Below are 110,922 nucleotides of genomic sequence, written 5' to 3' on the forward strand. Positions count from 1 at the left end.
GCGCCTGCTGCTCTCCCTTGTAGATGTCGGTTTCGGCGGCCAGTTCCACCCGCTCGGCAGTGTCGCCCATGATCTTGATGACCGACGGATCGGTCATGTTGCCACCTGAGCCGGCAATGGCCGCCTGCTGCTGCGAAAGCAGGTGCTTGCCTTCGCGGTAGCGGGCCATGGCGTCGCGCTGGCTTGCCGCTGCCGCCTCGTCCGCCTGCATCGCGGCGACCTTCTGCTCGTACTGGAAACGGGCCTTCTGCTCGCGGCCCTCTTGCATGGCCCCGGCAACGGACATGATCGTCCCGCCGATGCTCGCTATGGTGCCGATTGCCCCGAGGACAGGCGTTAGGAAACCCATTGCCAGACTACCTTTCCGTCTAAAATCTCGTCTGTAGGCTTGAAACCCAGCTTCAGCATCAGGGCTTCCGCACGCGGGATCGACGTGTCGCAGGTCGCCTTGATCACCCGCGCGCCCCGCTTTTTGACCTCGCCGAGCACCTGCAGGATGTGCCGGAAGATGAGCGGCTTGCGCGCTTCTGCCGGCACTTCAAGGAAAGCCATCCATTCGCCTTCCGCCGTCTCGATGACGCAGCCGAAACCCGCCAGGAGGCGACGACGCCAGAGAGCGCGGCCGATCCATTGGCCTGTCACCTGCACGCCGCCGTAGAAGCGCGCGAAGTCGATGTCGTCGGCCGGCCTGATGTCAGCCATTGGTCTGAACATCCATGACCAGCGAGCCGGCAGTGAACGGGTATGGCGAACGCTGTTCGAGGCATAGCCGGCTGTCGGTGCTCCAGTCGCTGGAAATCGACATCATGTCGGCGTCGAAGCTTGTGAACAGCGTGTTCGCAGCGATCGGCTTATCGTTCTTCGTCGTGGTCAGGCGCCGAAGGCTGACGAAATCCATGCCGACCCGCAGGCCATCCAGCATTGTGTTCACAAGGTACATGCCGAGCTGAGACACGCGCTTCTTTTTGAATAGCGCCGTGCCATTTGCAGCCCCGTAGGCGAGTTTGGTCGACTGCCAGCGTCCGACGTAGGGAAGACCGATCACGACCGCCTTGCCGGCAGGCTGTGGCGGCAGGACGACCTGCCCGGCAGCGACAGTGTAGAGATTGTCCTGATCATGCAGGGCGGCACCATCGAGCCAGACGGTGACGCCCTTGCCGTTGAGATGCGGCACGGCAAATGTCGTCTGGCTGGCGGTGGCGGTGAAGCGCTTAAAGCCGTCGGCCAGGCAATTGGTCTTGCCGCCGCGGCAGTCCTTCAGATCGGCCAGTCGTTCCAGGCGCTGTGTTCCATCCCGGGTAATGGCGAAGTAGACGTTGTCCTGACCCTTGCCCCGGCAGGCGATGACCTGTTTGAACTGGCCGTCGGTGACGACACGCGACCATGCGACCACCTTCTCGGAAGGCCGATAGGTCAGGGCACGGGCTTCGCCGTTTTCGAGGATGAACCACACGACGGTATCGGGCTGGCGCTGGACGGCGACACTGACAATCGGAGATCCGTCGCAGATGTCTTCATGCATCGCCATGAGGTCCATGGCGCTGTAATCCAACGTGCCTTGCTCCGCGATCAACGCGAAGACCCTAAGCCCGGTGCTCTGGACGAAGATGCCATCCTTGTCGCACTTGACTGACCGCAGGTCGTAACTGCCTTGCGTCGATCCATCCACCGGAAACCAGCTCGACGCTGTCAACGGTTCATCGAAGCTCGACGACTTGATCGAAATCTCTGAATTGTCGGTGCCGGCGATGAGGCGCTGAAGGCCGAGCAGCCAGAGAATGCCTCTGTCCGTGCTGGCGCCGATCGACCGGAAGATCGGTGCGCTGTCGCCCTCGACGTTGTCGTCAAAGCTGTGGAAGGCGTCAGGCACCGAACCGTGCACGAAGTCGCCCTTGCCCCAATACAGGCGACCGCCGAACGCTTCGATGCCCCATGGCCAGCCGTCGTAATCCGACCACGTTGAGAAGTCCCATTCGAACGTCGGGTTCAGGGAGTAGAAGCGGCTCAGCACTTCGACACTGGCAACTGTCGCACTGCTGTAGGCGGTCATGCGCGCAATGCCGACCTGACTGCCGCCGGTATAAATGAGCGCCGTGTCGATGGTGCCGCTGGTGTAGGTGACAGCCACGAAGCGGAAGAACTTCACGACGTTGTTGTCAGGGTCTCTATAGGTCGTTGGCCCCGTGTTTGCCGTGTAGGTGCTGTGCGTGCTCCAGGCGCCGGGATTGCCGCTGCCGTCATCGGTTGCGACCTCAAGGCGGACGGAACCTACCCAGGTGCCAGACACCTGATACGAGAAATCCCGCGCGGCATTGACGCCAGAGACGCGGATAGATGCGCCATTGGCCGGGGCCGCTGTGAAGCTCTCTTGCACGGTCTGGCCTGACTGGAACAGCCGGAACAGGCGGTTGACCATGCTGGCCTCGAAGAACGCCCTGCTGGCCGTCAGCGTGCCGTTGCCGGTGTACACCGAAGGCGTCAGCGCCACCGTGCCATCAGACGCCACGAATGGGCCGTCAGCGACCTTATAGCGCTGGATACCCCAGCTTGTGTCGCCACGGCGCTGGATTTCGCGCTGCTGGAACTGGCGAGATGCCAGATAGAGCACGTCGATGTTCTGCTTGTGCCTTGGTGCCGCCAGATCGGCCGTCGCCCATGGCGTTGAAAGGATCAATGTCCCCGCCGTGTCGATCTGGCAGCGAGCTACCAGCGCCTGCCTGGCGTTGTCCGTGTAGAGTTCGAGGTAGACGCTCCCCGTGGTGGGTGTGAAGGCGATTGAATGGTCGCCGTCATCCAGTATCGACAGGGGGAGAACGTCGCTTGCCCCCGCAGAGGTGCCGATATGCACCCAGACCGGGCCGCGAACGACCTCAACGCGAAGGCCATGTTCCTTGCCTTGGTCGCCACCTGCCACTGTGATCGTCTGGCGAGCGGCGGCGCGGCCCTGAGTGGTGCCGGTCAGCACCAGGTTGCCGCCCGATACATTGGCCGAGGCGCCGGCAGCGCTGGCATTCGTCCACCCGGTGAAGGAGTTGAAGTCGCCGTTCGTGATCGAGGTGGCGACGGCCACGCGGGTCACGAAGGCGTTGTCCTTCAGGATGCGCATTTCGTTGTTCGAGAGGATCGGCACCAGCATCGAGGCGTTCGAGCCGGCGAAGGAGTATTCGAGCAGGCGGACATCGCCCAGGTTGACGTCTGCGATGTGCTCCAGGCCGGGCCGCAACGTCATCGAGCCCACGACACGTGGCAGGATGTTCGAGCTAAGCGCCGACGCGAACTGCATGCGCTCCAGATCGAGACGAGAAAGCGCTTCCTCGCCGACTTCGCCGCCGTTCAGGGAATAGACTGGGGCCGAAACGCGAGGCATCAGACGTCACCTTCGCCGAAAGTGATCTGCCCGCCGACCAGCGTGCCGCCATTGTCACGCGAGCCGCCGATACCACCGCCGCCGCGCCGCGCGCGAAGCCAGGTGCCGGGCTCGATGATCTTGTTGTTCTCGTTGCGGGCATCGACGTTCTTTGCCTGCATCAAGGCGCGTTCCATGCGCTTGCTGAGCTTTTCCTCCAGCGTGTCGCCCGATGTGAGCTTGCCGCAGGTGTCGAAGGCCAGTTTCAGCGCGACATAGCGCCAGAACATGGTTGGCCATGTCGCAATCTTGTCGTCTGCCGTGTTCACGTCGCTGATGAAGCGCAGATACAGCGTCGGCGTGTTGGCGTGCAGGTTGCCGCCTTGGTCAACGTAGTCGTGGAAGGTCGTGAAATTCGGATTGTTCGAGACAGTCACCGTGCGCAGCCAGGTCGCCGGATAGTCGAACGCATAAGCCCAGCCCACAGCAGGCGTCAGCGCGCCATTGGCCGACAAAGCTGCCGAAGCCTTGGCGAAGTTCCAGTCACCTGAGTTGAAGGCTTCTTCGATCGCGCCGGCCCAGGCGCTGTCAAAGACGTATCTCGCCTCGACATCGTCGGTCAGGGTGACGATGGTTGCCTTTTCCAGATGAACCAGCGCCTGCTTCCAGATCTGCAGCTTTGTCGCCATGGGGTTACTCGCCCTTCATCAGTTCGATGTACTTCTCGGCTGCCTTCTCGGCAGCTTCCTTGGTGTCGAAACCGGTCTGGATCACGTTGCCGCCATGCAGGAAGCGCCACTTGTGGTGCGGCCCGCCAAAGCTGATCTGCGGCGGGCTGACGTCGCCCGACGCGACCTTCGGAGCGGTTGCTTCGTCAAAAAGCCGGATCACGCGTACCGCAGCCGACGTCTTGGTGACGCTCAAGACGCGAAGCGTGCAGTCCAGCTTGTGATCGTCGGACAGCACATCGATCGTCATGCCAGGGCGAAAGACCGAGACGTGATTGGCGAAGAATTCCGGGTGCGTGACTTCCTCGAGAGTGGTTTCGGAAGGGACAGTCGCCGCGTATCGGCCGATGGCATAGTCGGCCTGCGCGAAGCGATGCCCCGCAAGTTTCGTGACTTGGGTCATTTGGTTCACCGTCATTGAAAGGGAAATGGAAAAGGGAGGCCCGAAAGCCTCCCCCGTTCGCTTAGTCGGTGTCGGTCGCCGTGATGGCGAGGCCGTCGGTCAGGTCGATGCCGAGACCGTTGGTCCCGGTCGCCTCGTCGATCACCCAGCAGTAATGGACCGCCGTCACCGGGCCGGCCAGCGTGGTCGTGCGCGTGCGGACGATGACAATGTCACCCTGGCGGGCACCCTTGGCAAAGCCGTCGCTGACGAAGTTGCTGGTGTTGACCGTGGCAATGGCATCAACGGTATCCAGCAGCCAGGTTTTCATGGTGCTGGCGCCGGAGAGACCATCGGTCAGGAGCTTGAAGCCGTTCGTTTCGTAAGCCATTTCCGCCTCCTTACGAGAATGCAGCGGTGTCGTCGGTGACGACCTTGATCACGCCGGCCTGCTGCAGAATGGTGGCGCCGTCGTAGATCGTGGCACGGTCGTAGGAGTAATCGTCCTCGCCGTTGTAGCCCGCATCGACCTTCACATCGCCGGCGATGGCATGACCCACGGCAGGCTTGGCGAAGATGAAGTTGGACGCAGTCGCCGTGCCCTTGCCGGGCAGGCCGTTGTGCATGATGTGCTTCGCACCGAGCCAGACCTTCGGCCGGTCGAGCGCCAGGCCGACGAGCGGCTTGGCGTCGATGTAGTCGGCCGATTTGAACTCCTGGAAGGTGAGCAGGCGAGCCCATGCCTTCGGGGTCCAAAGGCAGGTGATCTCGTTGCCGACCATGACGTCGAGCTCGAAAAGCTCGGTCAGGGCGTCAACGGTCTTGCCATAGGTCAGGGTCTGGGCAGCGCCACTCGCATACGAGTTGGTGGCGGTCGCCAGCGCGTCGATGATGGTGAAGTCGATTTCACGCGAGGCCGTCAGCGAGCTGGCGTTCTGCATCGCTTCGCGCAGGTTGGCAGGCGCCGTGAACACGTCGAAGTTCGGGCGGGTCTCTTTGGTGTGTTTTTCTTCCAGCGTGATCGTCGGCTGGCTGTCGCCACGGTTACGCGACGGGATGAGCCCGTTCGTGCCGCGCCTGGTCATGCGACCCGCAGCACCCTGGAGCGCGAATGAGGCCGTCAGGCCGCTGATCATGAGTTCCTTGGTGACGCAGTCCTTGAGGTAGGTTTCGCCGCGCTGAAAGGCGACGACCCACTCATCACGGTACTGGGTTTTCGTGATGGCATAGGCCATTGCGATATCCTTCGTTGATGATTTGGAGGGGTTTCTTCCAGCCGTGATCAGGGTGCCGCGCCCGAGCTTTCGCGGGGTGCCGTGCCGAAGCACAGGGCCGCTACTCCCCCAGCGCGGGGCGTCACATCAGCTTGTATTTTGGAGAGGTTTGCGGGGCCGGAAACCGGGATGCCGCGATCAGTATACAGCCGCCCGGATCACTTCCGAGCGGTTATCTTATCGAGCTGGGCATAGATCTTCGTCAGCTTGCCCTGAACATCATCGCTCTTGAACTTTGTCGGGTCCGAGACCCGCAGCGCCAGCAGTTCCTGCTTCTGCGCTTCCAACGTCTTGCCGGTCGCCTCGATGTCGCCGGTGAGGATCGCCGTGCTGCCGTAGTAGTCGGCGCCAATGGTGGCCATCATCTTCACGAACGGTAGGCTGTCCTGCAACCGGGAGCCATCCATGAGGCGCAGGCCCATCATCTGGCCGAAACCTTCCTCGCCCAGATGCGCCTTCATCAGCTCCTGCGCCGCGCCGATCTGGCCGTCATAGTCGCCGCCCCACTCGGCCCGAAGCGCCTTCTGGGTGTCGCCGGCAACCTTCGCAAGCTGTGCGTTCAGCTCTTGCGCCTGTGCCGCAGCGAAGTCCTGATACCAGTCGAGGGCGGCGGCGGCGACCTTCGGCGGGACATTCCGCTCGTGCATCGCTGCCTTGAAGTCCGCCAGGATCGCCTTGTCGGCGTCGGTCACTTCGAAGCCTTCCCGGAAGTCGCCGGGGTACTTCGTTGCGTCGTCGGGGATGCCGTTGGCCTCCCGATACGCCTTCACCTCTTCCGGGGTCGACTTGTCGGTCAGCTCGATCTGCTTGCCGCCGTTCTTGGCGTTCTTGTAGCCTTCGCGGAACGCCTTCGAAATCTCGTCGGCCGACTTGTAGCGCTCAAGCTGCTTCATCATGGCCGCGTCACCGCCAGCCAACTGTTCGCGGAACGACTGAAGTGCCGCGTCAGCGGCAGGATCGGCAGCCGGCGCTGGCGATGCAGGCGCTGTGCCTGGAGCCTGCGTTACTACGGGGTCAGGGTTTGGCGCGGTCTGCGTTACGTTCGTCGGCTGGTTTGCCGGTGCGTCGGTCGTGGGCTGGTCGGTCATTGGTTTCACCTGTCAAAATGGAAAGGGAATGGGTGATCAGCTTCCTGATCTGGAAGCCGACATGCTGCTTTCCGGCTGCGAAAGAGCTGTCTCGCTCGCCGCCGTGCTCTGCGGGCATCCATGCCATTTGGTGCATGCCGCAAATGTGGAGGATCGCCCCGAGGGCGCGCCTCTGTTGGTCCTCGTTCGCAACGCCGGCAGCGAGCGCCTGAAGCGCCACGCAGTCAGTCCTGCGGATTTCCATGTCATTCCGGGGCATCTCATTGTCAGGACGAACCGTGACCGGATGCCAGGGGCGATACAGCTTCTGGCTCATTGGCCGAGCGCCGCCCGGATCGACTGGCCTGCATCACCAACCTGAGCGGCAACCGCAGCGCCGTTGCTGACTTGCTGCATCTCCTGCTGGTCAGCCATGGCCTGTTGCGCTTGCTGGCGGTTTGCAGCAGCCTGTTCAGCATCAATCAGCCAGTCGGCCCGACCGTTCGGCACCGCGGCGAAGGCGTCTCGGAACATGGTCCGCGTGTCGACCTCGCCGGCAAGCGACGGATCGATCTGGACACCAGCCTGCAGAACACCAGCGCTTTCCTGAAATGCGTTCAGGACTTGCCGGTCGCGAGCTTCCTTCAGCGCGTTGTTGAACTCATACTGAATGTGCTGCCCGAGCATGATGTCGGGCATGTCTTCTGGGATGCCACTCCGATCCACCGGGCCATAGCCACCGGCTCGCATGACCTTTTCCGTCGTCAGGTCGAGAACCGCACCTGTCCATTCATGTTCGATCGGGCCGAACAGCGGCATGGCGTTGCGGATCCATTCCTGGACGCGCTGCGCTGCCTCGTAAGCCGTCATCGTCTTGTCGGCCTGGGCGATCGGCTGCAGCTTGCTCAGGAAGAAGGCATCACCGAGCTGGTTGCGCTGGTCGTTGATCAGGTCGATGCCGAGGCCGACATTCTTGCCCAGGTCGAGCACGCGCAGTGCCGCCCCCAGGCGTTCGTCATACTGGCTGTCGATGAAGGTGATGCCGTTGGCGCCGAGATCGACCGGCGACAAAAGCGCATCCTGGGTGGCGACCAGCGGCGGGTCGACCTGCTTTTCGCCGGCCTCGATGATGGTCATCTTCATGCGTTGCAGCATGCGGCTTTCGGTCAGGCCGATCGAGGCCGCCGTCGACACCGCGTAGAACTTGCCCGACAACAGCCACCAGCGCGGCACGACATAATCGAAGGTGAAGGCCGGCAGTTCCTGCAGGATGGTGCCGTCTTCGGTGACATAGACGTCCGCCCACTTCGCACCCTTCGGAAACTTGCGGTGCGGCTCATAGAGGTCTAGCGGAATGAAGATGTGACGGACCTTGAACGTCGTCTTGATGTCGTTGTTCTGCAGGGCGTTCTTCACCGGCTGGGGAAGCTTGGCCTCGCCGAACAGATGGGCCATGGCCGCCGCCGTCATGTCGCACTTGCGGTGGACATGATTGACCTGGCCGTCCGGCCCTTCCTGCCCGGCCATGTGCTTCGGGTGGTGGCACCGGTAGAGCAGATTGTCCCGGTTCTTGTTGTAGCTGACCTGTAGCCAACCCATGCCGAACGTCGCAAAGTCATGCTCGACCTGCTGTGCGGCGCGGCGAAACCCGCTGTCACGTGAATTCAGGATCGCGCTGTTCACGTCGGTCATGAATTCGAGGAAGGACGCAGCACTACGATCCCGGCCGACGCGCTTATTCGAAGCCGCTGCCTTGAACCACTGGCGACCATCAGGACGCACCATTGACCCGATCTGGTCGCCAAGCTCACGCCGCATCAGCACAGGCGTAGCGTCTGTCAGGTGGGCGGCAAACTCCTGCCCGTAGACGATGTCGGTCGTGAAGTCGGCACGCTCAGGAAACAGGAATTCGGCGATTTCCTGATACAGGCTGTCGAGCGCGCCCTTCGCAGAGAAGAGACGACCATCGATCGCCATCAGGTCGCGGCCTGCTTGATCGCTCATCAGCTCGCCCCGAGGGTTCCGCGCGAGAACTCCCGCCCGATGGTGCCAGGCACCTGCGCAAGGCGATCAGTCGCCGCGCTGCTCTTCGCCGCCGGGGCCAGCGAACGCGTCCGACTACGCTGGCGCTTGGCCAACGGGTCTTCCGGGTCCGGCATCGTTGCCGGCGGCTCCGGCTCAGGCATCTGTTGTTTCTTACCGAAAAGTCCGCTCATCAGCGTTTCCCTCGCAGTTTGGCCTTCAAAGCACTGTTGGAAGTCACGGACTGAAGCCGCATCCTTGATTGTTCCCGCCGCTCTTGCGCGGCCTTCGGACGCTTGAGCCCGCCGATGCTCGATGCCGACAGCATGATGGTCGTGTCACCCTTGTCGGGCGAGCGTCCGAGCTTTTCGCGCATCTGCTCTTTCGGAAGGACGATGATCTCTTCACCATCGCCACGGGCCCGGATTTCGTACCGGAAGGCGGCCAGATCGGCTTCAAGCTCTGGATCAGGAGGAAGCGCGATCCGCGAGAGGTAGGCCGGGTCGAGCTGTTCACGGAACTGCCAGACGGCTTGCGCCCTGAGATTGTAGAAGCCGTACATCCCTTCACGGGTTGATGACGCCGAGGGATTGCCGCCCTTGAAGCCGAAGCAGTCGACATCGGCATGGGCAAGCTGGGTGAGCGTGTCGCCGCCATAGCCACCGCCGGCATCGACCACGACGCGGCAGCGGTCCCGCATTTCCTTGATGATCAATCCCGCAGCAGTCGGCCCGTCTGGCGTATCGCTGCCGGGATAGCTGGCAAATGGCGAGTACCACCAATCGCGCCGGCTCTGGATCTGCGTCTTGTCGGGTCCGCCCTGTGCGATGTCAGCGGCTACGGCAGTCATCGGTAGTTCGGGCGGCGTGCTGATCCACCGTGCTTGCGCTTCCCGTATCCACTTGGTCGGGATCACTTGCCAAGGATCGTCCTTGCCATCTGGTTCGAATGAGCCATAGCGGAGGCGTTCTCGGATTTCGTCGGGCAGGCTTTCGAGTTGCGAGGCGTACCCCGTCGCCATCAGGTCGGGATTGTCTTCCAGCATCGAGCGGATGAAGGTCCGAGACCGTGGCCGCTCACCCCTTGGCCCTACATAGTCCGCTTCGACTTCCCGGTCCTCGCCGTCGATCGTCGTGAACCACCGTAGTTCACCAGACGCTGCGGGGTTCGGGTGGCTCTTGTCCAGCCATGGCGACCAGTACCGAACGACCCACATGCCTTCGGCTGATGTCGGCGGGTTGCCAGTGCAGACCACACGGCAGCGGCGTCCCTGCGCATCGCGAAGCCAACCGATGATGTAGCGATACTGGGTTTCCGTGAACTGCGTGATTTCGTCGAACGCTTTCAGGCGGTGCGCGCGGCCCTGATACTTTTCCTTGTCCGCCTCATGGGGAACGCCGCCCAGCTCTATTGTCCCGCCTGTCGGGAGACGCCACACATGCGACTGACTGTTGTAGCCGTCGCGAGTGCCCAGCATCCGGGCTAGCTCGTCCTCAATGCCTTTGAGCTGGGTTGCCTGCCTGCGGAGGATCAGCGCTGGCTGGTACTCTTCCAGCCCGAGGCCGCAAATCAGCGTCGTCTTGCCGCCACCGGCCGCGCCGCCATAGAAGGTTTCGTCCGCTTCCGAGAACCATGCATCCGTTTGCGGGCCGGGGTTCGGGATCATGTAGCGGCCTGCCGAGGCTTCCACCGCCTTGTCGATGACTTCCTGCTTTGCTTCCGGCGGCAGCGCATCGAGAGCGGCCAAGACCTCACTGAGCTGCATTCTTCACGCCCTGTGCCAACAGGAAGGCCACGCGCCGCGCTATGTCATTGCTGGAGAGTTCATCCGTTGGCACGAGAGGCGCGCCACCTTTGCCGGTCACTTCCGCCTTCTCGACAAGCAGGCCGTGCAGCTTGGCCTTGCCCATGATTGCCGAGACAGCAGCCGAGGCGCCTTTCTCGTCGCCCATCGCCTTGATGCGGGCCAGTTCAAGCTCTCCGGTCAGCGTGCCGATGGACACCATTGCGAGGTCGCGGGCTTCCTGCTGGAGTTCCTTGACCCTTGCGGCAACCTTGGGCTTGGCGAGCAACCGGCTTGCCTCGCTCCAGACGGTTTCCGGCTTGGTTTCAGCGCCCACGTCATGCGAACGCCGGTAGGCTTCCGAGCCGTTGCCTGTCTCGACATAGGCGAGGGCGAACGCCTCCTGCTTTGCAGTCAAATCAGACATTCTGGTTAGCATTCCTGTAGCTGCGACGAGCGAGGGGAGGCCGATCAGCAATGAACCGGGCAACCCGCTCGACAGTCGGCAAAAGTGGTGGGAGGATGCGCACCTAGCAAAGGGAGAGCTACATGGATTTTGGGAACAGGCTCAGGGCAAAGCGCGATCAAGCAATCAATGATGCGAAGAAGGCTATGGATGACGCGAAGTCCGCCTCTGCAAAACAGAAAGAGGCTGAATACGAACAGACAATCACTTCAATTCTTGCGCTTCTGTCGGAGAAGAGATTGGAAGAATTGGTGGAGCGCGAAATCGCGGCGCCACATGTGAATGGCATTCCTACCAAATTTGCGTTTGCCATCAGCCCGACTGAGTTGGTTCCTGTAAAAGTTGGCCCAGATGGAAAATTGTCAAATTCCAGTCGCCCTGCCTCTCCCCACGGCCTTCCTTTCCCATCTGTAATGCCAGGAGCTGTGATCCGATCGGAAGAAGTGAAGCAGCGCCAGACGGAACTCCGGGCTGCTGGCGTGAAGGTCGATTTCCAAGCGGGTCGCCCTCAAGGTCCTTTGGTGTTTATCATCGATATCGGCGCATAAGGCCCATGCCTGTTTCCGAACGCGAGCCACATTCGCTCGGACAACCATTGGTGAGATAATTGCTTCGGCTGTTCATGAGAGAGGAACAGCCATGACCTTTGCGGAAGCCGTCTATTATCTCACCGGAGCGGCTCTCAATCTTTATTTGATCGGAAGCGGATTAGCGTTGTGGTGAGGACTCAGGACGCATCGTTCCGGCGGGCGGGGCGGCGATCTGCCCCCGCATTGCTCCGGCGTGTGACTCTCAGGCCCCGCACAGGCGAGCAAATCGCCATTTCGTTTCGGGTCCGAAATTAACCTACCTTGCCCAAGATTTCAAGGGGCGCCCTCGCCTTGACCTGGCGGCCAAACATTTCGAGCATGAAGACCACTTTGGCATCGTCAGAAGCGGCAACATGGCCTTTGATACCCGCAAGGGCGCCGTCCAGCACCTTGACCTCAGAGTTTACCGGCACGCGCCCGTGCACGCGCATCTCATCATAGACGCCTGCATCCTGTGCTTGCCTGATCGCCCGCACTACGTCGTCTCCTATCGAGAAAGGTACGCCCCCGGAATTCCGCAGAACGTGTGACACGCTCTCACAGCCGAGCACCCTGCCCCAATGTTCCGAACCCAATACGAAGATGTATCCACTCAAGAGCGAGAAGTACCGGATCGACCACCCCTTGTTTCGCCTGTGCTGGAACTCTTTGCGGAAACGCGGCACGTACACCGTTTGCCCAAGGCTAATCATTTCCTCTGCGGCTCGTAGCTCATGCGATGGTCGGGCGAGAACAATGTGCCAGGTTGGCAGATCTTGGTTCTGAAGCTGATTGGTCATCCACGCCCCCTTTTCCGATCATAAAGCAATCGCTCGCTGAATTGCCGTTTCTTGTTGTCGATGTGGCCCTGCCGCTGGCCCTCGACCACCGTGGCCGATGGAACGTCACACCGTTCAGCAGTTTCCCGAGCGGCTTCCTCACTTGGGTAGATCCAGTCATCCCAAGGATGATCGCCGGACATGATGATCCAGCCCTTTCTCACGTGTTCGCGATTGAGGGTCATGTGCCCACCCATCTTGGTTCGCTGCGCGTCGCAGCCTTGGTGCGAACTTTGAACTTCAATCGTCGTCCCTCCAATATAGCTTGTAGGGCTTCGGTTTGCGGGAGATTTCACCACCTCGATATTCGTACGTTCCGTACTCTGCCTTGCGGACTAACGCGGTTAGGAGATGAGAACTCAACACGGTGCCTATAGGGCGATATTCCATCACATCGCCCCACCAATGCTTCGACGGAGGTTCAGTGCGGTACCATTCCCCGTTCCACCGAACGAACCGATGCCTTCCGAAGTCGGATAAATCCGCCCGCCGCAGCTCACAGATCATTCCTTCCGGTTCGGACGCCGCAAGCGCTATGGCCCGCCACGGGTTTTTAGCTTCGGCAGCTTCTCGCGCCCTGCGTTCTGCTATGGTCACGGCTTGCTCCCTTCAACTTGGTCTATTGCGGGGCCGGCCGCCGCCCTAATGCGGTCAAACACAACCAACGAAAAGGCCTCCACTTGTTGACGAATCTCTGCCTCATCGAGAATGCCACTCACCTGCATTTGGCCAATCAAGCGGTTCACCGTCGTGCCCCAAAACCGATCAGCCGCAGCACCGTGACGCTTTAGGAGCACCTGCACGATGTCGCGGATAAGCGCCTCCTGTCGACTTGCCGGGAACGGAACGACGGTTCCGGGTTTGTTACAAGTCTGTTCCATCACCTAGCCACTCCCATGCGGTCAGATACTTCCTCTACGTCGTGCGAGAGGTGGTCGTCGTTAGCGCTGATGCTCTTGAGGGAAGCCGACATCGGAGGACGAGCCAACATTTGAGCCGCCGAGCCAAGCGGGGATGAGACAACTGTGTCGCCACTAGAAGTAATAATACCTAGTCGCGACGCAACTGTCGCACGGCGGCGATACCATTGAGCGCGCGAAATCCCCTCTGCATCCCAAGGGCGAGTCTTGGAAAGAGAGTTTTCGCGACTTTGGACCCCTGCCGCACGACGCTTGCCCTCAAGCCGCTTACGATCCCGCTCTCGCTTGTAATTGCGAGCGATCCCCTTCCGAATTTCTGTCGGCACGTCGCATGCGCCGATAGAGCGGAATTCTTGGGCCGTGCGCTCCCAGAGGGTAACATTCAGAATGTGGGCGACCTCATCGGCGGCAAGGTCTAGGCGCCGGCTTCGTAGAGCGTGAAGAATAGGCCGGAGAACGGTTGCCGCCTGGGGCAGCACCCACGGGCACCAACGGCTACACCAGCCACGAAGAGCCACTTCAAAGTCCAAATGCTTCTGCCGGCAATGTGCATTCAGCGCGTACGCTGCCGCCTTGATGAACAAGTCGGCGTCGTCGGTTTCCGGTATGATCTGGCCGTGTCGAGCAACGATCAACTGTTCGATCTCGCGCAGTCGAAGCACATTGACGCTGAAGGGCGACTTGGTTTCGAAATTCGCCCTGGACGACAAGATGCACTTGCCGAGCTTGACCTTGCCGGTGCGATGCTTTTTCAGCCGCGCGGCGGCGGTGGGGCTAATTTTAGCGTCGAGGGGACGGGCCATCAGATCGCCCTCCCCTTGATCAAGGTAGCCTCACGTATCGCCGCGACAGCCTCAAGCAATGTCAGGCCGAACCGCTGCCGGAGATCTGGAACTATCGGGTGCGGGGGCGACTTTTCGGTGGCCAGCCAGTTGGCCGCCACCGCAACGTCACGCGTTAGGTCATGTGACGTCACGTGACGTAACGGGGGGATCGAAGGAGCCGTCATTTAAGCAGCCCCTTCGACTTAGCCGTCATAAGTGCGGTGGTGACGGCAGCGGCATATTCTTCGAGCTTATCGAGTTTGATAGCGAAACCGTCCTTGCCGGGGCGCATCGCCCCATCGGCGGTTTCGAAGAAGACACGCGTGTTGAACACATAGGCGCCAGCAAAGAAGTCCAGAGAGACGCGTATTTCATCGCCTCGCAGGTTCTTCCGCATCGACGCAATCGGCATCGATGTTTTGCTCATGCAGCGGCTTGCCTCGAATCGTCGAGAATGCGCACCGGCGACTTCAAACGGTAAACCGCGTGGGATCCTGGGAATTGTCCTCCATGGGCCTCGTGCTCTGTCTCAATCACCAGTTCATATTCGTGACGTAGCAGATAGACGAAGTGCGCGAGACGCAGGCCCGCCGTGAAGTCGGCCGCGCTGCAGCCCGCTGGACCGGCCTTTACAAGCTCGTTCAGCGCCCAGCCGGCACGGCCAGACACAACGATATGGCGCTCGTGGGCAGTGTCCCCAGGGTGAACCATGACTGTTAGTTGAAACTTGCCCTGCCCAGTTTTTGTTTGTGGGAGGGGCGATTTGCTTGCTATGCATGTCATGCTGATAGCGACTCCATGGATTTCAGAGAGTTTCGTCAGTTTGGGGAGATGAGCGGTTCTGTTTGGCGACTGGCCGCTCATCTCTACGCAGTTTGGGGGATTGCTCATGCGGCCTCCTGATCTCGAACCGCAATCTTATCGGCGATCCAGGCCTCTACCTCCGACAATACGAAGGCTTTGCGGGCACCGTCATCATCGCCACTCAGCCGAAGGGGCTTTGGGAATTTGCCCGCCTTGGACTTGAGAAAAATGGAAGTCCTGCTCAGTGAGGTAAGACGGCAGGCTTCCTTAATGCTGATCAGCCGAAAGTCACGACCGGCTGTGTTCATTCATGACACCCTCAAATCAGTTTCGACATTGCTGATAATACTGTTTCAGGGGGTCGCGACCAAGCCCACGCAACCCGTCCCAACCGGAGACTGCCAGTTATCCACAGGCCTGAATGCCTAAATAGCTGAATTAATTGCGGTTTTTGCATTCCGCGAAACGGCTAAAATAAGGCTTGCCGTTCTTGATCAGTTCCCGTTTTTGACTTTTTATGTTCCGCCTCGGGTAAGCGCTTGTTTTTATTGGATAATACTTGCGAGATGCGCGCCCCACCGGTCTAGCGCTTCCCGCTTCTCGGTGTCGTAGGTCGCCCTATTATAGATGCCAGCCACGCCTGCCTTGAAGCCGCTGATATGGTTTAGAACTGCCTCGACGATGTGGGGCATGATCCCGATGTTTGCCATGCCGGTTGCAACCGTCCGGCGGATGTCGTGCGGTGTCCATCGTTCCTTGCCAACCTGCAGCTTCAGACGCACAGCCTGAGCAATAGCGTTGCTCTCTACCGGCTCACCCGTCCGGGTGAATAGCGGCGCATCGTCTTCATCGTCCGCGGCGTTAACAGCATCGGTGATGATGGCCAGGGCCGCGGATGAAAGCGGCACAACATGGGTCAGTTCATTCTTGGTGCGCCCGCTTGGGATCGTCCAAGAACCTCGCGACAGATCGACTTCAGACTTGCGCATTCCGCAGACTTCCCCGGAACGCTGCCCGGTGAGGAAAAGGAGGCGCAGGATGTTCGCCGTGACCGGACTGACTGAAGCCGATGCAAGGCTGCCCCACGCTAGTTTGACCTCGTCATCTGAAAGCACCCGCTCCCGACGGGTCGGCTTGCTGCGAGCTTTGACGCCGGCAATAGGAGACGTTGGCAGATACCCATCGTCTACAGCCCAATTGAAGAATTTCCGAAGAACCGCATGGATGCTCCGTGCCTGAGCCTTGGCCCCGGCTGCCGACTTGGCGTCAATGATGTCGAGTACGTCACGCCTCGATACGGCAACGCCTTTCATGCGACCTATCGATGGATAGACCTCAGATTTCAGAATGCGCTCGTCTTCTTCCCACGTTCGCTTGTTCGGCTTGGCGTAGATCTTGATGTAAAGCTCGCCGAGGTCTGCGATGGTGGCGGCCGTCCGTCGTGATCGCTTAGCCTGGGCAGGGTCTTCGCCGTCTGCAGCGGCAGACATGGCTTTAAGCGCCTTCTTTCGCGCCACCTCAAGGGAAACGGCCGGATATCGGCCCAGCTTGACACGCTGCCGGGCATTGTCGCTCTCTCTGGTATAGATTAAGTTCCAGGTCTTGGTGCCCGTGGGCGCCACCCGGAGCGATAGCCCTACGAGTTGCGTGTCGAAGTAGTCTGTACGCGCCTCTACCGAGACACTGGCGACGAAGCGATCAGTCAGTTTCAGTTTCGGCAAAACGTCGACCTACTGATTTCTTGGGGCGATTATCCAGTTGGGTACGGCATGGGTACGGAAATGTCAAAACTGCATGACACGTCCTTGAACACTGATGAACAGATTTCCCCAATGATTCTGCCGATTTTCGGCGTGTGATGATGTCTATTCTGTTCAGAGGCGTTCGGCCAGAAACGCGCTTTTAATCAGTAGGTCCAGGGTTCGAATCCCTGCGCGCTCACCACCTTCAACCTTGTACAGCCCGAAGACATAGGTAACAGTTTGTACCTAAGACATGGGTGACAACCTCGTGCCGAACGGGTTGTCGATGGTCTGCAGGGTCCTCTGTTCGAGGTCGATATAGCCAAGATCATAGTGCATGAAGGAGACGAGCCAAATGGCGTCATCGACTTCAGTGATTCCGAGCCTCTGGCCGGCGAGCACGGTCGAGATATTGATCTTCTTGCGGTGCATGCAGATGCGGCCACAGGCGGTGACGAGGATGTCGCGGTCATGGAAGGGGTAATGCAGGTCTGGCAGCCCCTCATAGGCTCTTGAAGAGGGCTTATAGAGTTCGTCCGGCACCTTCATGCCGATCGCTTGGTGCGGTCGTTCGGCATTGAATTCGCTGACGAATGCATCGAACCTGGCCTGCTGCTGTAGAATGTTCATGCCCGGCGGCCGGGTCGTCTCCTGCTTGAGGGTCCGGTGCATACGCTCATGCCTGCCGTTCTGCTGCGGGTTGCCGGGTTTGATGCGCTCGATGTCGATGCCCAGCCGCAGCCAGAAGACCGAGAGCCTGGACAGATTGTAGAGCCCGTTGGGAGAGGCGAAGGGCAGCCCGTTGTCGCTTCTGATCGCCGCCGGCAGGCCGCGCTGCTTGAACAACCTCACGAAGGCTTCGACGACGGGCACCTCCCGCGTTGATTCGAGGGCTTCGCACAGAAGGATCATGCGCGAGGCCTGGTCAGTCACCGTCAAAGGGTAACAGTACTGGCGATTGCCGAGCCTGAACTCGCCCTTGAAATCGACACACCACAGATCGTTGGGGCAGCATGCCGCCGACAGCGGCGTGCCCTCGGCCTTGCAGCGCCGCCTCTGACGGGCGCGCGTGACAAGGCCGTGGCGGTCGAGCACGGCATGGACCGTGCTCGTCGACGGCAGCCGAACGTCGCCGGCCAGCTTGCGCACCAGAAGCTCACGGATCTTCCTGGCGCCCCAGTGCGGCTTGTCCTTCTTGGCCTTCACAATCGCCTGCTCGATCTGACAGGGCAGTTGGTTGGCATAGCGGACCGGCCGCCGTGACCGGTCGGTCAGCGCCTCCAGGCCGTCGTCCTTGTAGCGGTTGAGGATCTTGTAGCCGGTCTTGCGGGAAATCCCGAACTCTCGGCACACATCACTCATGCCCTCGCCATCCAGAAGCCGCGCAACAAAACGAAGACGTTCCTCCATCACCGAACTCTCCTTCCACGGCATCAACACCTCCGGCCAAAAGCCAAAAGTGTTACCCATGTGTCCGGTACGAAACGTCACCTATGGCTCGGGTCGCTCAACCCTTACAGATCAAGGTCTTCAGCGTTGTCGGCTTCCGTGAACGGAAACGGAACGAGGGAGAAAAGGCAGAGGCGTGGAGAAACTTTTCTCGCACGGCGTTTCCGGCTTGTTCATGCGGAAACGGGTTCAGCGAATGTTGAGTGCTTCTTGTTGAGTACGTCCCGGATGCTAGCCTCGTTGAACGAGGCGCCGAGGAAGTCGAACAGACCGCGCAGTGCTGACGCGTTACGGGCGTAGTCATCGTAGTGAACGTGGAAGACGTCAGATGCACCTTCCGACACAAATTCCCGCAACGTGACGTCAGCATCGGTGAACTGTTCGGACGCCATGCCCATGCCAGTGCGGGTAGCGCTGGCTATCGTGTTGTCCAAACTTCTCATGTTCACGATGAACGCCGGATGACGAAAAATCGGCGAGCAAAATCGATCGTTCGCCGGAATGCCTCGTGTTCCATGACTGCGTACCGGATTTCCTTGAAACCGATCACGCTTGCGCCACGACAAGGCATGCCTGCGGCCGCAGGTGGCATTGGCAGTTCGATGCGGAAAATGCTGTGACGCAGAAAGGTGAGCGCCCAGGGATTCGAACCTTGGATCTGCTGATTCCGTCTCGCCGCCCCAGGAACAATTGTCGTCTCCCGCCGTTATGCCCGTGAAGGAACATCCGCTTTACGAGGAAACGATCATGAACAAATTCATCTCAAGCGTCATGGCAACGGCCATCGCGGCTTCATTTGCGGTGCTGCCTGTGGCCGAGGCGATGGCGGCGCCGGCCTTCGTGCCCAAAGCTCCCCAGGCCGACACGGCTATCCAACAGGTCCAGTATGACGGCTACTGGAAAAAGCGCCGTGTGATGCGCAGCGACAGCGCCAGCCATTTCCGCGCACCGCGCAGCGGTTTCTATCGCGAACGTGGCGACGTGGTGTATTTCAATGGTCATCGCGGTTATCGCGACTACCGACCCGGCTATCGTCGCCACAACAATTTCTGGTTCCCGGCAGGCGCCTTCATAGCGGGTGCGATCATCGGCGGCGCCATCGCCAACCAGCCCCAGCCCCGCTACGTCCAGCCGAGCCGCTACAGCAATGCGCATGTCCAATGGTGTTATGACCGCTACCGGTCCTACCGGGCCTATGACAACACCTTCCAGCCCTATAACGGGCCGCGCCAGCAGTGCTATTCGCCTTACTAGGCACGCTGACGCTCAGGCGCGCTCACTCAGGACCCGCGCTCACGGCGCGGGTCTTTTCGTTTCGACGAGTTGCACGTCCGATTCCGCACAGATCTTGCGGATGCTGGGAATGTCGCAATGGTCGGTGATGAAGGTGTCCATTTGCGACAGATGCGCGATGCGCACCGGTGCGGTGCGCTCGAACTTGGTCTGGTCGGAGACAAGGATGACGTGGCGTGCGTTGGCGATGATTGCCTGCGCCACCTTGACTTCGCGGAAGTCGAAGTCGAGCAAAGCGCCATCATGGTCGATCGCCGAGGCGCCGATCACCGCATAATCGACCTTGAACTGGCGGATGAAGTCGACCGCCGCCTCGCCGACGATGCCACCGTCCGAGCCGCGCACCACACCACCGGCGATCACCACCTCCATGTCAGGGTAGACCCGCATCCTGTTGGCGACGTTGATGTTGTTGGTGATGACCATCAGCCCCTTATGGTCGAGCAGCGCCTTGCCGACGGCCTCCGTGGTCGTGCCGATATTGACGAACAAAGAGGCGTTGTCGGGAATGATGCGCGCCGCCGCCTGGCCGATCGCGTCCTTCTCGTCGGCGGCAATCTTGCGCCGCGCCTCATATTCGAGGTTCTCGATGCCAGAGGGGAATAGCGCCCCGCCATGGATGCGGCTCAACAGCCGCTGGTCGCAGAGATCGTTGAGATCCTTGCGGATCGTCTGCGGCGTCACCTGGAAATGGCTCGCCAGGTCGTCGACCAGCACGCGTCCGTTGTCCTTGGCCAGTTGGATGATCTCGGACTGGCGCGGCGACAGATACATGATGAGCGTTCCCTGAATTTCGTTTTGAGCAACGATAGGCCAGAACGAAAGCAGTGAAAAGGCACTTCGAAAGTCACATCGAAGCCGCATTGGTCGAATATCCGGCCTCCGCGGGATGTGGAACAAATGCGGTTTCGGCCTTGAAATCCGCGCAGCGATCGATTACCAACCTGCCACCCAGGCCGGGCCCCTCTGGCAGTCACCATGGCTGCGATGTCGGACTGGAGTTTCCAATCCGGCGGCCTGGCTCAACATGCATTCACCACTCAGCACGTCCTGATTCTTGCTCGACCGGAGCCATCCCGGTGCGGCAGATCATGTCTGCAAGCCACGCCGCCCTTGCTGAAAGCAAAGGGTGCCATATGACAGAATTCTTTACCCCCGAGGCCCTGACCGCCCTCTTCCAGGTCATCATGATCGATCTGGTTCTGGCCGGTGACAATGCCATCGTCATCGGCCTCGCCGCCGCGGGCCTGCCCAAGGACCAGCGCGCCAAGGCGATCTTGGTCGGTATCATCGCCGCAACGGTGCTCCGTATCGGCTTTGCCGCTGCAACGACCCAACTTCTCCAGATCGTCGGCCTGCTGCTCGCCGGTGGCGTGCTGCTTCTGTGGGTGTGCTGGAAGATGTGGCGTGAACTCCGCCACAGCCATGCCGAGGAAACCCAGGCCGTCGAAGCCTTGTCCGACCAGGATATCGACAAGGACGGCAAGGTCGCGGGTACCGCGCCGCGCAAGACCTTTGCCCAGGCCGCCTGGCAGATCCTCATCGCCGACGTCTCTATGTCTCTCGACAATGTGCTGGCGGTTGCAGGCGCCGCGCGCGACCACCCGAATGTCCTGATCTTCGGCCTGGTGCTGTCGATCGCGCTGATGGGCGTTGCCGCGAGCTTCATCGCCAACCTGCTGCAGAAGCACCGCTGGATCGCCTATGTCGGCCTGGTCATCATCCTCTATGTCGCCGGTGAGATGATCTATCGCGGCACGATCGAGGTGCTGCCCTACATCCAGGGCGCCTGACACATCGCCTGAACAATAAAGCCAGCCGGAACGTCCTGTTCCGGCTGGTCTTTGCTACGATTGACGCCTATCCCGCAGCCCGTGCGATCTCGACGATCACCTCGAAAGCCGTGTCGACATCGGCTTCCGTCGCCTCGAACTGCCCGGCCTGGAAGCGGATTACGGCGCGCCCGTCGAGCCGCGTCTGCGTCAGATAAATGCGTCCGTCGCGATTGATCGCCTCGACCAGCACCAGATTGTGGTCGTCGAGATCGTCAACGCCCGGCGGCGTATGGCGGAACGAAAACAGCGACAGCATCGGCTCGCTGGTGATCTCGAAATCGGCTTCACGACCCAGTCGCCGCGCCAGCCCCTCGCTCCATCTGACATGATTGCGGATCATCCCCCGCAAGCCTTCCAGCCCATGCGCGCGCAGCAGAAACCACAATTTCAGCGCCCGGAAGCGTCGGCCGAGCGGCACCGACCATTCCGAATAATTGGTGATCCCGTCGCGGCCATGCGTCTTCAGGAACTCCGGCCGGATCGCCAGCGTGCGTACGAGGCTTTCGGGATCGCGGATGAACTGGATCGAACAGTCGAACTGCGCCCCCAGCCACTTATGCGGATTGAAGACAATGGAATCCACGCCCTCGACACCTGCCCAGAAATGGCGGAACTCCGGGCAGATCATCGCCGAGCCAGCCCAGGCGGCGTCGACATGAACGTAGAGGCCGTGGCGCCTGGCCACCTCCACGACCGCCGCCACGTCGTCAGTGCCGCCCACGCTGGTGCCGCCGACACAGGCAATGATGCCAGCCGGCAGCAGGCCATTGTTGCGGTCCTCGACGATTGCCGCATCCAGTCCCTCGGGCGACAAGGCACGAAAGCGCCCCTCGCTCGGAATGCGCACCAGATTGTCATCGCCAATGCCTGATATCCAGATGGCGCGATCGATCGACGTGTGCACGTGCTCCGAGCAGTAGACGCGGATCCGGGGCGCAGCCGACAGGCCCGACTTGTTGCCCTGCCAGTCGAGTGCGCGTTCGCGCATCGTCAGCACGGCGGCAAGCGTAGCCGACGAGGCCGAATCCTGGATCACACCGGCAAAGCTTTTAGGCAGACCGAGGGCCTGGCGCATCCAGTCGACGACGCGGGTCTCGAGTTCGGTCGCCGCGGGCGAGGTCTGCCACAGCATGCATTGCGCCGCCATTGCGCTCACCAGATACTCCGCCACCACAGACACCGGTGCCGCATTGGCCGGAAAATAGGCGAAAAAGCGCGGATGCTGCCAATGCGTCATGCCCGGCACGATCTTGGCCTCGAAGTCGGCGAAGATCTCGTCCATCGGCTCGGCGGCCTCAGGCGGGCTGGCGGCAATCGTGTTCAGCACCTGGCCCGGCTCGAGGCGCGGTCGCACCGGCAGGTCGCGCAGGCCGTCACGATAGTCGGCGCCCCATTCGGCGGCCTTCTGCGACCAATGGCGAAACGCCTCGCTATGCATGGCAATTCTCCCTCCCCATCAGCCTCAGGACTGGCCAGGCATTCGATTATTCGATGAAATCGGGCAAGCTCTGGAACGCGGCCTTCAAGGCATCCGACCAGCCTTCGGACACACTCCGGTAATAGGGATCGTCGGGGCCGATGCGCCTCTTCAGCCCGATCTTGAAACTGTCCTTCTCGTAGAACGCCAGATCGAGCGGCAGGCCGACCGACAGGTTCGATTTCAGCGTCGAATCGAACGACACCATCAAAAGCTTCACCGTTTCAGCAAAGCTCATTGCGCGGTCATAGGCGCGCACGATGATCGGCTTGCCATATTTGGTCTCGCCGATCTGGAAGAACGGCGTGTCGTCGCTGCATTCGACGAAATTGCCTTCGGGATAGATCATGAACAGTCGGGGTTCGCTGCCTTTGACCTGGCCGCCGAGAATGAAGGAGGCGTTGAAGGCAGCATCCGCTGTCTGGCCGGCCGGGGCCGATTGGGCGATCACTTCCTTGACCGTGTCGCCGACGATGCGTGCGATCTGGAACATCGAAGGCGCTTCGAGCAGCGTCGGGGCACGCTCGGCGGCAGCCTTGGTGCGCTCGTCAAGCAGGCTGACGACGGCCTGCGTGGTGGCCAGATTACCGGCCGACATTAAGACGACCGCGCGCTCGCCCGGTTGCTCCCAGATGCGCATCTTGCGAAAGGTAGAGATATTGTCGACCCCGGCATTGGTCCGCGTGTCCGACATGAACACCAGGCCACGGTCAATTTTCATGCCGACGCAATAGGTCATCGATTCCAGTTCCGGCGAATGTTCTTATGCCGGATTACTGCTCTACCGTGATGTGGACTGCAAGCCGTTCCTGCGCATGCCCGATCAGAATGCCGGCTATCGGCATCGCCTCGCGATAGTCGCGGCCGACAGCCACGCGCACATAGCGTTCGTCGGGCGACATGCCGTTGGCTGCATCGAAGCCGACCCAGCCGAGGTCGCTGACATAGGCCTCCGCCCAGGCGTGCGTGGCAACCTGGTCGACCCGGTCGTTCATCATCAGGTAGCCGCTGACATAGCGCGCGGGAAATCCAAGCAGCCGGGCCGAAGCGGCAAATACATGTGAGTGGTCCTGGCAGACGCCGGTCCCTTTCACCAGTGCTTCCTCGGCGGTCGTGCGCGAGTCCGTCGTGCCGGTAACATAAGCTATCCGCTGCTGGATGAGCGCCATCAACCCGTGCAGCCGCTGCAGATCGCCTCCATCGCCGACGCTTGCCGCCAGATCGCGGATCGCTGTGCCGGGCGCCGTCAGCGGCGTCTGGTGTTCGAACAGCCAGAGCGGCGCAAAACCGCGATGTGGTCCCGAAACACCAGCCGTATCGTTGGTCTCTATCTCGCCTTCAGCCACCACGCTGATCGTATGCGGATCTCCATCGATGGACAGAAGCCGCGTGTCGTTGCCGAACTGATCGAGGAAACGCACCTCCTCCCGCGCGCCTTCGATGTGCAGCGCCCAGGTCAGCATCGTCTGCGCCGGACCGCTCGCGGGCCACAGCCTGAGCCGCTGCAAGCCGTAGCGGATCGGCTCGTCATAGCTGTATTCCGTGCGGTGGCTGACCTTGAGCCGCATCATCCTATCCGATCAATAAAAGCCGAAATCCTGGGCGACCTGATCGCCCAGCCGGTTATTGTCCCTGATGAAGTCGGCCAGGAACTCGTGCAGACCGGTTTCGAAGATATCCTTGATTTCGGTGCCACGCAGACGGGCATAGATCCGCTCGGCGATCTCCTGCGCCGGATGCCGGGCGCCATAGTCCTCGCCGAGGAACTTCAGATGCTCGGCAAGGAAGCGATAGCTGAACGACAGCGAACGCGGCATGCGCGCATTGAGGATCAGATACTCGGCGATGTTGGTCGGCTTGTATTCGGCCTCGTAGACCCAGCGATAGGACCGGTGCGCCGCAACCGACCGCAAGATTGATTCCCACTGGTAGTTGTCGAGCGACGAGCCAACCCAGGAGACCGAGGGCAAAAGCACGTAATATTTGACGTCGAGGATACGCGCGGTGTTGTCGGCGCGTTCCATGTAGGTGCCGAGCTGAGCGAAATCGAAGATCTCGTTGCGTAGCATCGTTCCATAGAACGAACCGCGGATCAGCGCGGTTTCACGCTTGATGGCGTCGAGCACGCCGGGCAATTCGCGCTGATCGATCGGAGACGCCAGCATGCGCTTCAGCGCCATCCACGCTTCGTTGATGCTCTCCCAGGTCTCCCGCGTCAAAGCCGTGCGCACCATGCGCGCATTGTTGCGCGCGGTCTCCATCGCCGCCACGGCACTCGACGGGTTCGACATGTCGCGCAACAGGAAATCGGCAACGTTTTCCGCCGTGTAGTCTGAGTGTTTCCCGGCAAAAGAGCTGGCAGCACCGGCGGAGAGCAGCACCGATTTCCATTCCTCGGAGGCATCCTGGCTGCGGGTCAGCGCGATGCGCAGGCCGGCATCGATCAGCCTCGCCATGTTCTCGGTCCGCTCGATATAGCGGTTCATCCAGTAGAGGCCGTTGGCGGTGCGTCCCAGAAGCATGAAAAATCAACGTCCCCCTAGTCGTCCAGAACCCAGGTATCCTTGGTCCCGCCACCTTGCGATGAATTCACCACCAACGACCCCTCCTTGAGGGCCACACGCGTCAACCCGCCCGGCACAATGCGGATACGGTCGGAGACCAGCACGAACGGCCTGAGGTCGACATGCCTGGGGGCAAGCCCCTTCTCGGTCAGGATCGGGCAGGTCGATAGCGACAGCGTCGGTTGGGCGATGTAGTTCGACGGCCGGGCCGCGAGCTTCTTGGAAAACTCCTCGCGCTCCTTCCTGGTAGCCGCAGGGCCGACCAGCATGCCGTAGCCGCCCGAGCCGTGCACTTCCTTGACCACCAGCTCGGCCAGATGCTCCTGGACATATTTCAGGCTGTCTGCTTCCGAGCAGCGCCACGTCGGGATGTTGCCGAGGATCGGCTTGCGGCCGGTGTAGAACTCGATGATCTCGGGCATGTAGGAATAGATCGCCTTGTCGTCGGCGATACCGGTGCCTGGCGCATTGGCAATCGTGATGTTGCCGGCGCGGTAGACGTCCATGATGCCGGGCACGCCGAGTGCCGAATCCGGCTTGAAGGTCAGCGGGTCGAGATAGGCGTCGTCGACGCGGCGGTAGAGCACGTCGATCTGCTTGTAGCCTTCGGTCGTGCGCATCGCGACATGGCCGTCGACGACGCGCAGATCCTGTCCCTCGACAAGCTGCACGCCCATCTGGTCGGCCAAAAACGCATGCTCGAAATAGGCCGAGTTGAAGCTGCCCGGCGTCAGCACGGCAATAGTCGGCGCACCGTTCACACCGTTCGGCTTCACCGCCGCCAGCGACTGCCTGAGCAGTTGCGGATAGTTCTCGACCGGATGCACCTTGATGCGCTGGAACAGCTCGGGAAAGAGCTGCAGCATCGTCTCGCGGTTCTCCAGCATGTAGGATACGCCCGAGGGCGTGCGCGCATTGTCCTCGAGCACGTAGAACTCGTTTTCGGCGATGCGTACAATGTCGACGCCGATGATGTGGGTGTAGACGCCCGCCGGCGGCCGAACCCCGATCATCTCCGGCAGGAAGGCCTCATTGGTGGCGATCAGCTCGCGTGGCACGCGCCCTGCCCTGAGGATCTCCTGGCGATGATAGATGTCGTCGAGAAAAGCGTTGAGCGCCTGAACGCGCTGCTCGATGCCCTGCGTCAGCCGGCGCCATTCATTGCCTGAAATGATGCGGGGGACGATGTCGAACGGGATCAGCCGTTCCGATGCTTCCTGCTCGCCATAGACGGCAAAGGTGATGCCGGTCTTGCGAAAAACGCGCTCGGCATCGCGCATCTTTTCAGTAAGTCGGGCGGGGTCCTGGTTTTTCAGCCAGCCGTCATAGGCCTCATAGGGTCTTCTCAAACCGGCTTCTGCCGGCAGCATTTCGTCGAACGCAACCAATGGCAAACTCCCCTCTTGGCCAGTGAAATGACCTCGGGAGAGAAAATCAAGCGCAATCGCCGGTTTTGGCGACAGCCGGCTTATTTATCGGAAAATTGCCCGTATTTTCGGCAGTATGCAGGCGATATGAGCAGATCCCTGCCCTTGTCCCGCTCAGAACGCGCGGAACGTCACCGTGGTGAAGGTATCCTTGATGTTGCCGATGGCATGGACTCGTTCGTTGACGAAGTGGCCGATGTCCTCTTCGTCATCGACGTAGAATTTGACCAGCAGGTCGTAGTTGCCGGCAGTCGAATAGATCTCCGAGGCGATTTCGGCGTCCGCCAATGCGCTCGCCACCTCATAGGCCTTGCCGAGCTCACATTTGATCTGCACGAAAAAGGTCTTCATCGCTTCGTCCGTTCCATCGTTGCCCGTCTTGTCGCAGAACGGACCATGCCTTTCAAGCGACAGCTGCGTTGTGACCACGGCAAAGAGACTTGATTACGGATGCGACGACTTTCCCGAACCTGCGAACGGAGCTGCAGCCTGTCCTCCCAACAGCACGGGAATGCCTGATGCGCAACCGGCTGATCTGATAAACTCCTTGCCGATGCAACCATTTTGCGCGGTCGAGCGTGTCTCCTGGCATCGCCCATGGTTGGCGACCGGAGAACCTCATGCGCCGCGCCGCCCTTTTTGCCTGCCTGCTCATGTCCCTCCCGGCCTATGCCGGTGAGGCCGAAATCAAGGCAGCACAAGACAGCATTTCGGGCCAGCTCCATGCCTTCCGCTCGGGCAACGACGCCACTGCCTACAGCTACGCCGCCCCCAATGTGAAGCGCATTTTCCCGACCCTCGACACTTTCATGAACATGGTCACGGGCGCGTACAAGCCAGTGCACAAGCCGCAGAGCTTCTCCTTTGGAAAATTCCAGGAAACGAGCCCGACATCGATCGTCCAGCAGGTGATCATCGTCGGTGCCGACGGAAAGGACTACGAAGCCGTCTACACGCTCGAACTCCAGCCCGACGGCGTCTGGCGCATCACCGGCGTCAGCCTGCGTGCCTCAAACTCGCTCAGCACCTGATCAGAGCCGCGACCGACGATCGCCCGAACGCATCCGGCTCCTGTCAGCCAAGTCGACCCGCCTGGTGATCCCGATCGCCTCGAGGAATGCCTGGTCGTGGCTGACCACCAGCAGCGCCCCGTCATAGCCGCGCAATCCGGCTTCCACGGCCTCGATGGCGTCGATGTCGAGATGATTGGTCGGCTCGTCGAGGATCAGCAACGCTGGCGGCGCCTTGCCGCCGAGCACGCAGGCCAGTCCAGCCCGCAGCAACTGGCCGCCGCTCAGGCTGCTCGCGACCTGCAACGCCGCATCTGCACGGAACATGAAGCGCGCCAGCGCCGCACGGCAGGCATTTTCGTCCGCCTCGGGATTGATGCGGCGGAAGTTGTCGCGGATCGAAGCCTTGGCGTCGAGCAAGCCGACCTGCTGGTCGAGCATGGCATAGGCGGTCAGTATGGAGACACTGCCCGCCCATGGCTCGAGTTCGCCCGAGATCGCCTTGAGCAGCGTTGTCTTGCCGCTGCCGTTGCCGCCCACCAGCGCGACACGCTCCGGCCCGGTCACAGCGAGGGAAAAGTCCGAAATGACCGACCTTCCCGGCTCGTAGCCAGCCGTCAGCCGATCAACGCGCAGCACCGACTTCGTGGGCGGCAGGCCCGTCGACGGCAATTTCAGCAAGATGGGCTGCAGCACCTCGATCCGCTCGCGGGCGGCGGCGGCATCTGCTTCCGCCTGGGCGCGCCGGCGCTCGGCCAGGCGGATGTTTTCGCCTGATGTGTTCTCGGCGCGGTTTTTCAGCCCGTTCATCAGGATGCGTGGCATGTCACCCTTGGCCGCTTTGCGTTTGCCGGCACCGTCCTTGCGTGCCTTGCGCTCGGCCGTCGCCTGGCCTTTCACGGCAACCTCCGACACACGTCGTTCAGCGTCGAGCAGATCGTGCTCGGCCGCGGCCAGTTCGATCGCCTTGCGCTCGCGATAATGGCTCCAGTTGCCGCCATGACGCGTCGCGCCCAGCGACGTCAGCTCGACTATGGCGTCCATGGTGTCGAGCAGCTCGCGGTCGTGGCTGACGACGATAGCCCCGGTGCGCCAGCCGGCCAGCAGGTCGATCACCGCCTTCCGGCCGTCACGATCGAGATTGTTGGTCGGCTCGTCGAGCAGGATGAAGTCGGGCTCGCCAAAGACCAGCGCGGCGAGCCCCGCACGCGTACGCTGGCCGCCCGACAGGGCATCGAGCGCCGTGGCAGGCTCCGCGCTCAACCCGACGCGGGCGAGTGCAGCCTCGATGCGTGCCTCCAGCGTCCAGTCGGCATTGGTCAATTCCTCGACACTGGCAAGTCCGGCCCCAGCACGCCGCAGCAGGTCGAGCCCCTCAGATGCCCCGAACAGGTCGGCCACGGTTTCGCCTGGCGAGATCTGCGCCGCCTGGCGCAGCAGCCCTAGCGTGCCAGCGACGGATACATTGCCGGTCTCCGGTAGCAAGGAGCGCGATATCAGATGCAGAAGCGTCGACTTGCCAACGCCATTGCGTCCGACAAGCCCCGAACGGCCTGCTTCGAAGTTCAGCGATAGATTGGAAAAGAGCGTCCGGCCGTCAGGCGTGGACCAGGCAATATTCGACAGAGAGATTGATGCAGGCATGGAATTCCCCAATGGCAATGCGGTTCGGCGTTGCTGTCGGGCAAAAATCCATTGAGGCACACATCCTGTTGAAATTACTGATGGCTGCTAGATAGTCGAGCTGCCGCCTTGGTTCAAGCCATTGATTTCATTCCGGCCGGCGCGCCTCGACGCTGATCGTCTCGCAGCCAGTGGCCGGCGCCTGGCCGTAACGATAGTCACCAGAGGCGACGACGTCGACGAAACCCGTTTCACGCAGCGCCATGGCAAATTCCTCGACGCCCCACCAACGCAGGCTGAACAGCTCCAGTTCGGAATCGACGAGCTTGGTGTCCTTCCACAGTTCGTAGCGCAGATGCGTCACGGTGGTCTGCGCGACATAGTCGGTTGAAACGCGCGCATCGGTCAGCGTCATCAGATCGCCGTCCCAGGTGGTCCAACTCCGCACCCGGCCGCCCTCACCCAGGAAGCCGCCGATGGCGTCCAGGTCGATCATCAACCGCCCGCCCGGCGCCAGATGATCGAAGAACCGCCGCAAAACGGCCTTCGCCACAGCCATGTCGGTGATCAGCTGGAACGAGCCAAGCGGCACGACGATTGCCGCAAAGCGGCGATCGTAGGCAAAGGTCTCGAACGTCCCATGGCTGATCCGCCCCTCGTCGAGCGAGCGCTCCGCACAGGCCCTGCGACAATAGCCAAGCATCTCGTTCGAGGGGTCGAAGCCGCTGATGTCGAAACCGGCTTCCAGCATCGGCACGAAAAAGCGACCATTGCCGACAGCAGGCTCCAGGATGGAGCCGGCACAATCCGCAAGACGCCCACGATAATATTCGATGTCTCCGAAAGAGCGCCCAACCGGCTTGTCGAGATTGTAGACCCAGGAGGCGAGCGTTCCGTATCTGTTGTTCATGCGCGCCTGCCCCGTCTGATCTACAGCACTTTCCGCTGACCTTCGCACGGCCAAGCATGTCCGCGCCATACGACGGACTTGCTTGCCACGTCCAGCCACCAAATCTTCGGGAACGAGCGTTGCGTGGTCGCTGTGGCGCGGACACAACGCCTTCAGGCGGAGAGTTGCGCGCCACAGGTTCAGGTCAGACGTCAGGCGTCGGCGAAGAACCCACTCAATGCCTTCAGGTCGACATTGCCGCCGCTGAGCACGATACCGACGCGTTTGCCCGCACAGTCGACGACGCCGTTGAGCGCTGCCGCCGCCGCCAGACAGCCGGTCGGTTCGACAATCAGCTTCATGCGTTCGGCAAAGAAGCGCATCGTCGACACCAGTTGCGCATCGCTGACCGTGACGATGCCGTAGACCTTGGCCTGCAGGATCGGAAAATTGTGGTCGCCGACATAGGTGGTCAGCGCCCCATCGGCGATCGACTTCGGCGGCGCGATGCGAACCACCTCACCCTTCTGCAGCGACTGCTGCCCGTCATTGCCGGCCTCCGGCTCAACGCCGATGACGCGACAGCCAGGCGCCAGTGCCTTGGCGCTCAGCGCACAGCCGGCAAGCAGGCCGCCGCCTCCGAGCGGCGCGATGAGGATGTCGAGCTGTCCAACCTCGTCGATCAGTTCAAGTGCCGCCGTGCCCTGGCCGGCAATGATGTCGGGGTGATCAAAGGGCGGGATGACGGTCATGCCGCGTTCCTCGGAAATCCCGCGCGCCATCGCCTCGCGATCATCCTTGTAGCGGTCGAAGAACACCACCTCAGCGCCATAGCCCCGGGTCGCCGCAACTTTGATCTCGGGAGCGTCCTTGGGCATCACGATGACAGACGGCGCGTCGAGCAGCGTCGCCGCATAGGCGAGCGCCTGAGCGTGGTTGCCGGAGGAAAACGCGACGACGCCCTTCTGCCTGGCTTCCGGCGACAGCGCCGAAACGGCGTTGTAGGCACCGCGGAACTTGAAAGCACCGGCGCGCTGCAAATTCTCGGCCTTGAAGAACAGCTCGCCGCCAATCTTGGCATTGGCAGCGCGCGAGGTCAGCACCGGGGTCCGATGAGCCTCGCCAGCGATGCGCGAAGCCGCAACCCTGACGTCTTCAAATGTTGGAACGCGCAGCGAAACAGTCATGGGATTCTCCTTGGATTGCGGCACCATAGTCGACGCCAGCGATTTCCATAAGCCCGCACCGGACGCCACCGCTTGCGCCAGCGCGCTTGACTTTTCGCATGTATGTTCCCTTTATGTTCCGAACACTCTCGACAGATCGCCTCTATGGAAAGCGCAGCCACCATCCTGCATGCCGACCTCGACGCCTTCTATGCGTCGGTCGAACAGTTGCTCGACCCGAGCCTGCGTGGGCAGCCCATCGCCGTCGGCGGCGGGGTGGTGCTCGCCGCGTCCTACGAAGCCAAGGCGTTCGGCGTCCATGGCGGCATGCCGGGCCGGCGCGCTCGCGAACTGTGCCCCGGCCTCATCTTCGTCGGCGGCAATTTCAGGGAGTACCAGCGTTTGGGCGACGCAGCGATCGCGGTGCTCGGCGATTTCACGCCGCTGGTCGAGCGCATCTCCATCGATGAGGCCTTCGCCGACGTCGCCGGCTGCACCCACCTGTTCGGTTCGCCCGAGGAGATCGCGCGGAAGATCAGGAACAGGGTCCGGACCGAACTCGGCCTGCCGATATCAGTCGGCGTCGCCCGCACCAAGCACCTCGCCAAGATCGCCTCGCAGGTCGCCAAGCCCGACGGCATCGTCGTGGTCGATGGCAGTGCGGAAATCGCATTCCTGCACGGCTTGCCTGTCGGCCTGATGTGGGGTGTAGGCCCAGCGACCGAAACGCGCCTGGCGGGCGCCGGCATCACCACCATCGGCCAACTGGCCAACGCCAACCGGCATTTGCTCGAACGCCTGCTCGGTCACGCATCAGGCGAAAAGCTGGCGGCACTTGCCTGGAACCGCGATCCACGCCGCCTCCAGCCGCATCGCCGCGCCCATTCCGCCGGCGCGCAGTCGGCGCTCGGTATGAAACCGGCGCGGCCCGATATCTACGTGCCTGCCCTGCGCCACCTCGCCGACCGCGTCGCTTCGCGCCTCCGGGCCAAATCACGCCCCGGTCGCACCATCACCGCCCGCGTCCGCTTTGCCGACCTGCGTTCGGTGACGCGGTCAATCACGCTCGACGCGCCGATCTCGGCCACCGCAATGATCACGGAAGTCGCCGAAGAACTGGTGCGCGGCGTGCTCGCCCGGTACCCGAGCGAACGCGCCATATCGCTTCTGGCAATCTCTGTCTCGCATCTCGAGGAACATTCCGGCCTGCAGCTCGAACTGCCGCTTGGGCTCGCCGACGAAAAACACCGACCAGGCACGCGAAAAGGCCAGGCGCGCTGGGGCGCTGACCGTGCCATGGACGCGATCCGCGAACGTTTCGGCTGGGAAGCGGTCGGCTACGCCTCGGTCGCGCTCGGGCACGCGGGGTCCGTGCCCGATGCCTTCCGCGAACTGGCCGAGAAAGAGCTGTGAGCGGCTGACCTCAGCCCTTGTGCAGCGGGATGTCGCCGCGCGCCCATCCTTCGCTGATCTCCGTGGTACGGTCGGCAAAACGCCCGGCCTCGATCGAGGCACGGATCTCGCTCATCAGGTGCTGGTAATAGGACAGGTTGTTCCAGGTCAGCAGCATCGCGCCCAGTGCCTCGCCCGACCGCACCAGATGATGCAGGTAGGCGCGCGAATAGTCGCGCGCCGCCGGGCAATCGCTTTCCTCGTCCAGCGGCCGCGGATCGTCAGCGTGGCGCGCATTGCGCAGGTTCACCTTGCCGCGGCGTGTATAGGCAAGGCCGTGGCGGCCAGCCCGCGTCGGCATCACGCAATCGAACATGTCGATGCCACGCGCCACCGACTTGATGATGTCGTCGGGCGTACCGACGCCCATCAGATAGCGCGGCTTCTCCTGCGGCAGTTCCGGACAGGTGATATCGAGCATGTCGAGCATCACCTCCTGCGGCTCACCGACGGCGAGGCCGCCGACGGCATAACCCTTGAGCTCCAGCCCCGTCAGCGCCTGCGCCGAGCGCACGCGCATGTCAGGGATATCGCCGCCCTGCACGATGCCGAACATTGCCTTGCCCGGCTGGTCGCCGAAGGCGGTCTTGCAGCGCTCGGCCCAGCGCAGCGACATTTCCATGGCGCGCTGGATTTCCTTCGGCGTCGACGGCAGCGCCGTGCATTCGTCGAGCTGCATCTGTATGTCGGAATCGAGCAGCCCCTGGATCTCGATCGAACGCTCCGGCGACATCTCGTAGGGCGCGCCATCGATATGCGAGCGGAAGGTCACGCCCTTTTCGCTGATCTTGCGCAGCTTCGACAGCGACATCACCTGGAAGCCGCCGGAATCGGTCAGGATCGGATGCGGCCAACGAGCAAAGTCGTGCAGGCCGCCGAGCTTGGCCACCCGTTCCGCGCCGGGACGCAGCATCAGATGATAAGTGTTGCCGAGGATGATGTCGGCGCCGACGCCGCGCACCTGATCCATATACATCGCCTTGACAGTGCCGCCTGTGCCGACAGGCATGAAGGCCGGCGTACGGATGGTGCCGCGTGGCATGGTGATTTCACCGCGCCGCGCCTTGCCGTCGGTCGCGAGCAGCTTGAAGGTGAACTCAGAACTCATCGGTCGTCCCTGAACAGCAGGCTTGAATCGCCGTAGGAATAGAAGCGGTAGCCGCTCGAAATGGCATGCGCATAGACATCGCGCATGCGCTCCAGTCCGGCAAAGGCCGAAACCAGCATGAACAGCGTCGAGCGCGGCAAGTGGAAGTTGGTCATCAGCGCATCGACGAATTTGAATCGGTAGCCGGGTGTGATGAAGATGTCGGTCGGGCCTGACCAGGCGGCCAAGGTACCGTCTTCGCGCGCGGCACTCTCCATCAGGCGCAGCGACGTCGTGCCGACGGCAACCACCTTGTTGCCCCGCGCCCGCGCCGCATTCAGCACGGTTGCAGTCTCGGCCGAAACGTACCCGATCTCCGAATGCATCTTGTGGTCGGCGGTGTCATCGGCCTTTACGGGCAAAAAAGTGCCGGCGCCGACATGCAGCGTCACGAACTGCTTTTCGATGCCGCGCGCCTCGAGCGCCGCAAACAATTCCGGCGTGAAATGCAGGCCGGCGGTGGGCGCAGCAACAGCCCCCTCTTCGCGGGCATAAACGGTCTGGTAGTCCTTGCGGTCGCGCTCATCATCCGGGCGCTTCGAAGCGATATAGGGCGGCAGCGGAATGTGGCCGACGGCATGCAACGCCTCATCAAGCCCCGGTCCAGAGAGGTCGAAGGCCAGAAGCGCCTCACCACCCTCGCCTTTTTCCAACACCGTGGCGTCGAGCTGGCTGAGCATGCAGGCCTCGGCATCGTGGCCGAACCGGATGCGGTCGCCTATGGCAACCCGCTTGCCTGGCCGCATGAAGGCAAGCCAGCGGTCGGGTGCGGTGCGCATGTGCAGTGTCGCATCGACATGCGCCACGGCCTCGCCACGCACCCGAACACCCTTGAGCTGAGCCGGAATGACGCGCGTGTCGTTGAGCACCAGCACATCGCCAGGGTTCAGCAGCGACGGCAGGTCGCGCACCGACAGATCGGCCAGCGCTTCGTCCGGCCGCACGCACAAAAGCCGCGCCATGTCGCGCGGTTCGGCCGGGCGCAGCGCAATGTTCGCCTCCGGCAGCTCGAAATCGAAAAGATCAACGCGCATCAGTAGATACGGATCATCAGCGCGCCGGTGAGCAGAAGCACGGCACCGACGATGCGGCCCATGGAAATCTCACGCACGGCAACACCCAAAATGCCGGCCTTGTCGACCAGCATGCCGGCCAAGAGCTGCCCCGTCACCAGGAAAGCCATCAATGCCGCCGCACCGATGCGTGGGGTCAGCAGCACGGTCGAGGTGACGTAGGCCGCGCCGAGCACACCGCCAGTCACGAACAGCCAGGGTGCCGGCGCTCTCCAGTCGATAGCTGCGCCTGGCATGCGCGTGGTGAGCAAGGTGACCACGCCGAGCACGACAGCACCAGCGAGGAAAGAGATCGCAGCCGCCGCGACGGGCACGCCGAGGCCGCGCGCCAGCTGTGCATTAATCGGTGCCTGAATGGCAATGAAGGCGCCCGCCAGAACGCCGAGAAGCGACCAGAGAGCGCCAGCCATTGTCAGTTATTCCGCGACGTCGGCCGCAACCTTCAGCGACACGATCTTGTCGGGATCCTGCACCGGCTCGCCGCGCTTGATCTTGTCGACATTGTCCATGCCTTCGATGACCTGGCCCCAGACCGTGTACTGGCGGTTCAGGAAGCCGGCATCCTCGAAGCAGATGAAGAACTGCGAGTTGGCCGAATTCGGGTTCTGGGCACGCGCCATCGAGCAGGTGCCGCGGGCGTGGTTCATGTTGTTGAACTCGGCCTTCAGGTCCGGCTTGTCCGAACCGCCCATGCCGGCACGCGACGGGTTGAAGTCCTTGCCGCCCGACTTGCCGAACTTGACGTCGCCGGTCTGGGCCATGAAGCCGTCGATGACGCGGTGGAACACCACGCCGTCATAGGCGCCTTCGCGCGCCAGTTCCTTGATGCGGCCGACATGGCCGGGCGCGAGGTCCGGGAACAGCTCGATGACCACATTGCCCTTGGTCGTTTCCATGATCAGCGCGTTTTCGCGATCCTTGATCTCGGCCATGATGAAATTCCTTCTCTTCGTTTCGTTTACTTGGCGTCCGCGGCGATGCGGACCTTGATCATGCGGTCGGGGTCGCTGACCGACCCGTTATTGGCCGCGTCACCCTTCTTGATGGCGTCGACCAGATCCATGCCGCTCTCGACGTCGCCGACGATGGTGTACTGGCCGTCGAGTGAGGACGCGGTGTCGAACATGATGAAGAACTGCGAATTCGCCGAATTCGGGTCCTGCGAGCGTGCCATGCCGACGACGCCGCGCTTGAAGTTTTCCTGCGAGAACTCGGCCTGGATGTCGGGCAGCTTCGAGCCGCCCATGCCGGCGCGGTTGGGATCAAAGCCATCCTTCATGTCGCCGAACTCGACGTCGCCGGTCTGGGCCATGAAGCCGCCGATGACGCGATGGAACGCGACGTTGTCATAGGCGCCTTCGCGCACCAGCGTCTTGATCTGCGCGACATGCTTGGGCGCGAGGTCGGGACGCAGCGCGATGGTCACGTCGCCGCCCTTCAGCGTGATGACCATGGTGTTCTCGGGCTCGGCAGCAATGGCTGCAGCCGATCCGGCCAAAAGGCCGGCGAGGACGACGACGGACGAGGCAAGCTTCCTAAGCTGCATGTTTCGATACTCCGGAAAAATTATTTCGCGAATTTGGCGTTGAGCGCGCCGGCAACCGCCGCCGGCACGAACGGACGTATGTCGCCGCCCATCGAGGCTATCTGACGGACAAGTGTGGCGGTAATGGTGCGAACCGAAGGGCTCGCCGGCAGGAAAACGGTCTGCAATTCCGGTGCCATGGTCTCGTTCATGCCGGCCATCTGCATCTCATAGTCGAGGTCGGTGCCGTCGCGCAGGCCGCGGATCATGATCGAGGCGCCTTCCTTGCGCGCCGCGTCGATCACCAGCCCGTCAAAGGCCACCACCTTGATGCGTCCGCCATCGGCGCCGAATTCCGCCTTCGTCGCTTCCTCGATAAGCGTCACACGCTCTTCGAAGGAAAACAGAGGCTTCTTGCCGGGATGAATGCCGATAGCGGCATAGACGACGTCGGCAACGGCCAGCGACGCCTTGAGCACGTCGAGATGGCCGTTTGTGAGCGGGTCGAACGACCCGGCATAGATGGCGATGCGATCAGTCATGGGCTGCTTCTAGAACATCGGCGCCAAAGGTGGAAGCGCGCTTTGCCGCCAACCTGCTCCGTGTCAGACCGGAAAATTGGTTTACGAGATGAATGCGAGATGAACGGCAATCTCAGGATCAGTTCAAGCGGATGTGAATAGAACCTCATTATGGTGGGTGAAACCAAACAGCGTCTCGTCCGTTGTTTCCAGCAGGAGAACAGCGCCATGATGATCTACATGCTCGCGGCGGCCATGACTCTGGCCATGCTTGTCGCCACCGCCTTCAGCCTCCATCAGGAGGCTCACCGCGTCCGCACCAAGGTGCAGACCGCACGCGTGCAGCTTCCGGGCTGGCGTAATCCGCGCGCCCCGCGCTGAACAGTTTCTGCCCCTCCAGGCAAAAGCGGCGCCACGGCGCCGCTTCTTTCTCTTCCTGATTGTCTGATCTCAAGCTCTTGAACAGACGCCATTTTCAGGCGCCCGCAAAGATCAGCCCTGTTCCCCCTCGGGTGCAGGGTCTGCGCTCGGTGCTTCGCCGGCAACGCCGTCACCATTGACCGCCTCGTCGGCCTCATCCTCGCCCTGCGGCTCAGAAATCCGCTCGACCGACACCACCTTCTCGCCGTCGGCGGTGTTGAAGATCGTCACGCCCTTGGTGGCGCGGCTGGCCGTGCGGATGCCGTCGACAGGCACGCGGATGACCTGGCCGCCGTCGGAGACGAGCATGATCTGGTCGTCATTGCCGACCGGGAAGGTCGCCACCAGCTTGCCGATCTCCGCCACCTTCGACACGTCGGTGGCGCGGATACCCTTGCCGCCGCGGTTTGTCAGGCGGAAATCGTAGGACGACGAACGCTTGCCATAGCCATATTCGGTGACCGTCAACACGAACTGCTCATGCTCGCCAAGGAACTGGTAGCGCTCCTCGGTGATGTCGGCTTCCTCGCCGACATCCTCGTTGGTCAAGGCGATATCCTCGTCCTCGCCGGCGGCGACTCCGGCGGCCAGTCGCCGCTCGGCGACCGAGCGCTTGAGATAGGCGGCACGTTCGGCCGGGCTTGCCTCGACATGCTCGATGATCGCCATCGAGATGACGCGGTCGCCGTCGGCCATGCTGATGCCGCGCACGCCGACCGAGTTGCGGCTCTGGAACACGCGCACGTCGTCGACGCGGAAACGGATGCACTGGCCGGAATCGGCGGTCAGCAGCACGTCGTCGTTGTCGGTGCAGGTCTCGACGCCGAGGATCTCGTCGCCTTCCTCCTCCAGCTTCATGGCGATCTTGCCATTACGCTTGACGTCGACGAAGTCGCTCAGCTTGTTGCGGCGCACGGTGCCGCGCGTGGTGGCGAACATCACGTCGAGCTCGCTCCAGCTTGCCTCGTCCTCCGGCAACGGCATGATCGTGGTGATGCGCTCGCCCTGCTGCAGCGGCAACAGGTTGATCAGAGCCTTGCCACGCGACTGAGGATTGCCGATCGGCAGGCGCCAGACCTTTTCCTTGTAGACGATGCCGCGCGACGAGAAGAACAGCACCGGCGTGTGCGTGTTGACGACGAACAGGCGGGTGACGAAATCCTCGTCCTTCGTCGACATGCCGGAGCGGCCCTTGCCGCCGCGACGCTGTGCCCGGTAGAGCGACAGCGGCACGCGCTTGATGTAGCCGGAGTGGCTGACGGTGACGACCATGTCCTCGCGCGGGATAAGGTCCTCGTCTTCCATGTCGGAGCCGGCGTCGGTGATCTCGGTGCGGCGCGGCACGCCAAACTCGTCACGCACGGCAACCAGTTCGTCCTTGACGATCTGCTGAATGCGGGCCCGCGACGACAGGATGTCGAGATAGTCAGTGATCTCGGCGCCGATCTTGTTCAGTTCGTCGGCGATTTCGTCGCGGCCAAGTGCCGTCAGTCGCTGCAGGCGCAGTTCAAGGATGGCGCGGGCCTGCTCTTCCGACAGGTTGTAGGTGCCGTCATCGTTGATGCGGTGGCGCGGATCGTCGATCAGGCGGATCAAGGACTCAACGTCGGATGCAGGCCAGCGCCGCGTCATCAACTGGTCGCGCGCCGTCTGCGGATCGGGCGCGGTACGGATCAGCTTGATGACCTCGTCGATATTGGCAACCGCGATCGCCAGGCCGACCAAGATGTGGGCTCGGTCGCGCACCTTCTTGAGCAGGTACTTGGTGCGACGGCTGATCACCTCTTCACGGAAAGCGACAAACGCCTTCAGCATGTCGAGCAGCGTCAGCACCTCGGGCTTGCCGCCGTTGAGCGCCACCATGTTGGCGCCGAACGACGTCTGCAGCGGCGTGAAACGGTAGAGCTGGTTGAGGATGACCTCGGCATTGGCATCGCGCTTGAGCTCGATGACAACGCGGTAGCCTTGGCGGTCGGATTCGTCGCGGATGTCGGAGATGCCCTCGATGCGCTTGTCGCGCACCAGTTCGGCCATCTTCTCGATCATCGTCGCCTTGTTCACCTGGAAGGGAACTTCGGTGATGATGATCGCCTCGCGGTCGCCGCGGCTCTGCTCGATATTGACCCTGCCGCGCATCATGACCGAGCCACGGCCGGTCGAATAGGCGTTGTAGATGCCCGAACGCCCGAGGATCAGGCCGCCGGTCGGGAAATCCGGGCCGGGAATGATCTCCATCAGGTCAGGCAGGTCGATCGCAGGGTTTTCCATGACGGCGATGGCGCCGTTGCAGACTTCGACGAGATTGTGCGGCGGAATGTTGGTCGCCATGCCGACGGCGATGCCGCCGGCGCCATTGACCAGCAGCGCCGGGAAACGCGCCGGCAGAACACGCGGCTCCTGGCCCGACGCGTCGTAGGTATCCTGGAAGTCGACAGTGTCCTTGTCGATATCCTCGAGCAGCTCATGCGCGACCTTGGTCAGGCGCGCTTCGGTGTAGCGCATCGCCGCGGGCGGATCCCCGTCGATCGAACCGAAATTGCCTTGCCCATCGATCAGCGGCACGCTCATCGACCAGTCCTGCGCCATACGCACCAAGGCGTCATAGATCGAGGCGTCGCCGTGCGGGTGATATTTACCCATCACGTCGGCGACCGGACGCGCCGACTTCACATATTTGCGGTTCCAGTGGTAGCCGCTCTCATGCGAGGCGAAGAGAATGCGGCGATGCACCGGCTTCATGCCGTCGCGCACGTCTGGCAGGGCGCGACTCACGATCACGCTCATCGCGTAATCGAGGTAGGAGCGCTGCATCTCCTCGATGATGGAAATCGGCTCGATGCCGGAGGGACCGTCAGGTCCACGCGGTGATTTCTGGTCGGTCAACTCGGATCACGCATGTTGGGAATCATTTACCTTATATATAGGAACGGTCGTCGAATGACCAATTTCGGCCTCGCTTTTCCAATGCTGATTTGGGACGCGATTTCAAAAGGATAGCTTATCCTTCCAACATTGCGGCGAGATGTCCTGCCTGTTCTTGCCGCCCTTGCACCCGACGACCCCACGATCCGGCAGCGGCAACTGCCGGCCATGGCCAAATGACGGCCGCTCGATCTGATTTTGCCACTGGCGCGGCAACTGTCGTCAGGTTAGCCTGCATTCGCCGGGGAGATGCCTGATGCCGCTTTTCGACACTGTTTTCAATGCCTTCGTCACCATCCTCGTAACCATCGACCCGCCGGGCCTGGCGCCGCTGTTCCTTGCGGTGACACGCGGCATGAACCGCGAACAGCGCCTGCAAGTGTCGGTGCGCGCCAGCGTCATAGCCTTTGTCGTGCTGGCGGTCTTCGCCGTTGCCGGTGCGGCCATCCTCACAGTCTTCGGCATCACGCTGCCCGCCTTCCGCGTCGCCGGCGGCTTCCTGCTGTTCTTCATCGCCTTCGAGATGGTTTTCGAGAAGCGCCAGGACCGCAAGGAGAAGATTTCGGATGTCGCGATCACCCGCGACCACATCCACAACATCGCCGCCTTCCCGCTCGCCATTCCACTGATCGCCGGTCCCGGCGCGATCTCGGCGACGGTACTGCTCTCCGGCTCATTTCAGGGCTGGACCGGCCAGCTGGCGCTGGTCCTGATCATCCTCGCCTGCCTCGCCGCCACCTATCTGGTCTTCGTGCTCGCCGAACGCATCGACCAGTTCCTAGGCCAAACCGGCCGCTCGATCCTGACGCGCCTCCTCGGTGTGATCCTGGCAGCCCTCGCCGTGCAATTCGTCGCCGACGGTATCAAGGCACTGATGGCGGCTTAAGGCGCGACAGCCCACCAGGCCGCTCTGACCCCGTCGATCCAGACCACCGGCCTTCGTCACCTGCGCAACCGGCTGCAGCGGCCTGAAGTCAGCCGTTCGTCGCACGAAGCAGCCTTGCCCCGGGCCTCGATATGGCTAAGGCAGCGCAAAAGGACAGCCCCGCATGAAACAGCCCGATGCGCCGGACCATGACGGGTGGTGCGCCTGGCATCCAACCGAGTTGGCACGTCGCCTGACCGGCGTCTCCGTGCCATGGTGCGTCGCCGGCGGATGGGCGCTCGACCTCTGGCATGGCCATCAGACACGCGAGCATGAAGACCTCGAATTCACGGTCCTGCGCAGCGACGTACCCGTCTTCCGCCGCGCACTGGCCGACATGGAATTCCACACTGCCGGAGACGGCATCGTTAAACACCTGCCCGCGCAAAGTGCTCCGTCTGCTGAAATCTTCCAGGTCTGGTGCCTGGACGTTGTGCAACATTGCTGGCGGGTCGACATGATGATCGAGCAGGGTTCGCCGGATCTGTGGGTTTACAAGCGAAACCCCGCCATATCAGTGCCGCGCGCCGACATTGTCGCCACGACACCGGCGGCATCTCCTACCTCAAGCCGGCAGCCACCCTGCTGTTCAAGGCGAAACACGGGCGCCCCAAGGACGAAGTAGATTTCGCCAACGCCCTGCCGAAGCTGCGGCCGTCGGAACGCAGCTGGCTGAAGGACTGCCTCGACCTATGCCACCAGGGACATCGATGGGCGGAAAGGCTGTAACCTCGTCCATCTCGAATTTTCGTGACAGCACGCCCGACCTATTGCTTGAAGCAATGCTCGCGATGCCAGCGCAGGAAGTGTGGATGAGGACGATCGGATAGACGCTGGGGGCCGATTGCTCGGCCGCTGCGATTGACGATGCCCTTAATGCCATCGGGATCGTTTGCCTGGCGGGAAATCAGGATCTCAAGATCATCCGATAGGCTGATAAGGCCGCGATCAAACATCCAGTGGGCTGTTCCGGATAACGCGATGCCGTTGCTGACGACGTCCGGTCCGTCGGCCTCGACAGGGCGAATATGTGCCGCCGCAACTTCCGCCCTTCCGCCACCATTGATGAGCTTCAATCCCGTGATCGCACAGCGCTCGTCATAGGCACGCAGGACGATCTTTCGGAAGACGCGGTCACGCACGATGCGGGATGTCAGGAACTGCGCACGCTCTCGGCTCTCCTCAAACACAAAAGGCGCCTGGTCTTCGAAGAAGCCGCCGGCTGGCGTCACCGGATCGACCCTCGGAAGCGTAGATTCTGCCTGATCCAGCCCCAACGTTACGATGCGACTGAAATCGATTGGAGAAAGCGGCCTTACCGCCGCCTGGGCGCGCCCGGAAATTCGCCCGTCGTCGTTGAGAAGCCCGCGCTCGATCACACCGTCAGCATCACTGAAGGGAACTGGATTGGCAAAATCGAGATAGCTGCCTGGTTCGATAAGCGCGAGAAACATGCCCTTCGCGCTGGGATCCGGGATGACCTGCTGCACCTTGGCAACTGCGAAGTATCCCTTGGTGTCGGCTACCTTACGTGGCTCGTAGTAGACGATCCAATCGCCGACACAGGCCTGCACCCGGCCGAAATATTGCGGCGGGAACTGATACCGTTCGGCAGGACTGTCGTCGTAGATCGAATCCGATCGGTGAATGAAGACCCCGTGCCCCATTCACCTTAGTAACGCGAAGCAGAAAGATTCGCGAGAACAGTCATTCACGAAATCCAGCAACCAACTCTTGCCTTGTCGCAGGCCGTCAGCGTGCAACTGCAAAGCCAGCCTGCCCATGTAGTCCTGCCGACGCCGCGCATCGCTTTCGCAACGGCGTTGGCACAGCTGTTTTGTAATGGCCTTGACGCAGAAAGGCTTTCACCTCACGGCCCGCGTCGCCCAGGCAGACGATCAACGACCTCGATCGCTCGCCTCCTTGGCTACACTCAGAACGGGATTTCGTCGTCGAGGTCGCGCGAACCGCCGCCGCCCATGCCGCCACCGCCGCCCTGGCCGCCGCGATTGCCACCGCCGCCGCCGCCACCAAAGCCGCCGCGGTTGCCGCCGCCATAGCTGTCGGTCGGGCTCGACTGACCGAAGTCAGAACGGCCGCCGCCGCCATAGCCGCCACCCTGACCGCCGCCGTAACCGACCTGGCCGCCACCGCCGCTATAGCCTGCGTCACCGCCCTGGCCGCGCGCGTCGAGCATCTGCAGTTCGCCGCGGAATTTCTGCAGCACGATTTCGGTGGTGTAACGCTCGATCCCGTCCTTCTCCCATTTGCGGGTCTGGAGCTGGCCCTCGATGTAAACCTTCATACCCTTCTTCAGGTACTGCTCGGCAACCTTGGCGAGGTTGTCATTGAAGATGACGACCTGATGCCACTCGGTCTTTTCCTTGCGTTCGCCCGAATTCTTGTCGCGCCAGCTTTCCGAAGTCGCGATCCTCAGGTTGACGACTGGCTCGCCCGAATTGAGCCGGCGGATCTCAGGGTCAGCGCCCAGATTGCCGACCAGAATGACCTTGTTGACGCTACCTGCCATGACACTGCTCCGCGCTCGTCCGAAACCAAATTCCAAGAAAATGTGAGGGCGCACACTAGCCCATTGCACCCTCCGCCCGCGCCCCCTGGCAGCGGAGAAACTCGTGCCGTCCACAAGTCATTTTTGTTCTTATTTTGTTCTATCGCCAACAATTGAAAATGGCAAGAGGCATCGTGCCGAATGCGAGCGGGCCGCCCTTCCGGACGGCTCGCCAGCTTATCGGTGTCAGGAACAGGATTACGCTTCGCCCTGCATCCGTTCCTTGAAGAAGTCGAGATGCTTGTGCTGCGCCTCGATCATCTTCTCGCGGTAGAGGCCGTAGATCACGTCGGTATCGTGCAACGTCACGCCTTCGATTGTCGGCGAGGCAAAGGTCGGCAGCTCGATGCCGCGGTCGGCAAGCTTTTGCGCCGTGCGCGCGATCAGCTCATGCGTCATGATCATTGCGAGCACCGTCGACGAGCCGGCCACAGGGCGGCTCCAGCCCTTCACCGGCACGATGGCGTCCTCGATCGGTGAAGTCGTGTCGATGACGACGTCGGCGGCATCGGCCAGGCGCTTGCCGGAGGAATGGCTCGCCGGCTTGTCCAAATTGTTCTTACTGGTGATGGCGACGATGAACAGCCCGCGCTTCTTGGCGTAGAGCGCGGTGTCGATGCCCGACGCGTTGCGGCCGCTATGGCCATAGATGATGATGGCATCTCCAGGGTTGAGCGGCTGGTGGTCGAGGAATTTTTCCGCGTAGTTCTCGGTGCGTTCGAGCCATAGAAGTTCGCGCACGCCGCCCGAACCCAGCACATTGTGCCACATCACACGCGGGTCGGTCAGCGGATTGAAGCCGACATAGGAGCCGTAGCGCGGAAACGCCTCCTGGCACGGCAGCACCGAATGGCCCGAGCCGTAGAGATGCACCAGCCCCTTGTTGGCAAGCGTCTCGGCCAGCCGTGCCGAAACGGTCTCGAACGCGGCCTCGTTGGCGCTTGCGGCCCCGTCGATGAGCTTGGCCAGCCGGCTGATGTAGGAAGTCGTCATGGGAAAGAACCTTTCAGATGGTCAGAGATGGAGAACGGAACGGATTTCGTAGCGGTCGCCGCGCATGGTCGAGACCGTGAATTCAAACGGGCCGGAGCGGTCGAAGGCGATGCGTTCGACCATGAAGGCGGAGCTGCCGGCCTTCAGCTGGATCAGCTCGGCATCCTCCGGCTTGACCTCGCCGATGCGGTAGATTTCGCGTGCCTCCTGGGGCACGATGCCGTAGCTCGCCTTCAGCGTCTCATAGAGCGAGGAGACGCTTGCCGCCGTTTCCAGCAGGCCCGGCACGCGCGCCGCCGGCAGATGCGCGGTCTGGATACCGATCGGCTGGTCGTTGCCAAGGCGAAGGCGGCGCAACTGGAGTACCGGCGTGCCTTCCTCGATCTCCAGCGCGCCGGCCACCTGAGCGTCGGCGGCAATGATCCGGGCGTCGAGCAGCCTGGTTCCCAGATTGAGCCCGAGATTGGCCATCTCCTGGGTGAAGCTGGTCAGGCCGCGCACGCCGGCAATGACGGTCGGGCTGCGCACGAAGGTGCCGCGCCCATGTTCGCGGCTGAGCAAGCCGGAATCCTCGAGGTTGCGCAGGGCATGGCGCACGGTGATGCGGCTCACTCCCAATAGGTCGCACAGGCGCTCTTCATTGGGGATCTGCGCGCCCGTCGCCCACTCGCCGGACGAAATCAGCGTCCGCATCGCCTGCTCGGCCTGGTGCCACAGCGGCTCCGGCCGGTTGCGGTTGGGTTTTGCAAAGATTCCGCTCATCGGATTTCGTCCCATTGTTGGCCGCGCGCGCCGGCGAATGCTGCCCCCACAAGGCTGGCGTCCTTGCCGAAGCTGCCGGCCTCGATGCGCACGCGTCTCAGATGCGGCGGCAATTGCTTTTCCATCGCGGCTCGCACCATCGGCACCAGCACGTCGGCCGCCTCGGCCACGCCGCCGGCCAGGATCACTGTTTGCGGGTCGAGCAGCGCAACGGCGGTTGCCAGGCTCACGCCCAGCGCCTTCGCCGGCCGCGCCAATGCATCAATCGCAGTCGCATTGCCCGCACGCGCCGCCGCCACCAGCCCGCGACCGTCACTGAAGCCGGCCTGCCGCCCGATAGCATCGAACGCCCGACCCGATGCCTGCCGCTCCAGCCAGCCATCGCGGTCGTCGCCTTCATCGTCCAGATCGGCGCAGGCCCAGCCGAAGGAACAGGCAGCTCCCTGCCCGCCACGCATGATTCTCGAGCCTGAGAGCACCGCCGAGCCGATGCCGGTGCCGATCGCCACCAGGATCGCATCCGATAGCGTCTTTGCCGCGCCCGCCGAAGCTTCGGCAAGCAACGCCAGCTGCGCATCTTGGCCCAAACCGATAACGAGATCAGGGAATTGACCTGAGAGGTCGACGCCGTCGAGCCAGGGCAGATTGGGGATCCACAGGCAGCGCGCGCCGCGTGCCGTCCCCGGCACCGAAACGCCGAGCAGTTCGGTACCATGGTCTTGCGCCAGCCCGGTTATCGTCTCGCGGAAACCGTCGAGCCCCCTGGGCGCCGGCCAGGCGCCGATGTGTTGAACGGCTGCAGGCGCGGTATCGTCTGAAATCCCTGCCCTGAGCTGCGTGCCGCCGAGATCGATGGCCAGAACCTTGCTCATCCCTTCACTCCGGAGCTTACGATGGAGTCGACGAAGAAGCGCTGCAGGAACACGAACAGCACCAGCGGCGGCAAAACGGCCAGCGTCGCACCCGCCATGACCAGGTTGGTGTTCATCGCACCCCTGTTGTAGCTCAACAGCCGGCTGAGGCTGATGACGATCGGGTACTGGTCGGCGTTGCCCTGCAGCACCGTCAGCGGCCAAAGATAGCTGTTCCAGTGATAGACGAAGGCAAACAGCGCGAGAGCTGCCACCGCCGGCGTCACCAGCGGAGCCACGATGACGAACAGGATGCGCATCTCCGAAGCGCCGTCCATGCGCGCCGCATCGATCAAGTCGTCGGGCACGCCGGCAATGAACTGCCGCATCAGGAAGATGCCGAAGGCATTGGCCAGGTTGGGCAGGACCACGCCTGCCAGGCTGCCATCGAGCCCGATGGTGCCGATCATCCGGTAGAGCGGGATCAACGTCACGATCGGCGGCAGGAACATGGTCGCGATCAGCAGCGCAAACAGTGCATTGCGACCATGGAAGCGATGCTTGGCAAAGGCGTAACCTGCCATCAGGCTGGTGACGATGATGCCGGCCGTGGTGATGGCGGCGATGACTGCCGAATTCAGCATCGAGCGGCCGACATTGATGACGCCAGACACCTTGCCGAAGGCCTCCAGGCTCGGGCTCTCGGGTAGCCACACCGGCGGCACCTGCATGGTTTCGGCCGGCGTCTTCAGGCTCGACAGTACCATCCATACCAGCGGAAAGGCCGAGGCCACGGCGACCACAAGCATCAGCGTTGCCACGATATAGTCGCCGCTGGTTGGGCGTGACCTGAAGAAAAACAAGCCGCGGCGCGGCCGCCATTCGCCAGCCGCGCTCATTCGTCGTCCCCCTTCCGAGCGAAAGCGAACAAAGCGAAGATCACGACGATCAGCGACAACATCAGCGTCACCGCCATGGCGGAGCCCAGGCCACCCTGGGCGCGTTCGATGCCGACACGCCTTATGTGATAGGTCAACACGTTGGTCGAGCCCACCGGCCCGCCCTGCGTAATCAGCGCCACCGGCTCGAACACCTGCACGGCATTGATGATGGCAATGACGGCGCTGAACAGCAGCGTCCGCTTGAGCAGCGGCAGGGTGATCGCCGTGAACTGCTGGCGCCCGTCCGCGCCGTCGATGGTCGCGGCCTCGTAGAGGCTGGTCGGGATCTGGGTCAGCCCGGCCACGACAAGCACGGTGAAATAGCCGACCTGCTGCCAGACATTGAGAACAACGATTGATACCAGCGCGGTGCTGGGCGACGACAGCCAAGGCTGCGGGCCGATACCCAGCCAGCCGAGCATCTGGTTGATCGGTCCCTCACTCGGCGAATAGAGTTTCGACCACACCAGCGCCACTGCGATCATCGGCACCATGTAGGTCGAAAACAGGATGGTCCTGAGCGCGTTGCCGCCGGCGACATTACGCTGGTAGACGAGCAGCCCGAGGCCAACCGAAACAGGCAAGATAAGCGCCACCGACATCAGCGTGTAGAGCGCCGTATTGACCAATGCGCCCTTGAAGTCGCGCCCCACCGAGGTTGCGCCAAAAATCTCGCGGAAATTGTCGAGCCCGACGAATTCGGCCGTCTGGAAACCGGTCTGCGTCGACCAGTCCTGCAGCGACAGCCACACCGTCAGCACCATCGGTACGACGATGAAGGCGCCGATCAGCGAGACGGCCGGCGCCAGCATCATCCAGACGGAATGTTGGTGGGTTCTGGTCATGAGATGGATCAGTTGCAGTCGAGGGGTGCGCGAGACGGTGACACTGCGTACTTCTCCCCGTTCACGGGGAGAAGATGCCGGCAGGCAGATGAGGGGCAGAGCTTACCTCTCCGAACTTGGAGCCGCCCCTCATCCGGCCCTTCGGACCACCTTCTCCCCGTGAACGGGGAGAAGGAAGTGAGCGCCTACTTCGCAGCTTTCTCCAGGATCGCAGCCGCGTCGGCCTGCGCATTGGTCTGCGCCTCGGTGGCTGAAACCTTGCCATATTGCAGCGCCTCGATGGTCTGCTGCAGCGACTCCGAGAACTCCTGGCCGCCGAGAACGACCGGGAATGGTTTTGCATCGCCCAGCACGCTGACATAACCAGACAGGAATTCCGAACCAAGCTTATCCTTGAAGGCATCGACGTCGGAACTGCGCGACGGCAGGATGCCCATCGACATCAGGATGTTGGCCATGGCCGAAGCGCCGTTCGGGCCCGACTTCGGGCTGTTCAGCCAGGCGAGGAAATCCCACGCCGCCTTCTGCTCGGCCTCCGCCGCGCCCGCATTCACCACGGTCATCCACGAATAGGAGATCGAGCGCGGCTTGTCGCCTGAGGGCCCGACAGGGATCGGCGCCGTGGCGATATCGGCGAACTTGTCGCCCATGCCTGCCCTAAGCGCACTCTCCCACCAGTTGGCCATGATGATCATGCCGGTCTTGCCGGAGACGAAATTGTCGAGGAACGGCCCTGTCGTGTTGGCGTCGGCCGTGCCCATGGCCGGGTCGCTGGAGCCCGACTTGATCAGTTCCTCATAGAGCTGGAAGGTCTCGCCGGCGTTCTTGCTGTCCAACACCGGCTTGCCGCCGGTCACCAGTTCGCCGCCATTGGACACCAGCAGCGACGAAAACGGATGCACCACGCCCGCCGCCCAGCTGTTGATCATGCCAAACCCCTGCTGTCCCGCATCCTTCTTGGTCAGCTTGGCGGCGGCGTCCTTCAGCTCGTCCCAGGTTTTGGGCGCCGCTTCGATGCCCGCCTCCTTGAACAGCGCCTTGTTGTAGTTCAGCGCATAAACATCGATCTCGTTGGGCACGCCGTAGAGCACCCCACCGACGCTCGCCGCCGTCACCACGCCTGCCGGCCAGGCACCCTTGACCTCGCCGGCAACCGTCTCGGGTGCAGGGGCAACGAGCTTGTCGCGCGCCAGTTCCGGCAGCCACAGATCGTAGATGCCGGCGATGGTGGCAGCCTGCCCGCCGGCCTGCGAGCGCAGCGTCGTCAAAAGGTCGCCGAACGGCACGGCGCGCACTGTTACCGCCACGTCGGGATGGTCCTTGGCAAAATCCTTGGCCGCCTGTTCCAGCAGCGCCACCGTCTCCGGCGACCAGTGGGTCAGGTAGGAAATATTGACTGACTGCGCCCATACGGCGCTCGGCAACAGGGCGATGCCGGCGGCCAGCGCGCCCTTGATCCACGCGAGTTTCATAAGATCGTCCTCCACATGCGGGGCCACGTTCCCGGCTTGACCCGCACCAAGAGGTTATAACGTCATACTGACCTGTCAAGGCAGCAGGTTTCGATTTCCGGCGCGTTTCGCACAACCGCAATTTCCGGTGCGCACTTTGTCAGGAGACCGACCGCCCTTGTCTTGCAGTGCCAGACACGGTCCACGACAACTGAACTCGGCAACGACTCACGCCTCGGGAGGATCCGTTGATTGCCGCCTATATCGACGAGTTCATCATGCTCTGCGCCGGCGCCTGGATGACGGCCGTCGGCTTCGGTTATGTCGATCTGACGACGCCTCCCAACCAGCCCTGGCTCGCCAACCTCGTACGCCAGTTCAAGTGGATGGGCCCGCTCCTGATGCTGATCGCCGTCATCCTCGGTATCGCTGCTCCGTCCTGACGAGCGCGCGATGCGCATTACTGAAATCGGGGAGGCCACAATCCCCATTTCGCGCTACGCCGACCCGGCGATTGCGTCCTGCGGCCTGACAACAAGCATCGTCGCAGTCGTCACCGATGTTCTGCGCGCCGGCAGGCCGGTTATCGACTGGGGTTACGCTCAGTTGGACGCTTCTCCCAAGGCGGACTGATCCGCGAACAGGCATCGGCTTCGAGGCCAACGCAGCAACTCGCGCTGTTCAAGGCAAAGCTCGGCATGCCGTGGTTGCGCACCTCCGGCTTGCGCCGCCGCGCCCGCCTGCACTTATTTGCAGCGGGAAACGGAGAGAGGCAGGGCATGGATTTCATCAAGGTCACGGCGGTTTCGCCCTCGGGGGCAACATCCTACATCCGCATCGCCGACATCGTCGGCGTGGCCGCCGGCACGAGCAGTCCGAACACCGGCAAGGCAGTGGTGCAGGTCCGCTCCGGCGGCGACAGGCCCTACCCCTGGCAGGTCATGGAGACGCCCGACGAGGTGATGGCCCTTATCGCGGCCGGATCGTAACAGCAGCGGCGGTACAGTCGGAACTCCACGCCCTGCCCAGCAGGCATGGCGGTGCGCTGCGGCGCTCGCCGAATACTCCTGCTGCCCGTCAGGAATGCCTCCCACAACACATTGCCGTACCACGCCTGGCAGATCGCCTCCGACCACTCCTCGCTGTCGGTTGCCAAGCGCCCAGACGCTCCCTCACCCCGCCAGTGCCAGCTCCACCGCCGCCTCGGCATGCAGCTTGACCACGTCGAATGCCGGCATCGGATAGGCATCCATACCGAGCAGCAGCGGCAGTTCGGTGCAGGCGACGACGGCGGCTTCTGCCCCGCGCGCGCCGAGATCGCCGGCCAGTTGCTGCAGCACCGCGGCCGACACCGGCTTCACCAAGCCGAGCGTCAGTTCGTCGATGATGATGCGATGCAGTGCCGTGCGCTGTTCCTCCGATGGCACGATCACCTCGATGCCAAAACGCTGCTGCAGCCGCTCGGCGAAGAACCCGAGTTCCATCGTGTAGCGCGTTCCGAGCAGCCCGACGCGCTTGATGCCGGCGGCACGGATCGCTTCGCCGGTTGGATCGGCGATGTGCAGCAGCGGAATGCCGATCGCGCCGGCCACCTGATCGGCAACCGTGTGCGGCGTCACCGCTGTCAGCATGGCGAAGGCGGCTCCCGCCTTTTCAAGGCTGCGCGCCGCCTCCGAGATCACCGCCGCAACCCGCATCCAGTCGCCTTCGGCTGCCAGCCGATTGAGTTCGTCGAAATCGAGCGTGAACATCAGCGAGCGAGCATTGTGATGCCCGCCCATCCTGGCATGTGCCGCCTGATTTATCAGCCGGTAATAGAGCGCGCTGGACTCCCAACTCATCCCGCCCAAAAGTCCGATCAGCCTGGTCCGGTCAACAGTCACGATTGTTCCCCCGCTCGGCCGTGCTGGCGGCCTCAATGCTAGGTCGGAACGATCAGGCGATTGTGCAAGGGTTGTACAAGCGGAGTTTCAGCATCTCGCATGCTTTGGAAAATCGAGCCCGGAATCGGCAGCGACAAACAGACCAGGGACAGGCGCAGCCCAGGGACAGGCGGGCCTAAAAAAGTTGGCCCCGCCGCTACCAGGAGCGCACGGGGCCTGTTGTCGGGTTATACCCTTGCCTGCCGGGAATGGTTTACCGGCTTTGCTCTCTCGGATGCTTCGTGGCTCACAGCCAACGATCCGACCATGGTTTCAAATTGTCTGGGGGAACAACAGGTCGGGGTTTGCGTGAGGCTTTTCGCTAGGGAAAGCCAGGCACCTGCGCCTGCTGTGGTTCCGTCCTGTTAGCGGAACCCTTTGGGACTGTCCGGTGGAGTCATGCTCTGCTCCTACGTCAGTTGCGCCATGTGTTCGCCTGCTGCTCAACTCGCGTGTCTGCGGCGTCTCGCAGACCGACCGTAGCATGGTGAGGAGCCCTCAAGGAGGCTCGGCCTCAGGCGACATACGCAGTCTGCCTCCCTGATTCGGCGGCGTCAACCACAACATTGTTAGTCGGGAAAAATGTGATCGAAGTCGGCTTTCGCGGCCCCGGATTCGCGTGATGCTCCTGCCATAACGTTGTCAGGAGCGCGTTCGGCCTTTGTTCTTTCCACTTGCCCCTGCGCGCCAAAGGCGCTTAAACGCGTTTGGTTGCCGCCCCTCTCGACCGGGCGGCGAAATTACCTACATGAGGGGGATGGTTGGGCTCGCCCGCCACTCCAAGCAATTCCAGATTTGAGGCGGCGGCGCGGCAATGGCCGATCACAAGTACATTTCCATTCGCGGTGCGCGCGAACACAATCTCAAGAACGTCGATCTCGACCTGCCGCGCGACAAGCTGATTGTCATGACCGGCCTGTCCGGCTCGGGCAAATCCTCCCTCGCCTTCGACACCATCTATGCCGAGGGCCAGCGCCGCTATGTCGAGAGCCTGTCGGCCTATGCCCGCCAGTTCCTCGAGATGATGCAGAAGCCCGACGTCGACCAGATCGACGGCCTGTCACCGGCGATCTCGATCGAGCAGAAGACGACGTCGAAGAATCCGCGTTCGACGGTCGGCACGGTCACCGAGATCTACGACTACATGCGCCTCTTGTTCGCGCGCGTCGGCGTGCCCTATTCGCCGGCGACCGGCCTGCCGATCGAGAGCCAGACTGTCAGCCAGATGGTCGACCGCGTGCTGGCGGTCGACGAAGGCACCCGACTGTTCATCCTGGCGCCCATCGTCCGCGGCCGCAAGGGTGAGTACAAGAAGGAGCTCGCCGAGCTCCAGAAGAAGGGTTTCCAGCGCGTCAAGATCGACGGCGCCTTCTACGAGATCGCCGAAGCGCCCGTTCTCGACAAGAAGTACAAGCACGACATCGATGTCGTCGTCGACCGCATCGTCGTCCGCCCCGACCTCGCCACGCGTCTCGCCGACTCGATCGAAACCGCGCTCAAGCTGGCCGAGGGCCTGGCGGTCGCCGAATTCGCCGACAAGCCGCTCGATGCCAGCCAGACCGGCGCCGACGCGATCAACAAGTCCGCCAACGAAACCCACGAACGCATTCTGTTCTCGGAGAAATTCGCCTGTCCGGTCTCGGGCTTCACCATCCCGGAGATCGAGCCGCGTCTGTTCTCCTTCAACAACCCGTTCGGCGCCTGCCCGGCCTGCGACGGCCTCGGCAACCAGCGCGCCATCGACCCGGCGCTCGTCGTGCCGGAAGAGCATGTATCGCTGCGCGAGGGTGCTGTGGCACCCTGGGCCAAGTCGACCTCGCCCTACTACACCCAGACACTGGAAGCGCTCGGCAAGGTCTATGGCTTCAAGATCGGCGACCGCTGGCGCGACCTTTCGACTGAGGCGCAGGAGGCCATCCTGCGCGGCACGGGCTCGAAGGAAATCACCTTCAATTATGACGACGGCCTGCGCTCCTACAAGACGACCAAGACCTTCGAGGGCGTGATCCCCAATCTCGAGCGCCGCTGGAAGGAAACCGAATCCGCCTGGATGCGCGAGGAGATCGAGCGCTTCATGTCGGCCACGCCCTGCCCGACCTGCGCCGGCTACCGCCTCAAGCCGGAAGCATTGGCGGTCAAGGTCGGCGGCAAGCACATCGGCGAAGTCACCGAGCAGTCGATCCGCAAGGCCAATGCCTGGTTCGAGGAATTGCCGGCCCTGCTCAACGACAAGCAGAACGAGATCGCCGTCCGCGTGCTCAAGGAAATCCGCGAACGCCTGCGCTTCCTCAACGACGTCGGCCTCGAATATCTGACGCTGTCGCGCAATTCCGGCACGCTGTCGGGCGGCGAAAGCCAGCGCATCAGGCTGGCCTCGCAGATCGGCTCGGGGCTGACCGGCGTGCTCTACGTGCTCGACGAGCCGTCCATCGGCCTGCACCAGCGCGACAATGCCCGCCTGCTCGACACGCTGCGTCACCTCAGGGACATCGGCAACACCGTCATCGTCGTCGAGCATGACGAGGACGCGGTGCTGACCGCCGACTATGTCGTCGACATGGGCCCGGCCGCCGGCATCCATGGCGGCCAGATCATCGCCGAAGGCACGCCGCAGCAGGTCATGGCCAACCCCAACTCGATCACCGGCAAGTATCTGTCGGGCGAACTCGAGATCGCGGTTCCGGCCCAGCGCCGCGAATTGAAGAAAAACAGGCGCATCAAGGTCGTCGGCGCGCGTGGCAACAATCTCAAGAATGTCAGCGCCGAGATCCCGCTGGGCACCTTCACCGCCGTGACCGGCGTGTCGGGCGGCGGCAAGTCGACCTTCCTGATCGAGACCCTGTTCAAGGCAGCGTCGCGCCGCATCATGGGCTCGCGCGAGCATCCAGCCGAGCACGACCGCATCGAGGGCCTCGAATTCCTCGACAAGGTCATCGACATCGACCAGTCGCCCATCGGCCGCACGCCACGCTCCAACCCGGCCACCTACACCGGAGCCTTCACGCCGATCCGCGACTGGTTCGCCGGCCTGCCGGAAGCCAAGGCGCGCGGATACCAGCCCGGCCGCTTTTCGTTCAACGTCAAGGGTGGCCGCTGCGAAGCCTGCCAGGGCGACGGCGTCATCAAGATCGAGATGCACTTCCTGCCCGACGTCTATGTCACCTGCGACGTCTGCCACGGCAAGCGCTACAATCGCGAAACGCTCGACGTGTTGTTCAAGGGCAAGTCGATCGCCGACGTGCTCGACATGACGGTCGAGGAAGGTGTCGAATTCTTCGCTGCCGTTCCCGTGGTGCGTGACAAGCTGATGACGCTCAACCAGGTCGGCCTCGGCTACATCCACATCGGCCAGCAGGCCAACACGCTGTCCGGCGGCGAAGCCCAGCGCATCAAACTGGCCAAGGAGCTGTCGCGCAAGGCAACCGGCAAAACGCTCTACATCCTGGACGAACCGACCACCGGCCTGCACTTCCACGATGTCGCCAAGCTGCTCGAGGTGCTGCACGAGCTCGTCGACCAGGGCAACACGGTGATCGTCATCGAGCACAACCTGGAGGTGATCAAGACCGCCGACTGGGTGCTCGATCTCGGCCCCGAAGGCGGCGACGGCGGCGGCGAACTCGTCGCCTCGGGCCGGCCCGAAGACATCGTCGCCGAACCGCGCAGCTACACCGGCCAGTTCCTCAAGGAACTTCTGGAGCGTCGCCCGCGCGGCAAGCAGGAGGCGGCGGAGTAGTCCGCCGCCATGGCAACGAACGAGCCACATGAACACGCGCGACGCGAGGCATTCGCGGAGATCCCAGGTGGCCGCGAGCTAGTCGATTGGTTTGGCTTCGTGCCACATTTTCACGATGCCGAAATGTTCGACATCGACTTGTCCTCCAGCCGGTCCGGACAGCTGAAGATCCGAGCGTTTCGGATGACCGCTCAGGTTGATGACCAGGGCTATTTTGTCCTTGATCGTCATGTTGTCGTGACACTCACACTCGAATCCATCAGCGAAATCTCGCTGTCCGACTTTCATCTGCCGGGCATTATCGGAGACCTCGTGGTCGTGCGGTCTGACGACGAGTTTCGCGTTGAGTGGGACGCATCCTATGGCGTGGCCGGCCGCATCGCGGCGGCAAGGGTACGCTTTGATTTCGAAGCATGCCCCGTCGAACGAACACCATTGACCGCAACGCATCCAGTCTGACGCCCGGCAGGTTGGCAGGCTATCCAGCTTACGTGGCTACCACCGAGCCCGCCTCGGGCTGCCAGGATGATGCAGGCGATCAGGAACTCGCGGATTTCCGACAGCTCGTAGCCGTCGGCCATCCTGTGCCCGCCGAAGACGAACAGCAGTTGCGACGCCGGTAAGAGCACGGCGACGACAATCCCCGCAGCGCGATACGCCGCCGGCGCCTGCCGCAGTTCGATCGCCAGCCGCCACGCGATCACGACGCCCATGAAAAACCACAGCTGGTAGGGCACGATGTTCCATTCCTCATAGAGCAGCCCGGCCAGTGGCAGCGCCGCAAGCGCAAACAGCCTCGGCGGAACGAATGGCGCGACCGGTCGCAGCCAGGCTGCGACATGCGACGGCCAGGCGGCCGGCAGGACGACGAACAGCAGAAACGCCGCCGAATAATAGACCGCCTCGAACCTGTCTCGTTCTGGACGTTGCCGGCGAACATCGGCCCGGCCGTCCAGCCGCCCCAGTGCTGGCCCCAGGACATCTCCTCCATCAGGATGAGGAAGGTCACCAGGATCAGCGCTGCATGCACGACCCAGCGCGGCAGCCCCAGCACCCTGGCGCGGTTGCGGCGGTCGCGCCAGGCTGCGGCCCCGAGCGCAACCAATGCGCCGATGAAAACCACCTCGGTCAGGATGCTAAGCACCTGCCGTCTCGTTGAGAACCGTCGGCACCGCGGCAACCGCAATCGCCGCTGCCAGCAGTGCACCGGCCATCAGGTAGGATGCACCGAGCAGCAGCGGCGCCTGGCCGTCATCCAAAGGCGATCGCGCATGATCAGGCTAATACAGCGCCGCGACCAGCAGGCAGGCAGAGATCAGGGCGACGAATGGCCTGATCAGCCCAAACATCGTCCAGTGGACACGGTCCTTGGCCAGCAGGTCACGGTCGTTGACCGCGAAATCGTAGGCTATCAGCGACACGATGGTTGCCCCGGCCAGGGCGATCATGCCCATCCGCACCACCCCGTAGGGCGAAGCCGCCCGCGTCCCTGGAATCGTCGACATGAAGGCTCAGACATGTTTGTGTTTGTATGAGCTTCGCTAGCCGGCTACCCTCCAACAGACAGTAAATCTCACACCGGTTCCGCGCGATATATTGCCTGCCGGCCTCGGCCTTCGCGCAAGTTGCTGTCAGGATGCTTGCCCAAGACATCGTTCGCGGCTTTGACGCTCCTCTGCCTTCCGCTAGAAGAGACCGCAGCGACTGAGAAGGGATAGATCGATGACTGGAAACATCCGGGCAGGCATGGGCGGCTGGACGTTTGAGCCCTGGGAGGGCACGTTCTACCCGGAAAAGTTGTCCAAGGCCAAGCAGCTGCAATTCGCCAGCAGCCACGTGCCGACGATCGAGGTCAACGGTACCTATTATTCATCCTTCAAGGAACCGACCTTCCTGAAATGGGCCAGCGAGGCCCCTGATGGTTTCGTCTACGCGCTCAAGGGCAACCGCTTCGTCACCAACCGCCGCGTACTTGGTGAGGCTGGCGAATCAATGACGCGGTTTCTCGGCTCCGGCGTTGCCGCACTTGGCGACAAGCTCGGCCCGATCCTGTGGCAGTTTGCGCCGACCAAGAAATTCGACGAAGCCGACTTCGGCGCCTTCCTCAAGCTTTTGCCTGAAAAGCAAGATGGCGTGAAACTGCGCCATGCGGTCGAGGTGCGCCATGATTCCTTCATCGTGCCCGAGTTCGCCGCGCTGGCCCGGAAGCATGACGTCGCCATCGTGTATGCCGACCACGCCAAATATCCGGCAATTGCCGACATCACCGGCGATTTTGTCTATGCGCGGCTGCAGACCGGCAGCGACGACAATCACGATTGCTACACGTCGGAGGCACTTGATGTGTGGGCCGAACGCGCCAAGGTCTGGGCTGACGGCGGCACACCTGCCGACCTGCCCCGTGCCGATCCAGGCACCGAGGCGCCGGTCAAGCCGCGCGACGTGTTCGTCTACTTCATCACCGAGGGCAAGGTCCGCGCGCCCTTCGGCGCCATGGCGTTCATGAACAGGATCAACGGCTAGCGCACTCCAGGAGAGCCGCCGCAGTTTTCCAGAAAGGCTTTGATCAAGCTCCGGCGTTGCGTCCGGAACCGGCCGTCAGCGCATCCCAGGCGGCCATCGCCCCATCGGCAATGGCCAGCAGCGCCGCACGTGAGGCGCCATCGCGGGCCTGCACCGACATGCCTTGCTGCACGGCAAGGTAAAACGCCGAAATCGCGTCACAATCGGCGGACTCGGGCAGTTCGCCCGCAGCCACGGCCTGTTTCAGGCGGCCGGCCAAGTCGCGCGCGCTCGACATGCGGCGTTCGCTGAGATCGCGGAACACCTCGGCATTGGTTTCGCTGACATTGAGTGCGCCCAGCACGATAAGGCACCCCCTGGGATCGCCAGGTTCGCTGAACGCCCGCGCCGACGCACGCAGAAAATCGCTGATCGCCTCCCTGGCACTGCCGGGGCGTTCGAAGGCGCCCCAGATATCGACACCTTCGGTAGCCCCATAGAGATCGACAGCCTCGCGAAACAACGCTTCCTTGCTGCCGAAAGCCGCGTAAAGGCTGGGCGAATTGATGCCCATTGCCGTCGTCAGCTCCGCCAGCGACGCCCCGTCATAGCCCTTTTTCCAGAACACGCGCATTGCCTGCCGCAACGCTGCATCACGGTCGAAGCTGCGTGGACGACCCTTCTGAGACATCTCAAACCTTTCTGTTATGAACGATACATAATGTTCTTGACGCCCTTGCGCAAGGCTGCCATCTATTTTGTATCATTCAATACAGAAAGATAAATCATGTCCTCCCTCAGCGATACGAAACAACACTCCGGGCTCAAGCTGTCCGGTCTGGAACTGGCCGGCAAGGTCGCCCTGGTGACCGGCGGCAGCCGTGGCATCGGTGCTGCCATTGCCGTCCAGCTCGCCACATCAGGCGCCGACGTCGCCCTGACCTATGTCCGCTCTGCGGAAAAGGCCGAGGCCGTCGTCGGGCAGGTCGAAGCCCTTGGGCGGCGTGGCCTGGCGATCCAGGCCGACAATGCCGATGCCGCAGCCGTCGAAGCGGCGGTGACTGCCACCATCGCGGCGTTCGGCCGTCTCGACATCCTGGTCAACAGCGCCGGCATCTGGCACCACGGCCCCATCGACACGGTTTCGCTGGAACAGCTCGACGAAGTGATGTCGGTCAATTTCCGCGCCCCCTTCATCGCCTCGAAGGCAGCGGCCGGCGTCATGCATGACGGCGGTCGGATCATCTCGATCGGCAGCAACCTGGCTGACCGTGTTCCCTTCGAGGGCATCGCGCTCTATTCGGCCAGCAAGGCAGCGCTTGTCGGCCTGACCAAGGGCCTCGCGCGCGACCTCGGCCCGCGCGGCATCACCGTCAATGTCGTCCATCCCGGCTCGACCGAAACCGATATGAACCCCGCCGAGGGTGACGTCGCCGACTACCAGCGCAGCCTGATGGCCATCCCGCAATTCGGCTCGCCCGACGACATCGCCGGTCTTGTAACCTGGCTCGCCGGCCCGCAATCCCGCTTCGTCACGGGTGCAGCGCTGACGATCGACGGCGGCACCAACGCCTGAGCACGTCCTCTCCACCACCCTGCCTCCGGAGCGTTGAGAGCATTTCACCTTTGTCGCGATCCTTCCCGCCCCCCTCTCGCCTGCCGGCCATCTCCCCCGCAAAGGGGAGATCAGGCCGTCATTGACCTCGCAGTCAATCGCCATACCAGTTGGTTGCACATTGGGACATCTCAGCATGGGCGCCGCCGACGACGCGACTGATCTCCACCCTTGCGGGGGAGATGGCCGGCAGGCCAGAGGGGGATGTGAAGGAACGCGAAGCAAAGGATTGCTTCGCACGACACCTGCCAAACTGACTAAGTCCGTTGTCACCATCCGTCACCCAATCCGCGTGGACGGTCCGGCCCGATTGCCAACGCCCAACGCGGAGCAGCGCGCACCCTCACCCACTCAACCGCGCCACCACCTCCCTCAGCGCCAGCGGCAGGTCCTCGGCGATCAGGCCGGGCCCGAAGCGCCGTGCCGCCTCGGCGTGCATCCAGACGGCGGCGCAGGCCGCCTCGAAAGCCGGCATCCGTTGCGCCAGAAGGGCGGCAACGATGCCGGACAGCACGTCACCCGACCCGGCGGTGGCCAGAAGCGGCGTACCGTTGGCATTGATCGCAGCACGCCCGTCGGGCACTGCAATCACCGTGTCGGGGCCCTTGTAGATGATGATGGCATTGGCCTTGGCCGCCGCCGCCCGCGCCCGCTCGAGCTTGGACAGCGACGCATCGGCGGCGATCTCGGGAAACAGCCGGCCGAACTCGCCATGATGCGGTGTCAGCACAAGCGCTGGCGCATTCGGGCGCTTTCGTGCCTCGAAGAACGCGGCGCGGCGATGCGAAAGCGAGGTAATGCCGTCGGCATCGAGCACAAGTGCTGCGAAGCGGCCCTCGGCGACAGACATCAGCTCCAGCGCAAAACGCCCGATTTCAGGCTCGGAGCCAAGGCCTGGGCCATAAACCAGCACCTCGGGCTTGCGTGCGCCTAGGAAGGCCAGCGCATCTTGGAGCGTATCGGAACGCCTCAGGATGATTGAGGTCAGGTGCGCCGCATTGGCAGCCAGTGCCGCTCCAGGTGACAACACCGTCACCGCACCCGCCCCTGCCCGTGCTGCTGCCATCGCCGACAGTCGTGCAGCACCCGTGGCCGACGGACCACCGGAAAAGACGCCGACATGGCCGCGGCTATATTTGTGGGCGTCATTCGCCGGCGACGGAAAATGCCGCCGCCACCATGCCGGATCGTTTTCGAAGCAGCGCACGGACGTAGCGCCAACTATGGCCGCGGCAATACCGATATCGGCAACCACCACCTCGCCGCACTGCGCACGCCCGGGATAGAGCAGGTGCCCCGGCTTCTTGCGGGCAAAAGTCACGGTCACCGTCGCCTGGAAGGAACTGCCCATAATCTCGCCGGAAGCACCCGACACGCCGGAGGGTAGATCGACCGCAATTACCGGAACAACGGCCGAATTCGTCCGTGCTATCGCCTCGACCACCTCACCGTCGAGCGGCTTGGAAAGACCGGCGCCATAAAGCGCATCGACGACAATCACGCCCGACTCGGGAGCGAAGGCAGCCAACGGCTCCACCATGACGGAACATTCGGCAGCAGCCAGCGCCGCATCGCCTCCGCTGCGCGGCGCAGCGGTCGCGAAAAGCCTGACGGCAACGCCGCTTTCGGCAAGCAGGCGCGCCGCGACATAACCGTCGCCGCCATTATTGCCCGGCCCACACAGCACATGGACAGCCTTCGCACCGGGAAACCGCTGCAGCACCACATCGGCAACGCTGCAGCCCGCCCGCCGCATCAGGCCGATGCCGTCGACGGGCCCGGCGGCGATCGTCAGCCTGTCGGCCTCAGCCATCTCGCTGGGGGTCAGCAGTTCAAATGCCATGGCAGTCATCCCGGATGAATCCTGCTACCGAGTTAGCACGCCGCAGCCACTCGGCCCAAACGGCCATGCCTCAATTCAACCACGCACAAATCGAAGGCATGTTGCCGCATTTTTGTGCACCACCAGCGTTGCGAAAACGATGAATTTTTGTGCGCATCTCGACCCGAAGCTGGAAATCGGCTCCAATCGCCCACGTCTTCGGCTGCCTCCTGGGCAAACCGAACAAAGTTGCCGCACCCACTCGACTTGGCACGCTTCGTGCTTGAAGTTGCGCGAGTGGGTGCATCACCCCTGAGTTACGGCAGTGGAGGCCATATCCGCATGAAAAAAATCGAAGCAATCATCAAGCCGTTCAAGCTCGACGAAGTGAAGGAAGCGCTCCAGGAAGCCGGGCTGCAGGGCATCACGGTCACCGAAGCCAAGGGTTTTGGCCGCCAGAAGGGTCACACCGAACTCTATCGCGGCGCCGAATATGTCGTCGACTTCCTGCCCAAGGTGAAGATCGAAGTCGTTCTCGGCGACGAGTCGGTCGAGGCGGCCATCGAGGCGATCCGCAAGGCGGCCCAGACCGGCCGCATCGGCGACGGCAAGATCTTTGTCTCCAACATCGAGGAAGTCGTTCGCATCCGCACCGGCGAGACCGGCGTCGACGCCATCTGACCTCGCAAAGAATTCTCGTTTCAACGTCATCAAGACAGGAAAACCCCACATGACGACAGCCAAAGACGTAATGAAGCAGATCAAGGACAACGACGTTAAATTCGTTGACCTGCGCTTCACCGACCCCAAGGGCAAGCTCCAGCACGTCACCATGGACATCGCCGAGGTCGAGGAAGAGATGTTCGCCGACGGCGTCATGTTCGACGGCTCGTCGATCGCTGGCTGGAAGGCCATCAACGAGTCCGACATGGTGCTGATGCCCGACCTGGATACGGTCCACATGGACCCGTTCTTCGCCCAGTCGACCATGGTCATCCTGTGCGACATTCTCGATCCGGTTTCGGGCGAAGCCTACAACCGCGACCCGCGCGGCATCGCCAAGAAGGCTGAGGCCTACCTCAAGGCCGAAGGCATCGGCGACACCGTCTATGTCGGCCCGGAAGCCGAATTCTTCGTCTTCGACGACGTCAAGTACAAGGCCGATCCCTACAACACCGGCTTCAAGCTCGACTCGACCGAACTGCCGTCCAACGACGACACCGACTACGAGACCGGCAACCTCGGTCACCGTCCGCGCGTCAAGGGCGGCTACTTCCCGGTCCCGCCGATCGACAGCTGCCAGGACATGCGTTCGGAAATGCTGACGGTGCTGACAGAGATGGGCGTGCGCGTCGAAAAGCACCACCACGAAGTCGCTGCCGCCCAGCATGAGCTCGGCGTCAAGTTCGACACGCTGGTCCGCAACGCCGACAAGATGCTGATCTACAAGTATGTCGTGCACCAGGTCGCCAACGCCTATGGCAAGACGGCAACCTTCATGCCGAAGCCGATCTTCGGCGACAACGGCTCGGGCATGCACGTCCACCTGTCGATCTGGAAGAATGGCAAGCCGACCTTCGCCGGCAACGAATATGCCGGCCTGTCGGAAAGCTGCCTCTATTTCATCGGCGGCGTCATCAAGCACGCCAAGGCGATCAATGCCTTCACCAACCCGCTGACCAACTCCTACAAGCGCCTGGTCCCCGGCTATGAAGCCCCCGTCCTGCTCGCCTATTCCGCGCGCAACCGTTCGGCCTCCTGCCGCATTCCGTTCGGCAATTCGCCGAAGTCCAAGCGCGTCGAAGTCCGCTTCCCAGACCCGGGCGCGAACCCCTACCTCGCTTTCGCTGCCCTCTTGATGGCCGGCCTCGACGGCATCAAGAACAAGATCCATCCCGGCCAGCCGATGGACAAGGATCTTTACGACCTGCCGGCCAAGGAGCTGAAGAAGATCCCGACCGTCTGCGGCTCGCTGCGCGAAGCTCTCCAGAGCCTCGACAAGGACCGCGGCTTCCTGAAGGCCGGCGGCGTCTTCGACGACGACCAGATCGACTCGTTCATCGAGCTCAAGATGGCCGAGGTCATGCGCTTCGAAATGACCCCGCACCCGGTCGAATACGACATGTACTATTCGGTGTAATCATCGGAAAATAATGAGAAAAAGCCCCGGAAATGAACTGACCCCGTAAAGTTGGACGGTTCATTGAGCTGGTAGATTTAAGGGCTGGGTCCTGTATTGCACAGGGGCCAGCCCTTTCAGTTTCAGTTTGATGCGGCGGTGGTTGTAATAGTCGATGTAGCGCTCGATGGCCTTATCGAGGCTTTGGACAGTTTCGAACCTTTCCGGGTGGAAGAGCTCGGACTTGAGCGTGGCGAAGAAGCTCTCCATCGGTGCGTTGTCGAGGCAATTGCCTTTGCGTGACATGCTTTGTGCAAGGCCTCTGGTTTCCAGCCTGCGCTGGAATGCCGACATCTGGTACTGCCATCCCTGATCGGAATGCAGGGTCGGCCGTTCGTCCTCATTGAGCCGGGCGAAGGCTTTTGTCAGCATATTGTCCACCAGTTTGAAGCGCGAGCGGCGCGCCGTCTCGAAGGCGACGATCTCGCCATTGTAGAGGTCCATGATGGGAGACAGGTAGAGCTTGTCGCCGGCCACGCTGAACTCCGTCACGTCGGTCACCCATTTGCAGTTGGCGCGGTCGGCGCTGAACTTGCGCTGCAACAGATCGGGAGCGGTCCGCCCAACCTCGCCCCTGTAGGAACGATATTTCTTCGGCCTGACCAGTGACTTCAAACCCATCCCGGCCATCAGGCTCTGGACGGTCTTGTGATTGACGCCTTGACCCGACTGGCGCAGTTGCGCAGTCACCCGGCGTTAGCCGTAGCGGCCCTTGTGGCTGTCGAAGATGGCCTTGATCGCCTCCTTCAGCGCCACATGGCGGTCCGGGCGCGAGGCTGCCTTTTGCCTGTAATAGAACGTGCTGCGCGGCAGCTTCGCCAGATCGAGCAGGCCCTCAAGCGGATGCAACGGCCTTAACGCCTGGACGGCTTGTGCTTTTTGGGCGCGTGTCCCTGCGTTAAGGCTTCCAGTTTTTTTAGGTAGGCGTTCTCCATCCGCAGTTGCTTCAGTTCGGCCAGCAGTTCTTCCCGGCTTTTGGCTTCGTCACTGGGTGCAACAGGCACTGCGGGGGCCGGCGGCTTCGACATGGGGCGTCCTCCGGGACGTGGGCCGAGTGCCTCTATCCCACCCGCATGATAGCGCTTCTCCCAGCCCGCCAGGCAACTGGCATTGCGGATATTGAACAACGCCGCCGTCTGGCGATACGACAGACCTTCTCGCCACATCCGCTCGAGCACTGACAGCTTGAACGTCGCGTCGTAATGATCGTATTTGCCCGACAGTCCCGCCCAGCCATGCGCCTGGTACAAAGCCACCCACTTGCGGACAGTCGCCGCGTCAACTCCACGCTTCGACGCCGCACTCGCGTAGCTTTCATCCCCGCACAAATAGCTATCGACAACCGAGCGCTTGAAACGCGCACTGTGTTTGGACATGCAAAACCCCCGAAGGTTGTGTCCAACTTTCGGGGGTCAGTTCATCGCTCCGGGGCTTTTTTGCTTGGCGAGGCAGTCACCGGCAAGGTTCGGCGACTGCGGAGGATGCGCCGCCAGACGATCAGATACTCTTGGCGCCCATCTGCTCGGCGATGTAGTCGGCCTGGCGGATCGCCAAGGTCACGATGGTCAGCGTCGGGTTTTCGGCGGCACCCGTGGTGAACTGGCTACCGTCGGAGACGAACAGGTTCTTGATGTCGTGCGTCTGGCCCCATTTGTTGACCACGCCGTCGGACGCCTTATCGCTCATCCGGTTGGTGCCGAGATTGTGGGTCGAGGGATAAGGCGGCGTCGGGAAGGTTCTGGTTGCGCCGACCGCGTCATACATCGCCATGCCCTGCTTGTAGGCATGGTTGCGCATGGCGACGTCGTTGGGATGGTCGGTGAACCAGACGTCGGGGATCGGCATGCCGTATTTGTCCTTGAGTTCACCATGCAACTTCACCGCATTCTGCTCCTGCGGCATGTCCTCGCCGACGATCCACATGCCGGCCATCTTGTCGTAGTGGTCGAGTGCGGTGGTGAACGAACGGCCCCAGCCGCCGGGATCGAGGAATGCCGCCATAAACGGCAGGCCCAGCGCCAGCGTTTCGAGCTCGTAGCCACCGACGAAACCGCGTGACGGATCGTGCTTCGCCTCGTCCCTGACGATGCCGGCCATGGTCGTGCCCCGCCAAAAATGCACCGGCTTGTCGAACACCGCATAGACCGAGCCGGTGGTGTGGCGCATGTAGTTCTTGCCCACCTGCCCTGACGAGTTGGCCAAGCCGTCAGGGAATTTCGACGATGCCGAGTTGAGCAGGATCCGTGGGCTTTCGATGGAATTGCCGGCGACGCAGACGATGCGCGCCTTCTGGCTCTGCAGCTTGCCGTCCTTGTCGGCATAGACGACCGAAGTCACCTTGCCGCTGTCGTCGTGCTCGATCTTGAGCACGTGGCTGTTGGGCCTGACCTCCAGCTTGCCGGTCGCCTCGCCCTTGGGGATTTCGGTATAGAGCGTCGACCACTTGGCGCCCCATTTGCAGCCCTGGAAACAGAAGCCGGTCTGCTGGCATCCCATGCGGCCATCGCGGTCGGCGGAGTTGATTGCCATGCGACCGGTGTGGCACTCCTTGTAGCCGAGCTTGTCGGCGCCGGCCTTGAACACCTTGAAGTTGTTGTTGCCGGGCAGTCCTTCGATGCCGTTGGTGCGGGTGACGCCCATCTTGTCCTCGGCTTTGGCATAATAGGGGTCCAGGTCGGCCAGCGCGATCGGCCAGTCGAGCAGGTTTGCGCCTTCGACCTTGCCGTAGTTGGTCAGCGTCTTGAACTCATGCTCCTGGAAGCGCAGCGAGGCGCCGGCCCAGTGCGTGGTGGTGCCGCCGACCGCCTTGACGATCCAGGCTGGAAGGTTGGGAAAATCCTTGTGCACGCGCCAGCCACCGCCTGTCGTGCGGTTGTCGAGCCAGGCGAGCTGGCTGAAAGAATCCCATTCGTCGTTGATGAAGTCCTCATATTCGATGCGCGGGCCGGCTTCGAGAATGACGACGTCGATACCCTTCTGGGCGAGTTCGTTGCCGAGCGTGCCGCCACCGGCGCCGGAGCCGATGATGACGACGACGCTATCGTCGTTAAGACCATATGGTGCAGGCATGTTTTCCTCCCGGGAATGCTGAAAAGGCTGGGTTCGCGACTGGGGCCGGTCAGAGCCACTCGATGTCGTCGAAGCCGCGCGCGATGTATCCGCCCTTGGAGTAGGACTCGCCTTCATAGCCAAAGATCGGCCACAGCTCCTTCTGGTTGTAGAGGCCGACGACGAGTCCGCCGCGGATTGCCTGGAAGAACGGGGTGCTTTCGATCTGCCGGAGTACGGCGACACGCTGGTCTTCCCATCCAAGGCCGGTGTAACCGCCGGCGCCGGCCTTCAGGTCGAGCTCGGCGATGCCCTTCTCGATCAGCTCCTTGTGGGCCGGATCCTTGCCCGCGAGCTCGTCATGGCTCTTGATGGCAATGGCGTAGAACTTGTCCGGCACCTGGTCGTGCGGATAGACATCGCGCGCCATCTGGATCAGCGTCGCCACGGTTTCGGGTTTCAGCGCCGTGCTTTCGAGCCCCCAGGCCTCGCCGGTGCTGAGTACGGCAGAGCCACTGATGATGAGTAGCGCGCCGGCGGCTGTGCCGCGCTTGAGCAGCTCACGCCGCGAAAGGCCGGACCTGCCTTGATAGATCGTCACCATGATTTCCTCCCTTGCTTGCTATGCGCGCTCGGCGCTTGGCTGGCACGGCGCTCCTCCGCCGCGGCATGTCACTTGAAGCGGCCGCCCCTCTGCAAAACCTCGATCTTGTAGCCGTCGGGATCCTCGATAAAGAAGAAGCGGGCCAATGGCGTACCGCCCGGCGCGAACTCGACGATGTCCCTGGGGCTGAGCCCGGCGGCAAGCATGCGGGCGCGCTCGCCGTCGAGATCGGCCACCGACACGGCGAGATGGCCGTAGCCGTCGCCGAGAGCATAAGGCTCGGCCCTGCCCTTGTTGACCGTCAGCTCGACTTCGAACTCGGTCTCGGGATTGCTGAGATAGATCAGCGTGAAGGTCTCGAAGTCGAGCCTGTCGGCGATTTCGAGGCCGAAAGCCGTGTGATAGAATGACAGCGAGCGAGCTTCGTCGAGCACACGCACCATGGAATGGATTGCCTTGGCCATTCGCCCTCCTGGCAGTTGGAACGGGAGGATTATGGATCGCTGCAAAGCCAAGTGGTGGCAGCCCGTTACCACGCTTTCAGGAGCATAGTTTGCTAGTCAGCAACGAAAGCATGGTTGCGATGGCGTGCCGTTGGGTCGATGATGGCGCTCAAGAGCCAACACCGGCGCTGTCAGCCCGGGCAAGCCAGCGGGAGAAATGACATGTGCAAGGTATTTGCCGGACAGGATCCGAAGGGCTATCGCCAGATCAACCGGTCGATCCGGATCGCCGGACATTCGACCAGCATTCAGCTGGAAGCGACCTTCTGGGACCTGCTCGACGAGATAGCCGCCTCCCAGGAGCTGACGACGCCGAAATTCATTTCGAAGCTTTATGACGAGGCGATCGAGATCAACGGCGAGATTCCGAACTTTGCCTCGATGCTGCGCACCACCTGCGCGCTCTACCTGCGCGGCCACAAGCCGGCCGCTGACGAAGTCGACGCTCTGAAGCGCTACGCAGCGTGACCTTCATCAGCTTCCATCGATAACGCTTAGAAAACACGAACAAAAAACCCGGGGTCGCCCCGGGTTTTTGATTTGCGACCTATATGTTGCCTAGAAATTAGGCAGCAGCCCTGGTCTCGACGCTGGTCGGCACCGAGTTGATGGTCTTCAGAATCTGCGAGGCGATCTGGTAGGGGTCGCCCTGCGAGTTCGGGCGGCGATCTTCGAGATAACCACGATAATCGTTGCGCACGAAGCTGTGCGGCACGCGCACCGAAGCGCCACGGTCGGCAACGCCCCAGGTGAAGACGTCGATGGAAGCCGTCTCGTGCTTACCGGTCAGGCGCAGGTGGTTGTCGGGACCGTAGACGGCAATGTGCTCTTCGCGGGCATCGCCGAAGGCCTCCATGAGCGCTTCGAAGTACGCCTTGCCGCCGACGTCGCGCAAGTAGTCGGTCGAGAAGTTGGCGTGCATGCCCGAGCCGTTCCAGTCGGTGTCACCAAGCGGCTTGCAGTGATACTCGATGTCGATCTCGTACTTCTCGGTCAGGCGCTGCAGCAGGTAACGGGCAAGCCACATCTCGTCGGCAGCCTTCTTCGAGCCCTTGCCGAAAATCTGGAATTCCCACTGGCCCTTGGCCACTTCGGCATTGATGCCTTCATGGTTGATGCCGGCCTCGAGGCAGAGGTCGAGATGCTCTTCGACGATCTGGCGGGCAATGCTGCCGACGTTCTTGTAGCCGACGCCAGTGTAGTACTCACCCTGCGGCGCCGGGAAACCGTTTTCCGGGAAGCCGAGCGGGCGGCCGTCCTTGTAGAAGAAATATTCCTGCTCGAAGCCAAACCAGGCGCCCTCGTCGTCGAGGACGGTGGCGCGGGTATTGGACGGATGCGGGGTGACGCCATCGGGCATCATCACTTCGCACATCACCAGCACGCCGTTCTTGCGGGCGGGATCGGGATACACAGCGACGGGCTTCAGCACGCAATCCGAGCTCTTGCCTTCGGCCTGGCGGGTCGAGCTGCCGTCAAAACCCCAGAGCGGAAGCTGCTCGAGCTTCGGGAACTCCGCGAATTCCTTGATCTGGGTCTTGCCGCGGAGATTGGCTGCCGGGGCGTAACCGTCCAGCCAGATGTACTCGAGCTTGTACTTCGTCATGCTATCCTCTCAGTGTCGTGCCTGCCGGCCCTGGGATGGCCGGCGTGTCACAAGAGAGAAAGCAAGCCCCGTGCCAACTCGAAAATCCCAGATTCTTAGCAGGGAAGGCAGTTGCACGGAAAAGCAACTGCTCAAGAAATAGGCAGACTACGGCAGCATGGCTGACATTTTGCCCAAGACTCGGGCTGATCTGCCTTGCCGGCTGGCTAAGCTGCCTTGAGCGCCTCAAGCAGGGCGACAGCAGCGAGCATGTCGCGCTTGCGGGTGGCACGGCGCGCGACAGCCTCCGAGTCCTGGCCCCAATGCTCGATCTGCCAGTCTTCGTCGACATGGGCCGCTGCCCAGGCTTCCTCGACCGTCAATTCGCCGGTCTCGACGGCAAGGGCGAGAAGCGCCGAACCGGTCAGGGTGGTCATGACATGCAGGGCCGCGAGCTTCATCGGCTCGGTGCGCTGCGACAGGTGCACGCCAAGCGCTGCGATGGCCTCGCGCGGCTGCTCGACATGCATGACGCCCTCGGCCAGTACAAAGCGTGCGCCGAGCGACGCACGCGCCCAGTCCAGGACCGGATCCCAGGCCTCTGCCTGGCGCTCGACGAGCTTTTCCGGGCTGTCGGCGCGGTAGCACAACAGGTCGCTTGACGAGAAGCGCAGGATATCCTCGAGCACCGCCTGCGGATCGGTGGCGACGCCGTCGATCGCCGTGTTAACCAGGCGCAGCACCGGCATGGTGAAAGGATCGATGACCTCGACCTGGGCGACGAACTCGTCGGCAACCAGCTGTGCCGCAGCCGCCGTCGGCAGCGCGAGCAGCGCCCTGCCCGGCGTCCGCACCGACTTGCCGTCGAGCAGGACGGCATAGCCTTCTTCAAACGCAGCGACGCTGGCTGCTTCGTAGAAGCGCTTGGGCAGTTGCTTGCGCAACGTGCTCTGGGCGCGGCGGATGGGATCGGGATCGGACAGGCCGTCGCTGGTTTCGAGGTCGCTCAGGATTTCTCGCATCTTTACTCCGCTCCGGCCGCACGTCTGCGCGATGGCCGGTTTACAATGATCAGCCCGGTCGCGATGAGACCGAGCGCCAGAAAAATGTTCCAGGTCAGGGCTTCGCCAAGCACCAGCCAGCCGCATATCACGCTGAATGCCGGCGACAGGAAGGCAAAGCTGGAGAGGCCCGCCGCAGGATAGCGCCGCATCAGCCAGAACCACAGAATATAGGTGAAGGCGACGACATATACAGCCTGAAACAGCAACGCTCCGGTGGCGACCGTCGATACGTCGCGGAATGCCGGACCGGCGAGCGAGACGAGCGGGATCGCCATGAGCGCTGAGACGACAAGCTGGTAGAGCAGCACCTTCTCGGCCCCGGCGCTGGCAAGCTTGGTGCCCTTGATTGCCAACGTTGTCAGCGCCCAGAGCAGTCCGGCGACGAGTGCGAGAAGATCGCCGAACAGCGTCGGACCGCCGGCATCGCCGAGCTTGTCGGCAAAGACCACCGCAACGCCGCCGAAAGCCAGGATCAGGCCGAACAGCTTTTGCAGCGACATACGCTCGCCAAGCCAGAAATGCGCGCCGATCAGAACCCAGAACGGCATCGTGTTGACCAGGAGCGAGTTGCGCGCAACCGTCGTGTGTTCAAGGCTGACGAAAACCAGAATGAACTCGGTGCCGAACAGCAGCCCGGCCAGGATGCCGGCCCACAAGGTGCCGTCGCGGGCAAACAGCGGAACACGGCGGTAGAGGCACCAGAGATAGACCAGCACGCAGGCAATGCCCGAACGCGCAACATTGAGGAAGATCGGGTTGTAGCCCGACGTCGCCAGCTTGGCCGCCACACCGTTCATGCCCCAGGACATGGTCAGCATGAGCATGAACACGACGGCTGCCGTATCGATCGCGTCGCGACGTTCCAATGGCTGTGTGACGGCTGTCATGAATTCCTCCACGCTCACCAAGCGCGATGCTGATGGACAAGGGCTGGCCGGGCCGCATTGCGAGGCAGGCTGGCGGCAGCGGACTCGGGTCCAACTGCGCGGCGAGCCGCACCTTAACGCACGGCAGCTGCCGCAAATTGGTCCAGCTAGCCGATAAGGGGTAGCAGTTCCCCAGGTCTGTCGATGACGGCGTGCGCGCCAGTGGCAAACAGGCCTTCACGGTTGTGGTACCCCCAGGCAACGCCGATGGCGCGGGCACCGGCATTGCGGGCCATCTGCATGTCGTAGACAGCGTCACCAATGACCAAGGTCGACGCCGGATCGACACCCATCTCGGCGCAGCATTCCAGCACCATCGCCGGATGCGGCTTGGACGGGCAGTCGTCGGCGGTCCGGATGGTCACGAAATGGCGGCCGAAGCCATGCGTTTCCATGACCCGCTCGACGCCGCGGCGCGACTTGCCGGTGACCATGCCGATCAGCACATCATCACGGCGTGCGAGCGCTTCGATCAGTTCGCCAATGCCGTCATAGAGCGGCTCCTTGAAACTCGGCAGGTGGCGCGAGGCGATGAAGTGTTCCTTGTAACGCGCTGCAAGCCTTGTGCTTTCGGCATCCGGTGCGCGCTTAAGCAAGGTCGCGATCGCAATATCGAGGGTGAGCCCGATGATGCCCTTGGTCGCGGCCTTGTCGGGTTCCGGAAGTCCGGCCTCGCGGAACGTGGCCAGCATCGAGGCATGGATGATGTCGGCGCTGTCGACCAGCGTGCCGTCGCAATCGAACAGGACGAGCTTCAAGACGCCTGCGTCGCGCTCCGGCGATGTAACAGACGTCACGCCGGCTCCCCGCTCTCGTCGTCGAAGCCGATCAGGTTCCAGCTCTGGCGCATGTGCGGCGGCATCGGCGCTGTGACGTCGATCACGCCCTGGTCGGGATGCGGAATGACGATGCGGCGGGCATGAAGATGCAGACGGTTCTGGATGCCACCAGGGAATTCCCAATTGGTGTCGTGCTCGAAATATTTGGGATCGCCGATGATCGGGCAGCCGATATGTGCGGCATGCACGCGCAACTGGTGCGTGCGACCGGTATAGGGCTCCATTTCGAGCCAGGTAAGCGCCTGCGCCGCCTGTTCGAGCACCCGGTAATAGGAAACGGCATGGTCGGCGCCCTTTTCGCCGTGCTTGGCGATGCGCATGCGGTCGCCGTCCGGTGTCATTTCCTTGATCAGCCAGGTCGAGATCTTGTCTTCGCGCTTGGGCGGCACACCCTTGACCAGCGCCCAGTAGGTCTTCTGTGTTTCGCGGGCGCGGAAGGACTCTGCAAGCTTCATCGCGGCAAGACGCGTGCGGGCGACGACCAGCACGCCTGACGTGTCGCGGTCGAGGCGGTGGACCAGGCGCGGCTTCTCGCCCTTCTTGTTGCGCCATGCCTCAAGCATGTCGTCGACGTGGCGGGCGACGCCCGATCCGCCCTGCACGGCAAGGCCGGCCGGCTTGTTGAAGACGAAGACCTTGGGGTCTTCGTAAAGCAGCATCTGCGCCAGCACGTCGCCATCGTCCTGATTGCGCATGGTGCGCGCCGTCAGCGGGCCGTCGCTCTTCTTGTCGACTTCCAGCGGCGGAATGCGGATGACCTGGCCTGGCTCGACGCGCGTGTCAGCCTTGGCGCGGCCGCCATCGACGCGGATCTGGCCCGAACGCAGCAGCTTCTGCAGATGGCCGAAGCCGAGCCCCGGATAATGGGACTTGAACCAGCGGTCGAGCCTCATGCCCGTTTCGCCGGCTTCCACCGTGATCTGTTCAACGCCTGCCATAATTCAATCGTCCTTTTCGAAGCGGCCCAATAGCATCAGCCGATGCTTCTTGCGAGCCACATTCCCAGGAACAGCGCCAGAATGGCTGTTATGACGCTGGCAAAGGCATAGCCGAAGGCCGAAAACGTCGCTCCACGCTCCCACAGCGTGGCAAAATCGAGCGAAAAGGCCGAAAAGGTGGTGAAGCCGCCGAGAATACCTGTGGCGACGAACAGCCTGAGTTCGGTCGAGCCGCCGAAGCGGCGTGCCAAAAGCCCGACGAACAGCCCCATCGCCAGTGAGCCGACAACGTTGATCGCAAGCGTGCCCCAGGGAAAGTTCGGCCCGACCAGCCTGAGCGCCAGAAGGTTGGCGAGATGGCGCAGTGCGGCCCCGATGGCGCCGCCGAGTGCAACGAGAGATAGGTTTAGCATGAGCCTGTCCTGCCTGCGCGCTGGTGTCAGGTCAATAGCACGGAACGGCTCGCAGGCAGCGCGGCGGCCTGCCCCTGCCGCCGAATTGCTTGTGGACAAGGGCTGCGGGCAACAGGGCGTTGTTGGGAGGGCGGCAACCGGGCTATAGCATCGCCTCATGCAACCTTCCAAAGACATCACCCGCCTGATCGAGATCATGGCCGCCCTGCGCGAGCCGGAAACCGGCTGCCCCTGGGACATCGAGCAGAATTTCGCGACGATCGCACCCTATACGATCGAGGAGGCCTATGAGGTCGCCGACGCGATTGCGCGCAACGACATCGACCATCTCAAGGAAGAGCTCGGCGACCTGTTGCTGCAGGTCGTCTACCACGCCCAAATGGCGGAAGAAGCCGGCGAGTTCACCTTCGGCGATGTGGTGCAAGGCATCACGACCAAGATGATCCGCCGGCATCCGCATGTCTTCGGCGACGCCAAGGCGCGGGAAGCCCGTTCGGCCAAGGGCATGTGGGAAAAGATCAAGGCTGAGGAAAAGGCGGAAAAACGCACCGCGCGCATCGCCCGCGGCCTCGACCCCGAAGATCATGGCAAGGGTTTTCTCGACAGTGTACCGGTGGCGCTGCCGGCGCTGACACGGGCATTGAAGCTGCAGGAAAAAGCGGCACGCGTCGGCTTCGACTGGGGCGAGGCAGCACCGATCCTCGATAAGATCGAGGAAGAGATCGGCGAGCTGCGCGAGGCCATGGCCAAGGGCGATCAATCAGCGGTCAAGGACGAGTTCGGCGACATGCTGTTTGCTTTGGTCAATCTCGGTCGCCACCTGGAACTGGACTCGGAGGCGGCGCTGGGCGGGACCAATGACAAGTTCCGCACACGTTTGCATTATGTCGAAAAGGCGCTCGACGACGCGGGGCACAGCCTGGAAGCGGCGACGCTCGATGAGATGGAAGCGCTCTGGCAGCAGGCCAAGACGGCGAAGTAGCCGGCTGCCTTAGACAGGATTACGGCCAAGCTCAGCGTGGCCGCCCCCTGGTTCGCTGCGCGAACCATCTCTCCCCCCGCTTCACGGGGCGAGGAACCCCGAGCACGCCAGGCTTAGCGCTTGTTCCTGAGAATCTTGGCCGCGATCTCGTCGCGCGCCGAGGCGGTCGCTTTGAGCGTCATCGACACGCTGCCGTCCTCATTGTCCTTGCGCTTCACCACATCGCCATTGCGATAGAGCCAGTCGATCTGGCCGAGCTGGCTCGGTTCCAGCGTGACGTCGATGGATTCGAGCTCACCCGAAACCCGCTGCTCGATCAGGCCGGTGAGCGCGGAAAGGCCCTCGCCCGTAGCAGCTGAAATGGCTATCGGCGGCGTCTTGCGACCGTCACTGCTGTCGGCAAGCAGGCGCTCGCGATTGCCTTCGTCGAGCTGGTCGATCTTGTTCCAGACCTCGACGACCCGGTCGGTGTCGGCCGCATCGACGCCGAGATCGGAGAGGATACGCTCGACGTCGTCGGCCTGAGCCGCGGTATCGGGATCGGAAATGTCGCGCAGATGGATGACGAGATCGGCTTCGACCACCTCTTCCAGCGTCGCCCGGAAGGCAGCGATCAGGTGTGTCGGCAGGTCGGAGATGAAGCCGACGGTGTCGGACAGGATGATCGGCGTGCCATGCGGTAACCGTACCCGGCGCAAGGTCGGATCCAGCGTCGCAAACAGCATGTTCTCGGCAAGCACGCTGGCACCGGTCAGCCGGTTGAACAGCGTCGACTTGCCGGCATTGGTATAACCGACGATGGCAACCACCGGGAACGGCACCTTGCGCCGCTTGGAGCGGTGCAGGTCGCGAGTGCGGACGACGGTTTCGAGCTCGCGCTTGAGCTTGATGATCTTTTCCTGCAGCGCGCGCCGGTCCGATTCGATCTGGGTTTCGCCGGGGCCGCCGAGGAACCCGGCACCGCCACGCTGGCGCTCGAGGTGGGTCCAGCTGCGAACCAGCCGGCCCTTCTGGTAGTTGAGGTGGGCAAGCTCGACCTGCAGCGTGCCTTCCTTGGTACGGGCGCGCCGGCCGAAGATTTCGAGGATCAGCCCTGTGCGGTCGAGCACCTTGGCGTGCATCTCTTTTTCGAGGTTGCGCTGCTGCACCGGCGTCAGCGGATGGTCGACGATCACCAGTTCCGCCCCGCGCTCCTTCACGATCGCCGCGAACTCCTCAACCTTGCCGCTGCCCAGCAACGTCGCCGGACGCGGATCGTTGAGGGTCACGATCGCGGTGTGAACGGGTTCGAGATCGATGGCGCGGGTAAGCCCGACCGCCTCGTCGTGGCGCGCCTCGGCCGAACGCTGCAACCGCGGGCGCGCGCTGTCGTCGTCATTCTTAGGCTGGCGCGTCAGCACCGGCACGATGACGACCGCACGCGTGGGGGCCTTATCGCCCCCTACCGATTCGGGTCCATTGCTGTCGCCGGCCTTGGCGCCGGCAGTCCTGTCGCGTGCCAATCAGCCGCCCTGGCTTTCCTCGCCATCGAACATCTGAACCGGCTGGCTCGGCATGATCGTGGAGATGGCATGCTTGTAGACGAGCTGCGAGTGCCCGTCACGGCGCAACAAAACACAGAAATTGTCGAAGGAGGTCACTACTCCGGTCAACTTCACGCCGTTAATCAGGAAAATGGTGAGTGGGTTTTTGCTCTTGCGAACTGAATTCAGGAAAAGATCCTGAAGATTCTGCGATCGTTCCGCCATTGTTTTTTTCTTTCGCCGATCCCTGTCTGCTGCCAATGCGCCAAATTACCGGGCCCATGTCAAGCCAGCAAACACCCCCTTGCCACAACGCGTGGCAAGCTGAACGAGATGAATTTAACCATTTACGCCCAAGCGGTTATCAGGCTTGGATTTTTTCCGCAACGTCAAAAAATGCCTCACGCAGCGAAAGCGCGACCGATCCCGGATGCCCGTTGGCGACCGGCTGGCCGTCAATGGCGACGATCGGCATGATCACCGTGGTCGCAGCCGTCATGAACGCTTCGCGCGCCGACTTGGCTTCCTCGACGGTAAAACCACGCTCCTCGACCTTCAGGCCGAGCTTCTTGGCGACATCCATCAGCGTCGTGCGGGTGATGCCGCGCAGGATGCCGCTGTCGGCGGGCCTGGTGACGAGATGGCCGTCCTTGGTGACGATCCAGGCGTTTGTCGCCGCCCCTTCTTTGACGGTTCCGTCCGGGTCGACGAACCAGGCTTCCTGGGCGCCGGCCTCCTTGGCCTGCTGACGCGCCAGCACGTTGGGCAGCAAACCGACCGACTTGATGTCGACACGCTCCCAGCGATTCTCCGGCACAGTGATCACCTTGATGCCGGCCGCCGCGCGTTTGGCCGATGCCACCGGGTCGGTGCGCTTGGCTGTCACGACAAGCGAAGAAAGTGTTGTGCCAGCCGGGAAGACGTGGTCGCGCGGCGCAACACCACGCGTCACCTGGAGATAGACCATGCCGTTGTGGACACGATTGCGGGCGATGACTTCGCGCATGATGTGGACCAGCGCGGCGCGATTGACCGGCCAGGCGATCCTGAGTTCCGAAAGCGAGCGATCGAGGCGGTTGAGGTGGCCGACGCTGTCGACGATGAAGCTGCGCGCCACTTCGCAGACCTCATAGACGCCGTCAGCGAACTGATAGCCTCGGTCCTCGATATGCACACCTGCCTGGGCATGAGGGAGATAGCGGCCATTGACGTAGGCTATGCGCGGCATGGTTTTCGTGTCCCCGAAAATTCAAACGGAGTTCTAGTCGATTTGTGCCACGCGGCAATCCGCAAAAGGCTGGTCCAGGTCAGAAGAATTCGAGGCTGACACGGAACATCTGCTCGACCTGTTTGACCGCCTTATCAAGCGCGAAGATGACGACACGATCCCGAGGCTTGATCTTCACCGATCCGCTTGGCTTGACGACATGGCCATCCCTGTAGATGGCACCGATGCGCATGCCATCGGGAAGTTCCAGGTCGCGCAGCAGCGTGCCGACCAGCGGCGAGGTTTCGAGCGCCTCCGCCTCGATGATCTCGGCGGCACCGCGCTGGATCGAGTGCACCTGCCGGATGCGGCCGCGCCGGACGTGCTGCAATACGCGCGAAATGGTCACTGCACTCGGATTGACGTGCGCATCGATGCCGAGCGGCTTGGTCAGGTCGTGATAGGCCGGGTTGTTGATCAGCGCCAGGTTGCCCTTGCAGCCCAGGCGCTTGGCCATGACCGAGGACAGTATGTTGACCTGGTCGTTGTTGGTCAGCGCCACCATCAGGTCAGCATCCTGGATGTCGGCTTCCATCAAAAGCTTCTGGTCGAGCGCGCTGCCGTTGAGAACGACCGTGCGGCGGAGCACGTCGGCGACCTTGACCGCCCTCTCCTTGTTGGCCTCGATGATCTTGATCTTGGTGCGGCTCTGGCGCTGTTCGAGCGTGCGGGCAACAAACAGGCCGATATTGCCGCCGCCAGCGATGACGATGCGTGTCGCCTCCTGTTCGTCATGGCCGAACAGGCCGAGCGTGCGCCGGACCTGCTCCTTGGTGGTCACCACATAAGCAAGGTCGCCCGCCACAAGCTGGTCGGCCGAATGGGGGATGAACAGGCGGCCGTTGCGGGTCACGCCGACAACGGTTGAAGGCAGATCGGGGAACAGCTCGCTCAACTGCGCCAGCGGCGTGTTGATGACGGGGCAATCCTCCAGGCACTCGATCGCCACCATGATGATGTGGTTTTCGGCGAAGCGGACGACATCGACGGCGCCGGGCAGCGTGATGCGCCTGAGCACCATTTCGCCGACTTCCAGCTCCGGCGAGATGATAACGTCTATCGGCAGGTGTTCGCGCGAGAACAGGTCCTGGTAGTGCGGCTGCAGATAGGATTGCGAGCGGATGCGCGCGACCTTCATCGGCACGTTGAACAGCGCGTGCGCCACCTCACAGGCGACGATATTGACCTCGTCGAACAGCGTCACCGCGATGATCATGTCGGCGTTCTGCGCACCGGCGGCTTCGAGCACCTCTGGATGCGAGCCGTGGCCGACGAAGCCGCGCACGTCGAGCTGGTCACGCACCGCCTGGATCAGCTCCGGCGCGGTGTCGATGATCGAGACATCGTTCTTTTCAGCCGCCAGCCGCTCCGCAATGCCGTAACCGACCTGCCCCGCCCCACAGATGATTACGCGCATGTCATCGACCGATCCTGCCTGTCCACCGTCTCAGCTGAAACCGCATCGAGCATGCTAGACGCCAAGCGATTTGAGCTTGCGATGAAGTGCGGAGCGCTCCATGCCGATGAATTCGGCCGTCTTCGAGATGTTGCCGCCGAAGCGGTTGATCTGGGCGATCAGATACTCCTTCTCAAACATCTCGCGCGCCTCGCGCAGTGGCAGCGCCATGATGTGCTGGTCCGACTGGTTGGGCGCGCGCGGCATGACGTCGCCGATTTCAGACGGCAGCAAGTCGGCCGTGATCGGCGCTTCGGGGTTGTCGCTGCGGGCAAGGATCAGCAGGCGCTCGACATTGTTGCGCAGCTGGCGGACGTTGCCCGGCCAGTTGTGGGCTTGGAGCACGGCGAGCGCGTCGTCGCCGATGCGGCGCGGCTTGATGCCGGCCTGCTTGGCCATCTGCTTCATGAAGTTGTCGACGAGGTAAGGAATGTCCTCGCGGCGCTCGGCAAGCCCCGGAACCATGACCGGCACGACCGCCAGGCGGTGATAGAGATCCTCGCGGAAACGCCCCTCGGCGATCATCGCCTCGAGATTCTGCGCCGTCGACGAGATGATGCGCACGTCGACCTTGACCCGCTTGGTGCCGCCGACGCGCTCGAACTGCTGCTCGACGAGCACGCGCAGGATCTTGTTTTGCGTCTCACGCGGCATGTCGGCGATTTCATCGAGGTAGAGGATACCCTGATGCGCCTCTTCGAGTGCTCCCACCTTGCGTTCGCCGCCGTTCGATTCGGTGCCGAACAGCTCGATCTCCATGCGCTCCGGCGTGATCGTCGCGGCATTGAGCGCGACGAACGGGCCGTTCTTGCGTGACGACAGCGCATGGATGGCGCGCGCGGCCATTTCCTTGCCCGAACCCGACGGGCCGATGATCATGATGCGGCTATTGGTCGGCGCAACACGGTCGATGGTCTGGCGCAACTGGCTCATCGCCGACGACATGCCGATCAGGTCGTGGGTTTCGCCACTACGCATCTTGAGGTCGGAAACCTCGCGCCTAAGCTTCGAGGTTTCGAGCGCGCGCTCGGCGATCAGGATCAGCCGGTCGGCCTTGAACGGCTTCTCGATGAAGTCGTAGGCGCCGCGGCGTATCGCCGAAACGGCCGTTTCGATGTTGCCGTGGCCGGAGATCATCACGACAGGCAGATTGGGGTGCAGCGTCTTGATTTCGTCGAGCAGCGCCAGGCCGTCGAGCCGCGACCCCTGCAACCAGATGTCGAGAAAGACAAGACGCGGCGCACGATCCGCTATCGCGGCAAGCGCGCTGTCGGCGTCGAACGCCGTACGGGTTTCGTGGCCTTCGTCGCTCAGGATGCCCGCGACCAGTTCGCGGATGTCTTCCTCGTCGTCAACGATAAGAATATCAGACGCCATTTCCGACCTTTTCGGTTTCTCTGCCCTGTACTGCGTCGTCGGCACCCTTGGGTGCCGCGGCCTCTTCGGCCGCCGCAGGCAGGATCATGCTGATCATCGCGCCGCGCCCGCCATGGAAATCGGCTGGTGCGTCGTGAAGTTCCAATCTTCCGCCGTGGTCCTCGACAATCTTCTTGACGATAGCGAGGCCGAGCCCCGTGCCTTTCTCGCGTGTCGTCATATAGGGCTCGAGCAGCCGCTGGCGATTCTCGCGTGGCAATCCCTTGCCATTGTCGATCACATCGATGCGGATCGAGTTGCCGTCCCGCCGCGCCCGGATTTTGATGAACCCGGCCTCACCGGTCTGGCGTTCCGCCGCCTCGATCGCCTCGGCGGCATTCTTGATGACATTGCCGAAAGCCTGGGCCATCAGGCGGCTGTCAAACGTTCCCTTGAGCGGTCCCGGCGTGATCTCGCGCTCGAAGGCGATGTCGGCGCGGCTGACCTCGACGAGGAACGACGCCTCGCGCAGCGGTTCGCGGATGTCGATCACCTTCATCTCGGGCTTCGGCATACGCGCAAAGGCCGAGAATTCATCGACCATACGGCCTATGTCGCCGACCTGGCGGATGATCGTTTCTGTGCACTGGTCGAAGACCTCGCGGTCCTCGGTGATGACCTTGCCGTAGCGCCGACGGATACGTTCCGCCGACAGCTGGATCGGCGTCAGCGGGTTCTTGATCTCGTGGGCGATGCGGCGCGCAACGTCGGCCCAGGCGGAGGTGCGCTGCGCGGTCACTAGGTCGGTGATATCGTCGATCGTGACGACATAGGACTTGTCGCCGACCTCGCTCTCGCCCTCCTCGACCGTCACCTGCACGTTGAAGGTGCGCTCGGCGCCGGCGCGGTAGAAGGTGACCTGCTCGCGGTAGACGGCGCGGCCTGACTTGCGGCCGATCTCGAAGACGCGACCGACATGCGGCAACAGGATCGACAGGTTCTGGCCAAGCGACTCGGAAGCCGAGATTGCCAGCATCGCCTCCGCCGACGGATTGACGATGGTGATGCTGCCATAAGGGTCGACGCCGATGACGCCGGCGGTAACGCCCGACAGCACGGCTTCCGAGAAACGACGGCGCTCGTCGATGACGTCCTTGGCGGTCAGGATCTCGTTGCGTTGCGACTTGAGCTCGAGCAGCATGTTGTTGAACGTGTCACTCAGCGCGCCGACGTCGCCATCCGACTGCCGCACCGGCACCGAGACGTCGAGATTGCCTGTGGCAACCTCGTCGGCGGCGCCGATCAGCTGGCGGATCGGCCGGACGATGCGGTCAGCGACCGCAATACCGGTCCAGATCGCCGACAGCACGACGATCAGCGTCAGGCCGAGATAGAGCAGCGCAAAGGCGATCTGCGTGGTACGCCGGTTGGCGCCGAGGTCGCGATATTCCTCGGTGTTGGCGGTGACGATCTGGCGCGCCTTGATCACCTCCGGATCGACCAGCCGGATCGTGTAGAGGTAGAGCCCTTCGATCTCGCGCAGCTTGATGATGGCGCCGACGATGTTGCGCGTCTTCGGCTCGATCAGCACCGGCTTGCCGTCGGCGGCGGTCTGGACCGCAACGGCCGGAGGCTCGGGCATGGCGAAATCGGCGCCGGTCTTGGCGCTCATGACGAAGGAGCCGTCGGCGCTGATCAGGGCCGCGTGGGCCAGCGCCCGCAATTGCGCTTGCCGGCCCATGAAGTCGAGGAAGCCGCTGCGGTCGAGACCGTAGAGCGGACGGTTGTTGTCGAGGTCGTTGGCCATCGACAGCGTCGTGCTCTGCAGGTTGCGGGCGTTTTCCTGGACATAGGCTTCGGCGATCGACAGCGATGAATTGACGATCGTCGTGGTGCGGATCTGGAACCAGCGGTCGAGGCCGATGTCGAGCGTGATCGAGGCGACGACGGCGACAAGCAGCGCCGGCAAGGCTGCCACCAGCGCGAACATCGTGACAATGCGCACATGCAGCCGCGACGCGGCCTTGCCGCGCTTGCGGGCCATGACGATGCGCTGGATCTCGAAGGCGATCAGTCCGACGAGGATCAGCACCAGCACGGCATTGATGGCGATCAGCGCCAGCGTCGTCGTCGAATCAGGCGTGATCGGGGTGACGCCGATCAGAATAGCGAACGACACCGCTGCCGAAACCAGCGCGGCGGCGATAGCCAGCACGCCCGGAAGCGCGAGAAGGCGGCGACCTTCCTGCCGGGGGTGTACGGGCGTCTTGTCGTTTAGAGGTTTTGCCTGGCTCGCCATGCTGCCGTGTAGAGACATTGATTGCGGCGCATCTATGCAACGCATTGTGGCGATTATGCAACATTTTCGCCCGAAGCAAAAATGTTTAGACGGGCTATCGACAGATGAGCGTGTTCAGTCCCGACGCGATGTTCGCGCGTCAGGCCGGCCGCGACGATTTGTAGACGTTGACGCCGAGTTCGCGGATCTTCTTGCGCAGCGTGTTGCGGTTGAGGCCCAGAAGTTCTGCGGCCTTGATCTGGTTGCCGCGCGTCGCCGTCATCGAAGCGAGCACCAGCGGGTATTCGACCTCGGCAAGGATGCGCTGGTAGAGCCCGGGCGGCGGCAGGTCGCCGGCGAACATCGCGAAATAGCGCTGCAGGAAATGTTCGACCGCTTGGCCGACCGACAGATCGTCGGGGATGAGATTGCCACCTGGGACAACCGGCTGCTCGCCGGTCTTGAGTTCGGATTCGATGATTTCGGCCGAAATCTCGTCCTGCGGATAGAGTGCAGCCAGCCGGCGCACCAGATTTTCCAGCTCGCGCACATTCCCCGGCCAGGGATAGCGCTTCATCAACTCGACGCCGCCGGCCGAGATACGCTTGGCCTGCAGCCCTTCGCTGACGCCGAGTTTGAAGAAGTGGCGGACGAGGTCGGGCACATCTTCCGAACGTTCGCGCAGCGCTGGAAGGCGAAGCGGCACGACATTGAGACGATAGAACAAATCTTCGCGGAACAGGCCCTGGTTGATGAGCGTGCGCAGATCCTTGTTGGTGGCTGCGACGATACGTACATCGGTCTTGATCGGGGTGCGGCCGCCAACGGTGGTGTATTCGCCCTGCTGCAGCACGCGCAGCAGCCTGGTCTGCGCCTCCATCGGCATGTCGCCAATCTCGTCAAGGAATAAAGTGCCGCCGTCGGCCTGCTCGAATCGGCCGGTGGAGCGGTTCTGCGCCCCGGTAAAAGCGCCCTTCTCGTGACCGAACAGCTCGGATTCGATCAGGTCGCGCGGGATGGCGGCCATGTTGATGGCAACGAACGGTCCATTGCGGCGACGCCCATATTCATGGAGCGCGCGCGCCACCAGCTCCTTGCCGGTGCCCGATTCGCCCGAGATCATGACGGTCAGGTCCGTCTGCATCATGCGGGCGAGCATCCGGTAGATGTCCTGCATCGCCGCCGAACGGCCGACCAGTGGCATGGCGTCGGGCTGCTCGTCATGACGCTGGTCGCTCTTCGGCCGCCGTGGCTCGGACAGCGCACGATTGACGATGCTTAGCAGCTCGGTGAGATCGAAGGGTTTGGGCAGATACTCGTAGGCACCGGTTTCCGACGCGCGGATGGCGGTCATGAATGTGTTCTGCGCGCTCATCACGATAACCGGCAGCTCCGGGCGCGCCTTCTTGATGCGCGGCAGCATGTCGAAGGCGTTCTCGTCGGGCATCACCACGTCGGTAATGACAAGATCGCCCTCGCCGGCCGCCACCCAGCGCCACAGCGTCGCGGCGTTGGAGGTGACGCGAACCTCATGACCCATGCGCGACAGCGCCTGGTTGAGCACCGTGCGGATCGCCGCATCGTCGTCGGCGACAAGAATGTTTCCGCGCACGCTCATCGATGGGCTCCTTCGCTGTCGTCGTCGAGATGCACGGGCAGTTCCTTCCAGGCAGGCATCAGGATGCGGAAGGTGGTGCCGCGCGGGGTCGAATCGCACTCGATCACGCCGCCATGGTCACCGACGATCTTGGCGACAAGCGCCAGACCGAGACCCGAGCCATTGGGCTTGGTGGTGATGAAAGGGTCGAACAGGATCGGCAGGATGTCCTCTGACACGCCCGATCCGTTGTCGTGGACGCAGAATTCCAGCGGCAACGAGACACGATCCTGTGTGCCAGGGATCGACATGCGGATGCCGGGCTTGAAGGCGGTCGACAGCGTGATTTCGCCATGCGGGTCGTGGCCGATCGCCTCGGCGGCGTTCTTGACCAGGTTGAGAAACACCTGGATCAGCTGGTCACGGTTGGCATAAACCGGCGGCAGCGACGGATCGTAATCCTCCAGGATCTTGATTCCATTGGCAAAGCCGTTCCTGGCCAACGCCTTCACATGGTCGAGCACGACGTGGATGTTTACCGGATAGCGGTCAACAGGTCGCTCATCCGAAAACACCTCCATGCGGTCGACGAGCGAAACAATACGATCGGTTTCATCGACGATCAGCCGCGTCAGCGCGCGGTCTTCGTCGGAAGCGGAGAGCTCCAAAAGCTGCGCGGCCCCCCTAATGCCGGAGAGCGGGTTCTTGATCTCATGCGCCAGCATCGCGGCCAGGCCGGTGACGGAGCGCGCGGCACCGCGATGCGTCATCTGACGGTCGATCTTGTCGGCCATCGAGCGCTCCTGGAACATCACCACCACCGATCCCGGCAACTCGGATGCAGGTGCGACGTAGAGATCGACCATCTTCTCGATGCCCAGCCGGGGCGACGAGACGTCGACGCGGTACTCGTTGACGGGCGTGTTGCGCTCGCGCACCTGCTCGACCAGCGTCAGGATGGGGCTGCCGAAAGGCACGAAGCGCGACAGCTCGCTGCGCGACAGCATGGCAGCACTGGAACGGAAGAAGTCCTCGGCATCGGCATTGGCGAAAGTGATGAAATTGTCCGGCCCGATCATGATGACCGGGCGACGGATCGTGTTCAGCACGATCTGCGCGGCATCAACCGACTGAGGCGCCCGGTCGAAACTCATGCCGCATTCCTTTCGAACATGCATTCACCGAAAGCCGCAAGTGCTTCACGCAGCGATGAAATCACCTGCTGCGGCTCGAACGATGTCAGCACCCGGCGGCGCAGCTCGTCAGGCAGTGAAGCGGTGTGGCGATCGAGATACCAGCCGAGATGCTTGCGCGCCTGGCGCAGGCCACTCGCGATGCCATAGAGCGCCAGCATGTCCTCGTAATGGGCAACAACATAGTCGACCAGTTCGGACGACGACCTGGGCACATCAGTTGCACCGCTCCTGCCTGCGGCAGCGGCGATCACGCCAGCAGTCCATGGCGCACCATAATGCGAACGCCCCGCCATGACGGCATCGGCACCCGACTGCTCGAGAATGCCCATCGCATCTCCCGGTGTCGCCACATCGCCATTTGCGACGACGGGAATGCTGACTGCCTGCTTGACGCGCGCGATGGCGCGCCAGTCGGCTTTGCCCTGATAGAACTGGCAGCGCGTGCGGCCATGCACGGTGACCATCCGGACGCCTGCCTGCTCAGCACGGAGGGCCAGTTCGGGGGCATTGAGCACGTCGTCGTCCCAGCCCAGCCGCATCTTGAGCGTCACGGGCACGTCGACTGCGCCAACGACGGCATCGATCAAGGTCAGCGCGTAGTCGAGGTCGCGCATCAGCGCCGAGCCGGCATAACCGCCCGTCACCTTCTTGGCCGGGCAGCCCATGTTGATATCGATTACATCGGCGCCTTCGCCGACGGCGATGCGGGCGGCCTCGGCCATATGCGCTGCCTCGCGGCCGGCCAACTGCACCATGTGCACGGGCAGGCCGGAGTGGCGGATGCGGAAGCCGCTGGAGCCGCGCCCCTTTGCCAGTTCGCCGCTCGCCACCATCTCCGACACGACAAGGCCGGCCCCATGGGCATAAGCGCGCGTGCGGAAGGCTTCGTCGGTGACACCCGACATCGGCGCCAGGAACACCCGATTGCGGATTGTCACATCGCCGATCGAAAGCGGCTCGCCGAGTTTTTCCAGATCAGTCATGCACAAAAACAAAGCACCATTCACTGCTGCACAATGAGTAGCCACTGTCGGGTCATTGTGCAACTGCGAAATGACAGCCGAATGCGGCGCTTTCTGGATTCCTCTGGCCTTCCTGAGGGCTCGCGGCTAAGCCTCTGCTCATGAATCCGAAGCCGTTGCCGAACCAGCAGAATTCGAACGTCGCCGTCGTGGTCGTGGCGGCCGGGCGCGGTGAACGCGCCGGCCAGGCTGACGGACCGAAGCAATATCGCCGGATCGGCGGCAAGGCGGTGATCTGGCACACGCTGAAGGCATTTCTCGACCACCCCAAGGTTGGCCCGATCGCGGTTGCCATCCACGCCGACGATAGCGAGCTTTTTGCCTCAGCTGCCGGCGAACTGGCCGCGCGCGTCACCACTGTCGTCGGCGGCGCCACGCGCCAGGATTCGACGCGCTTTGCGCTCATTGCCTTGCAGCAATCCAAGCCACAGGCCGTGCTGATCCATGATGGCGTCAGGCCGTTCATCAGCCCTGAAGTCATCGATCGCGCCATTTCGGGCATCGACGCCAGTCACGGCTCACTGCCGTCGCTGCCAGTTTCCGACACCCTCAAGAAAGAAGCCTTCGACCGTACCGTGGCCGAAACAGTGCCGCGCGCGGGCCTGCATTCGGCGCAGACGCCGCAAGGCTTTCCCTTCGATCCGATCTTTTCCGCGCACCAGCGCGCCTTCGAGGCCGGTCGCAGCGATTTCACAGACGATTCCGCCATCGCAGAATGGGCAGGCATCCCGGTTCGCCTCGTGCTCGGCTCGCCCGACAACGTCAAACTCACCTGGGCTAAGGACATCGCCATGGCCGATCAGCGCCTTTCCGGCCAAGCAATCAGCTTTCCCGACGTCCGTACCGGCAACGGTTACGACGTGCACTCATTCGAAGCAGGCGACCATGTCTGGCTGTGCGGCGTGAAGATCGCGCATTCGAAGAAGCTGAACGGACATTCCGATGCCGATGTGGGACTGCATGCGCTGACCGACGCATTGCTGGCCACCTGCGGGGCCGGCGACATCGGCACCCATTTCCCGCCATCCGACCCGCAGTGGAAGGGTGCCGCGTCACGCCAGTTCGTCGAACATGCGGCGGCGATCGTGCGCTCGCGCGGTGGCCGCATCGCCAATGCCGACGTCACGCTGATCTGCGAGGCGCCAAAGGTCGGTCCCCATCGTGCGGAAATGACGGCGGAACTCGCAGACATGCTGCGCATCGCGCCCGAGCGCATCTCGATCAAGGCAACGACCAACGAGAAGCTCGGCTTCATCGGGCGTGAAGAGGGCATCGCCGCGATCGCAACCGCAAGCGTGGTCTATCCCGGGGAACTGCCGGAATGAGCGACGTCACCGCCCTCGCCTCGGCCCTGCTCGACGCCTGCCTTACCCAGGGCATCATGATCGCAACGGCCGAAAGCTGCACGGGCGGCATGATCATCGCTGCCCTGACTGACATTGCCGGCTCGTCGGCCGTCGTCGACCGCGGCTTCATCACCTATTCCAACGAAGCGAAGATGGAGATGCTCGGCGTCTCCGAGGCGACGCTCAAGGTCCACGGCGCGGTGTCGCGCGAAACTGCGCTTGAAATGTCAGCGGGTGCGCTTGCCCATTCGCGTGCCAGCCTGGCGCTTGCGGTAACAGGCGTCGCCGGCCCCGGCGGCGGCTCGGCCGAAAAGCCAGTCGGCCTGGTCTGGTTCGGCGTCGCGCGCAAAGGCGCGCCAGTGGAAGCGGAGTTCCGCATCTTCGAAGACAAGGGCCGCGACTTCATCCGCCGTGAGACGGTCAGGACAGCGCTGGGACTGGGCCTGCGGGCTGTCGGTCAGGCCGGCTTCGCCGGACCGTAGATCGCGTCGGCGCGCTTCTCGAAAGCTTCGGCGAACATGCGGAAGGCGCGGTCGAACATGGTGCCCATCAGGGCGCCGAGGATGCGGTTCTTGAACTCGTAGTCGATGAAGAACTCGACGCCGGAGCCACCGTCGGGCGCTGGGACGAATTTCCATTCATTGGTGAGATAGCGAAACGGGCCATCGAGATATTTGACGTCGATGGTATTTTCGTCAGGGGTGAGCAGCACCTGGGTGGTGAAGGTCTCGCGGAATGCCTTGTAGCCGACGGTCATGTCGGCCACGAGAATCTCACGTCCATCGCGCTCACGCCGCGAGCGGACGTTGAGTGCTTCGCACAGCGGCAGGAATTCGGGGTATTTCTCCACGTCGGCAACCAGGGCAAACATCTTGTCCGGCGGGTGGCCGACGTGACGGGTGGTTTCGAATTTCGGCATCCGGCGCTGATCAGGCCTTTTTCGTGAGCAGCGCTTCGCGCGCGGCGCGCAGCTTGGCGAAATCATCGCCGGCATGGTGCGACGAGCGCGTTAGCGGGCTTGAGGCAACGAGCAGGAAGCCCTTGGACTTGCCGACCGTCGCGTAGGACTGGAATTCATCCGGCGTCACGAACTTCTTGACCGGGTGGTGCTTCTTCGACGGCTGCAGGTACTGGCCGATGGTCATGAAGTCGACATTGGCGCTGCGCAGGTCGTCCATCAGCTGAAGCACTTCATTGCGCTCCTCGCCGAGCCCGACCATGATGCCGGACTTGGTGAAGATAGAGGGATCGAGCTCCTTGACCCGCTGCAGCAGGCGGATCGAATGGAAGTAGCGCGCGCCGGGGCGAACGGTCAGATAGTTCGACGGCACGGTTTCAAGATTGTGGTTGAAGACGTCGGGGCGCGCGGCAACCACGATCTCCAGCGCCCCTTCCTTGCGCAGGAAGTCGGGCGTCAGGATCTCGATGGTCGTGGTCGGCGTCAGCCGGCGGATGGCGTGGATCACGTCGGCAAAATGCTGGGCACCGCCGTCGGCAAGATCGTCGCGGTCGACCGAAGTGATGACGACGTGAGTCAGGCCCATCTGGGCGACGGCCTTGGCCACGCTCTCCGGCTCGTTCGGGTCGAGCGCCGTCGGGATGCCGGTGGCGACATTGCAGAATGCGCAGGCGCGGGTGCAGATCTCGCCCATGATCATGAAGGTAGCGTGCTTCTTTTCCCAGCACTCGCCAATGTTGGGGCAGCCGGCCTCCTCACAGACGGTGACCAGCTTGTGCGACTTCACGATCTCGCGCGTTTCCTGATAGCCGCGCGACACCGGCGCCTTAACGCGGATCCAGTCTGGCTTGCGCAGAACCTCCTGATCGGGCCGGTGGGCCTTTTCCGGGTGCCGCGCGCGCGGACGGTCTTTGAGATCAAGCACAGTGACCATCAGTCTATCCTATCAAGGCCGACGCGCTTGCGAGCGGCCGAAAATCCAGAGCACGATGACCGCGCCTGCGATGGCGACGATCAGATTGCCCATGAAGCCGTAATAATTGATACCGAGCAGCCCCGCCAGAGTGCCGCCGACAAACGATCCGGCGATGCCGACGAGGATGTTGGTCAGGAAGCCGTGGTCGCGGTTCATCGTGCGCTCGGCGACGTAGCCGGCAAGGAAGCCGATGAGCAGCATGCCGAAGAAACCGACGCCCGGCATGCCCATGATTCCGTAACTCTGTTCCATCAGTCGTCTCCGGCCACTTGCGGACGTTCTGCTGATATAGTTCCATCAGGCGCGCCGCAACAGACGCGCCGATGCGTATCGGTCATGCGTTGAGCGCACGCCCATAGGCGTCGAGCACGCTTTCCTTCATCGTTTCCGAGATCGTCGGATGCGGGAAAATGGTGTGCATCAGCTCTTCTTCCGTCGTTTCGAGGTTCATCGCCACGACAAAACCCTGGATCAGCTCGGTCACTTCGGCGCCGACGAGGTGCGCGCCGAGCAACTGGCCGGTCTTCTTGTCGAAGATTGTCTTGACCATGCCCTGATCCTCGCCAAGCGCGATTGCCTTGCCGTTGGCGACGAAGGGGAAGCGGCCGACGCGGATGTCGTGGCCGGCTTCCTTGGCCTTGGCTTCGGTCAGGCCAACGGACGCGACCTGCGGGTTGCAGTAGGTGCAACCTGGGATCTTGAGCTTGTCCATCGGATGCACGTTGGGCAGGCCGGCGATCTTCTCGACGCAGATGACGGCCTCGTGCTCGGCCTTGTGCGCCAGCATGGGCGGACCTGCGACGTCGCCGATGGCATAGATGCCAGGCACATTGGTCTTGCCGTAGCCGTCAATGACGATGCAGCCGCGGTCAGTCTTCACGCCGAGCGCTTCAAGGCCGATGTTTTCGATATTGCCCTGCACGCCGACGGCCGAGATCATGCGGTCGGCGGTGATCTTCTCTATCTTGCCGTCCTTCATCTCGACATGGGCGGTAACCGAATTGGCGCCCTTCTCGACCTTGGTAACCTTGGCTTCGAGATGGATCTTCATGCCCTGCTTTTCGAACTGCTTCTTGGCGAAGGCCGAGATCTCGGCGTCTTCCACCGGCATGACGGCTGGCATCACTTCGACGACGGTCACCTCGACGCCCATCGTACGGTAGAACGAGGCGAATTCGATGCCGATGGCGCCGGACCCCATGACCAGCAGCGACTTCGGCATCTCCGGCGGCACCATCGCCTCGAAATAGGTCCAGATCAGCTTGCCATCCGGCTCGATGCCGGGCAGCGCGCGCGGACGGGCACCGGTAGCAACGATGATGTGCTTGGCCGAGTAGGTGCCCTCACCCAGCGTGTTCTTGGGCAACGGCGCCTGCGGCTCCATCGGCTTTTTCGACGATTTCGACACGACGATCTGGCCGGGCTTGGTAAGCTTGGCCTCGCCCCAGATGACGTCGACCTTGTTCTTCTTCATCAGGAAGCCGACACCGCCATTCATGCGCTGGGCGATGCCGCGCGACCGGTCGACAATGGCCTTGAGGTCGGGCGAGATCGAGCCTTCGAGCTTCAGGCCGTAATTCTTGGCGTGCTCGGCGAGATGCAGCACTTCGGCCGAGCGCAGCAGCGCCTTGGTCGGGATGCAGCCCCAGTTGGAGCAGATGCCGGCGAGGTGCTCGCGCTCGACGACTGCAGTCTTGAGACCGAGCTGGGCAGCGCGGATCGCAGCGATATAGCCGCCGGGGCCGGAGCCGATAACGATGACGTCGTAATTGTCAGCCATGAGTGTGCCTCTTGTTCAGGTCGCGCTGCGGGTGAGCAGCACCCAGTCGTGTTGTTTGCTGTAGGTGTCGGTCGATACGGATGGCTGGCGCGCGATTTCCTCAAACCCGCAGGATTTGTAGAGGCCAAGCGCCACGTCGTTGTCGCTTTCGGTGATCAGGCTGACCGGCCGGGCGCCGGCACGCTCGAGCTCATGATCGACGAGCTTTCTGCCGATGCCATGTCCGCGATGGTGCTGGTAGACACCGACGCTGTCGATGAACCAGTGGCCGATGGTCTGTTGCTGAAGCACGAGGATCGGCTCGAACACCGGGTGAGGCGCTTCCTCTTCGGCAAAGGACGGTTCGACGACATGGCCGATCACGAGACCGGCGATCTCGCCATCGACCTCGGCCAGGCTGGCATTTTTCCAGCCGGCACGGTCGTCGTCGCAACGCAGCTGGTTGCGGCCATGCTCGAGAGCCGTCTGCGTCGTGCCTTCCAGCACCGCGCCATACCATAGCCATGACGCCAGCCCGTGCGATGACAGGTCGACGAGGATGGCGAGTTCGGCGGCATCGCGCCGCTCGGCCCTGCGGATGGTGATAGCGCCAGCCAAGCTCTAGAGCTCCAGCATGACGCGCACGATCGGCGCGAGTGCCGTGCCGATCGCCCGCGTGTTCTGAGCATCGAGATGCACGCCGTCGAGCGGTGTCGTCTCGGCGATGGAGCCGGCGTCGAAGAAACCGCAGCCGACCTCGTCGGCTAGCGCTGCATAAAGCGGGGCCAGCTGCTTCGAAGCTGCGTCGCCGCCGGCGAACATGTCCTTGTACTCGGCATTTTCGGTGCGACTAACAGCTGGCGGCGAAACCAGCAGGATTTCTGGCGCGGCATGGCCCATGCCGTGGTCGTAGGAGCGCACGATGGAGACGAGGCGCGCCATGCCCTGCCTCGCGGCCAGCGGGTTGCCGTGGATCCAAGGCTTCATGTCGTTGGCGCCGAGCATGATGACGACCACATCGATCGGCGCATGAGTGCCGAGGATGGTCGGCAGAAGCCGCGCACCGTTACGGTCGGCAGCGGCAAGGTTGTCGTCGAAGGCAGTCGTGCGGCCGTTCAGCCCTTCCGCGATAACTTCGACGCCCTCGCCCAGTTCGGCTTGCAGCACGCTTGGCCAGCGGTCTTCAAGCGCGTGACGGCCCGGACCTGCGGCATCGTAGCCCCAGGTCAGCGAGTCGCCGTAACAAAGCACAGTCTTCATGATTGAAGTCCTCGAATCCCCTCCCTTGGAAGGGAGGGGAAATGGGGAAACTACACCAGCATGCCCATTGGGTTTTCGATGAAGCGCTTGAAGGCCGAGAGCAGTTCGGCGCCAAGCGCACCGTCGACGGCACGGTGGTCGGTCGACAGCGTCACCGACATCACATTGGCGATCTTGATCTCGCCATTCTTGACGACCGCCCGTTCCTCGCCCGCGCCGACCGCCAGGATGGTGGCGTGCGGCGGGTTGATGACGGCCGAGAAGTCCTTGATGCCGAACATGCCGAGGTTGGAGACGGCACTGGTGCCGCCCTGATATTCCTCAGGCTTGAGCTTGCGGTTGCGGGCCCGGCCGGCAAGGTCCTTCATTTCATTGGAAATGACAGACAGCGTCTTGATGTCGGCCTGGCGGATGATCGGGGTGATCAGGCCACCCGGGATCGACACGGCAACACCGACATCGGCGTGCTTGTGCTTGACCATGGCCTGGTCGGTCCATGACACATTGGCGTCGGGAACGGCCGACAGGGCCAGCGCCATCGCCTTGATGATCATGTCGTTGACCGACAGCTTGTAGGCCGGCACGTCGCCCTTTTCAGTCTTGCGCACCGGCGCCGCCGCGTTGAGCTGGGCGCGGAGCGCCAGCAGCGCGTCGATCTCGCAGTCGAGCGTCAGATAGAAGTGCGGGATGGTGCTCTTGGCCTCGACAAGACGGCGCGCGATGGTCTTGCGCATGTTGTCGTGCGGGATGAGTTCGTAGCTGCCTTCTTCGAACAGCTTGAGCACCTGTTCGTCCGACATGCCCTTGGCAGCGGGTGCTGCAGCCGGAGCACCGGCAGGAGCCTTGGCAGCAGGAGCAGCCTTGGCGCCGCCACCCGAGATCGCAGCCTCGACGTCGGCTTTGACGACACGGCCATGTGGGCCGGTGCCGGTGACAGCCGAAAGGTCGACGCCCGAATCCTTGGCGATGCGGCGGGCGAGCGGCGATGCAAAGGTCCGGCCGTCGCCGGAGGGTGCAGCGCCGTTGGTCGCAGCCGGCTTGGCTGCCGAAGCAGCAACGGGCGCGGCAACGACCGGAGCAGCAGCGGGCGCCACAGGTGCCGCGGCAACAGGTGCTTCCGCCTTCGGCGCGTCTGCCTTGGCAGGAGCGGCATCGCCGCCCTTGACTGCAGCCGCGACATCTTCGCCGTCGCCGGCGAGAATGGCGATCAGCGCATTGACCTTGACGCCTTCGGTGCCGGCCGGAACCAGCAGTCTGGCGACAGTGCCCTCATCGACGGCCTCGACTTCCATCGTTGCCTTGTCGGTCTCGATCTCGGCGATCACGTCGCCAGGCGAAACCTTGTCGCCTTCCTTGACCAGCCACTTGGCCAGATTGCCCTCTTCCATGGTCGGCGAAAGGGCAGGCATGGTGATATTGATCGGCATGATGACCTCCCGCCCGTGTCAGCGATACGTGACTGCTTTGACCGCCTCGATCACTTCGCCGACATTCGGCAGAGCGAGCTTCTCGAGATTGGCGGCGTAGGGCATCGGCACGTCCTTGCCGGCGATGGTGATGACAGGCGCGTCGAGGTGATCAAAGGCGCGCTGCGACACCTGGTTGGCAATGTGGTCGCCGACCGACGACTGCGGGAAGCCCTCTTCCACCACGATCAGCCTGTTGGTCTTCTTCACCGAGGCAATGATGGTGTCGAAGTCGAGCGGACGGATGGTGCGGAGATCGATGATTTCAGCATCTATGCCCATGCCGCGAAGTTCTGCCTCGGCCTTGATCGCATAGGTCATGCCGATGCCGAACGACACGATGGTGACGTCCTTGCCGGTCTTGTGGATGCGCGCCTTGCCGATCGGCAGAACGAAATCATCGAGCTTCGGCACGTCGAAGGAATGGCCGTAGAGGATTTCGTTCTCGAGGAAGATGACCGGGTTCGGATCGCGGATGGCAGCCTTGAGCAGGCCCTTGGCGTCGGCTGCCGAGTACGGCATCACCACCTTGAGCCCCGGAATGTGGCTGTACCATGCGGCATAGCACTGCGAGTGCTGGGCCGCGACGCGGGCAGCCGCACCGCTCGGTCCACGGAAGACGATCGGCGCGCCCATCTGGCCACCCGACATGTAGAGCGTCTTGGCAGCCGAGTTGACGATCTGGTCGATCGCCTGCATGGCGAAGTTGAAGGTCATGAACTCGACGATCGGCTTGAGGCCGGTCATCGCAGCACCGACGCCGACGCCGGCGAAGCCGTGCTCGGTGATAGGGGTATCGACGACGCGGCGCGGGCCGAACTCCTGCAGCAGGCCCTGGGTGATCTTGTAGGCGCCCTGGTACTCGGCGACCTCCTCGCCCATGATGAAGACGTCACCGTCGCGGCGCATTTCTTCGGCCATGGCATCGCGCAGCGCTTCACGCACCGTCGTCGACACCATCTCAGTGCCGGCGGGAATGTCGGGGTCGGCAGCGACTTCAGTCTTGGGCGCGGCAGCGACAGGGGTGGCGGCAACCGGACCAGCGGCAGCGGCCGGTGCTGCCGCGGCAGCGGGTGCCTCGGCCTTGGCAGGCGCAGCACCCTTACCGATGTCGGCAGCACTTTCGCCGTCCTGCAAAAGCACAGCGATCGGCGTGTTGACCTTGACACCTTCAGTGCCGGCGGCGATCAGGACCTTACCGAGGGTGCCCTCGTCAACAGCTTCCACTTCCATGGTCGCCTTGTCGGTTTCGATTTCGGCGATGACGTCGCCGGCGACGATCTTGTCGCCTTCGTTCTTCAACCACTTGGAAAGATTGCCCTCTTCCATCGTCGGCGAGAGCGCAGGCATGAGAATTTCGATCGGCATGTTCGCGCCCTCCCTTAGATCAAGATGTCGGTCCAGAGCTCGGAAGCATCCGGCTCGGGATCGGTCTGAGCAAAGTCTGCGGCGTCAGCCACGATGTCGCGAACATCCTTGTCGACCGCCTTGAGGTCGTCTTCGCTGGCCCACTTCTTGGCGATGAGGCGCGCCTTGACCTGTTCGATCGGGTCGTGCTCGGAGCGCATCTTCTGCACTTCGTCCTTGGAGCGGTACTTGGCCGGATCAGACATCGAGTGACCGCGATAGCGGTAGGTTTCCATCTCGAGGATCATCGGACCGTTGCCCGAACGGCACCATTCGGTGGCGAGATCGCCAGCGGCCTTGACCGCGCGCACGTCCATGCCGTCGACCTTGATGCCCGGAATCTTGAAGGACACGCCGCGCTGCGAGAAATCCGTCTCGGCCGAAGCACGCGTAACGGCGGTGCCCATGGCGTAGCGGTTGTTTTCGATGACGTAGATCACCGGCAGCTTCCACAGCGCGGCCATGTTGAAGCTCTCATAGACCTGGCCCTGGTTGGCAGCGCCGTCGCCGAAATAGGTCACCGAAACATTCGGATTTTCGCGATAGCGGTTGGCGAAGGCCAGGCCGGTGCCGAGCGACACCTGGGCGCCGACAATGCCATGGCCGCCGTAAAAATGCTTTTCCTTGGAGAACATGTGCATGGAGCCGCCCTTGCCTTTCGACAAGCCGCCCCGACGCCCGGTCAGTTCCGCCATGACGCCGCGCGCCGACAGGCCCATGGCAAGCATGTGGCCGTGATCGCGATAGGCAGTGATCATCTGGTCGCCTTCGATCAGCGACATCTGCAAGCCGGTGACGACCGCTTCCTGACCGATATAGAGGTGGCAGAAGCCGCCGATGAAGCCCATGCCGTAGAGCTGGCCGGCCTTTTCCTCGAAGCGGCGGATCAGAAGCATCTCGCGATATGCCGCGAGGTCCTGTTCCTTGGTGAAATCGACCGGCTTGGGTGTTACCGGCGCTGAAAGGGATTTTGAATCGGATCTAGATTTGGCAGGCGCTTTTTTGGCTGCGGTGGCCATGCATCACTCCCTAGTGGCGTCTCTTTGCGGACAATGAGGAGATCATGCATAATCTCTCCTCTCCATGTCCAAACGCTAGCATGGTGAGTGACGCTGCGCCATGCGGAAAAATGCATAGCAGGCATGCGGTTAAGCGCCTAAAAACGTTGGATTTCTTGTTGATTAACTGGAAGTCAGTTAATACGGCGCCCGGATGGCCGCATTATGGTCAGTTCATCAGCATGGGACATATTCAAGGCGTTGCGCGCCTGTTCGTCAAGCATGTCCTTCTCCAGCGAGCCGTCGTGGAGCATGTGGACGCGGCGCTCGACATCGAGGCGTTGCGCCCTGACCGTGTCCAGCCGGGCCTGGAGTTCGATGGCGCGCGCCTCGAGCCTGTACTTGGAATAGATACCGAATTCGCCATGATAGGCGTGGAAGCCGAAATAGGACAGGAACATCACCGCCAGCGCCGGCACGATCAGGCGCCCGGTGTTTGTCTGCTTATGCTGGCGTGTCCACATGGTCAGAACCTCTTTCAGGCTCTTGTCGCTCCATTGTGCTTAATGGAGCGTTACGGTCTGGTGCTCACCCGCTTCCAGAACCAAAAAAGGCGGGAAACATCCCGCCTTTTTCAATCATCTATGCAACAAGCGATCAGCCGCGCAGGATCGACCTGCCGGCGAAGCGCGCCTGCTTGCCGAGCTCTTCCTCGATGCGGATGAGCTGGTTGTACTTGGCGGTGCGATCCGAACGGGCGAGCGAGCCGGTCTTGATCTGTCCGCAGTTGGTGGCAACGGCGAGATCGGCAATGGTCGAATCCTCTGTCTCACCCGAACGGTGCGACATGACGGCGGTGTAGCTTGCCTTGTGCGCGGTCTCGACGGCGTCAAGCGTCTCGGTCAGCGAGCCGATCTGGTTGACCTTGACCAGGATCGAGTTGGCAACGCCCATCTTGATGCCGTCGCGCAGGCGGGCCGAATTGGTAACGAACAGATCGTCGCCGACCAGCTGCACCTTGTCGCCGCACAGATCGGTCAGGTACTTCCAGCCTTCCCAGTCGTCCTCGGCCATGCCGTCCTCGATCGAGATGATCGGGTAGTCGGCGGCGAGCTTGGCCAGGTACTTGGCCTGGGCCTTGGGATCGCGGGTCTTCTTCTCGCCTTCATAGACATAGTTGCCGCCCTTGAAGAACTCGGTCGCAGCGCAATCGAGCGCGAGTGCCACGTCCTCGCCCGGCTTGAAGCCGGCCTTCTCGATCGATGCCATGACGAAGTCGAGCGCAGCCTGCGCGCTCTTGAGGTTCGGCGCGAAGCCGCCTTCGTCGCCGACATTGGTGTTGTGGCCAGCGTCCTTCAGCCCCTTCTTCAGGGTGTGGAAGATTTCCGAACCCCAGCGCACGGCGTCGCGCAGCGAAGGCGCGCCGATCGGCATGATCATGAACTCCTGGAAGTCGATCGGATTGTCGGCATGCGCGCCGCCATTGATGATGTTCATCATCGGCACCGGCAGGACGCGGGCGTTCGGGCCGCCAACATAGCGGTAGAGCGGCAGGCCCGACGATTCGGCAGCGGCCTTGGCAACGGCGAGCGACACGCCAAGGATGGCGTTGGCGCCGAGGCGGCTCTTGTTGGGCGTGCCGTCGAGCTCGATCATCGTCTGGTCGATGTGGATCTGGTTCTCGGCTTCCATGCCGCCGATTGCCTCGAACAGCTCGCCATTGACGGCTTCGACGGCGCGCTCGACGCCCTTGCCGAGATAGCGCGGGCCACCGTCGCGCAGTTCCATCGCCTCATGGGCGCCGGTCGAGGCGCCAGACGGAACGGCGGCGCGGCCCATCGAGCCGTCCTCGAGAACCACGTCCACCTCGACGGTGGGATTGCCGCGGCTGTCGAGAATCTCGCGGCCGACGATATCGATGATTGCTGTCATGTGAGGCATCCCCGGGAGCTGATCGCAGATGGATCGGTTGGATTTCCGCGCCCGTCTTAGCCAAAGATCAGGAAAACGCAATCGCGGGCGGCCAAATATCACGCTGCGTCAGCCGCGGGATTCACTTTAGACAAAACGCTGTCATCATAATTCATCCGAACAGGCAGGCATCGGCCAAACTTTCGGGTAAACTGCGGGCGCGCGGGGCGAAACAGAGGGAGTTTCGCCATGTCCGAGTTGAGTGGTATCTTGAGTTTGTTCTTCATCGCCGCGGCGTTTCTGACCTCATGCGACAGTCAACCGCCCCCGCAAGGCGTGTCGCAGGTGCGGATACTACCGACACCAAGGTAAGTCGCCGGCACAAAAGAAAAGCCCCGCTTCGGCGGGGCTTTTTGCTTGTCAGCCATTCGCCACCAGCACGCCTAGTGCCAGTAAGGCTCGACGGCATAGTGTTCATAGGATGCATCGCGCGCCAGACGGCCATCGTCCTCGGTCAGTTCGTTCACCGAGTAGGAGGGTGCCGCCTTGAGCTGCTCCTTGGAAAACGGGACGACATAGCCGCCGCGACCCTTGTCGAAGTCCAGCGTCGACCACGGTATGGCGTGGTAGCGCTCGCCAATGCCCAGGAATCCGCCGAAACCGATGACGGCAAACATGATGCCGTTCGACAGCTTGTCGAGCATCACGTCCTCGATCGTTCCGATGGTCTCGCCCGACGTGTTGTAAACGTTGGTGCCGATGACCCTGGATGCGGGAATGGCTTTGGTGTGACCAGTGACTGTCGTCATGATCCTGCTCCTCGTTGGTTTGTGGATGCAGGACTAACGATCCCCCGGCGTGGAGGTTCCCCGATATTTCCGGCGACAGGAATGCCGGCGGTTCAGTCGTTGAGGATGAAGGTCACTTTCATGTTGACCCGGTAGGCGACGATCTTGCCATCCTCGACGACGACCTTCTGGTCCTGAATCCAGGCGCCCTCGACATTCTTGAGCGTCTTCGAGGCGCGCGCAATGCCCTCTTCGATGGCGTCCTTGAAGCTCTTGGTCGACGACGAGGTGATTTCGGTAACGCGGGCAACAGACATGGAGGCTCTCCGGCTGATACGCTCAGTCACGGAAGCGAGCCTACGCCCGGCGCAAGCCGGGCTCAAGCTGGAGTTGCAGACAGCCTGCCTCAGCCCTTGGCGATACGGTCGAAGGCCATCAGGCGTTCGAGCAAGGCCGGCATGTCCTTGAACGGCACCATATTGGGACCGTCCGAAGAGGTCGAATTGTCGGGGTCTTCATGTGTTTCGATGAACACGCCGGCAACGCCGACGGCTACGGCCGCCCGCGCCAGCGTCTCGACGAAGCGGCGCTCGCCGCCCGAGGTGGCGCCCTGCCCGCCCGGCTGCTGCACCGAATGGGTGGCGTCGAAGATCACGGGTGCGCCTATGTCGGCCATGACAGGCAGGCCGCGCATGTCGGAGACCAGCGTGTTGTAGCCGAACGACGTGCCGCGCTCGGTCACCAGCACGTTCGGATTGCCCGAGCCGGTCACCTTTGCCACCACGTTCTTCATGTCCCAAGGCGCCAGGAACTGGCCCTTCTTGACGTTGACCACCTTGCCGGTTTTTGCGGCAGCAATCAGCAGGTCGGTCTGGCGGCTAAGGAAAGCCGGAATCTGCAGCACGTCGACAACTTCGGCGACGATGGCGCACTGCTCCTCGGTGTGGACGTCGGTGACGACGGTGACACCGAGTTCCTTGCGCAGGTCGGCGAAGGCGGGCAGCGCAGCTTCAAGGCCCGCGCCGCGCGTGCTCGACAGCGAGCTGCGGTTGGCCTTGTCGAAGCTCGACTTGTAGACGAAGCCGATGCCGAGTTTCTGGGCAAGTTCCTTGAGCTTGCCGGCCATGTCGAAGGCATGCTGGCGCGATTCGAACTGGCACGGGCCGGCGATCAGCGACAGTGGCGCATCATTGGCGAAGAGGGTCTTGCCGACCGTCACATTTGCATTCGGCTTGGTCATTTCTGCTCCTCGAAGATGAAGATTGCGCCCTGCCCCGGCGCAGCCGGAACCACAAGGCGCTGGCCGTCTAGATCGTGCGCGACGGCGCGTTCGACAAGAAGCGCCCTTGTCGCGGCAAGGTCGTCGACGACAAAGACGATGGCTTCAAGTCGAATGCCCGGCGCATATGGCCCGTAGCGGATGCTTAGCCGCGCATTTGCGAGTGCCACGCCGGCATCGTCGGCCGCACTCCGTGCGATTGTCGCAAGCAACTTGGCCGCCGCCGCGATGTTTCCGGCAGCAAGCTCGATCGCCAAGACGCGTCCGGCGCCGTTGGCATGTGCCTGGAGCGCCGACCGGTCGACGGCAGGTACGTTGGCACGCTCGCAGGTGAAAAAGAAGGCGTCGGCATCGGCATTGGGCTGGGCAGCGAAAGCCAGCCGAAACGATGCTACGTCGGACCTGCCCGAGGCGTCGACGAAAGGACGCGAAAAATCGAGCCGGCTGCCTGCGGATACGCCTGCAGCCACGAACGCGGTATGGTCGGCGTCGGCGTCATCGGATCCGAACACAACGGCCGAAAAGCCCTCCTCGCCATGCGCGTCGCGGAAGACACGATCGCGCGCAACAAACGCGTTGCCTTCACGAACCGCCTTGTCGGCCGCGACCCGGTCACCGACGGCAAGCGGCTCCAGGAAGGTGCCGTCGCTGAGATAGACACAGCAATTGATGGTTCCGAACGGGTGCGTGCCTTGCGGCGAGACGCTGAAGCCAAGTGCGGCAAGCCGGTCGCGCGCCAGCGTCAGGTCACCGGTCGGCAGGACCACGTGGTCGAGCGGCCGCGGGCTGTTGGTTTTCGTCATGGCTGCGCTGTGCCCGAAATCCCGATGTGAAGCAAGACTGCCCGCTCGCGCTACGACGCCACCATGTCGCCCAGCCGGCGGACTGTGTTCCAATTGCGCGACGTGCCGACACCACCGGCGCGCTTGGGCGTCAGAGCGCCAAGCAGCCGCGACGACGCCATATTGCGGGAAAAATAGAGCCAGATGTCGCCGTCGACAGATGTGAGCTTTTCGTCGGCGGCGGCATAGGGGCGAAGCCGCTCGATCACTTCCGAAGTCACCGGCTCGCGCATCACACGGACACCGACCTGATCGGCGTGCAGTTCGGATTCCGCGAGAAAAGGGTTGGCAGCGACGAGCTTCAGCCAGGCGGCGGCATCGCGGACGATGATATCGACATGCTTGCCGAATTTTGGCGCGAACGCCGCTTCGAGTTCGCGCTCCAGTGCCGAAACCGTCTTGCCTTCTGCCTCGAAGACGAGGTTTCCGGTTGCAACCAGCGTACGCGGATTTTCGAGGCCGAGATCCGTCGCCATGTCACGCAAGTCGGACATGACGAGGCGACGGCCGGGTCCGAGAACGACGCTGTAGAGCAGCGCGACATAGGTGATCATGCGGCCGGCCACCCGGGGAAAGAAATGCGCGCCGGCGAGTGCACATCGGCGCGCATGGATATCAGACCAGCCGGCTCTGTTCGACAGCGGCTTCGATGAAGCTCGCAAACAGCGGGTGCGGCTCCAGCGGACGGCTCTTCAGCTCCGGATGGTATTGCACGCCGATGAACCAGGGATGGTCGGGATACTCGACGGTCTCGGGCAGCACGCCGTCGGGCGACATGCCGGCAAAGACCAGGCCGCACTCTTCGAGGCGGTCCTTGTAGTCGATGTTGACCTCGTAGCGGTGGCGGTGACGCTCGGAGATGTCGGTGTCGCCATAGATCTCGGCGATCTTCGAGCCTTCGGTAAGCTTGGCGTCAAACGCGCCGAGACGCATCGTGCCGCCGAGATCGCCCGAAGCCTTGCGCTTCTCGAGCATGTTGCCCTTGAGCCATTCGGTCATCAGGCCGACGACCGGCTCCTTGGTCGAACCGAACTCGGTCGACGAAGCAGCCTCGATGCCGGCCAGCGAACGGGCAGCCTCGATGCACGCCATCTGCATGCCGAAGCAGATGCCGAAATACGGCACCTTGCGCTCGCGGGCGAACTTGGCCGCCAGGATCTTGCCTTCCGAGCCTCGCTCGCCGAAGCCGCCGGGAACCAGAATACCGTGGACCTTTTCGAGGAATGGAGCCGGATCTTCCTTCTCGAAGACTTCGCTTTCGATCCAGTCGAGCTTGACCTTGACGTTGTTGGCGAGACCGCCATGCGACAGCGCCTCGATCAGCGACTTGTATGCGTCCTTGAGGCCCGTGTACTTGCCGACCACGGCGATGGTAACTTCGCCTTCCGGGTTGTGGATCAGCTGCGACACATTCTGCCAAGGGTCGAGACGCGGCTTGGGTGCCGGATCGATGCCGAAGGCGGCCAGGACTTCCGAGTCCAGACCTTCCTTATGGTAGGCCAGCGGCACGTCGTAGATGTGGCCGACGTCGAGCGCCTGGATGACGGCGGATTCGCGCACATTGCAGAACAGCGACAGCTTGCGGCGTTCTTCCTTCGGGATGTCGCGGTCGGCGCGCACCAGGAGGATGTCGGGCGCAATGCCGATCGAGCGCAATTCCTTGACCGAATGCTGGGTCGGCTTGGTCTTGAGCTCGCCAGCGGTGGGGATGTACGGCATCAAAGTCAGATGGACATAGACAGCGTTGTTGCGCGGCAGGTCGTTGCCGAGCTGGCGGATCGCCTCGAGGAACGGCATCGCCTCGATGTCGCCCACCGTACCGCCGATCTCGCAGAGCACGAAGTCGTACTCGTCATTGCCGTCGAGGATGAAGTTCTTGATCTCGTCCGTGACGTGCGGGATGACCTGGACGGTTGCGCCGAGATAGTCGCCGCGCCGCTCGCGTTCGATGATGTTCTTGTAGATGCGGCCGGTGGTGATGTTGTCGCTCTGGTTCGCCGAACGCCCGGTGAAGCGCTCATAGTGACCCAGATCGAGATCGGTTTCCGCGCCGTCGTCGGTCACGAACACCTCACCATGCTGGTAAGGCGACATCGTTCCCGGATCGACATTGAGATACGGATCGAGTTTTCGGATGCGCACGCGATATCCGCGTGCCTGCAGAAGAGCCCCGAGGGCCGCTGCGGCTATGCCTTTTCCAAGGGAAGAGACCACGCCGCCGGTAATAAAAACATATCGCGCCATGGGATTCATCGCTTAACGCGGCCAAATCGATTCCGCCAGAGAAAAATCCGCCGCGTCGGACTTTTCCCTATCTGGCTGTTCAGTGTTGCTGCCTGTAGGCCATGCAAACAAAAAGGCCGGCGTGACCGCCGGCCCGCTATCAGCGTTATGAAAACCCCTTACATGACGATGACTTCAGAGCCCATCCTCACGCGGTTGTAGAGATCCATGACGTGGTCGTTGACCATACGGAAGCAACCGTTCGAAGAGTTTGTGCCGATCGTCTGCGGCTGGTTGGTACCATGGATACGGATATGGGTATCCTTCTTGCCCTGGTAAAGGTAGATGGCACGCGCTCCCAGCGGGTTTTCCGGCCCGCCGTTCATGCCGTCCTTGTACTGGCCGTACTTCTTGGGTTCGCGTTCCTGCATTTCCTTGGTCGGGATCCAGCGCGGCCATTCCTGCTTGTCGCCGATGGTGGCCTTGCCCTTGAACTCCAGGCCTTCGCGGCCGACCGCAATCGCATAGCGGCGCGCCGTCGACGACGATTCGATCAGATAGAGATAGCGCGCGCCGGTATCGACGACGATCTGGCCGCGCTCGTAGCCGGAGAACGAGACTTCCTGCGGCTCGAAGTCGGACTTCACCTTGAACTGCTTCTTGGCCTGCTTGGCTTGCAGCACGGCGTCGAGCGCACGTGTCTGCGGCAGCATCGACTGCTGCGGCGCGCTGCCGCCGAAGATGCCGGCGAGCAGGCCGGTCTGGCGCGGACGATCCTGGCTCTCGCTGCGCAGCTCGCCATTGTTGCCGGCAGAAGCCACTTCCGCGACATCGGGCGCCAGTGGCTCGATCGGCTTCATCACAGCGAGCGGCTGGAGATCGCGCTTGGGAGCCGGAGCTGAGGCGGTGGCAACCTGGGCGGTAGCCTTTTCAGACTTCTTCAGGCGGGCAAGTTCGCGGGCCTGTTCGGCCTTCGCCTTGGCTGCGGCCCGCATCGCCATCTTCTTGGCCTCGAGCATCTTCAGCCGGGCGACTTCCTTATCGGCCTTGATCTTGGCTTCGAGGTCCTTGATTCGCGACAAGTCCTCGTCGGTCGGCTTCTTCTTTTTCTTGAGCAGCTTGAGTTCAGCAGCATCGCTCTTGGCGGCGACAGTGATGACGTCGCTTGCGGCAGGCTGCGGCGCCGCAACGGTGCCGGCCGAGGTGGCGGCAAAGGCTGTCGAGCTCATGAAAGTGGCGCAAAGGCCAGCAAGAAGGATGCGGCGGAGCTGCATGGCGAAGGGATCCCGAACGTTCAACGCGAAATTTTCTTGCGACCAAACGCGGTGCCCCCAAGGCTCCCCCGCCGAATGCCGCAACCCTGCTATAATAGATTAGCCGGAGGCGCCTCAAGGGAGGCACCACCGGCTGACCAATCGAATTGTCGTGATTGACGCGGCATTTGCCGCAACTGTGTTCAAACAACAACAGGTTGCGGCAAAGGGTAAATAGTTAGTTAGGAACCTGCGGCGTCGCAGGGGCTGCCGGCGTGGCCGGAGCTGGCTGCTCGGTGCCCGAAGCGGCAGGCGCGGCGGGCTGAGTCGCGGGAGCCGCGGGTGCCGTGGCGTCTGATGCCGGAGCAGCCGGAGCGGTCGACCCGCCGAGCTGGTCGAGAACGCCGTTGCCGCCGGTGGTTCCACTCTGGGTAGTCGGCACGCGGTCGAGGATGTCGGTCGGCTTGGCGCCGTAACGGGCAACGATCGACAGCGTCAGCGACGTGACGAAAAACACCGTCGCGAGGATGGCGGTGGCGCGAGTCAGCGCGTTGGCAGCGCCACGCGCCGTCATAAAGCCCGATCCGCCACCGATACCGAGGCCGCCGCCTTCAGAGCGCTGCAGGAGCACAACGCCGACAAGGGCGAGCACAACCATCAAGTGGATGACGATGAGGACGGTTTCCATTGCGCTTCCTGGGATCTTTCCTGACGTGGGAGGGCCGCACACAAAAGCGCCCGGCACTCCGGAGGCGGCTCAATACAATGCTTTCTAGGCATTTCCAAGCCCGCCGGCCGAATATGGGGTGACACGCTGCCTTTGCAACGGTCACGTGTGGTGAATCAGAGCTTGCGATAGGCGTCGGCAATGCCGAGGAAATCTGCCGCCTTGAGGCTGGCGCCGCCGACCAATGCGCCATCGACGTTGGCGACAGCCAGCAATTCGTTGGCATTGGACGGCTTGACCGAACCGCCATAGAGAATGCGCATCTTGGCAGCCGACGCCCCCAGCTTCGCGGCAAGGCGTTCGCGGATATGGGCATGCGCCTCGGCGACATCGGCAGCCGTGGGCGTCAAGCCGGTGCCGATCGCCCAGACCGGCTCATAGGCGATGACAGCATTGGCAGGCGTTGCCGTCGTCGGCACCGAGCCTTCGATCTGGCGCGACAATACCTGCAGCGTCGTTCCGCCTTCCCGCTCGGCATGGGTTTCGCCGACACAGATGACGGCAACCAGCCCTGCGCGCCAAGCCGCTTCCGCCTTGGCACGCACGATCTCGTCGGTTTCGCCATGGTCGGTGCGGCGCTCCGAGTGACCGACGATGACGTGGCTGGCACCGGCGTCCTTGAGCATCTCGGCGGAAACGTCGCCGGTATGGGCGCCGCTCTCCTTGGCATGGCAGTCCTGGCCACCCATCTTGACCGGGGTTCGGTGCAGGATCTCGGCAGCGCGCGAAAGCAGCGTCGCCGGCACGCACAGAAGCGCGTCGGTCTCGGCATCGAGGCCGCTCATGAAACCGCCGGCAATGTTGCGCAATTCGTTGAGCGAGTTGCTGGTGCCGTTCATTTTCCAGTTGCCGGCAACGAGTGGGCGGATTCCTGGCGTCATAGTGCTCTTCCCTCGAAATCGATGTTCGCTCGGGCAACCTCACTACCAAAAACAAGCCACAAAGCAATCGACACTGGCGGCGAAGGGCGCTATTGCGCTTCGTTCATGCAGGCGCATGCGACAATGCGCGTATACGGGATCTGTTACATGCTCGAATCGATGCGAAATGCTGCTGGAACCTGGGTTGCGAAGCTGTTGCTTCTGCTCCTCGTCGTCAGCTTCGCGATCTGGGGCATCTCGGGTCAGATGATGAGCCAGTTCGGCGGCGACCAGGTGGTCACGGCCGGCGGCACGCATGTTACAGGTGTCGAATACCGCCTCGCTTATGACCGCCAGCTGAACGTCATGTCGCAGCAGTTCGGCCAGCGCCTGACCCGCGACCAGGCCAACGCGCTCGGCATCGACAACCAGGTGCTTTCGCAGCTCGTCGCCGGTGCGGTGCTCGACGAACAGGCACGCAAGCTCGGCCTCGGCCTCTCCAAGGACCGCCTCGCCGAACTCACCTGGGACGACCCGACCTTCCGCGGCGCCGACGGCAAGTTCGACCGCCAGGCTTTTGAATACATCCTGCGCCAGATCGGCATGCGCCCCGAAGACTATCTGAAGAACCGCGCCCAGGTTGCGGTCCGCCAGCAAATCGTCGAAGCCGTTTCCGACGGCCTCGAGGCTCCTGATACCTTCCTGCGCGCCGTCGCACTTTACCGCGGCGAAGATCGCACCATCGACTACCTGCCGCTGCCCAAGTCGCTCGTCGAGCCGATCGCGGCACCGGGCGACGACGTGCTCAAGGCCTGGTTCGAGGAAAACAAGAAGAACTACGCCGCCCCTGAATTCCGCAAGCTGAGCTACGTCAAGCTCGAGCCGGAAGACATCATGGATGCCGCAGCCGTGACCGAAGAACAGGCGCGCCAGGACTACGACAAGAACAAGTCGCACTTCACCACCGCCGAGACGCGCAAGATCGACCAGCTTGTGCTGAGCGCCGATGCGGCCAAGGCTGCTTCCGATGCGATCAAGGGTGGTGCGACCTTCGACAAGGTTGTCGCCGACCAGGGCAAGACCGCGGCTGACGTGGCCCTCGGCTCGCTGACCAAGGACAGGATCGCCGACAAGGCGGTCGCCGACGCCGCCTTCGCGCTGCAGGCCAACCAGGTCAGCGACGTCGTCCAGGGCGCTTTCGGCCCAGTGCTGGTCCGCGTCAGCGAGATCACGCCGGAAACCGTCAAGACCTTCGACGAGGTCAAGGACCAGATCCGCAAGGAGTTGGCGCTGGCCGAAGCCAACCGCATCCTGCTCGACGTGCACGACTCCTACGAGGACGCCCGCGCCGCAGGTGAGTCGATGAAGGCTGCCGCCGACAAGCTGAAGCTCAAGATGGTGACGATCGATGCCATCGACCGCGCCGGCCAGCAGCCAGACGGCACCATCGTCAACGACCTGCCGGACTCGCGCAACCTGATCCAGGCGGCCTTCACCGCCGAATCCGGTACCGAAAACCCGCCGCTCAATGTCGGCACCAATGGTTTCGTCTTCTACGAGGTCGACGAGATCACGCCTGCCCGCGACCGCACGCTCGACGAGGTCCGCGAGAAGGTCGTCGCCGACTGGACCGCTGCCGAAGCGACGAAGCGTCTCAAGGCAAAAGCCGACGAGTTGGAGAAGCGCCTCAAGGACGGTGCCTCGCTCGACGTGATCGCCGGCGAACTCAAGCTCGAAAAGCAGACCAAGCGCGGCCTCAAGCGCGAGGCCGACGATGCCGATTTTGGCCGCGAGGGTGCCTCCGCGATGTTTGCAATGGGCCAGGGCGGCACTGGCATCGTCCCCGCCCCTGCCGGCGATGCGCAGATTCTGTTCAAGGTCGCCGAAGTGTTCGAGCCTGCCGGTGCGGACAAGAGCGCGGTGCCAGAGGACGCGCAGAAGCAGTTTGCCTCGGGCATGTCGGACGACCTGCTCGACCAGATCGTCGCCCAGCTCCAGGGCGAGTATCAAGCAACGATCAACCAGGCGGCGATCACCCGCGCACTTGCGTTGGGAACGCCATGAGCGCACTCAAGCCGCATATCGCCAAGGTCGCCGCGGGCACCCCTCTCACCTTCGAGGAGGCACGCGAGGCCTTTGACATCATCATGTCGGGCGAAGCCACGCCCGGCCAGATCGGTGGCTTTCTCATGGCGCTGCGGGTGCGCGGCGAGACCGTAAGCGAGATATCGGGCGCCGTTGCCACCATGCGCGACAAGATGCTGCGCGTCGAAGCCCCTGCCGATGCCATCGACATCGTCGGCACCGGCGGTGACGGTTCGCACAGCGTCAACATCTCGACTGCCTCGGCCTTCGTCATCGCGGGCGCAGGTGTGCCTGTCGCCAAGCACGGCAATCGCGGCCTGTCCTCGCTGACCGGCGCCGCCGACGTTCTGACCGCCCTTGGCGTCAACATCGACCTCACGCCCGAGGCGATCGGCCGCTGCATCCATGACGCCGGCGTCGGCTTCATGTTCGCGCCGGCGCATCACCCGGCGATGAAGCATGTCGGCGCGACCCGCGTCGAACTTGGCACCCGCACCATCTTCAACCTGCTCGGCCCGCTCTCCAATCCCGCCGGCGTCAACCGCCAGCTGGTTGGCGTGTTCTCGCCCGAATGGGTGCGTCCGGTGGCCGAGACGCTGAAGGAACTTGGCGCCCAGCACGTCTGGGTGGTCCACGGCGACGGTTATGACGAGATCACCACGACGGGTGAGACCCATGTCGCAGCCCTCAAGGACGGTGTGATCACCACGTTTACGCTGGCGCCCGAACAGGTCGGCTTGAGCAAGCATACGCGCGAAGAGCTGCGCGGCGGCGATTCCGCCTACAATGCCGCTGCCCTGCGCGGGGTTCTCGAAGGTGCCAAGGGTGCCTATCGCGACACGGTGCTGATGAATGCCGGTGCCGGCCTCGTCGTTGCCGGCAAGGCTGCAACGATCGGCGAAGGCGTGCCGCTTGCCGCCGAGGCAATCGACAGCGGCCGCGCCAAGGCAGTGCTCGACCGACTGGTCGCCGTTTCGAACGGATAGAGACATGGCCGATATCCTGCGCCGCATCGAAGCCTACAAGCGCGACGAGATCGCCGCAGCGAAGGCGCTGCTGCCGCTCGCCGAGCTCAAGGCGCGCGCCCGCGACGTCACCAAGCCGCGCGGCTTTCTCGCGGCACTCGAAACCAGCCACAGTGAAAGCCGCTTTGGCCTGATCGCCGAGATCAAGAAGGCGAGCCCGTCCAAAGGCCTGATCCGTCCCGACTTCGATCCGCCGGCGCTCGCCAGGGCCTATGCCGACGGCGGCGCTGCCTGCCTGTCGGTGCTGACGGACACGCCGTCCTTCCAGGGCGCACCGGAATTCCTGACCGCCGCGCGCGATGCCTGCGCCTTGCCGGCATTGCGCAAGGACTTCATGTTCGAGCCCTATCAGGTGCACGAAGCACGTGCCTGGGGCGCGGACGCGATCCTGATCATCATGGCGAGCCTGAGCGACGAAGATGCCAGGCGTATCGAGGATGAGGCGTTCGAAATCGGCATGGACGTGCTCGTCGAGGTCCATGACGAAGAAGAGACAGAACGCGCGCTGAAGCTTCAGTCGCGCCTGCTCGGCATCAACAACCGCAACCTGCGCACATTCGAGGTCAGCCTCGACACGTCGGAGCGCCTGGCGCCGATGGTGCCGGCAGACCGGCTGCTGGTCGGCGAAAGCGGCATCTTCACGCATGCCGATTGCCTGCGTCTGCAGAAATCCGGCATCTCCAGTTTCCTCGTCGGAGAAAGCCTGATGCGGCAGGCCGACGTGACCTCGGCGACGCGTGCGCTGCTCGATGGCGCAGCCCTGGCAAGCGCCTGACATGGCAACCACCCTCACCCATATCGGCGCCACCGGCGAGGCCAACATGGTCGACGTCGGCGACAAGGCCGAGACGACACGCACGGCAATTGCCGAAGGCCATGTCGTCATGCGCCCGGAGACACTGGCGTTGATCCTGTCGGGCAACGCCAAGAAGGGTGACGTGTTCGGCACCGCCCGCATTGCCGGCATCATGGCGGCCAAACGCACCCATGAGCTCGTGCCGCTCTGCCATCCCATTCTTTTGACCAAGGTTTCGGTCGAGATCGAGCCAGATGAGGCGCTGCCCGGCCTGCGCGTCACGGCGCTTGCCCGCGTCACCGGCAAGACCGGCGTCGAGATGGAAGCGCTGACGGCTGCCTCGGTCGCCTGCCTTACCATCTACGACATGGCCAAGGCCGCCGATCGCGGCATGGTGATCTCCGGCATCCGGCTGGTCGAGAAGACCGGCGGCAAGTCGGGCGACTACAAGGCTGCCGAATAGATGGCGCTGCTGCCCGTCGCCGACGCCCTGGCGCGCCTGCTCGACGCTGCCGAACCGCGCGGCACGGAAACTGTCGGCCTTGCCCAGGCATCAGGCCGCGTGCTGTCGGCTCCACTACACGCCCTGCGCACCCAGCCGCCCTTTGACGCCTCCGCCATGGATGGCTACGCCGTCCAGGCCGCCGACATCGCTTCACTGCCGGCGCAGCTCAAGGTTATCGGCCAGGCACCC

117 protein-coding genes and 2 pseudogenes (2 of these 119 cut by a window edge) are annotated in these 110,922 nt (G+C 62.6%); 25 read left to right on the forward strand and 94 right to left on the reverse strand.

Annotated features, from left to right (window positions below):
* The 13 genes from N7E70_RS18210 to N7E70_RS18270 form a co-directional block, all read right to left on the reverse strand.
* On the reverse strand, positions 1-286 hold the 5' portion of the coding sequence (locus N7E70_RS18210; RefSeq protein ID WP_263007218.1) for a hypothetical protein. 176 nt of this gene lie to the left of the window's left edge; the window shows 286 of its 462 coding nt (coding positions 1-286); its start codon is at positions 284-286; the stop codon falls past the left edge of the window.
* Positions 287-336: 50 nt separating this feature from the next.
* The gene (locus N7E70_RS18215; RefSeq protein ID WP_263007219.1) at positions 337-702 is read right to left on the reverse strand and encodes a hypothetical protein; all 366 of its coding nucleotides are present in this window, start codon (positions 700-702) and stop codon (positions 337-339) included.
* Positions 695-3,367: a hypothetical protein gene (locus tag N7E70_RS18220; RefSeq protein WP_263007220.1), complete on the reverse strand. Its 2,673-nt coding sequence runs from the start codon at positions 3,365-3,367 to the stop codon at positions 695-697. The genes N7E70_RS18215 and N7E70_RS18220 overlap by 8 nt, the downstream gene beginning before the upstream one ends.
* Entirely contained in the window at positions 3,367-4,035 is a 669-nt protein-coding gene (locus N7E70_RS18225; protein WP_263007221.1) for a hypothetical protein, read from the reverse strand. The genes N7E70_RS18220 and N7E70_RS18225 overlap by 1 nt, the downstream gene beginning before the upstream one ends.
* Before the next feature lie 4 nt (positions 4,036-4,039).
* Positions 4,040-4,477, reverse strand: coding sequence for a hypothetical protein (locus N7E70_RS18230; RefSeq protein ID WP_263007222.1), 438 nt, complete (start codon positions 4,475-4,477; stop codon positions 4,040-4,042).
* 61 nt (positions 4,478-4,538) lie between these two features.
* Positions 4,539-4,847 (reverse strand): hypothetical protein, encoded by a 309-nt coding sequence (locus N7E70_RS18235; RefSeq protein ID WP_263007223.1) that lies wholly within the window; start codon positions 4,845-4,847, stop codon positions 4,539-4,541.
* Between the two features lie 10 nt (positions 4,848-4,857).
* Positions 4,858-5,691 (reverse strand): phage capsid protein, encoded by an 834-nt coding sequence (locus N7E70_RS18240; RefSeq protein ID WP_263007224.1) that lies wholly within the window; start codon positions 5,689-5,691, stop codon positions 4,858-4,860.
* A gap of 197 nt (positions 5,692-5,888) precedes the next feature.
* Positions 5,889-6,626 carry a hypothetical protein gene (locus tag N7E70_RS18245; protein ID WP_263007225.1) on the reverse strand — a complete coding sequence of 246 codons (738 nt, stop codon included), beginning with the start codon at positions 6,624-6,626 and terminating at the stop codon, positions 5,889-5,891.
* 118 nt (positions 6,627-6,744) lie between these two features.
* On the reverse strand, positions 6,745-7,134 hold the full coding sequence (locus N7E70_RS18250; protein ID WP_263007226.1) for a hypothetical protein: 390 nt from the start codon (positions 7,132-7,134) through the stop codon (positions 6,745-6,747).
* Positions 7,131-8,801 carry a portal protein gene (locus tag N7E70_RS18255; protein ID WP_263007227.1) on the reverse strand — a complete coding sequence of 557 codons (1,671 nt, stop codon included), beginning with the start codon at positions 8,799-8,801 and terminating at the stop codon, positions 7,131-7,133. Before N7E70_RS18255 ends, N7E70_RS18250 begins: the two co-directional genes overlap by 4 nt.
* Positions 8,801-9,013 (reverse strand): hypothetical protein, encoded by a 213-nt coding sequence (locus tag N7E70_RS18260; RefSeq protein ID WP_115732652.1) that lies wholly within the window; start codon positions 9,011-9,013, stop codon positions 8,801-8,803. Before N7E70_RS18260 ends, N7E70_RS18255 begins: the two co-directional genes overlap by 1 nt.
* On the reverse strand, positions 9,013-10,584 hold the full coding sequence (locus N7E70_RS18265; RefSeq protein ID WP_263007228.1) for a terminase family protein: 1,572 nt from the start codon (positions 10,582-10,584) through the stop codon (positions 9,013-9,015). Before N7E70_RS18265 ends, N7E70_RS18260 begins: the two co-directional genes overlap by 1 nt.
* The gene (locus tag N7E70_RS18270) at positions 10,571-11,029 is read right to left on the reverse strand and encodes a terminase small subunit (RefSeq protein WP_263007229.1); all 459 of its coding nucleotides are present in this window, start codon (positions 11,027-11,029) and stop codon (positions 10,571-10,573) included. Before N7E70_RS18270 ends, N7E70_RS18265 begins: the two co-directional genes overlap by 14 nt.
* Before the next feature lie 122 nt (positions 11,030-11,151).
* Between N7E70_RS18270 and N7E70_RS18275 the strand changes: the two genes are divergently transcribed.
* Positions 11,152-11,616 carry a hypothetical protein gene (locus tag N7E70_RS18275; RefSeq protein ID WP_263007230.1) on the forward strand — a complete coding sequence of 155 codons (465 nt, stop codon included), beginning with the start codon at positions 11,152-11,154 and terminating at the stop codon, positions 11,614-11,616.
* 293 nt (positions 11,617-11,909) lie between these two features.
* Here N7E70_RS18275 and nusG read toward each other — a convergent pair whose 3' ends face one another.
* From nusG to N7E70_RS18325, 10 genes are all read right to left on the reverse strand, one after another.
* A complete protein-coding gene (gene nusG / locus N7E70_RS18280) occupies positions 11,910-12,437 on the reverse strand; it encodes a transcription termination/antitermination protein NusG (protein ID WP_263007231.1) in 528 nt (175 codons plus the stop codon).
* Entirely contained in the window at positions 12,434-12,661 is a 228-nt protein-coding gene (locus N7E70_RS18285; protein WP_263007232.1) for a hypothetical protein, read from the reverse strand. The genes nusG and N7E70_RS18285 overlap by 4 nt, the downstream gene beginning before the upstream one ends.
* A 408-nt stretch (positions 12,662-13,069) precedes the next feature.
* Entirely contained in the window at positions 13,070-13,357 is a 288-nt protein-coding gene (locus N7E70_RS18290; protein WP_263007331.1) for a DUF6074 family protein, read from the reverse strand.
* Positions 13,357-14,199, reverse strand: a complete 843-nt coding sequence (locus N7E70_RS18295; RefSeq protein WP_263007233.1) for a hypothetical protein — start codon at positions 14,197-14,199, stop codon at positions 13,357-13,359. Before N7E70_RS18295 ends, N7E70_RS18290 begins: the two co-directional genes overlap by 1 nt.
* A gap of 202 nt (positions 14,200-14,401) precedes the next feature.
* The gene (locus N7E70_RS18300) at positions 14,402-14,647 is read right to left on the reverse strand and encodes a PC4/YdbC family ssDNA-binding protein (protein ID WP_263007234.1); all 246 of its coding nucleotides are present in this window, start codon (positions 14,645-14,647) and stop codon (positions 14,402-14,404) included.
* The gene (locus tag N7E70_RS18305; protein ID WP_263007235.1) at positions 14,644-15,111 is read right to left on the reverse strand and encodes a winged helix domain-containing protein; all 468 of its coding nucleotides are present in this window, start codon (positions 15,109-15,111) and stop codon (positions 14,644-14,646) included. Before N7E70_RS18305 ends, N7E70_RS18300 begins: the two co-directional genes overlap by 4 nt.
* Complete coding sequence (locus tag N7E70_RS18310; RefSeq protein ID WP_263007236.1) at positions 15,108-15,332, reverse strand: helix-turn-helix transcriptional regulator; 225 nt, start codon at positions 15,330-15,332, stop codon at positions 15,108-15,110. Before N7E70_RS18310 ends, N7E70_RS18305 begins: the two co-directional genes overlap by 4 nt.
* Before the next feature lie 237 nt (positions 15,333-15,569).
* Positions 15,570-16,745, reverse strand: coding sequence for a tyrosine-type recombinase/integrase (locus N7E70_RS18315; RefSeq protein WP_263007237.1), 1,176 nt, complete (start codon positions 16,743-16,745; stop codon positions 15,570-15,572).
* 267 nt (positions 16,746-17,012) lie between these two features.
* Entirely contained in the window at positions 17,013-18,200 is a 1,188-nt protein-coding gene (locus N7E70_RS18320) for an IS481 family transposase (RefSeq protein ID WP_067956582.1), read from the reverse strand.
* Positions 18,201-18,388: 188 nt separating this feature from the next.
* The gene (locus N7E70_RS18325) at positions 18,389-18,781 is read right to left on the reverse strand and encodes a hypothetical protein (protein ID WP_263007238.1); all 393 of its coding nucleotides are present in this window, start codon (positions 18,779-18,781) and stop codon (positions 18,389-18,391) included.
* A gap of 181 nt (positions 18,782-18,962) precedes the next feature.
* Here N7E70_RS18325 and N7E70_RS18330 point away from each other — a divergent pair, with 181 nt between their 5' ends.
* The gene (locus N7E70_RS18330) at positions 18,963-19,469 is read left to right on the forward strand and encodes a BA14K family protein (protein WP_263007239.1); all 507 of its coding nucleotides are present in this window, start codon (positions 18,963-18,965) and stop codon (positions 19,467-19,469) included.
* Between the two features lie 39 nt (positions 19,470-19,508).
* On the opposite strand, the gene N7E70_RS18335 is transcribed toward N7E70_RS18330, so the two are convergent.
* On the reverse strand, positions 19,509-20,282 hold the full coding sequence (locus N7E70_RS18335) for a DeoR/GlpR family DNA-binding transcription regulator (RefSeq protein WP_067962218.1): 774 nt from the start codon (positions 20,280-20,282) through the stop codon (positions 19,509-19,511).
* Between the two features lie 362 nt (positions 20,283-20,644).
* Between N7E70_RS18335 and N7E70_RS18340 the strand changes: the two genes are divergently transcribed.
* A complete protein-coding gene (locus tag N7E70_RS18340; RefSeq protein ID WP_067962220.1) occupies positions 20,645-21,301 on the forward strand; it encodes a TerC family protein in 657 nt (218 codons plus the stop codon).
* A 67-nt stretch (positions 21,302-21,368) separates the two neighbouring features.
* Here N7E70_RS18340 and N7E70_RS18345 read toward each other — a convergent pair whose 3' ends face one another.
* The 6 genes from N7E70_RS18345 to N7E70_RS18370 form a co-directional block, all read right to left on the reverse strand.
* Complete coding sequence (locus tag N7E70_RS18345) at positions 21,369-22,781, reverse strand: pyridoxal phosphate-dependent decarboxylase family protein (protein WP_263007240.1); 1,413 nt, start codon at positions 22,779-22,781, stop codon at positions 21,369-21,371.
* A gap of 46 nt (positions 22,782-22,827) precedes the next feature.
* Complete coding sequence (locus tag N7E70_RS18350; RefSeq protein WP_067962223.1) at positions 22,828-23,559, reverse strand: proteasome-type protease; 732 nt, start codon at positions 23,557-23,559, stop codon at positions 22,828-22,830.
* A gap of 34 nt (positions 23,560-23,593) precedes the next feature.
* Positions 23,594-24,388: a transglutaminase family protein gene (locus tag N7E70_RS18355; RefSeq protein WP_067966579.1), complete on the reverse strand. Its 795-nt coding sequence runs from the start codon at positions 24,386-24,388 to the stop codon at positions 23,594-23,596.
* Positions 24,389-24,400: 12 nt separating this feature from the next.
* Complete coding sequence (locus N7E70_RS18360; RefSeq protein ID WP_067962227.1) at positions 24,401-25,342, reverse strand: alpha-E domain-containing protein; 942 nt, start codon at positions 25,340-25,342, stop codon at positions 24,401-24,403.
* Between the two features lie 17 nt (positions 25,343-25,359).
* Entirely contained in the window at positions 25,360-26,772 is a 1,413-nt protein-coding gene (locus N7E70_RS18365) for a circularly permuted type 2 ATP-grasp protein (RefSeq protein ID WP_192316656.1), read from the reverse strand.
* Between the two features lie 153 nt (positions 26,773-26,925).
* Positions 26,926-27,162, reverse strand: coding sequence for an Lrp/AsnC ligand binding domain-containing protein (locus tag N7E70_RS18370; protein ID WP_067966581.1), 237 nt, complete (start codon positions 27,160-27,162; stop codon positions 26,926-26,928).
* 269 nt (positions 27,163-27,431) lie between these two features.
* Between N7E70_RS18370 and N7E70_RS18375 the strand changes: the two genes are divergently transcribed.
* Positions 27,432-27,842 carry a DUF4864 domain-containing protein gene (locus N7E70_RS18375; protein ID WP_067962229.1) on the forward strand — a complete coding sequence of 137 codons (411 nt, stop codon included), beginning with the start codon at positions 27,432-27,434 and terminating at the stop codon, positions 27,840-27,842.
* Here the strand turns inward: N7E70_RS18375 and N7E70_RS18380 are convergent, their stop codons facing one another.
* The 3 genes from N7E70_RS18380 to N7E70_RS18390 form a co-directional block, all read right to left on the reverse strand.
* Positions 27,843-29,465, reverse strand: a complete 1,623-nt coding sequence (locus tag N7E70_RS18380; protein WP_154387044.1) for an ABC-F family ATP-binding cassette domain-containing protein — start codon at positions 29,463-29,465, stop codon at positions 27,843-27,845.
* 127 nt (positions 29,466-29,592) lie between these two features.
* A complete protein-coding gene (locus N7E70_RS18385; protein ID WP_067962232.1) occupies positions 29,593-30,354 on the reverse strand; it encodes a class I SAM-dependent methyltransferase in 762 nt (253 codons plus the stop codon).
* 191 nt (positions 30,355-30,545) lie between these two features.
* The gene (locus N7E70_RS18390; RefSeq protein WP_263007241.1) at positions 30,546-31,520 is read right to left on the reverse strand and encodes a threo-3-hydroxy-L-aspartate ammonia-lyase; all 975 of its coding nucleotides are present in this window, start codon (positions 31,518-31,520) and stop codon (positions 30,546-30,548) included.
* 144 nt (positions 31,521-31,664) lie between these two features.
* Here N7E70_RS18390 and dinB point away from each other — a divergent pair, with 144 nt between their 5' ends.
* On the forward strand, positions 31,665-32,912 hold the full coding sequence (gene dinB / locus N7E70_RS18395) for a DNA polymerase IV (RefSeq protein WP_263007242.1): 1,248 nt from the start codon (positions 31,665-31,667) through the stop codon (positions 32,910-32,912).
* 10 nt (positions 32,913-32,922) lie between these two features.
* Here dinB and tgt read toward each other — a convergent pair whose 3' ends face one another.
* The 6 genes from tgt to coaD form a co-directional block, all read right to left on the reverse strand.
* Positions 32,923-34,059 (reverse strand): tRNA guanosine(34) transglycosylase Tgt, encoded by a 1,137-nt coding sequence (gene tgt / locus N7E70_RS18400; protein ID WP_192316667.1) that lies wholly within the window; start codon positions 34,057-34,059, stop codon positions 32,923-32,925.
* Positions 34,056-35,132, reverse strand: a complete 1,077-nt coding sequence (gene queA, locus N7E70_RS18405) for a tRNA preQ1(34) S-adenosylmethionine ribosyltransferase-isomerase QueA (RefSeq protein ID WP_263007243.1) — start codon at positions 35,130-35,132, stop codon at positions 34,056-34,058. The genes tgt and queA overlap by 4 nt, the downstream gene beginning before the upstream one ends.
* Positions 35,132-35,581, reverse strand: a complete 450-nt coding sequence (locus tag N7E70_RS18410; RefSeq protein ID WP_067962240.1) for a DMT family transporter — start codon at positions 35,579-35,581, stop codon at positions 35,132-35,134. The genes queA and N7E70_RS18410 overlap by 1 nt, the downstream gene beginning before the upstream one ends.
* Before the next feature lie 6 nt (positions 35,582-35,587).
* On the reverse strand, positions 35,588-36,103 hold the full coding sequence (locus N7E70_RS18415; RefSeq protein WP_067962242.1) for a peptidylprolyl isomerase: 516 nt from the start codon (positions 36,101-36,103) through the stop codon (positions 35,588-35,590).
* 26 nt (positions 36,104-36,129) lie between these two features.
* Complete coding sequence (locus N7E70_RS18420; protein ID WP_246341036.1) at positions 36,130-36,624, reverse strand: peptidylprolyl isomerase; 495 nt, start codon at positions 36,622-36,624, stop codon at positions 36,130-36,132.
* Positions 36,625-36,737: 113 nt separating this feature from the next.
* Complete coding sequence (coaD, locus tag N7E70_RS18425; protein WP_263007244.1) at positions 36,738-37,238, reverse strand: pantetheine-phosphate adenylyltransferase; 501 nt, start codon at positions 37,236-37,238, stop codon at positions 36,738-36,740.
* 207 nt (positions 37,239-37,445) lie between these two features.
* Here coaD and N7E70_RS18430 point away from each other — a divergent pair, with 207 nt between their 5' ends.
* On the forward strand, positions 37,446-37,598 hold the full coding sequence (locus N7E70_RS18430; RefSeq protein WP_165915867.1) for a hypothetical protein: 153 nt from the start codon (positions 37,446-37,448) through the stop codon (positions 37,596-37,598).
* 111 nt (positions 37,599-37,709) lie between these two features.
* Here N7E70_RS18430 and gyrA read toward each other — a convergent pair whose 3' ends face one another.
* The gene (gyrA, locus tag N7E70_RS18435) at positions 37,710-40,520 is read right to left on the reverse strand and encodes a DNA gyrase subunit A (RefSeq protein WP_192316671.1); all 2,811 of its coding nucleotides are present in this window, start codon (positions 40,518-40,520) and stop codon (positions 37,710-37,712) included.
* Positions 40,521-40,815: 295 nt separating this feature from the next.
* Here gyrA and N7E70_RS18440 point away from each other — a divergent pair, with 295 nt between their 5' ends.
* Positions 40,816-41,445, forward strand: a complete 630-nt coding sequence (locus N7E70_RS18440; protein ID WP_263007245.1) for a MarC family protein — start codon at positions 40,816-40,818, stop codon at positions 41,443-41,445.
* 163 nt (positions 41,446-41,608) lie between these two features.
* Positions 41,609-42,213, forward strand: a pseudogene (locus N7E70_RS18445) (nucleotidyltransferase domain-containing protein).
* Between the two features lie 38 nt (positions 42,214-42,251).
* Here N7E70_RS18445 and N7E70_RS18450 read toward each other — a convergent pair.
* The 8 genes from N7E70_RS18450 to N7E70_RS18485 form a co-directional block, all read right to left on the reverse strand.
* Entirely contained in the window at positions 42,252-43,151 is a 900-nt protein-coding gene (locus N7E70_RS18450; protein WP_263007246.1) for an HNH endonuclease, read from the reverse strand.
* Between the two features lie 266 nt (positions 43,152-43,417).
* Positions 43,418-44,014: a single-stranded DNA-binding protein gene (gene ssb, locus N7E70_RS18455; protein WP_263007247.1), complete on the reverse strand. Its 597-nt coding sequence runs from the start codon at positions 44,012-44,014 to the stop codon at positions 43,418-43,420.
* A 237-nt stretch (positions 44,015-44,251) separates the two neighbouring features.
* Positions 44,252-45,046 (reverse strand): sugar isomerase domain-containing protein, encoded by a 795-nt coding sequence (locus N7E70_RS18460; RefSeq protein ID WP_263007248.1) that lies wholly within the window; start codon positions 45,044-45,046, stop codon positions 44,252-44,254.
* 21 nt (positions 45,047-45,067) lie between these two features.
* Positions 45,068-45,808, reverse strand: coding sequence for a GntR family transcriptional regulator (locus tag N7E70_RS18465; RefSeq protein WP_263007249.1), 741 nt, complete (start codon positions 45,806-45,808; stop codon positions 45,068-45,070).
* Positions 45,805-46,680, reverse strand: a complete 876-nt coding sequence (locus N7E70_RS18470) for an ROK family protein (protein WP_263007250.1) — start codon at positions 46,678-46,680, stop codon at positions 45,805-45,807. Before N7E70_RS18470 ends, N7E70_RS18465 begins: the two co-directional genes overlap by 4 nt.
* On the reverse strand, positions 46,677-47,558 hold the full coding sequence (locus N7E70_RS18475) for a carbohydrate ABC transporter permease (RefSeq protein ID WP_154387056.1): 882 nt from the start codon (positions 47,556-47,558) through the stop codon (positions 46,677-46,679). The genes N7E70_RS18470 and N7E70_RS18475 overlap by 4 nt, the downstream gene beginning before the upstream one ends.
* Positions 47,555-48,445, reverse strand: a complete 891-nt coding sequence (locus N7E70_RS18480) for a carbohydrate ABC transporter permease (RefSeq protein ID WP_263007251.1) — start codon at positions 48,443-48,445, stop codon at positions 47,555-47,557. The genes N7E70_RS18475 and N7E70_RS18480 overlap by 4 nt, the downstream gene beginning before the upstream one ends.
* A gap of 185 nt (positions 48,446-48,630) precedes the next feature.
* The gene (locus tag N7E70_RS18485) at positions 48,631-49,917 is read right to left on the reverse strand and encodes an extracellular solute-binding protein (protein ID WP_263007252.1); all 1,287 of its coding nucleotides are present in this window, start codon (positions 49,915-49,917) and stop codon (positions 48,631-48,633) included.
* A gap of 227 nt (positions 49,918-50,144) precedes the next feature.
* Between N7E70_RS18485 and N7E70_RS18490 the strand changes: the two genes are divergently transcribed.
* From N7E70_RS18490 to N7E70_RS18500, 3 genes are all read left to right on the forward strand, one after another.
* A complete protein-coding gene (locus tag N7E70_RS18490; protein WP_263007253.1) occupies positions 50,145-50,339 on the forward strand; it encodes a hypothetical protein in 195 nt (64 codons plus the stop codon).
* 10 nt (positions 50,340-50,349) lie between these two features.
* Positions 50,350-50,529: a hypothetical protein gene (locus N7E70_RS18495; protein ID WP_263007254.1), complete on the forward strand. Its 180-nt coding sequence runs from the start codon at positions 50,350-50,352 to the stop codon at positions 50,527-50,529.
* A gap of 146 nt (positions 50,530-50,675) precedes the next feature.
* Entirely contained in the window at positions 50,676-50,885 is a 210-nt protein-coding gene (locus tag N7E70_RS18500) for a hypothetical protein (protein WP_263007255.1), read from the forward strand.
* Positions 50,886-51,068: 183 nt separating this feature from the next.
* Here N7E70_RS18500 and N7E70_RS18505 read toward each other — a convergent pair whose 3' ends face one another.
* Positions 51,069-51,779 carry an aspartate/glutamate racemase family protein gene (locus tag N7E70_RS18505; RefSeq protein WP_246765287.1) on the reverse strand — a complete coding sequence of 237 codons (711 nt, stop codon included), beginning with the start codon at positions 51,777-51,779 and terminating at the stop codon, positions 51,069-51,071.
* Between the two features lie 853 nt (positions 51,780-52,632).
* Between N7E70_RS18505 and uvrA the strand changes: the two genes are divergently transcribed.
* Positions 52,633-55,554 (forward strand): excinuclease ABC subunit UvrA, encoded by a 2,922-nt coding sequence (gene uvrA / locus N7E70_RS18510; RefSeq protein WP_067962280.1) that lies wholly within the window; start codon positions 52,633-52,635, stop codon positions 55,552-55,554.
* Positions 55,555-55,632: 78 nt separating this feature from the next.
* Here the strand turns inward: uvrA and N7E70_RS18515 are convergent, their stop codons facing one another.
* The 4 genes from N7E70_RS18515 to N7E70_RS18530 all read right to left on the reverse strand — a co-directional run bounded on the left by N7E70_RS18515 (position 55,633) and on the right by N7E70_RS18530 (position 57,059).
* A complete protein-coding gene (locus N7E70_RS18515) occupies positions 55,633-55,785 on the reverse strand; it encodes a hypothetical protein (RefSeq protein WP_182575847.1) in 153 nt (50 codons plus the stop codon).
* Positions 55,786-55,913: 128 nt separating this feature from the next.
* A complete protein-coding gene (locus N7E70_RS18520) occupies positions 55,914-56,291 on the reverse strand; it encodes a hypothetical protein (protein WP_263007256.1) in 378 nt (125 codons plus the stop codon).
* Positions 56,292-56,690: 399 nt separating this feature from the next.
* Positions 56,691-56,813 (reverse strand): hypothetical protein, encoded by a 123-nt coding sequence (locus tag N7E70_RS18525; protein WP_263007257.1) that lies wholly within the window; start codon positions 56,811-56,813, stop codon positions 56,691-56,693.
* A 21-nt stretch (positions 56,814-56,834) separates the two neighbouring features.
* Positions 56,835-57,059: a hypothetical protein gene (locus N7E70_RS18530; RefSeq protein WP_263007258.1), complete on the reverse strand. Its 225-nt coding sequence runs from the start codon at positions 57,057-57,059 to the stop codon at positions 56,835-56,837.
* A gap of 217 nt (positions 57,060-57,276) precedes the next feature.
* Between N7E70_RS18530 and N7E70_RS18535 the strand changes: the two genes are divergently transcribed.
* Positions 57,277-58,077, forward strand: a complete 801-nt coding sequence (locus N7E70_RS18535; protein WP_246341035.1) for a DUF72 domain-containing protein — start codon at positions 57,277-57,279, stop codon at positions 58,075-58,077.
* Positions 58,078-58,120: 43 nt separating this feature from the next.
* Here the strand turns inward: N7E70_RS18535 and N7E70_RS18540 are convergent, their stop codons facing one another.
* Positions 58,121-58,747, reverse strand: coding sequence for a TetR/AcrR family transcriptional regulator (locus N7E70_RS18540; RefSeq protein ID WP_192319537.1), 627 nt, complete (start codon positions 58,745-58,747; stop codon positions 58,121-58,123).
* A 138-nt stretch (positions 58,748-58,885) separates the two neighbouring features.
* Between N7E70_RS18540 and N7E70_RS18545 the strand changes: the two genes are divergently transcribed.
* The gene (locus N7E70_RS18545) at positions 58,886-59,632 is read left to right on the forward strand and encodes an SDR family NAD(P)-dependent oxidoreductase (protein ID WP_263007332.1); all 747 of its coding nucleotides are present in this window, start codon (positions 58,886-58,888) and stop codon (positions 59,630-59,632) included.
* Between the two features lie 382 nt (positions 59,633-60,014).
* Here N7E70_RS18545 and N7E70_RS18550 read toward each other — a convergent pair whose 3' ends face one another.
* The gene (locus tag N7E70_RS18550) at positions 60,015-61,514 is read right to left on the reverse strand and encodes an NAD(P)H-hydrate dehydratase (RefSeq protein WP_263007259.1); all 1,500 of its coding nucleotides are present in this window, start codon (positions 61,512-61,514) and stop codon (positions 60,015-60,017) included.
* Positions 61,515-61,835: 321 nt separating this feature from the next.
* On the opposite strand from N7E70_RS18550, the gene N7E70_RS18555 reads away from it, so the two are divergent.
* Together N7E70_RS18555 and glnA are read left to right on the forward strand one after the other, a co-directional pair.
* A complete protein-coding gene (locus N7E70_RS18555) occupies positions 61,836-62,174 on the forward strand; it encodes a P-II family nitrogen regulator (RefSeq protein WP_055976860.1) in 339 nt (112 codons plus the stop codon).
* A 49-nt stretch (positions 62,175-62,223) separates the two neighbouring features.
* Positions 62,224-63,633, forward strand: a complete 1,410-nt coding sequence (gene glnA, locus N7E70_RS18560; protein ID WP_067962285.1) for a type I glutamate--ammonia ligase — start codon at positions 62,224-62,226, stop codon at positions 63,631-63,633.
* Positions 63,634-63,693: 60 nt separating this feature from the next.
* On the opposite strand, the pseudogene N7E70_RS18565 reads toward glnA, so the two are convergent.
* The 4 genes and pseudogenes from N7E70_RS18565 to N7E70_RS18580 form a co-directional block, all read right to left on the reverse strand.
* Positions 63,694-65,048, reverse strand: a pseudogene (locus N7E70_RS18565) (IS3 family transposase).
* Positions 65,049-65,169: 121 nt separating this feature from the next.
* On the reverse strand, positions 65,170-66,741 hold the full coding sequence (locus N7E70_RS18570; RefSeq protein ID WP_263007260.1) for a GMC family oxidoreductase: 1,572 nt from the start codon (positions 66,739-66,741) through the stop codon (positions 65,170-65,172).
* A 49-nt stretch (positions 66,742-66,790) separates the two neighbouring features.
* The gene (locus N7E70_RS18575; RefSeq protein ID WP_263007261.1) at positions 66,791-67,324 is read right to left on the reverse strand and encodes a twin-arginine translocation signal domain-containing protein; all 534 of its coding nucleotides are present in this window, start codon (positions 67,322-67,324) and stop codon (positions 66,791-66,793) included.
* Between the two features lie 68 nt (positions 67,325-67,392).
* Entirely contained in the window at positions 67,393-67,788 is a 396-nt protein-coding gene (locus tag N7E70_RS18580; RefSeq protein WP_067962290.1) for a VOC family protein, read from the reverse strand.
* Between the two features lie 201 nt (positions 67,789-67,989).
* On the opposite strand from N7E70_RS18580, the gene N7E70_RS18585 reads away from it, so the two are divergent.
* Positions 67,990-68,295, forward strand: a complete 306-nt coding sequence (locus N7E70_RS18585; RefSeq protein WP_067962295.1) for a ribbon-helix-helix domain-containing protein — start codon at positions 67,990-67,992, stop codon at positions 68,293-68,295.
* 97 nt (positions 68,296-68,392) lie between these two features.
* Here N7E70_RS18585 and N7E70_RS18590 read toward each other — a convergent pair whose 3' ends face one another.
* The 6 genes from N7E70_RS18590 to crcB form a co-directional block, all read right to left on the reverse strand.
* On the reverse strand, positions 68,393-69,433 hold the full coding sequence (locus N7E70_RS18590) for a glutamine synthetase beta-grasp domain-containing protein (protein ID WP_067962299.1): 1,041 nt from the start codon (positions 69,431-69,433) through the stop codon (positions 68,393-68,395).
* Between the two features lie 206 nt (positions 69,434-69,639).
* Positions 69,640-70,434 (reverse strand): ATP12 family chaperone protein, encoded by a 795-nt coding sequence (locus N7E70_RS18595; protein WP_067962301.1) that lies wholly within the window; start codon positions 70,432-70,434, stop codon positions 69,640-69,642.
* A 2-nt stretch (positions 70,435-70,436) separates the two neighbouring features.
* A complete protein-coding gene (locus N7E70_RS18600) occupies positions 70,437-71,363 on the reverse strand; it encodes a DMT family transporter (RefSeq protein WP_067962302.1) in 927 nt (308 codons plus the stop codon).
* Positions 71,364-71,509: 146 nt separating this feature from the next.
* Entirely contained in the window at positions 71,510-72,160 is a 651-nt protein-coding gene (locus N7E70_RS18605) for an HAD family hydrolase (protein ID WP_067966594.1), read from the reverse strand.
* 35 nt (positions 72,161-72,195) lie between these two features.
* Entirely contained in the window at positions 72,196-73,179 is a 984-nt protein-coding gene (locus N7E70_RS18610; RefSeq protein WP_192316709.1) for an RluA family pseudouridine synthase, read from the reverse strand.
* Between the two features lie 35 nt (positions 73,180-73,214).
* Entirely contained in the window at positions 73,215-73,592 is a 378-nt protein-coding gene (crcB, locus tag N7E70_RS18615) for a fluoride efflux transporter CrcB (protein WP_067962305.1), read from the reverse strand.
* A gap of 157 nt (positions 73,593-73,749) precedes the next feature.
* Here crcB and mazG point away from each other — a divergent pair, with 157 nt between their 5' ends.
* Positions 73,750-74,574 (forward strand): nucleoside triphosphate pyrophosphohydrolase, encoded by an 825-nt coding sequence (gene mazG, locus N7E70_RS18620; RefSeq protein ID WP_263007262.1) that lies wholly within the window; start codon positions 73,750-73,752, stop codon positions 74,572-74,574.
* 113 nt (positions 74,575-74,687) lie between these two features.
* Here the strand turns inward: mazG and hflX are convergent, their stop codons facing one another.
* From hflX to dusB, 9 genes are all read right to left on the reverse strand, one after another.
* A complete protein-coding gene (hflX, locus tag N7E70_RS18625) occupies positions 74,688-76,076 on the reverse strand; it encodes a GTPase HflX (RefSeq protein WP_263007263.1) in 1,389 nt (462 codons plus the stop codon).
* Positions 76,077-76,322, reverse strand: a complete 246-nt coding sequence (gene hfq, locus N7E70_RS18630) for an RNA chaperone Hfq (protein ID WP_018428055.1) — start codon at positions 76,320-76,322, stop codon at positions 76,077-76,079.
* A 139-nt stretch (positions 76,323-76,461) separates the two neighbouring features.
* Entirely contained in the window at positions 76,462-77,325 is an 864-nt protein-coding gene (locus N7E70_RS18635) for a D-amino-acid transaminase (protein WP_067962309.1), read from the reverse strand.
* Positions 77,326-77,404: 79 nt separating this feature from the next.
* On the reverse strand, positions 77,405-78,781 hold the full coding sequence (trkA, locus tag N7E70_RS18640; protein WP_067962310.1) for a Trk system potassium transporter TrkA: 1,377 nt from the start codon (positions 78,779-78,781) through the stop codon (positions 77,405-77,407).
* Positions 78,782-78,835: 54 nt separating this feature from the next.
* On the reverse strand, positions 78,836-80,197 hold the full coding sequence (ntrX, locus tag N7E70_RS18645; protein WP_067962312.1) for a nitrogen assimilation response regulator NtrX: 1,362 nt from the start codon (positions 80,195-80,197) through the stop codon (positions 78,836-78,838).
* A complete protein-coding gene (locus tag N7E70_RS18650; RefSeq protein ID WP_376769283.1) occupies positions 80,187-82,520 on the reverse strand; it encodes a sensor histidine kinase NtrY-like in 2,334 nt (777 codons plus the stop codon). The genes ntrX and N7E70_RS18650 overlap by 11 nt, the downstream gene beginning before the upstream one ends.
* Positions 82,521-82,614: 94 nt before the next feature.
* A complete protein-coding gene (gene ntrC, locus N7E70_RS18655) occupies positions 82,615-84,072 on the reverse strand; it encodes a nitrogen regulation protein NR(I) (RefSeq protein WP_067962314.1) in 1,458 nt (485 codons plus the stop codon).
* Entirely contained in the window at positions 84,069-85,205 is a 1,137-nt protein-coding gene (locus N7E70_RS18660; protein WP_067962316.1) for a two-component system sensor histidine kinase NtrB, read from the reverse strand. Before N7E70_RS18660 ends, ntrC begins: the two co-directional genes overlap by 4 nt.
* Positions 85,202-86,230: a tRNA dihydrouridine synthase DusB gene (gene dusB / locus N7E70_RS18665; RefSeq protein ID WP_263007264.1), complete on the reverse strand. Its 1,029-nt coding sequence runs from the start codon at positions 86,228-86,230 to the stop codon at positions 85,202-85,204. The genes N7E70_RS18660 and dusB overlap by 4 nt, the downstream gene beginning before the upstream one ends.
* A 140-nt stretch (positions 86,231-86,370) precedes the next feature.
* Here dusB and N7E70_RS18670 point away from each other — a divergent pair, with 140 nt between their 5' ends.
* Both N7E70_RS18670 and N7E70_RS18675 read left to right on the forward strand, forming a co-directional pair.
* Entirely contained in the window at positions 86,371-87,594 is a 1,224-nt protein-coding gene (locus N7E70_RS18670; protein ID WP_263007265.1) for a bifunctional 2-C-methyl-D-erythritol 4-phosphate cytidylyltransferase/2-C-methyl-D-erythritol 2,4-cyclodiphosphate synthase, read from the forward strand.
* Complete coding sequence (locus N7E70_RS18675) at positions 87,591-88,097, forward strand: CinA family protein (protein ID WP_263007266.1); 507 nt, start codon at positions 87,591-87,593, stop codon at positions 88,095-88,097. The genes N7E70_RS18670 and N7E70_RS18675 overlap by 4 nt, the downstream gene beginning before the upstream one ends.
* Here N7E70_RS18675 and N7E70_RS18680 read toward each other — a convergent pair.
* From N7E70_RS18680 to tpiA, 20 genes are all read right to left on the reverse strand, one after another.
* On the reverse strand, positions 88,073-88,534 hold the full coding sequence (locus tag N7E70_RS18680) for a type II toxin-antitoxin system RatA family toxin (RefSeq protein WP_067962323.1): 462 nt from the start codon (positions 88,532-88,534) through the stop codon (positions 88,073-88,075). The two genes, N7E70_RS18675 and N7E70_RS18680, sit on opposite strands and share 25 nt — an antisense overlap.
* A 10-nt stretch (positions 88,535-88,544) precedes the next feature.
* On the reverse strand, positions 88,545-89,507 hold the full coding sequence (lipA, locus tag N7E70_RS18685; protein ID WP_067962324.1) for a lipoyl synthase: 963 nt from the start codon (positions 89,505-89,507) through the stop codon (positions 88,545-88,547).
* Between the two features lie 12 nt (positions 89,508-89,519).
* Complete coding sequence (locus N7E70_RS18690) at positions 89,520-89,801, reverse strand: GlsB/YeaQ/YmgE family stress response membrane protein (protein ID WP_067962325.1); 282 nt, start codon at positions 89,799-89,801, stop codon at positions 89,520-89,522.
* An 82-nt stretch (positions 89,802-89,883) separates the two neighbouring features.
* A complete protein-coding gene (lpdA, locus tag N7E70_RS18695) occupies positions 89,884-91,329 on the reverse strand; it encodes a dihydrolipoyl dehydrogenase (RefSeq protein WP_067962327.1) in 1,446 nt (481 codons plus the stop codon).
* A 15-nt stretch (positions 91,330-91,344) separates the two neighbouring features.
* Positions 91,345-91,926: a GNAT family N-acetyltransferase gene (locus tag N7E70_RS18700; RefSeq protein WP_067962329.1), complete on the reverse strand. Its 582-nt coding sequence runs from the start codon at positions 91,924-91,926 to the stop codon at positions 91,345-91,347.
* Between the two features lie 3 nt (positions 91,927-91,929).
* The gene (locus N7E70_RS18705) at positions 91,930-92,568 is read right to left on the reverse strand and encodes an SGNH/GDSL hydrolase family protein (RefSeq protein ID WP_154387069.1); all 639 of its coding nucleotides are present in this window, start codon (positions 92,566-92,568) and stop codon (positions 91,930-91,932) included.
* Positions 92,569-92,618: 50 nt separating this feature from the next.
* A complete protein-coding gene (locus tag N7E70_RS18710; protein ID WP_263007267.1) occupies positions 92,619-93,995 on the reverse strand; it encodes a pyruvate dehydrogenase complex dihydrolipoamide acetyltransferase in 1,377 nt (458 codons plus the stop codon).
* 18 nt (positions 93,996-94,013) lie between these two features.
* Positions 94,014-95,402 carry a pyruvate dehydrogenase complex E1 component subunit beta gene (locus tag N7E70_RS18715; RefSeq protein ID WP_263007268.1) on the reverse strand — a complete coding sequence of 463 codons (1,389 nt, stop codon included), beginning with the start codon at positions 95,400-95,402 and terminating at the stop codon, positions 94,014-94,016.
* A gap of 14 nt (positions 95,403-95,416) precedes the next feature.
* Complete coding sequence (gene pdhA, locus N7E70_RS18720; RefSeq protein ID WP_067962334.1) at positions 95,417-96,460, reverse strand: pyruvate dehydrogenase (acetyl-transferring) E1 component subunit alpha; 1,044 nt, start codon at positions 96,458-96,460, stop codon at positions 95,417-95,419.
* Between the two features lie 173 nt (positions 96,461-96,633).
* Positions 96,634-96,963 (reverse strand): FtsB family cell division protein, encoded by a 330-nt coding sequence (locus tag N7E70_RS18725; protein ID WP_154387072.1) that lies wholly within the window; start codon positions 96,961-96,963, stop codon positions 96,634-96,636.
* A gap of 133 nt (positions 96,964-97,096) precedes the next feature.
* The gene (eno, locus tag N7E70_RS18730; RefSeq protein WP_067966597.1) at positions 97,097-98,371 is read right to left on the reverse strand and encodes a phosphopyruvate hydratase; all 1,275 of its coding nucleotides are present in this window, start codon (positions 98,369-98,371) and stop codon (positions 97,097-97,099) included.
* A gap of 422 nt (positions 98,372-98,793) precedes the next feature.
* Entirely contained in the window at positions 98,794-99,159 is a 366-nt protein-coding gene (locus N7E70_RS18735) for a PRC-barrel domain-containing protein (protein ID WP_263007269.1), read from the reverse strand.
* Positions 99,160-99,251: 92 nt separating this feature from the next.
* Entirely contained in the window at positions 99,252-99,455 is a 204-nt protein-coding gene (locus N7E70_RS18740; protein WP_067962338.1) for a dodecin family protein, read from the reverse strand.
* A gap of 89 nt (positions 99,456-99,544) precedes the next feature.
* Positions 99,545-100,378, reverse strand: coding sequence for a 3-deoxy-8-phosphooctulonate synthase (kdsA, locus tag N7E70_RS18745; protein WP_263007270.1), 834 nt, complete (start codon positions 100,376-100,378; stop codon positions 99,545-99,547).
* Positions 100,375-101,220: a VOC family protein gene (locus N7E70_RS18750; RefSeq protein ID WP_263007271.1), complete on the reverse strand. Its 846-nt coding sequence runs from the start codon at positions 101,218-101,220 to the stop codon at positions 100,375-100,377. The genes kdsA and N7E70_RS18750 overlap by 4 nt, the downstream gene beginning before the upstream one ends.
* A gap of 50 nt (positions 101,221-101,270) precedes the next feature.
* On the reverse strand, positions 101,271-101,813 hold the full coding sequence (locus N7E70_RS18755; protein WP_263007272.1) for a DUF1697 domain-containing protein: 543 nt from the start codon (positions 101,811-101,813) through the stop codon (positions 101,271-101,273).
* Positions 101,814-101,874: 61 nt separating this feature from the next.
* A complete protein-coding gene (locus N7E70_RS18760; RefSeq protein ID WP_154386024.1) occupies positions 101,875-103,512 on the reverse strand; it encodes a CTP synthase in 1,638 nt (545 codons plus the stop codon).
* A gap of 149 nt (positions 103,513-103,661) precedes the next feature.
* Positions 103,662-104,711 (reverse strand): L,D-transpeptidase, encoded by a 1,050-nt coding sequence (locus N7E70_RS18765; RefSeq protein ID WP_312870920.1) that lies wholly within the window; start codon positions 104,709-104,711, stop codon positions 103,662-103,664.
* Between the two features lie 262 nt (positions 104,712-104,973).
* Positions 104,974-105,423, reverse strand: a complete 450-nt coding sequence (secG, locus tag N7E70_RS18770; RefSeq protein WP_154386025.1) for a preprotein translocase subunit SecG — start codon at positions 105,421-105,423, stop codon at positions 104,974-104,976.
* 155 nt (positions 105,424-105,578) lie between these two features.
* Positions 105,579-106,343, reverse strand: coding sequence for a triose-phosphate isomerase (gene tpiA, locus N7E70_RS18775; protein WP_067962354.1), 765 nt, complete (start codon positions 106,341-106,343; stop codon positions 105,579-105,581).
* Positions 106,344-106,490: 147 nt separating this feature from the next.
* Here tpiA and N7E70_RS18780 point away from each other — a divergent pair, with 147 nt between their 5' ends.
* The 5 genes in view from N7E70_RS18780 to N7E70_RS18800 are tightly spaced (at most 4 nt apart) and all read left to right on the forward strand, a layout consistent with a single transcriptional unit that may run on beyond the window.
* On the forward strand, positions 106,491-108,386 hold the full coding sequence (locus N7E70_RS18780) for a SurA N-terminal domain-containing protein (RefSeq protein ID WP_263007273.1): 1,896 nt from the start codon (positions 106,491-106,493) through the stop codon (positions 108,384-108,386).
* The gene (gene trpD, locus N7E70_RS18785; RefSeq protein WP_067962360.1) at positions 108,383-109,393 is read left to right on the forward strand and encodes an anthranilate phosphoribosyltransferase; all 1,011 of its coding nucleotides are present in this window, start codon (positions 108,383-108,385) and stop codon (positions 109,391-109,393) included. Before N7E70_RS18780 ends, trpD begins: the two co-directional genes overlap by 4 nt.
* Positions 109,394-109,397: 4 nt before the next feature.
* Entirely contained in the window at positions 109,398-110,207 is an 810-nt protein-coding gene (gene trpC / locus N7E70_RS18790; protein WP_263007274.1) for an indole-3-glycerol phosphate synthase TrpC, read from the forward strand.
* 1 nt (position 110,208) lies between these two features.
* Entirely contained in the window at positions 110,209-110,691 is a 483-nt protein-coding gene (gene moaC / locus N7E70_RS18795; RefSeq protein ID WP_263007275.1) for a cyclic pyranopterin monophosphate synthase MoaC, read from the forward strand.
* Positions 110,692-110,922 carry the 5' portion of a molybdopterin molybdotransferase MoeA gene (locus N7E70_RS18800; protein WP_263007276.1) on the forward strand. The gene runs 975 nt beyond the window's last position, so 231 of the gene's 1,206 nt are visible here — the first part of the coding sequence; the start codon lies at positions 110,692-110,694; its stop codon lies beyond the right edge, outside the window.

The sequence above is a fragment of the Aminobacter sp. NyZ550 genome (genome assembly GCF_025628925.2).
Classification (GTDB): domain Bacteria; phylum Pseudomonadota; class Alphaproteobacteria; order Rhizobiales; family Rhizobiaceae; genus Aminobacter; species Aminobacter ciceronei.

What these genes read in the sequence shown, in the direction of transcription:
- N7E70_RS18575 (WP_263007261.1), bottom strand. Translation starts at nt 67,324, where the DNA reads ATGGTGACGATCTATCAAGGCAGGTCCGGCCTTTCGCGGCGTGAGCTG.
- N7E70_RS18725 (WP_154387072.1), bottom strand. Translation starts at nt 96,963, where the DNA reads ATGTGGACACGCCAGCATAAGCAGACAAACACCGGGCGCCTGATCGTG.
- N7E70_RS18755 (WP_263007272.1), bottom strand. Translation starts at nt 101,813, where the DNA reads ATGATCACCTATGTCGCGCTGCTCTACAGCGTCGTTCTCGGACCCGGC.
- N7E70_RS18705 (WP_154387069.1), bottom strand. Translation starts at nt 92,568, where the DNA reads ATGAAGACTGTGCTTTGTTACGGCGACTCGCTGACCTGGGGCTACGAT.
- N7E70_RS18740 (WP_067962338.1), bottom strand. Translation starts at nt 99,455, where the DNA reads ATGTCTGTTGCCCGCGTTACCGAAATCACCTCGTCGTCGACCAAGAGC.
- N7E70_RS18305 (WP_263007235.1), bottom strand. Translation starts at nt 15,111, where the DNA reads ATGAGCAATCCCCCAAACTGCGTAGAGATGAGCGGCCAGTCGCCAAAC.
- N7E70_RS18235 (WP_263007223.1), bottom strand. Translation starts at nt 4,847, where the DNA reads ATGGCTTACGAAACGAACGGCTTCAAGCTCCTGACCGATGGTCTCTCC.
- N7E70_RS18650 (WP_376769283.1), bottom strand. Translation starts at nt 82,520, where the DNA reads ATGCGTTGCATAGATGCGCCGCAATCAATGTCTCTACACGGCAGCATG.
- N7E70_RS18265 (WP_263007228.1), bottom strand. Translation starts at nt 10,584, where the DNA reads ATGCAGCTCAGTGAGGTCTTGGCCGCTCTCGATGCGCTGCCGCCGGAA.
- N7E70_RS18370 (WP_067966581.1), bottom strand. Translation starts at nt 27,162, where the DNA reads ATGAAGACCTTTTTCGTGCAGATCAAATGTGAGCTCGGCAAGGCCTAT.
- secG (WP_154386025.1), bottom strand. Translation starts at nt 105,423, where the DNA reads ATGGAAACCGTCCTCATCGTCATCCACTTGATGGTTGTGCTCGCCCTT.
- N7E70_RS18430 (WP_165915867.1), top strand. Translation starts at nt 37,446, where the DNA reads ATGATGATCTACATGCTCGCGGCGGCCATGACTCTGGCCATGCTTGTC.
- hfq (WP_018428055.1), bottom strand. Translation starts at nt 76,322, where the DNA reads ATGGCGGAACGATCGCAGAATCTTCAGGATCTTTTCCTGAATTCAGTT.
- N7E70_RS18275 (WP_263007230.1), top strand. Translation starts at nt 11,152, where the DNA reads ATGGATTTTGGGAACAGGCTCAGGGCAAAGCGCGATCAAGCAATCAAT.
- coaD (WP_263007244.1), bottom strand. Translation starts at nt 37,238, where the DNA reads ATGACTGATCGCATCGCCATCTATGCCGGGTCGTTCGACCCGCTCACA.
- N7E70_RS18715 (WP_263007268.1), bottom strand. Translation starts at nt 95,402, where the DNA reads ATGCCGATCGAAATTCTCATGCCTGCGCTCTCGCCGACGATGGAAGAG.
- N7E70_RS18765 (WP_312870920.1), bottom strand. Translation starts at nt 104,711, where the DNA reads ATGAGCTCGACAGCCTTTGCCGCCACCTCGGCCGGCACCGTTGCGGCG.
- N7E70_RS18220 (WP_263007220.1), bottom strand. Translation starts at nt 3,367, where the DNA reads ATGCCTCGCGTTTCGGCCCCAGTCTATTCCCTGAACGGCGGCGAAGTC.
- uvrA (WP_067962280.1), top strand. Translation starts at nt 52,633, where the DNA reads ATGGCCGATCACAAGTACATTTCCATTCGCGGTGCGCGCGAACACAAT.
- N7E70_RS18550 (WP_263007259.1), bottom strand. Translation starts at nt 61,514, where the DNA reads ATGGCATTTGAACTGCTGACCCCCAGCGAGATGGCTGAGGCCGACAGG.
- N7E70_RS18590 (WP_067962299.1), bottom strand. Translation starts at nt 69,433, where the DNA reads ATGACGAAGTACAAGCTCGAGTACATCTGGCTGGACGGTTACGCCCCG.
- dinB (WP_263007242.1), top strand. Translation starts at nt 31,665, where the DNA reads ATGGAAAGCGCAGCCACCATCCTGCATGCCGACCTCGACGCCTTCTAT.
- N7E70_RS18485 (WP_263007252.1), bottom strand. Translation starts at nt 49,917, where the DNA reads ATGAAACTCGCGTGGATCAAGGGCGCGCTGGCCGCCGGCATCGCCCTG.
- N7E70_RS18230 (WP_263007222.1), bottom strand. Translation starts at nt 4,477, where the DNA reads ATGACCCAAGTCACGAAACTTGCGGGGCATCGCTTCGCGCAGGCCGAC.
- N7E70_RS18530 (WP_263007258.1), bottom strand. Translation starts at nt 57,059, where the DNA reads ATGTCGACGATTCCAGGGACGCGGGCGGCTTCGCCCTACGGGGTGGTG.
- tgt (WP_192316667.1), bottom strand. Translation starts at nt 34,059, where the DNA reads ATGAGTTCTGAGTTCACCTTCAAGCTGCTCGCGACCGACGGCAAGGCG.
- moaC (WP_263007275.1), top strand. Translation starts at nt 110,209, where the DNA reads ATGGCAACCACCCTCACCCATATCGGCGCCACCGGCGAGGCCAACATG.
- N7E70_RS18335 (WP_067962218.1), bottom strand. Translation starts at nt 20,282, where the DNA reads ATGTATCTGTCGCCGCGCCAGTCCGAGATCATCCAACTGGCCAAGGAC.
- N7E70_RS18375 (WP_067962229.1), top strand. Translation starts at nt 27,432, where the DNA reads ATGCGCCGCGCCGCCCTTTTTGCCTGCCTGCTCATGTCCCTCCCGGCC.
- N7E70_RS18355 (WP_067966579.1), bottom strand. Translation starts at nt 24,388, where the DNA reads ATGCGGCTCAAGGTCAGCCACCGCACGGAATACAGCTATGACGAGCCG.
- nusG (WP_263007231.1), bottom strand. Translation starts at nt 12,437, where the DNA reads ATGACCAATCAGCTTCAGAACCAAGATCTGCCAACCTGGCACATTGTT.
- N7E70_RS18710 (WP_263007267.1), bottom strand. Translation starts at nt 93,995, where the DNA reads ATGCCGATCAATATCACCATGCCTGCCCTTTCGCCGACCATGGAAGAG.
- N7E70_RS18250 (WP_263007226.1), bottom strand. Translation starts at nt 7,134, where the DNA reads ATGAGCCAGAAGCTGTATCGCCCCTGGCATCCGGTCACGGTTCGTCCT.
- ntrC (WP_067962314.1), bottom strand. Translation starts at nt 84,072, where the DNA reads ATGAGCGTGCGCGGAAACATTCTTGTCGCCGACGACGATGCGGCGATC.
- N7E70_RS18635 (WP_067962309.1), bottom strand. Translation starts at nt 77,325, where the DNA reads ATGCCGCGCATAGCCTACGTCAATGGCCGCTATCTCCCTCATGCCCAG.
- N7E70_RS18240 (WP_263007224.1), bottom strand. Translation starts at nt 5,691, where the DNA reads ATGGCCTATGCCATCACGAAAACCCAGTACCGTGATGAGTGGGTCGTC.
- N7E70_RS18495 (WP_263007254.1), top strand. Translation starts at nt 50,350, where the DNA reads ATGCGCATTACTGAAATCGGGGAGGCCACAATCCCCATTTCGCGCTAC.
- N7E70_RS18290 (WP_263007331.1), bottom strand. Translation starts at nt 13,357, where the DNA reads ATGGAACAGACTTGTAACAAACCCGGAACCGTCGTTCCGTTCCCGGCA.
- N7E70_RS18780 (WP_263007273.1), top strand. Translation starts at nt 106,491, where the DNA reads ATGCTCGAATCGATGCGAAATGCTGCTGGAACCTGGGTTGCGAAGCTG.
- N7E70_RS18410 (WP_067962240.1), bottom strand. Translation starts at nt 35,581, where the DNA reads ATGGCTGGCGCTCTCTGGTCGCTTCTCGGCGTTCTGGCGGGCGCCTTC.
- N7E70_RS18555 (WP_055976860.1), top strand. Translation starts at nt 61,836, where the DNA reads ATGAAAAAAATCGAAGCAATCATCAAGCCGTTCAAGCTCGACGAAGTG.
- N7E70_RS18450 (WP_263007246.1), bottom strand. Translation starts at nt 43,151, where the DNA reads ATGGGGCACGGGGTCTTCATTCACCGATCGGATTCGATCTACGACGAC.
- N7E70_RS18330 (WP_263007239.1), top strand. Translation starts at nt 18,963, where the DNA reads ATGAACAAATTCATCTCAAGCGTCATGGCAACGGCCATCGCGGCTTCA.
- kdsA (WP_263007270.1), bottom strand. Translation starts at nt 100,378, where the DNA reads ATGACCAAGCCGAATGCAAATGTGACGGTCGGCAAGACCCTCTTCGCC.
- N7E70_RS18345 (WP_263007240.1), bottom strand. Translation starts at nt 22,781, where the DNA reads ATGCATAGCGAGGCGTTTCGCCATTGGTCGCAGAAGGCCGCCGAATGG.
- N7E70_RS18540 (WP_192319537.1), bottom strand. Translation starts at nt 58,747, where the DNA reads ATGTCTCAGAAGGGTCGTCCACGCAGCTTCGACCGTGATGCAGCGTTG.
- N7E70_RS18750 (WP_263007271.1), bottom strand. Translation starts at nt 101,220, where the DNA reads ATGACGAAAACCAACAGCCCGCGGCCGCTCGACCACGTGGTCCTGCCG.
- N7E70_RS18310 (WP_263007236.1), bottom strand. Translation starts at nt 15,332, where the DNA reads ATGAACACAGCCGGTCGTGACTTTCGGCTGATCAGCATTAAGGAAGCC.
- trkA (WP_067962310.1), bottom strand. Translation starts at nt 78,781, where the DNA reads ATGCGCGTAATCATCTGTGGGGCGGGGCAGGTCGGTTACGGCATTGCG.
- N7E70_RS18340 (WP_067962220.1), top strand. Translation starts at nt 20,645, where the DNA reads ATGACAGAATTCTTTACCCCCGAGGCCCTGACCGCCCTCTTCCAGGTC.
- N7E70_RS18420 (WP_246341036.1), bottom strand. Translation starts at nt 36,624, where the DNA reads ATGGTCATCACGCTGAAGGGCGGCGACGTGACCATCGCGCTGCGTCCC.
- N7E70_RS18380 (WP_154387044.1), bottom strand. Translation starts at nt 29,465, where the DNA reads ATGCCTGCATCAATCTCTCTGTCGAATATTGCCTGGTCCACGCCTGAC.
- N7E70_RS18680 (WP_067962323.1), bottom strand. Translation starts at nt 88,534, where the DNA reads ATGCCGAAATTCGAAACCACCCGTCACGTCGGCCACCCGCCGGACAAG.
- eno (WP_067966597.1), bottom strand. Translation starts at nt 98,371, where the DNA reads ATGACAGCAATCATCGATATCGTCGGCCGCGAGATTCTCGACAGCCGC.
- lpdA (WP_067962327.1), bottom strand. Translation starts at nt 91,329, where the DNA reads ATGGCTGACAATTACGACGTCATCGTTATCGGCTCCGGCCCCGGCGGC.
- N7E70_RS18360 (WP_067962227.1), bottom strand. Translation starts at nt 25,342, where the DNA reads ATGCTTCTGGGACGCACCGCCAACGGCCTCTACTGGATGAACCGCTAT.
- N7E70_RS18600 (WP_067962302.1), bottom strand. Translation starts at nt 71,363, where the DNA reads ATGACAGCCGTCACACAGCCATTGGAACGTCGCGACGCGATCGATACG.
- N7E70_RS18285 (WP_263007232.1), bottom strand. Translation starts at nt 12,661, where the DNA reads ATGACCCTCAATCGCGAACACGTGAGAAAGGGCTGGATCATCATGTCC.
- trpC (WP_263007274.1), top strand. Translation starts at nt 109,398, where the DNA reads ATGGCCGATATCCTGCGCCGCATCGAAGCCTACAAGCGCGACGAGATC.
- N7E70_RS18245 (WP_263007225.1), bottom strand. Translation starts at nt 6,626, where the DNA reads ATGATGAAGCAGCTTGAGCGCTACAAGTCGGCCGACGAGATTTCGAAG.
- N7E70_RS18480 (WP_263007251.1), bottom strand. Translation starts at nt 48,445, where the DNA reads ATGACCAGAACCCACCAACATTCCGTCTGGATGATGCTGGCGCCGGCC.
- N7E70_RS18385 (WP_067962232.1), bottom strand. Translation starts at nt 30,354, where the DNA reads ATGAACAACAGATACGGAACGCTCGCCTCCTGGGTCTACAATCTCGAC.
- N7E70_RS18675 (WP_263007266.1), top strand. Translation starts at nt 87,591, where the DNA reads ATGAGCGACGTCACCGCCCTCGCCTCGGCCCTGCTCGACGCCTGCCTT.
- N7E70_RS18270 (WP_263007229.1), bottom strand. Translation starts at nt 11,029, where the DNA reads ATGTCTGATTTGACTGCAAAGCAGGAGGCGTTCGCCCTCGCCTATGTC.
- queA (WP_263007243.1), bottom strand. Translation starts at nt 35,132, where the DNA reads ATGCGCGTTGATCTTTTCGATTTCGAGCTGCCGGAGGCGAACATTGCG.
- N7E70_RS18390 (WP_263007241.1), bottom strand. Translation starts at nt 31,520, where the DNA reads ATGACTGTTTCGCTGCGCGTTCCAACATTTGAAGACGTCAGGGTTGCG.
- N7E70_RS18225 (WP_263007221.1), bottom strand. Translation starts at nt 4,035, where the DNA reads ATGGCGACAAAGCTGCAGATCTGGAAGCAGGCGCTGGTTCATCTGGAA.
- N7E70_RS18585 (WP_067962295.1), top strand. Translation starts at nt 67,990, where the DNA reads ATGTGCAAGGTATTTGCCGGACAGGATCCGAAGGGCTATCGCCAGATC.
- N7E70_RS18440 (WP_263007245.1), top strand. Translation starts at nt 40,816, where the DNA reads ATGCCGCTTTTCGACACTGTTTTCAATGCCTTCGTCACCATCCTCGTA.
- N7E70_RS18735 (WP_263007269.1), bottom strand. Translation starts at nt 99,159, where the DNA reads ATGACGACAGTCACTGGTCACACCAAAGCCATTCCCGCATCCAGGGTC.
- N7E70_RS18415 (WP_067962242.1), bottom strand. Translation starts at nt 36,103, where the DNA reads ATGGCCGAGATCAAGGATCGCGAAAACGCGCTGATCATGGAAACGACC.
- N7E70_RS18460 (WP_263007248.1), bottom strand. Translation starts at nt 45,046, where the DNA reads ATGACGACTTCCTACATCAGCCGGCTGGCCAAGCTCATCGACGGGGCC.
- pdhA (WP_067962334.1), bottom strand. Translation starts at nt 96,460, where the DNA reads ATGGCCACCGCAGCCAAAAAAGCGCCTGCCAAATCTAGATCCGATTCA.
- N7E70_RS18215 (WP_263007219.1), bottom strand. Translation starts at nt 702, where the DNA reads ATGGCTGACATCAGGCCGGCCGACGACATCGACTTCGCGCGCTTCTAC.
- N7E70_RS18500 (WP_263007255.1), top strand. Translation starts at nt 50,676, where the DNA reads ATGGATTTCATCAAGGTCACGGCGGTTTCGCCCTCGGGGGCAACATCC.
- N7E70_RS18475 (WP_154387056.1), bottom strand. Translation starts at nt 47,558, where the DNA reads ATGAGCGCGGCTGGCGAATGGCGGCCGCGCCGCGGCTTGTTTTTCTTC.
- N7E70_RS18465 (WP_263007249.1), bottom strand. Translation starts at nt 45,808, where the DNA reads ATGAGCGGAATCTTTGCAAAACCCAACCGCAACCGGCCGGAGCCGCTG.
- ssb (WP_263007247.1), bottom strand. Translation starts at nt 44,014, where the DNA reads ATGGCAGGTAGCGTCAACAAGGTCATTCTGGTCGGCAATCTGGGCGCT.
- N7E70_RS18595 (WP_067962301.1), bottom strand. Translation starts at nt 70,434, where the DNA reads ATGCGAGAAATCCTGAGCGACCTCGAAACCAGCGACGGCCTGTCCGAT.
- N7E70_RS18610 (WP_192316709.1), bottom strand. Translation starts at nt 73,179, where the DNA reads ATGGCAGGCGTTGAACAGATCACGGTGGAAGCCGGCGAAACGGGCATG.
- N7E70_RS18295 (WP_263007233.1), bottom strand. Translation starts at nt 14,199, where the DNA reads ATGGCCCGTCCCCTCGACGCTAAAATTAGCCCCACCGCCGCCGCGCGG.
- mazG (WP_263007262.1), top strand. Translation starts at nt 73,750, where the DNA reads ATGCAACCTTCCAAAGACATCACCCGCCTGATCGAGATCATGGCCGCC.
- trpD (WP_067962360.1), top strand. Translation starts at nt 108,383, where the DNA reads ATGAGCGCACTCAAGCCGCATATCGCCAAGGTCGCCGCGGGCACCCCT.
- tpiA (WP_067962354.1), bottom strand. Translation starts at nt 106,343, where the DNA reads ATGACGCCAGGAATCCGCCCACTCGTTGCCGGCAACTGGAAAATGAAC.
- N7E70_RS18535 (WP_246341035.1), top strand. Translation starts at nt 57,277, where the DNA reads ATGACTGGAAACATCCGGGCAGGCATGGGCGGCTGGACGTTTGAGCCC.
- glnA (WP_067962285.1), top strand. Translation starts at nt 62,224, where the DNA reads ATGACGACAGCCAAAGACGTAATGAAGCAGATCAAGGACAACGACGTT.
- N7E70_RS18255 (WP_263007227.1), bottom strand. Translation starts at nt 8,801, where the DNA reads ATGAGCGATCAAGCAGGCCGCGACCTGATGGCGATCGATGGTCGTCTC.
- lipA (WP_067962324.1), bottom strand. Translation starts at nt 89,507, where the DNA reads ATGGTCACTGTGCTTGATCTCAAAGACCGTCCGCGCGCGCGGCACCCG.
- dusB (WP_263007264.1), bottom strand. Translation starts at nt 86,230, where the DNA reads ATGACTGATCTGGAAAAACTCGGCGAGCCGCTTTCGATCGGCGATGTG.
- crcB (WP_067962305.1), bottom strand. Translation starts at nt 73,592, where the DNA reads ATGCTAAACCTATCTCTCGTTGCACTCGGCGGCGCCATCGGGGCCGCA.
- N7E70_RS18690 (WP_067962325.1), bottom strand. Translation starts at nt 89,801, where the DNA reads ATGGAACAGAGTTACGGAATCATGGGCATGCCGGGCGTCGGTTTCTTC.
- N7E70_RS18320 (WP_067956582.1), bottom strand. Translation starts at nt 18,200, where the DNA reads ATGCCGTGGAAGGAGAGTTCGGTGATGGAGGAACGTCTTCGTTTTGTT.
- N7E70_RS18570 (WP_263007260.1), bottom strand. Translation starts at nt 66,741, where the DNA reads ATGCCTGCACCATATGGTCTTAACGACGATAGCGTCGTCGTCATCATC.
- N7E70_RS18350 (WP_067962223.1), bottom strand. Translation starts at nt 23,559, where the DNA reads ATGACCTATTGCGTCGGCATGAAAATTGACCGTGGCCTGGTGTTCATG.
- N7E70_RS18580 (WP_067962290.1), bottom strand. Translation starts at nt 67,788, where the DNA reads ATGGCCAAGGCAATCCATTCCATGGTGCGTGTGCTCGACGAAGCTCGC.
- N7E70_RS18300 (WP_263007234.1), bottom strand. Translation starts at nt 14,647, where the DNA reads ATGAGCAAAACATCGATGCCGATTGCGTCGATGCGGAAGAACCTGCGA.
- N7E70_RS18470 (WP_263007250.1), bottom strand. Translation starts at nt 46,680, where the DNA reads ATGAGCAAGGTTCTGGCCATCGATCTCGGCGGCACGCAGCTCAGGGCA.
- N7E70_RS18515 (WP_182575847.1), bottom strand. Translation starts at nt 55,785, where the DNA reads ATGACGATCAAGGACAAAATAGCCCTGGTCATCAACCTGAGCGGTCAT.
- N7E70_RS18260 (WP_115732652.1), bottom strand. Translation starts at nt 9,013, where the DNA reads ATGAGCGGACTTTTCGGTAAGAAACAACAGATGCCTGAGCCGGAGCCG.
- N7E70_RS18670 (WP_263007265.1), top strand. Translation starts at nt 86,371, where the DNA reads ATGAATCCGAAGCCGTTGCCGAACCAGCAGAATTCGAACGTCGCCGTC.
- N7E70_RS18660 (WP_067962316.1), bottom strand. Translation starts at nt 85,205, where the DNA reads ATGAGTTTCGACCGGGCGCCTCAGTCGGTTGATGCCGCGCAGATCGTG.
- N7E70_RS18760 (WP_154386024.1), bottom strand. Translation starts at nt 103,512, where the DNA reads ATGAATCCCATGGCGCGATATGTTTTTATTACCGGCGGCGTGGTCTCT.
- ntrX (WP_067962312.1), bottom strand. Translation starts at nt 80,197, where the DNA reads ATGGCGTCTGATATTCTTATCGTTGACGACGAGGAAGACATCCGCGAA.